This is a genomic window from Variovorax paradoxus (genome assembly GCF_030811855.1).
GTDB classification, from domain to species: domain Bacteria; phylum Pseudomonadota; class Gammaproteobacteria; order Burkholderiales; family Burkholderiaceae_C; genus Variovorax; species Variovorax paradoxus_L.
Genome location: NZ_JAUSRN010000006.1, coordinates 114,862 through 228,128, shown reverse-complemented (window position 1 = coordinate 228,128; position 113,267 = coordinate 114,862). Strand labels below are relative to the sequence as shown.

Genomic DNA, 113,267 nt, shown 5'->3' with positions numbered 1-113,267 from the left:
GCCCGTTGGGCAGATGCAGGTCGATGTGGGAGCCGGCCTCAAAGGCGGGAAAGTCCACGGCGGGCGAAGCCGGGCGGAATTCGACACTGATGATGCCGTCGGCCTCGTAGCGCATGGTGTGCACCAGGGCATTCAGCGTGGGAGAAGACATGGCGATGCTCGCTTCCGGTCAGGCCGTGGTGGCTTCGGCCAGCTGCGCCTGCGCGAGGCCGCGCATGTGGCGGCGCAGGCGGACGATGCCGAGGTCGTGCTGGTACAGGTTCTCGTGCTGGTTGGCGTCGGGCTCCATCTCTTCGAGCATCACGCGGTCCTGCTCGAGCACGTGCCAGTGGCGTGCCTCCAGACGGTTCTTGTAGAGGAAGCGCCAGGTGTCGCGCTCCCAGCCTGGCGCCAGCTTGCGCACGCGCCAGAAGAAGGTGGCCGTCATGCCCTTCACGATCGGCGAGAAAGCGCCGACGATGATGAAGTTGCCGCCGGGGCCGCCGGTCTTCGGGTATGGAATCTCCAGGCGCATCCAGTGAATGCCGGTGTCGGCCCACTCCGTCCAGTCGAAGTTGACGTTGCGCTGGCCTTCCTTCTCGAACACGAAGCCGATGTCGGTCGCGCGGATGCCGAACTTGGCGCTCGAGTCGCCCTCGGCCATCGAATGCGACTGCTTGTGCAGGTAGGTGCCGTGCATCGGGTCCATCACGTTGTCGAGCACGTATCGGTAGTCGCCTTTCCACTCGGTGTAGCAAAGGAAGGACGCGTACTCAGCGTCATCCGTGAGCTGCTCGGGCAGCACCAGCGGCGGCGGCACGTCGACCGATTCCTTCGAGTTGTAGAGAAACACCGCGCCCGCGCGCTCCTGCACATGGAAGTGCCGCGTGGCCTGCGAGCCTTCGAGCTTGCAACCCGGGCTGCCGGGTACGCGCGTGACCACGCCGTCATGGCGCACCTCGACGCCGTGGTACGGGCAGGAGAGCCGGTCGCCCAGCACCACGCCCTGCGACAGCGGTGCACCGCGGTGCGGGCAGCGATCTTCGAGCGCATGCAGCACGCCTTCGCCGTCGCGCCACAGCGCGAGCTTGCGACCCAGGCGGCGCAGCGAGACGGGGTTCTCCTTGATGAAGTGCGAGGGGCAGATCGGGTACCAGAGGTCCTTGAGGCCGATCTCAAGAAGATGATCGACCGGGTCTGCGGCGATGGGGGTGATGGCAATGGTCATGGTGGTCTCTCTCTGTCTGTCTCTGCTCAGGCGCCAAGCAAGGCCATTTCCTTGCCGTACAGCGCCTCGGTCCACGGCTGGCCGCCGGGCGTGGCCAGGCCGCTTTCGTTGAGCCGCTGCACCAGTCCCGCGAGGTCATGGATGCCGTCGCCAAAGGCGCGTTCGATCACGTCGCCGAGCAGGTCTTCGTAGGTGGTCGCGGGGCGCTGGCGCGCCTGGTGCGGTTGGAGATAGCGGTCTTGTTGCATCGTGGGCCTCCGGGGGAGTGAGGGAAATGAATCAGGCGGTGGCCGCGACGGGCGCGCCCAGCGGTACGGCCCAGGCGTCGTAGCCATAGACCCAGTCGGCGTTGCCGCCTTCGCGCAGCCAGTTGTTGCCGCGCGAGCCGAGCTGCACCTGGCTGGCGCGCTCGATGCGGGCCTTCTCGTAGCCTTGCAACGCGTCGGACATGTCGGTCATCGCCACGCCATCGAGATGACGGGCCAGCACCACGGCGTCTTCGATCGCCATGCCGGCGCCTTGCGCCATGAAGGGCAGCATCGGGTGGGCGGCATCGCCGAGCAGCGCCATGCGGCCTTGCGCCCAGGCGGGCATCGGGTCGCGCTCGTACAGCGCGGTCTTGAGCACCGTGTCGCAGGCGTCGAGCAGGGCGCGCGCCTCGGGGTGGTAGTCCACGTACTGCTCGCGCAGCTCGTCGACGCTGCCGGGCGCGGTCCATGATTCGAGGTGCCAGGTGTCCTGCGACGTGGTTGCGAAGATGAAGACGTCCTTGCCGCGGTTGAGCGGGAAGGTGACGATCTGGCTCTGCGGGTTCGGGCCCCACCACTTGGTGAAGGCGCCGAGGTTCGGCACGCCGGCCACGCGCTCGGCAGGCACCACGGCGCGGTAGGCGACGATGCCGGTGAAGCGCGGGCTCTCTGCGCCGAACATGGCAGTGCGCACGCAGGAATGGATGCCATCAGCGCCGAGCAGCGCGCCGACGCGGGCGCTGGTGCCGTCGGTGAAGGAGAGGCTCACGCCCTTCTCGTCCGCAACGATCTTCTCTGCGCGCTTGCCGAGCGCGACGCGCTCGGCGGGGAACATGTCGGCCAGTGCGGCCAGCAGGTCGGCGCGATGGATCGTGAGCTGCGGCGCGCCGTAGCGCTCTTCGGCCGAGTCGGCCATCTCCAGGCGCGAGGTCTCTTCGCCGGTGTCGTAGGTGCGGCTGATGCGGTGCGACGGGCGCGCCGCCGTCACGCGGGCCGCCTCGCCCACGCCAAGGCCGTCGAGCGCGCGCACCGCGTTGGGCGTGAGGTTGATGTCGGCGCCGACGCGGGCGAACTGCTTCGCCTGCTCGAACACGGCCACGTCGTGCCCGGCGCGCCGCAGCGCGATGGCCGCCACCAGGCCGCCGATGCCCGCACCGACGATGCCGATGGTGGATTCGCTTGTCTTCATGGGTGTCTCCCCCCTCTTGTTGTTCGCGGCTCACTCGGCCACGATGTTGCGGGCCTTGATGATCCCGGCCCACACGGCCGTTTCATCACGGATGTGCGCCGCAAATGCGGCCGGCTTCATGGCCGCGTCGGTCATGCCTTGCGCCTTGAGGCGTTCGCGCACGTCGGGTTGGGCCAGCATCTCGGCCGCATCTTTCGCGAGCTGCTCGACCACTGCGGGCGGCGTGCCCTTGGGTGCCAGCAGGCCATACCACGAGGTCACGGCCACGCCCTGAATGCCCTGCTCCGCCAGCGTTGGAATGTCGGGCGCAGCCGGGCTGCGTGCGGCCTCGGTCACGCCCAGTGCAACGAGCTTGCCGTTCTTGATGAAGGGCATGGTCGCGGGCAAGTTGCTGAACATCAGCGGCACCGAGCCGCCGAGCACGTCGTTGAGCGCCGGTGCCGTGCCCTTGTAGGGCACGTGCAGCAGGTCGATGCCAGCCTGCTGCTTGAACAGCTCACCCGCCAGGTGCAGGCCGCTGCCCACGCCCGGTGAGGCATACGACAGCGTGCCGGGCCTGGCCTTGGCCTGCGCCACCAGCTCTTTCGCGCTCTTGATGCCCGAAGACGGCGAGGCCACCAGCACGTTGGGCGCCTTGGCGAGCATGGTGACGGGCACGAAGTCTTTCTGGATGTCGAACGGAAAGTTCGGCATCAGGGTCGGGTTGATCGTGAGGTTGCCCGCGGGCACCACCAGCAGCGTGTGGCCGTCGCCCTTTGCGCGCTTGACCTTGTCGATGCCGATGTTGCCGGCCGCGCCGACGAGGTTTTCGACCACGGCCGCCTGGCCATAGCGCTTGGCGAGTCCGTCGGAGAGCACGCGGGCCAGCGTGTCGACCGGGCCGCCGGGCGGGAACGGCGAGACGATGGTGAAGCGGTCGCTCGACAGCTGCCTCTGTGCATCGCTCTGGGCTTGCGCGGGCGACGCGACGGCAAAGGCTGCCAGCGCGGCGAACAAGAGGGAGAAGGAAAGACGTCGTTGCATGGTGGTGAAAGTCGGGTTCACTTTTTCTCTGTGAGGAAAGCGCCCTTCGGGCCTTCCGCGCTCTTCTGGCGGCGGGTGTTGCCGTCGAGGCCGCCATCGACCGCCCATTCGGCAAACACCGTGGGGCCGGGTTCGAACTCGCGTGGCTGCCAGTCGGCCGTGAGCTGGTCTTCGTCGGCGTAGTACTCGATGAGTCCCCCGGCCGGGTTCTTGAAGTACCAGAAGTAGGCCGACGACACCGGGTGCCGCCCGGGGCCGAGCTGCGTTTCCCAGCCTCGGCGCGAGAAATGCAGGCCGCCGCCGAAGACTTCGTGGATGTCGCGCACGGTAAAGGCCACGTGGTTGAGCCCGCGCTTGCCCGAAGGGATCTGCAGCAGGAACAGATCGTGGTGACCACCCTCTGCTGCGCAGCGCATGAAGGCGCCGCGATTCGGGTAGCTGTCGGACGAGACGAACCCGAAGCGCTCGGCGTAGAACGCGCTGGTGCCCGCCACGTCGTTGACGAAGAACACCACGTGACCGACCTCGATCGGCGACGCACGCTCGTAGACTGGCGCGGGCTGGTTGACACGTGGCTTGGCGTTCCAGGTGTTCATGGCGCCGCAGTCGATTTCGACGGCGTGCTTGCGGCTGACCTGCAAACGCACGGCAAGGCCGTTGGGGTCGATGCAGCCGATGCGGCGTGCGCCATCGACGATGCCGTCGAAGAAGGCCGGGTCTTGCGCGATGGCGGCGGCGTAGCGATCGAGGTCCGCATCGCTTTCCACGCCCCACACCACTTCGCGCAGCGTCGGGCCCTCTTCCATCGCCGGCGGCAAGCTCGCCTTGTCCAACGCCGCGACGACCACCTTGCAGCCGTTGAGGCACTCGAAGACGAGTTCGTCGGCCGCTTCCGATTTCAGCACGAGGCCCCAGTCCTCGAAGAAACGGCGGCAGGTGGGCAGGTCGTCTGCCCCGTAGGTGATCTGGTCGATGCCTAGAACGCTCATGGTGGTGTCCTCTTCAGTTCGCCCACGGGAGCGGTTGGTCGTTCGTGCCCCAGTACATGCTCTTCTGCTCCATGTACTGAAAGATGCCTTCGCGGCCCTTCTCACGGCCGAGGCCGCTGTCGCGCCAGCCGCCGAACGGCGTGGAGACGGAAAACTGCTTGTAGGTGTTGACCCAGACCGTGCCGGCCTGCACCGCGCGGCCGAGCTTCCAGGCGCGCTTGAAGTCGCGGCTCCAGATGCCGGCGGCGAGCGCGTAGACGCTGTCGTTGGCCTGCGCGATCAGTGACTCTTCGTCGTCGAAAGGCATCGCGACGAGCACCGGGCCGAAGATTTCTTCCTGGCTGATGCGCGCGCTGTTGTCCAGGCCTTCGATGATGGTCGGCTTGTAGAAGTAGCCGCGGTCGTAGGCATCGCCATGCGGGCGCACGCCGCCGGTGCGGATGCGGCCGCCTTCGGACACGCCGAGGTCCACATAACGCTCGATGCCTTCACGGTGCTTCGCGGTGATGAGTGGGCCCATCTGCGTGCGCTCCGAAGCCGGGTCGCCCACGCGCAGGGCATTGGCGCCCTCGGCCAGCCGCATCAGGAACTCGTCGTAGATGCTCCGCGCCACGAACAGGCGCGAGCCCGCGATGCACGACTCGCCCGACGAACTGAAGATGCCGTACAGCACCCCGTTCACCGCATGGTCGAGGTCCGCGTCCTCGAGCACCATGGTCGGCGACTTGCCGCCCAGCTCCAGCGACACCGGCATCATCTTGTCGGCCGCGATGTGCGCGATGTGCTTGCCGGTGGTGGTGCCACCGGTGAACGAGACGCGCTTGACCAGCGGGTGCTGGGTGATCGCATCGCCGATGACCGAGCCCTTGCCCGGCAGCACGCTGACGATGCCCTTCGGCACGCCGGCCTTCTCGCAGATGCGCGCCAGCTCCAGCGCCATCAGCGGTGTGACTTCGGCCGGCTTGACGACCACCGCGTTGCCGGCCGCCAGCGCGGGCGCCAGCTTCTGCGCCTCGCTCGCGATCGGCGAGTTCCATGGCGTGATGGCGGCGACCACGCCCATGGGCTCGTGCACGCTCATGGTGACGAAGGCGCCGCGGGAGGGGGTGATGGTTTCTTCCAGCGTCTCGAGCGCAGCCGCAAAGAACTGGAAGGTGCCGGCGGCGCTGGCCACGAGGTTGCGGGTTTCGCTGATGGGCTTGCCGTTGTCCAGGCGCTGCTTCTGCGCGAGCGACTCGCCCTCCTCACGGATCAGCTGCGCCACGCGGTGCAGCACGGCCGCGCGTTCGTGCGGCAGGCGCTGGGCCCAGCCACTGGTACGGAAGGCATGGTCGGCGCGCGTGATCGCTTCCTCGACGTCGGCAAGGCTCGCGGCCTTCAGGCGTGCGATGGGCTCCCCCGTGGCGGGGTAGAGGCTTTCGTAGACGTCGCCGCCACCCAGGCGCCATTCGCCGGCAATGCAGATCGGAAGAAGTTCGGAAGAAATCATGTGAGGCACTCAGATGGCAAGGGCCGCGGCCCGGTTGCGCAAGGCGCGCACGGCGCTGTAGACGGTGAGCGCGGAAGTCTTGGGGTTGGCCGCAAGCGGCTTGTTGCGCATGGTCAGCTCGAAGCTGCCGAAGGCGCCTTCGGCTTCAACCGTGTGCACGTTCTCGGCAACGGCCGGGTCGGCGATCAGGCGCACCAGCGTCCTGTCGAGCCCCAGGCCCGCGAGCGAGACGGTGGCCGCAACGTTGGCGTTCTTCGGATAGAGCAAGGCCGCTTCGCGCGCGCTGCCTTCGAAGATCACCGCCTCTTCCGTCAGTGCGTCGAGGTCGCGCCCCCGCTCGGCCGGCGTGCCCTTCCATGCGTGCGGCGGCTTGCGGCCGGTGTAGCGCACGCTGCCAAGCCCCCCAATGCGAGCGGCGGACAGGGCGTCGATGCCGCCGATGGCGCCCGCGATCAGCTGCACCTGCGTGCGGCCGGCAGCTGCGGCAGCCTCGAGTTTTTCAGCCAGGCCCGCGGCCGACAACGCGCCCACCGAGGCGACGATGCAAGGCGTGCCGCGCGCAAGCGCCGGCAGCACGTGCTCTTCGATGGCCGCATGCCCGGCCGTCTCGACAACGAGGTCGATGCCGGTGACGGGCACGCTGCTGCCGACCTTCACGCCCGGCACCAGCGCCTGCGCCGCAGCCACGCCTTCGGCCGGCACGACGATGGCCACCACTGCCAGCGCGGCATCGTCCTCGAGCAGTTCGAGCACCGAAGTGCCGATGGCACCGCAGCCGATAAGTGCAATACGCAAGACGGTCATGTGGTCACTCCACCGACGCGGCGGCCTTGCCGAGCGCCGGAATCCGGGTCACGGTGTTGGTCGGCGGACCGGCGAATGCGCTCTTGAATTCGCCGATCGAGAGCATGTCGATCTCAAGCAGGAACGGGCCCTTCTTCGCCAGCGCTTCGCCCAGCTTCGCCCTCAGTTCTTCCATGCGTTGCACGCGGGCATGTGGCAGGGCCAGCGAAGCGCACAGCATTGCGTAGTCGGGCGTGTGCAGGTCGGCATAGCAGCGGCGGCCGCCGTACTGCGCGTCCTGGATGTTCTTGATGACGCCGTAGCCCTTGTCGTTCATCAGCACGATCACCATGTCGGCCTCTTCCTGAACGGCCGTCGCGAGTTCGCCCAGGTTCAGGATGAATCCGCCGTCGCCGGCCAGGCAGAAGGTCTTGCGGCCCGAGCCGGTTTCCGCCGCGCCGATGGCCGCGCCGATGGCCATCGGCATGCCCTGCCCGATGCCGCCGCCGGTGGCGTGCACGCCCGCGCTGGGTTCGAAGATGCGCAGCTCGCGGTTACCCCAGGTGCTGTTCGACACCGTGACGTCTCGCACCCAGTTGAAGCTGCGGCCGGCTGCCGCCTGCAGTTCTTTCACGAGCGCGGCGTACGGGCCGAGGCCGTCGGTCAGCGAGGCGACGGCCTGCTCGTGCGCGGCGCGCAGCTCGGTGAGCAGCGCTGGGTCAGCGCTGTACTTCGTGGCTTCGAGTCGGTCGGCCAGGCCTTCGAGGGCCAGCGCGGAATCACCGCAGACGAACAGGTCAGTGGCGTAGCCGCGGCCTTCGGCGGCGGCATCGGCGTCGATGCGCAGCAGCGGGCGCGGCAGCTTCAGTTCGTACTTGAGCGTTTCGTTGCCGCGCAGGCGCGAGCCGACGACCAGCATCGCGTCGCAGCGCTGGTACAGCGCCTCGACCGGCTTGTGGATGTTGTAGGAGCCCAGCGAGCCGGCGTCGTCCTCGGGCACCGTGCCGCGGCCTTGCGTGGTGGTGACCACGCCGAAGCCGAGCCTCTGCAGGCGCTTTATCGCGGCGCCGGCATGGCGCGCGCCGCCGCCGACCCACAGCATCGGGCGCCTGGCGGCCGCCAGCCGAACGGCCAGCGCGTCGAGCGAAGCGGCGGAAGGCACGGGCCGCTCGATCGGCAGCGGCGACAGGTCGGCCGGCATCGTCGTTAGCGCCGACTGGATGTCGATCGGGATCTCCACGCTGACCGGTCCGGTCGGCGTGGTCAATGCGAGCTGAACCGCGCGCTTGAGCGTGCCGAGCACCGTCTCCACGCTGCGCACCCGCAGGGCCGCCTTCGACACTGCCTTGAGCATGGTGAGCTGGTCGGGCGCCTCGTGGATGTACGACATGCCCTTGTCGAGATACGGCGTCTCGATCTGGCCCGTGATGTGCAAGAGCGGCGCACCGGCCGTCAGCGCCTCGACCATGCTGCCTGCGATGTTGCCGGCGGCCGGGCCGGTGCTGGTGAGGCACACGCCCAGGCTGGCCGTGGAACGCGCATAGGCGTCGGCCATGTTGCCCGCACCGGCCTCGCCGCGCGCCGGCACGAAGCGGATCGCGCCGCGTTGGGCGAAAGCATCGAGGATGGGCATGTTGTGAATGGATATGACACCGAAGGCTGCCTTGACGCCGCACTGCTCGAGGAAAGCGGCGACGACGGCGCCGACGGTGACTGTGTTGTTGTTCGTGGGGTTATGCATGGCGCGAAAGGCCTCCGGAAATGTCGATATGGCTGCCGGTCGTGTACGAGGCGAGCGGTGAAGCCAGGAAAAGGATCGCGCGCGCGGCTTCGCTCGGAAGCCCCAGTCGACCCAGCGGGATGTGTTTGTTCTTCGCGAGCTGGCCGCTCCAGGCGGACCAGTCGAGCGACTTGTCTTCGCGCGCCTCGAAGCGGCGGCGCCACTGGCCCGACTCGACCAGGCCGATCAGGATGCCGTTGACGCGCACGCCCTGCGGCGCGAACTCGGTGGCCATCGAACGCACGAGGTTCAGCAAGCCGGCGCGCGCGGCCGAGGTGGCGACCATGTGCGGCTCGGGCTGGCGCGCCAGCAGCGAGTTGGCGCAGACGATGGCGGCATCACCCCGGACCGCGCGCTGTGCCGCGAGCTGCGGCAGGAAAGCGCGCGTGGGGTTGATCACGGAGAAGAACTTCAGGTTGAGCTCTTCGGTCCAGGCCGCGTCGTCGGTGTCGGCGAAAGTGGAGACACGGCCCTGCCCTGCGTTGTTCACCAGCATCGAGGCCGGGCCAAGCGCAGCTTCGCTCGCGGCGGCGAAGCCGCGGACCGAGCCGGCATCGAGCACGTCGCAAGGCTGCGCGAACAGCTTGCCGTTCGGGTGCTGCTTGCGCAGGCCGGCTACTGCGGCGTCGAGCCGCTCGGCATTGCGGCCGCACAGCGCGACCGAAGCGCCGCATTCGAGCAGCAGTTCGACCGTGGCAAGCCCGATGCCCGAGGAACCGCCCGTGACCACGGCCACGCGGCCTGCAAGCGCATTGGCGGCAAAGAAAGAAGACGATGGCTGTGTCATGGCGTGGGTCATGCGCTGCGAAGCGGAACCACCTTTTGCGACCGTGCGGGCGAATAGTTCAGGAGGCCCGAGATCTCTTCGGCGGTGCTGCGCACGCGCTGCACCATCTCGTCCATGCGGCCCTGGTCGATGTGGCCCGAGGTGATGGTGGCGCCCAGCGCCGCCACGATGTGGCCGCTATGGTCGCGCACCGGTGCCGCGATGCTGGAGATGTTCGATTCGAAGAAGCCCTCACCCAGCACATAGCCGCGGCTGCGGTCGGCCTGGACCATGTCGAACAGTTCGCTCACGGTCTTGGGCGTGCTCGGCGAGAAGGTCTCGAGCTTGTCTTCGGGGTAGAGCGCGCGCAGCTGCGGCAGCGTGAGGTCTTCGAGCAGCACGCGGCCGAGCACCGTGGCGTGGGCCGGCAGGCGCGTGCCCACGGTGACCGAGCTGGCGAAGGGCGTGGGCGGCGCCACCTTGGCCACATAGACGATGGAGCGGCCGTCGCGCACCACCAGGTTGCATGGCGTGCGCAGCTCGTCGCACAGGCGGTTGAGTAGCGGCGTGCCCAACTGGGTGAGCTCCAGCGAAGCCAGGTATTCGAAGCCGAGGCGGAGCACCGCAAGGCCCAGGCGGTAGTCGCGCCCGCCTTCGGCTCGCTCGAGAAAGCCCATGTTCTCCAGCGTGGTGAGAAGCCGGAACACGGTCGAGCGCGGCAGGTCGAAGCGGCGCGCCAGTTCGGGCGCCGAGAGCGTGCGGCTCTCGCGGCTGAACTCGCACAGCACGCGCAGGCCGCGCTCGAGCGCCGGCACGTTGTAGCGGTCGCCGCCTTCTTCCATCGTCTCGTTGTCGTTGGTGGCCATGGTGGTTCGTTCTTCCCGTTGGTTGTCTTGTCGTGTCTTCTATCAGGCGGCCAGCACTTCGCGCAGCAGTGCGGCCACGGCTTGCGGCTGCTCCACGTAGCTGGCGTGTCCGGCGTCGGCAATCGGTTCGAGCGGCACGCCGCACCGGCGCGCGACTTCGGCGCAGGCTTCGGGCGTGGTGACGGCATCGAGCGAGCCGCAGGCCACGCGCACCGGCATGGCGGGCGGCAGGTCGGCCAGCAGGTCGGCGTTGCACAGCAGCTCGACGGCCTGGCGATAGCCGCCATCGTTCAGCCGCGCCATGTTCCAGCGCACCCACTGGCGCGCGAGTTCGCTGGCGCCGTCGGACACCAGGCGTCCCGAGCGCCTGGCGGCCATGCCGGCAATGCCGAGTTCGTCGAGCGTGGCGAGCCGTTCGGCACGCACCTTGGCGCGGGCCTGCGCGCGTGATGGTGCGCCGTAGCCGGCGGCCGGGCTGATCAGCACCAGGCGGCGGATGCGCGAGGCCAAAGCCGAATCCTTGCGCGCGGCGGACGCGGCAACGAGCGCGCCGAGCGAATGTCCCACCAGCACGCAGGACGTCACGTCGAGCGCATCGAGCATGGCGTGCAGCCGCTGCGCATAGTCGGGCGCAGAGGGCGCGGCGGGTACAAGCGGCGTCGAGGCACCGTAGCCCGGTGCGTCCCACGCGATCACGCGGGCCCGGTGCGAGAGCAGCAAGGCGACGTTGAGCCACGAAGCCGCGCCGGAGCCGATGCCGTGCAGGCAGACGACGGCCGGCCCCGCGCCGCGCTCGCGCACCGAAACCACGGCACCATTGCCGACCGGCACGGAGCGCGCCGGAAAACGGGTCTCCAGCAATGCCAGCTCGGAAGCGGGCAAGCTCGGCGCGTCGGTGGCGATGGCATCGTTCATGGCGTCATTCATGGCGGCTTGCTTCAGCGCTTGATGCGGGCCAGCGGGTGATCGGCCGGGTACGTCGGCGTCACGGGCTTCCTGGCGCCGAGCATCACGCACATCAGCGCGTCTTCGTCGCCGATGTTGATTTCTTCGCGGTACACGCCGGGCGGTACCGAGATCAGGTCGCGGTCGGTCATGATGGTTTCGAAGCGCTCGCCGTCTTTCTCGATCACGACCTTGAGCTTGCCGCGGATCAGGAAGAAGACTTCTTCCACGTCGGTGTGCAGGTGCGGCGGGCCTTCATGCCCAGCCGGAATCACCATGGTCGAGAAGGTGAAGTGCTCGGCGGGCACGGTGTTGACGTCCTTCGCAACGCCGGTGCCGCCGGTGCCCACGTAGCGCATCTGCGCGCGGCGGAACTTGGGGTCGAGGTCGGCCTGGAACTTCAGCGCGTCCCAGTCGTACTTGCGGGTTTCGTAGCGGGCGATGCGGGTGTTCATCCACTCGGCAAGGCTGCTGCCCTCGGGCTGCGCCAGGCTGTTGCCGGGGGCATCGGTGATCTTCTGTTGTTCGGACAAATCGCTCATAGTGTTCACTCCATTCGTCGGAAAAATTTCAGTGCATCGCAAAGCCGCCGTTCACGGCCAGCAACTGGCCGGTCACGAAGCGTGCAAGGCCGGAAAGCAGGTACAGCGCGGCGCCGCAGACGTCGGCGGCCTGCTGCTCGCGCGGTATGGCACGGCCTTCGAGGTACTTCTGGTGGCGCGCCATCGGCACGTATTCGGTAGCCTCGACCAGCGTCAGGCCAGGCGCCACGGCATTGACCGTGATGTTGTCGCCGCCCCATTCGCGCGCCAGCGAGCGCGTCATGGAAACGACGGCGCCCTTGCTCGACGCATAGGCCAGCAGGTTGGGTGCGCCCCACAGCGCGGTGTCCGACGCGAGGTTGACGATCGCGCCGCGGCCGCTGGCTGCGAGTGCGGGCTGGCAGGCCCGGCTCATGAGCCAGGTGCCGCGCACGTTGACGTTCATCACGCGGTCCCAGGTATCGATCTCGAGTTGATGCGCGTCGCGTCCCCCCGAGTTGGTGATGGCCGCGTTGTTGACGAGGCCGTCGAGCCCGCCGAGCAGGCGGACTGCTTCGGCGGCGCCGGCTTCGATGGAGGCCGGCTCCGACAGGTCGACCGCCAGGGCATCGGCTTGGCGGCCCGCGTCGCGCAGCGCCTTGGCCTCGGTCTCGGCCAGGTCACCGAGGATGTCGGCCAGCACCACGCTCGCGCCCGCCGCGGCGATGCACTGCGCAAAGGCGAGCCCCAGCCCGCGCGCGCCGCCGGTCACAAGAATGCGGCGGCCCGCCAGCAGATTGGCGGGCAGCTCGGCCAGCAAGGCCTGCAGACTCGAGGGATCGGGAACGGCTTTGAGTTCGGTCATGTGGGTATCAGTCGTGCGTTCAGTCGGCCTGGATGCCGAGTTCCTTGATGACCTTGCCGAAGCGCTCGAAGTCCGCGGCGTTGATCTTGCCCAGCGCGTCGGCGCTGCCACCCACCGGCACGGTGCCGAGAACGGCCATGCGCGAGACGATGTCGGGCATCTTCAGGATTTCGTTGAAGTGGCCGTTGAGCGTCTTGACGATCTCGGGCGGCAGGTTGCGCGGACCCCAGAGGCCGTTCCAAGCCGTGACTTCCACGTCCTTGTAGCCGAGCTCCAGCAGGGTCGGCACCTTGGGTGCGAGCGGAGAACGCTCGCGGGACGCCACCGCCAGCGGCAGCATCTTGCCGTTGGCGAAGTAAGGCGCCACCGGTCCCAGCGTGATGAAGGTGGCGGGCACATGGCCGCCCAGCACGTCGTTGACCGCCGGCGCCACGCCCTTGTACGGCACGTGCGCGAGATTCACGCCTGCGGCGCGATTGAACATTTCGCCCAGGATGTGCATTGGCGAGCCGCTGCCCGGGCTTGCATAGGTAAGCGGCTTGCCGGCCTTGACCGCGGCCACCAGGTCTTTCAGGCTTGCCATGCCGCTGGCGCTGCCCGCCACCAGGAAGAGCGGCAGGCTTCCGGTCTGCACGATGGGCGTGAAGCCGTTCAGCACGTCGTAGCCCGAGGCGCCGCCCGACTTGAGCACCAACTGCGCGATAGAGAAGGTGCTGGGCGCGAGCAGCAGCGTATGGCCATCGGGCGGCGCCTTCGACACGTAGGCGCTGCCGATGATGCCGCTGGCGCCGGGACGGTTGTCGACCACCACGGGCTGGCCCACGCGCGCGGCCAGCTTTTCGGCAAAGAGCCGCGCCAGCGCGTCGGTATCGCCGCCGGCCGGATAGGCGACGACCAGCGTGATGGGCTTGCTCGGGTAGCCGTTGGCCCAGGCGAACCCTGCGGCACAGGCAGAGCCCAGGGCGACGGCGGCGGCGATGGCGCGGCGGCGGGTGGATTTCATGAGCTTCGTGGGGTTGGATCGTATGTTTTACTAATGAAACAACGATTTATTAATGGAACGAGACGAAGAATACCGAGTACGACTAATTTCGTCAATCTAGGTATGAACCCTTAGAACGGGCGCACGCAGCCCGGCCTTCCGCCTGTTGGCGGTGGTTCTCGGTTTTTTCGGTTTTCGTCCGCTCGGACTTCGGGGCCCGGCCCCGTGCGCAGCGCTGCCCGATCAGCGCGCGCCGTAGCGCGCGACCGTCAGGCCTTCCATGTCGATCGCGGGCTGCCTGCCGTCGATCAGATCGGCCATCACGCGGCCGGTGCCCGCCGCCATGGTCCAGCCGAGCGTGCCGTGGCCGGTGCACAGCATCAGATTGGGAATGCGCGTAGCGCCGATCACCGGCGTGCCGTCGGGGGTCATGGGACGCAGGCCGGTCCAGAAGGAAGCGTCGCGCACGTCGCCGCCCTTCGGAAAGAGATCGGTCACGACATGCTCGAGGGTGTCGCGCCGCCCGGCATCGAGCGCCAGGTCGAAGCCCGAGAGCTGCGCGGTGCCGCCCACGCGGATGCGGTCGCCGAGCCGGGTGACAGCCACCTTGAAGGTTTCGTCCATCACGGTGGATTCCGGCGCACCGCTGGCATCGGTGATGGGCACCGTGATCGAGAAGCCCTTGACCGGATACACCGGCAGGTCGATGCCCAGCGGCTTGACCATGGCTGGCGAGTAGCTGCCCAGCGCCACCACGTAGCGGTCTGCCGTGAAGCTGCCGGCATCGGTTCTGACGCCGGTCACGCCGCCGGCATCGTGCTCGATGGCCTGGATGCTCACGCCAAAGCGGAACTTCACGCCGGCTGCCTCGGCCAGCACGGCAAGCGCCTGCGTGAACTTGAAGCAGTCTCCAGTCTCGTCGCCCGGCAGGCGCAGGCCCCCGACGAACTTGCTCTTCACCGCCGCAAGCGCGGGCTCGTACTGAACGCAGCCTTCGCGGTCGAGCACCTGGTAGGGCACGCCGGAGGCCTTGAGCACTTCCACGTCCTTGGCAATGCCGTCGAGCTGCTTCTGGGTTCGAAAAAGCTGCAAGGTGCCGAGCGCGCGTTCGTCATACCGAATGCCGGTGTCGGCGCGCAGCGCCTTCAGGCAATCGCGGCTGTATTCGGCGAGCCGCACCATGCGGCCCTTGTTGAGTTCGTAGCGCGCCTGCGTGCAGTTGCGCAGCATTGAAAGGCCCCAGCGCCACATGGCCGGATCGAGCATGGGCTTGATCACCAGCGGGCTGTGCCGCATGAGTATCCACTTGACGGCCTTGAGCGGCACACCCGGCCCGGCCCATGGTGCGGAGTAGCCGGGCGACACCTCGCCCGCATTGCCGAAGCTCGTTTCGAGCGCGGGCGCGGACTGGCGTTCGAGCACCGTCACGTCATGGCCGGCACGCGCCAGGTAGTACGCCACCGAGGTGCCGATGACACCGCTGCCGAGAATCAGAACCTGCATGAGAACTCCCCTTGAATGCCACGCACGGCAATGGCCCGAGAGGGTACAGGTTCCTCCACGCTAAAGGCCGAGTGCGTCTTGCAATTGCCGTGCCGTCCAGCGCCTGGGCTGCTTCGGCCAGTCTTCGAGCAGCACGAACATTCGTGCGTTGCGCGGAGCCTCCAGGTCGTGCTCTCGCGCAAGCCGCACGACTTCGCCGCTGAGCGCATCGATCTCAGTGCGGCGTCCGAGCGCCAAGTCGTCCGCCATGCTGGAACGGGCTTTGGCGTCGATGCGCAGCATGCGCGCCGCGACGATGCGAAAGAGCCAGTCGGGCAGCCGCAACACTGACGAAAGGCGCTGCGCCGGCACCGCGGCCACCTGTGCCGGCGCGATGCCGGCACGGCCAAGCACGCCCAACGCCTCGTCGATCAGCGCGGCAAAGCATTGCCGAAAGCCGCGCTGCAGCAGCTCTTCGCGCAGCGGCAGCCCGGATAGCGCATTGACGGGGTTGTTGAGGTTGAGCAGCAGCTTGCCCCATTGCACCGGCAGCAGGTCGGCATGCAGATCGAGCGGAATGCCCGCCCGTTCGAACACCGGCAGCCAGGGCCGCAGTGCGGCGTCGTCCTTGGCGGCCAGCCGTCCGGCCGTGCCCCGGTGAAAGGCACCCGGTCCGATCTCGGCCACGTTGTACGGCACCATGCCCGGCAGTACGCTGAGCGTGGGCCCCGCCTGCGAGGCCGCGGCACAGTTGGAAATGCCGTTCTGGAACGAGACGACCGTGGTGCCCGCGGGCAATGCAAAGGCCAGCTCGGCAGCCGCCTCTGCCGTGGCCCCACTCTTCACGCACAGAAGAACCAAAGCCGGCGTTGCACCCACCGGCACCTGCTCGCTCAGCCGAAGGCTGGAGGGTGGCAGGCGATGCGCACCGCCTTCGATGTCGCTCAGCGAGAGGCCATGTTCCGCGAGGCTGCGCAGCACGCGCGGCCGGCCGACGAAGGTAACGGGAACACCCGCCGCTGCCAGGCTGCCGCCAATGAAGCAACCGATGGTGCCCGCCCCCATCACCAGCACTTCGCCGGGCGGGGGGCCGAGCACCTCGGTGCCGGCCATCAGGTGCGTTCCGCCACCCAGGCTTGCACCGATCGGAGTGCGGCCGGCACGCCCGCGGGGTCGGTGCCGCCGGCCATGGCCATGTCGGCCTTGCCGCCGCCCTTGCCGCCCACCTGCTGCGCGACAAAGTTGACCAGCTCGCCGGCCTTGACCTTGCCCACCGTGTCGCTCGTGACGCCCGCGGCCACCTGCACCTTGGCGCCGTCGACCGCGGCCAGCACGACCACGGCCGTCTTGAGCTTGTCCTTGAGCTTGTCCATGGTGTCGCGCAGCGTCTTGGCGTCGGCGCCGTCGAGCTTGGCGGCCAGCACCTTGATTCCGTTGACGTCCACTGCCTGAGCCAGGAGTTCGTCGCCCTTCGACGACGCGAGCTTGCCCTTGAGCGAGCCCACTTCGCGCTCCAGCGCCCTCACCTGCTCCAGCACCTGCGTGAGCCGGCCCTGCAGTTCGGCGGCCGGCGACTTGAGCGTGGCGGCCACGCTTTGCACCGTGGCTTCGAGGTCTTGCAGGTAGCTGAGCGCGTTGGCGCCGGTGACCGCTTCGATACGGCGAACGCCGGCAGCCACACCGCCTTCGCTCACGATCTTGAACAGGCCGATGTCACCGGTGCGGCCCACGTGGGTGCCGCCGCAGAGTTCGCGGCTGGTGCCGATGTCGAGCACGCGCACGCTCTCGCCGTATTTTTCGCCGAACAGCATCATGGCGCCGGTCTTCTGGGCCGACTCCATGTCCATCACGCGGGCGTGCGTCTCGGTGTTGGCAAGAATCTCGGCGTTCACGCGCTTTTCGATTTCGAGGATCTGGTCATGCGTGACGGGTGCGTTGTGCGCGAAGTCGAAGCGCGTCTTGTCGGCATCGACCAGCGAGCCCTTCTGCTGCACGTGGCCGCCCAGCACTTCGCGCAGGGCCTTGTGCATCAGGTGGGTGACCGAGTGGTTGCGCATGGTGGCGGCGCGTCGCGCGGTGTCGACCGCAGCCTTGACCGTGTCGCCCACCTTCAGCGTGCCCTGCGTCTGCGTGCCGTGGTGGCCGAACACGTCGGCCTTGATCTTCTGCGTGTCGTCCACGCCGAACTGCACGCCTTCAGCCACTAGCACGCCCTGGTCGCCGACCTGGCCGCCGCTCTCCGAATAGAACGGCGTGGTGTCGAGCACCACAATGCCGGGCTGGCCTTCCTTCAGCTCTTGTACAGCCGCGCCCTCGAAGTACAGCGCCACGACCTTGGCGGCTTCTTCGAGGTGCTCATAGCCGGTGAAGACGTTGCCCGCGCCGCCGTATTCGACGTTGCGGTCCATCTTGAACTTGCCGGCGGCGCGGCCCGCGGCCTTCTGCTTTTCCATGGCGGCGGTGAAGCCGGCTTCATCGACGCTCACGCCGCGCTCGCGGCAGACGTCGGCCGACAGGTCGAGCGGAAAGCCGTAGGTGTCGTGCAGCTTGAAGGCGACCTCGCCCGGCAGCGTCTTGGCATTGCCGGCCAGGGCCGCATCGAGAATTTCCATGCCGTTGGCCAGCGTTTCGAAGAAGCGCTCTTCCTCGGCCTTCAGCGTGTCGATGATGCGTTTTTCATCGACCACGAGCTTGGGATAGGCATCGCCCATCAGCTTCACGAGGTCGGGCACCAGCTTGTGGAAGAAGGGCTTCTTCTGACCCAGCTTGTAGCCATGGCGAATGGCGCGGCGCACGATGCGGCGCTGCACGTAGCCGCGGCCTTCGTTCGACGGAATGACGCCGTCGGCCACCAGGAAGGAGGTGGCACGGATGTGGTCGGCAATCACGCGCAGCGAGTTGTTGCCCAGATCCTTCTCGCCGGTTTCGCGCGACGCGGCCTTGATGAGCGCGTCGAAGATGTCGATCTCATAGTTGCTGTGCACGTGCTGCAGGATGGCGGCCAGGCGCTCCAGGCCCATGCCGGTGTCGACGCAGGGGGCAGGCAGCTTCTTGACCGAGCCGTCCGGCTGCATGTCGAACTGCATGAACACGTTGTTCCAGATCTCGATGTAGCGGTCGCCGTCTTCATCGGGGCTGCCTGGCGGGCCGCCGGGGATTTCGGGGCCGTGGTCGTAGAAGATCTCCGAGCACGGTCCGCAGGGGCCCGTGTCGGCCATCATCCAGAAGTTGTCGGACATGTAGCGGCCGCCCTTGTTGTCGCCGATGCGCACCACGCGCTCCGGTGGCAGGCCGATTTCCTTGGTCCAGATGTCGTAGGCCTCGTCGTCCTCGATGTAGACCGTGGCCCAGAGTTTTTCAGCCGGCAGCTTGTAGACCTCGGTCAGCAGCTCGAAGGCCCACTTGAGCGATTCGCGCTTGAAGTAGTCGCCGAAGCTCCAGTTGCCCAGCATCTCGAAGAAGGTGTGGTGGCGCGCGGTGTAGCCCACGTTCTCCAGGTCGTTGTGCTTGCCGCCGGCGCGCAGGCACGCCTGGACCGAGGCGGCGCGAACGTAGGGGCGCTTGTCTTCGCCCAGGAACACGTCCTTGAACTGCACCATGCCCGAGTTGGTGAACATGAGCGTGGGGTCGTTGCCCGGTACCAGCGAGCTCGAGGCCACCACCGTGTGGCCCTTGGAAGCGAAGAAATCGAGAAAGGTCTTGCGAATGTCCGCGACCGTGAATGTGGGCTGGCTCATCTTTGGATTTCGTCTGCTGTCGAGGGCGGCCTGGCGATGGCGACCCTCTCGTCGAAACCACGGCGTCCAACCGACCTGACTGCTTGATTTGCTTGAACAAACGATTATAGGTTTGGCCACCGGGCCGCGCCCCCTGCGGCCAAAGCGGCGCGGGCGCCCCCGAACGCCAAAGCTGACATGGGAATTAGCGCGCAGAACCAAACGCGCCGGGCTTCGTCCTATTCATTCGTTTCAAACGTGAATCAAGGAGCATGCATGGCAGGTCATGAGGCGGCACACTGGAAAATCGAGGAGCTGGATTTTTCGCGCATTGCACGGGCGGAGGTCCGCCAGGACGACAATCTTTTCTACCTTGTTGCTTGCGCCTCGTTCATCGAAAGCGGCTCGGACCTTTACACCCAGAACCTGGTCGACTTTTTCCAAGGCGACGACGAGGTTACCGCCTGGCTAACCCGCTATTGGGAAGCCGAGGAACTGCAGCACGGCAAAGCCTTGCGCGCCTACGTGTCCCACGTCTGGCCCGAATTCGACTGGGAGGCCGCCTACCGTGGGTTTCTGGAGGAATACGCCACCTTGTGCAAGGTGGAACTGCTCTCCCCGACGCGCGGCCTCGAGCTGGCCGCGCGCTGCGTGGTCGAGACCGGCACCGCCAGCTACTACCGCGCCCTGGCGCGCTCCACCGACGAACCCGTGTTGCGCGACCTGGCCACCCGCATCGCGACCGACGAGGTCAGCCATTACAAGCACTTCTACCGCTTCTTTCGCCGCTATCGGCAAGAGGAAAAACTGGGCCGGCTCCGCGTGCTGGGCATCATCGGCCGGCGCACGCTGGAGCTCAAGAGCGAAGATGCCGACTGCGCCGTGCGCCACGTGGTGCGCACCCGCTCACCCGAGCGCGCCGGCGATGCGGCTTACGTCCGGCAATTGAGCGCGCGCATCAATGGCACCGTGCGCGCCAACCTGAGCCCGGGTGCCACGCTCAAGATGCTGATGCGGCCGCTGGAACTGCCGGCCCGGGTGGAGACGGTGATTCAGTACCCGATCAGGCAGTTCATGGAGCATGTGTTTCTGCGGTGATGGCGGTGCGGCCTACATGGCCGACCGAATTTTCCTGACGCAGGGTGGTGGGTAAATGGGAAAAATTCACATTTAAACCACCCAGTCAGCCGGCTGTGGAGGCATCTACTCACGCCGGATCGGAGGACCAAATGCCCCTATTTTTTCTGTTGAGGCTGCAGCGAGTGCAGCTGCCTGTCCGCGTCACCGATCCGGAGGAAGTTCGCAAGGTCTCGGTGCTTTTGGCCACCGGCTTGATCGAGGCTGAATTCGCAACCATCAAGTCACGAACGCGGCATGCCGCAGAGCGCGTGGCAACTGTAACTCGCATCACCGAAGAAGGCTTGGCTGAGGCCGCGGCGGTGGGCAAGTCACCGGCGTTCGCGCAGCCCTTTGTTCGCTTCGCAGGGGGACTGCGATTGATGTGACCTCTGCACAACGGGCGTTTCGATGCCGCAGTGCGCCAGAAAGCAATGGAGGTAGGCATCTCCGCCCGAAAACGTCGGCAAATGTGATTTTTTTCACAAATTTAGCCCCGTGGTTGCTGATATGCCCGGTTGCGACCTGTTGCACCCGAGAACACACTTTCCCTCCCAAATCAAGCCGGCACATTGGGCACAGCTAGCGCCGGCAACTCGGAGGATCGAATGCCGCTCTTGTTCCTGATGAGGCTTCTGCGCACCCAACTACCGGTGCAGGTCGTTGCGCCAGAGGAAGTTCGAGATGTGTCCGTACTAATGGCCACGGGGTTGATCGAAGCCAAAATTACCACGCTTCAGCCGACGGGGCTGTACACCCCGACCTCGATGGCGACGGTGGAGAGCATCACCGACGAAGGCCTCGCCGAGATCGCGAAGATGGGCGACATTCGCAAATTCATGCAGCCTTCGATGCGATTTTCCCGCGGGGCGCGATTGATGTGACGCAGGATCACCGGCGTCAGCATAGAAGGCGCCACGCAAAGCGACTGCCCCGCCGCCGCAATGCAACTCCTGGAGTGAGTGCTGCGCCTGTCGCATAAGACCTGCTCGCGCCGGCAGTGGCTTTGTGCACGAGCGTTCAACTCGGCGAAGAACTCCGCATTCGGTTTCTGGCCATTTGCAATGTCCTACCCATTCGCCGAGGTTCGTTGAGCATCTTGTTGATTTCAGCGTGGCCTTCTTCAGTGATGCACGTGACGACAGCTGTTCGCGCGACGTTGTACTTGCCGGCCGGGTCCAGCGCCGGCGCAATCTCCGCTTCGATGAGACCGGTCGCCTTCAGGACGCTCACATGCTGGACGTCTTCGGGTCTGGTCACCACCCTGGGCAGAGTGACATGCTGCAGGCTCAGCAAATAGAACAAGGGCATGTCCGTTACCTCTTCGATGTGTTTGTTGTCGAGATTGCGCGCTTGCTCGCGTCACTACTTCGTTGGAGAAGCCGAAGGTATGCCACTGCCTTGGCCGGCCTGTCGGACGCTAACCAGCAACGCTGTAGCCCACCGCTTCGTGCATGGCTCGCTCGCTCCATCTTCTGGCTCTCGGGCTCAGTTGCTGAGCCGAGCTGCTAGCAGCGCGAGTAAATACAACAGCACCACGAGCGCACTGACGACAGCGAACTGCGCGGACGACATGCCCGCGTCTTCACGCAGTAGATTCATGAAAAAATTTCTCGGCGCCAGGTTGTGCGATTCCATACACGTTCTCCAGTGAGGTGGGCAACTGGCGCCGCTTGTTTCCCGTCCTGGAACAAGGCGTTTCGCCGTGAAGTCACTGTAGAAATTGCGCCGCATGAGCGCATGGGCGGTGCGCACCTTCTCGATGGAGACAATCGTCCGGCCGCGCGTAAGACTTCCCATGACAAAGTGCCTCCGAGCGGCAGGCACGGTCCGCAGAGACTGTCTCCTGCGGACGCGTGGCGCCACGGATTCGTCGGTGCGCACAACCGTCTCAACGGTGCGGTTGATCGCGAATGGCTGGACAAACTGCTGCGCTCTACCCGCTGAGCGCTAACCAGGATCCGCGCCACGCTGCGGACCTTGACGCGCGCCAGTCTCAACAGTCTTCGGGTCTACCATGGGCTTGTGCATGCGGCGCATCAGCTATCCGGTTGTAGCTATTGATGAGTCATTACAAATGTGTACAACCTCGCCTTGTGTCGCTCTCCAATGCGGCGCTCAGAGAGGGGAACGTTATCTACCGTTGCGGTGGATAAAACAGTGGAAAAGCTTGTGCGCAATGCCTTAGGACGTTGCCGCGCTGCGTCCCATGGCAGAGCCTGGAAAATCAGCACCTGCCCCCCCACCAGCGCCACTATCACTTTTTTGGTGGCGCCCGCTCCGGCCCCGTGCATCCTCGCTATAGGCGGCGTTTGTCGTAAACAGTGCCGGACATTTGTCTCTCTGGAGAAGGTGCGTACCGCTCATGCGCGCGTGCGGCGCAATTTCTACAGTGACTTCACGGCGAAAACGCTTTGTCCAAGAAGGGCAAACAAGCAGCGCCGACCGACCTCACTGGAGAACGCACATGGCCAAACAGTTCGCTCAGCTCTTGGTATCTTCGTATTTGCTTGTGTTCTTCGCTTTGTGGTTCATCATCTGAATGCGAAACGGGCCGACCTCTATCTGTAGAATCGGCTACTTGGGCCGATGACTCGTTGACATCAACGAGTTGCAAAATGCGGGTGTAGTTCAATGGTAGAACGGCAGCTTCCCAAGCTTCATACGAGGGTTCGATTCCCTTCACCCGCTCCATAGCCAGATCGATTCGCGCCCTCACAGTCGGCACAAACGCCTCGAACGGCTGCTTGGACCCACGGTTGGCTTCTTGGCCTCGACAACTCACGCCGCGGCCGATAACGAATCGCCCCGGCGCCTCGCCACGCACATCAATGACAGCGCGCTCGTGGGCGACGATGGCCGGCGCCCCGACAACATGTTGCCGAGCCGGTATTTCCATTTCGCGACGCCCACCTCGCCGGACAAGGCCTCGGCGCCAATTTGATGGTTGTGCGGATAAACGCCAACGTCGAATCCCAGCGGTTCCAGGGTCGACCGAAAGAATTCCTTGGTGACGCCGTCGCCTGGCTGGTGATGGACTTCTGTTCTCAAACCCCATGACTGCTGGATGACGGTCTTGTGGAAGCCATACCTGGCCACCCGATATACCCACAGCCGCGCGTCCCACATCAGCTTGGCGACACCCTTGTAGTCCCATGCGGTGAGCTGCGGGTCGTGGTCGGTGATCAGGACGCCGTGCGGCTTCACCAGCCGGGCGCCCTCGCGCAATACGGCTGCCATGTCGTCGCAGTGATGCAGCGACGCATTGATGGCGACGATGTCCGCCACGTTCGATCGGAATGGCGTTTTCGCCGCGTCGGCCAGTACCGCCGTATAGCCGAGCTTCGACGCGAGTTTCAGTGCACCCGGGGCTACATCCACCCCGACCAACAACTTGGGATTTCCGCCAAGGGTGGCAAAGATGTTGCCCGGCCCACAACCGAGATCGATGACCACCTTGCCGGTCCAGTCCCCGCCTGCGGCGAGCCACCTGCTCTTGAAGTGCGCATCCCGGTGGCAGTAATCCAGATATTCCTGCGCCCATTGCGCATTGCCGAAGTAAGTCGCATTGGCAATCATTGCCTCGGACGCCCACTCGAGCTTCGAATGGAAATAGCTGCCGGAATGCTCGAGGGCCACATTGGGCAATAAAATATCACCTAACATTTCGTGTCCTTCAACAAAAACCCCAGACTATCAAGTTAAGTTGTTGCAGAGAATCACACGACTCCGGGATTCATCGCCGAAATTTTTAAAACTCTTACAGGCTCCGGGTAGTTCTCAACAAATCCCCTACCCGATTGATTCCCAAATTGCATAGGCCATAGGTACTAAGCCTGACGTCCGAAGCCGCTTCGGTTCCCCAGAGGGAACCGCCGGATTGCAATTGCCCAGCAGGACGCATCTCCTGCCCCGCATATCCCAAATGCGGACCTAGCCATCCCCCGCCTTCCTACCGAATTTGGTTCGCCGCCCGCCGGCCCTGCCGCGCCTCGTGTCGGCCTCCGAGAAGGCCGAAGCGTGCACTGGCAGGCGCTTTGTCATGGTTGCCGACCCAGGAAAGGGGGCGATTGTCTCCTCCCGAAGGGGGCGCATCGCTCATGCGGGCAGGGGGCTCAATTTCTACAGTCAGTCCCATGGCTAAAAGCTTTTCTGTGAAAAGACACCGCTACGCAGACAGGAGCCCTGACCAGGGCCCGACCGCGTTTGCGGCGTGCAACTCAGCAGTAGGCGCATGGCTACCTAATTCACCCGATTCAAGGTAGTACGGTTATGTAACGAGCGTTTCTGGATTGCAACGTGACAACTTTTCACCTACTCCCACCCTTGCAAAGACTCTAGGATTGGCAGCGAAAAATACAAACCTACGTACTACATCCCTACCCCCCATTTAAATGTAAATCGCTGCCAATCTATTGCATGCATCTTTTATTACATCTCTCCCATGAAACCCCCACCCGTCTTGCCGGTGCAATTGGCGCCTCTCCATCTTTCATTGGATGACGTATTTGCATTGCGATTCAATTCGAAAGAATCGGGTGGTCGGGTTGCAGGTGTTTTGGAGATGGAACCGGAAAATGCAGGACGCTGGAGCCAGTGGGTCGGTACCTCGGGGCAATTGAGCGACACCCCTTTTGCAGCAGCCTGGCTCCTTTTGCAAGCCCGCTGGCTCGGCACGACGGACACTGTTCTCCACGAGCCGGAGGCCGACGGATCGGCACACGGCTGCACCACCATCGCGGCAGCCTTCGATCCCGCCCAGACGGCCAGTCGCTGGCTGGCCATGATCGACACCAAGCGCCGCACCGCCGAAGCGGCGCCCTCGGAAGCGACGCCAAATGCCCTCTGGCTGAGCCCCAACGCCAACGCCAACGCCAACGCCAGCGCCGCGCGCGCCCAAGCCCCCCTTCACCTCTGGCTGTCCACCGCATCGGGTGCGCCCCGTCTCCATGCCGACGCGGCTGCGACCCTGCTCGATGCGGCCACGGCAGCGCAATTGCTCGCGGCCATTGCCGACACCGCCACCAACCTGATGGACGGTGCCGACGCGCCCCTCGGCGAGATTCGCACCCTCTCTCCCGCCGACCGCGCGCAGCAGTTGTCCGCGTGGAACGCCCCGCTGTCTCCGGTGGACCGCAGCCTCACGGTGGTCGGCATGTTCGACCGGCAGGCCGCCGCGGCGCCCGACGCCACGGCCCTTGCCGAGGGCGATGCGCGAATGAGCTATGGCGAGCTCGACAGGCAGTCGGACCACCTTGCGCACCGTCTGCAGCACCTCGGCGTGCGCGCCGGCGACAGTGTCGGCCTCGTGCTCGAGCGCTCGATGGCTGCCGTGGTCGCGCAGCTTGGCGTCCTCAAGGCGGGCGCAGCTTATGTGCCGGTGCCGGCTGATTTTCCGGCCGAGCGCATTGCCTACATGCTCGACGAGGCGGACGCACGCCAGGTGATCGTCACGCAGGCACACCGCCACCTCGTGCCGGAGTCGCGGAACGCGCTGCTGCTCGACGAGGCCGAGGCAACCGAGCTCTCCCCTTGGCGTGAGCCGGCCATCGATGGCGAATCCGTGGCGTACGTGATGTACACCTCGGGCTCCACGGGCACGCCCAAGGGCATCGAGATCTGCCACCGCGCAATCCTTCGGCTTGTCGTCGGCGTCGACTACGCCGACTTGGCACCGGGACGCGCCGTGCTGCACGCCGCGCCGCTCGGCTTTGATGCCGCCACGCTCGAAATCTGGGGCCCGCTGCTCAATGGCGGCTGCTGCGCCATCCACGGCGAGCACGTGCCCACGGGCCCTGGCCTCGCCGCCACGATCGCCCGGCACGACGTGCACACCGCCTGGCTCACGGCCGCGCTGTTCAACGCGGTGATCGACGACAACCCGGCGCACCTCTCGGGTCTGCGGCACCTGATCACCGGCGGCGAAGCGCTCTCTGTGCCGCACGTGCGCCGCGCACTGGCTGCGCTCCCGGAGCTCACGCTCAGCAACGGCTACGGGCCGACCGAATGCACGACCTTCGCGGCCACTTACCGCATTCCGCACGCATTGCCGGCGGACTTGCGCTCGGTGCCGCTCGGCCGGCCGATCAAGGACACCGTGCTGCGCGTGCTCAGCCCCTCGATGGCGCTGCTGCCGACGGGCCTGGTCGGCGAACTCTGCATCGGCGGCCATGGCGTCGCGCGCGGCTATCTTCGGCAACCGGGGCTCACGGAAGAACGCTTCGTGCCCGATCCGTTCGGCGAAGGGGGCGAGCGCCTCTACCGCACGGGTGACCTGGCGCGCTGGCTGCCCGACGGCACGATCGAATTCATCGGGCGCCGCGACGGCCAGGTCAAGATCCACGGCCACCGCATCGAGACCGGCGAGGTCGAGGCGGCCATCCTCGCCCACCCCGCCGTTCAGGCTTGCGCAGTGGTGGCACGGCCCGATGCCGATGGCCAGCTGCGCCTGGTGGCTTACCTTGTCGCACGCTCGCACAAGATCTCGTGGGACGCGCTGCGCACGCACCTGGCCGCACGGCTGCCGGCGGCGCTGCTGCCCTCCGCCCAGGTGTGGCTCGACCAGCTCCCGGTTACGCCCAACGGCAAGCTCGACCGCAGGGCCTTGCCCGAACCTGTAGGTGACCGCCCAGAACTCGCACAGCCATTCGAAGAAGCGCGCAACGCCACCGAGCAGCGTGTGTGCGAAGCCTTTGCGCGCGCACTGCACATCGGCAAGGTCGGGCGCCACGACAACTTCTTCGATCTCGGCGGCGATTCGCTGCGGGTGCTTCAAGTGCTGGCCGAGTTGCAGCAGGGCAGCACGCAGCCGCTGTCGACCACGCTCTTCTTCCGGCATCCGACGCCGAGCGCCATGGCGGCCGAGCTGGAGCCTGCATCGGCCGATGCGGAGCCGGTGCCCGCCACCGCGCCGCGCGCGACGCTTGCGCATCACGACAGCGCAGACCAGTCGGACGCCGTCGCCCTGATCGCCACCGCGGGCCGCTTCCCGGGCGCGGCGGACGTCGAGCAGTTCTGGGACAACCTTGTTGCCGGACGCGACACCATCAGCTTCTTCGACGACCAGACGCTCGACGCCGGCGTCAGCGAAGCCTTGCGCAGCGACCCGGCCTATGTGCGGGCCCGCGGCGTCATCGAAGGCATCGAGAACTTCGATGCCGCCTTCTTCGGCATCGGCCCGAAGGAAGCCGCGCTCATGGACCCGCAGCAGCGCGTGTTCCTCGAGATCTGCTGGGAATGCCTCGAGCGCGCGGGCTATGTGCCCGACGCCGCGCCCGGCCCCGTAGGCGTGTATGCCGGCATGTACAACGCCAGCTACTTCCAGCGCCACGTCAGCACGCGGCCCGACCTGATCGAAGCGGTCGGCGAGTTCCAGGTAATGCTGGCCAACGAGAAGGACTACATCACCACGCGGGTGGCCAACCGCCTCAACCTCACGGGCCCCGCGGTCAGCGTGCACACCGCCTGCTCGACCTCGCTGGTGGCCGTGGCCCATGCCTTCCATGCGCTGCGCACCGGTCAGTGCTACATGGCGCTGGCCGGCGGAGCCTCGGTCACCTGCCCAACGCGCAGCGGCTATCTCTACCAGGAGGGCTCGATGCTCTCGCCCGACGGCCACACGCGCAGCTTCGATGCGCAGGCCCAGGGTACGGTGTTCAGCGACGGCGCCGCGGTGGTCCTGCTGAAGCGCCTGTCCGACGCGCTGGCCGACGGCGACACCATCTATGCGGTGCTGCGCAGCGCCTGCGTCAACAACGACGGCGGCAGCAAGGCCAGCTTCACGGCGCCCAGCGTGGACGGCCAGGCGGCGGTGATTCGCGCAGCGCTGGCAGCGGCCAACGTCGATGCGCGCAGCATTTCGTACGTGGAGGCGCACGGCACCGCCACGCCGATGGGCGACCCGGTCGAGGTGGAAGCGCTGACCTGCGCCTACGGGGAGCACACCGACGCACTGGGCTACTGCACGCTCGGCTCGCTCAAGAGCAACGTGGGCCACATGGTGACCGCCGCCGGCGCCGCCGGGCTCATCAAGACCGCCCTCTCGCTGCACCATGAAGTGATCCCGCCGACCGCGCATTTCAGCGCCCCCAACCCGGCCATCGACTTCGCGCGCACGCCCTTCTACGTGTCGCCCAGCCTGCAGCCATGGCCGCGCGCCAAGGTGCCGCGTCGTGCCGGCGTCAGCTCCTTCGGTGTCGGCGGAACCAACGCGCACGTCGTCGTCGAAGAGGCACCCGTGCGGCCCGCATCGACCTGCGCGAAGGGCCCGCAGGTGCTGCCGCTGTCTGCCCGCTCGGAGGCGGCGCTGGCCGTGGCCACCGAGCAGCTCGCGGCGCACCTGGAGGCGACACCCGACGTGCCGCTGGCCGACGTCGCCTACACGCTGGGCGTCGGCCGCAAGGCCCACCCCTTCCGCCGCGCCGTGGTCGCCAGCAATGCGGCCGAAGCCGTCGCCGCGCTGCGCGGCAACGACGGTCCGTGGCGCGTCAGCGGCCGCATCGATGCGCGCGCGCCGCAGCCGGTGCTGATGTTCCCGGGCCAGGGCGCCCAGTACGCCGGCATGGGCAAGAACCTGCATGCGAACGACCCGGTGTTCGCCGCCGCGTTCGACACCTGCATCAAGGCCTTCGGCGATGCCGTGGACTACGACCTGCGCGAGCTGATGTTCGGCAGCGACGCCCAGGCGCTGGTGCCGACGGCCGTCACGCAGCCCGCGATCTTCACGCTCGAATATGCATTGGCACGCCGGCTGCTGTCGCTCGGTGCAAGGCCGCATGCGCTCATCGGGCACAGCGTGGGCGAATTCGTCGCCGCGGTGCTGGCGGGCGTCATGCGCCTGGAAGACGCCGCCCGGCTCGTGGCGCGGCGCGGCGCGCTCATGCAGGCTCAGCCACCGGGCGCGATGCTGTCGGTGCGCATGGGCGCGACCGAACTTGCGGCCCGGCTCAGCCCGTCGCTGTCGCTCGCCGGGGACAACGGGCCCACGGCCTGCGTGGTCGCCGGTCCCTTCGAAGCCATCGAAGCCTTGCAGGCCGAGCTGCAGAAGGACGACATCGCGGCCCGCCCGCTGCAGACCTCGCATGCCTTCCATTCGTCCATGATGGACGGCGCCGTCGCGCCTTTCGAAGCGCTGGTCGGCGAAGTGGCGCTGCACGCGCCGACCATTCCGATCTTCTCGACGCTCACCGGCCGGCTGCTCGAAGACGCCGAAGCCACCAGCGCGGGCTATTGGGCGCGCCACCTGCGCAGCACCGTGCAGTTTTCGCCGGCGGTGCGCAGCGCCATGGCGCATGCGTCGCGGCCGCTCTTCGTCGAGGTTGGGCCACGCAACACGCTGGCCACGCTGGTGCGCCAGCACGGTGCAAGCGAGGTGATGTCGCTCCTGCACTGCGAGCCGGCCGACGAAGCCCGCACGCTGCGCCTGGCGCTGGCCCGCCTCTGGACATGCGGCGCCGACGTTGAGCTCTCGCGGCTCGCCGTTCGCGCCGGCGCACAGCGCGTGCGCCTGCCCACCTATCCCTTCGAGCGCAAGCGCTTCTGGGTCGATATCGCGTCCACCGCGCCCAGCCTGGTCGCCGCGCCGCTGGCCTTGCCCATCGACGCGCCGGTTGTCGCACAGCCTGCGCCTGCGCCTTTCGTTCCACCTCTTTTCCTGGAGCCGACCGTGACTGCAGTGCCCTCGCCACTTCTTGCTTCCGCCTCCACGCCAGCCGGCGAGCCCATGGGCGCGCGGCTGCGGTCCTTGTTCGAGGACATCTCCGGCATCGACATGGCACAGGCCGAGGGCCACGCCGCCTTCGGCGAACTCGGCCTGGATTCGCTCACGCTGACCCAGGTTGCCACGCAGATCAAGAAGCGCTTCAAGGTCAACCTGAGCTTCCGGCAGCTGATGGAGAACTACCGCTGCTTCGACACGCTCGCCGCATTCCTGCAGGAAAGCCTGCCGCCCGAAGCCGTGGCTGCGGTGGCCGCGCCCGCAGCCGCGCCGGCCTCGGTGCCAATGGCCATGCCAGCGGCTGTGCAGGCCAGCATCCCGGTGCAACAACCGGCCGCCTACCTGCCTTCGATGAACGCAGCGGCCACCATCAACGCCATCGGTGCCACGCCGCTTGCGCAGCTGGTCGCGCAGCAGATGGAACTGATGCGGCACCAGCTCGCGCTGCTGTCGGGCATGGCAGCGGACACCGTGCCCGCCACGTCCACCCTGCCCCTGCAGCCGGCGCCGACGAGCATCGCACCGGCACCGGCACAAGCCGCCGTAGCGCCCGCTGCGCAGCCCCTGGCCGATGAAGCCGGCGCAGCGAAGGAGCCGGTGCGCTACGACGTGGCCAAGGCCTTCGGGGCCATCGCCCGCATCCATACCCAGCGCACCGCCGAGCCAAGCGGCCGGCAGAAGGCACGCCTCGCCACCTTCATCCGGCGCTATGTAGAGCGCACCCGCAAGAGCAAGGAGTTCACCGCAGCCAACCGCCCCCACATGGCCGACCCGCGCGTGGTCAACGGCTTCCGGCCGCTGACGAAGGAGATCACCTACCAGATCGTCATCGAGCGCTCCAAGGGCTCCAAGCTCTGGGACCTGGACGGCAACGAATACGTCGATGCGCTCAACGGCTTCGGCATGAACATGTTCGGCTGGCAGCCCGACTTCGTGCAGGAAGCGGTGAAGAAGCAACTCGACGCAGGCTACGAGATCGGGCCGCAGCATCCGCTGGCCGCCGACGTGACCCGGCTGATCTGCGAACTCACGGGCAGCGACCGCGCCGCCCTGTGCAACACCGGCTCCGAAGCGGTGATGGCCGCGCTGCGCATTGCGCGCACGGTCACCGGGCGCAGCACCGTGGTTGTGTTCACCGGTTCCTACCACGGCACTTTCGATGAAGTGCTGGTGCGCGCCGGCAAGGGTGGCAAGGGCCTCTCGGCCGCACCGGGCGTGATGAGCGGCATGTTCGGCGACATCCGCGTGCTGGACTACGGCACGGCCGAAGCATTGGCCTTCATTCGCGAGAACGCCGATGACCTTGCCGCCGTGCTGGTGGAGCCGGTGCAGAGCCGCCGGCCGGACTTCCAGCCGCGCGAGTTCCTGCAGGAGGTGCGCGCCATCACCGAGCAGCAAGGTGCGGCCCTCATCTTCGACGAGGTCATCACCGGCTTTCGCGCCGCGCTTGGCGGCGCCCAGGAGTTGTTCGGCGTGCGCGCCGACCTCGCCACCTACGGCAAGGTGATCGGCGGTGGCTTCCCGGTCGGCGTGATCGCCGGCAAGCGCGCCTTCATGGACGCGCTCGATGGCGGCGCCTGGCAGTACGGCGACGACTCGATCCCCGGCGTTGGCGTGACCTATTTCGCCGGCACCTTCGTGCGGCACCCGCTCGCGCTGGCCGCGGCCAAGGCCTCGCTCGAACACTTGAAGGAAGCCGGTCCCGCGCTGCAGACAGGCCTCACGACCAGCACCGCCGAAATGGCCGGCGACCTCACGGCCTGGTGCGTCGAGGTGGGTGCGCCCATTGCGGTGCGCCACTTCGCCTCGCTCTGGCGCGTGAGCTGGCTCGAAGACCACCCGCTGCAGGACCTGCTGTTCGCCATGATGCGCAGCCGCGGCGTCCACATCCTCGACAACTTCCCCTGCTTCCTGACCAGCGCACACAGCGCGGAAGACATCGCGACCATCTGCCGCGTGTTCAAGGAATCGGTCGCCGAGATGCAGGAGTCGGGCTTCCTGCCGCGCAGGGCCACCGTGGTCACGGGCTTCGACTACCGCAAGGCGCATGAAGAAGACGGCTCGGTGCTGGCCCGCGACATCGACGGACAGCCCTTCTGGTACGTGCCGGACACCTCATCCCCCAATCAACAACACATCAACGGAAAGGCCGCAGCATGAACGCCGTTCTTCGTCCTCCCGCTGCAAGCGGTTTCATCGAATGCGTGATTCCCACGACGGAATCGCAACGCGAGATCTGGCTCGGCGCTACGTTGAGCAACGATGCCTCGCTGGCGTACAACGAATCGGTGCTGCTGCGCCTGCGCGGGCCGCTGGACCGGGAAGCCATGGCGCGTGCCGTGGCCCGGCTGGTGGAGCGCCATCAATCGCTGCGCTCCACGATCACGCCTGACGGCACCTGCATGCTGGTGAGCCAGGCCGGCGAAAGCCCGCTGGAGCAGAAGGACCTGAGCGGCCTTGCGCCCGATGCGCGCGAGCAAGCCCTGGAGGCCGCGCATTCCGAAGCGGTGTGCACGCCTTTCTCGCTGGAACACGGGCCGCTGTTCCGCGCCGTGCTGTTCCGCCTTGGCGGCGCCGAGCATGAGCTGGTCATGTCGGCGCACCACGTGGTCTGCGACGGCTGGTCCTGGGTGGTCATTACCGAACAGCTCGGCCATCTGTATGCCGAGCAGACCGGCGGCGCACGGCAGCTCCAGGCCGCCCCCTCGTATTCCGACTTTGCCGCCATGGAAGCGGCCGAAGCCCTGCATCCCGACATGCAGCCGCACGTGGACTACTGGCTCGAGCGCTTCTCCGGCGGCAGTCTGCCCGTGCTCGAACTCCCTCTGGACCATCCGCGTCCGGCCGTGCGCACCTTCGGCTCGCGGCGCGTGGAGCGTCTGCTCGACCGCCGCCTCATCAACACCCTGCGCACCGTCAGCGCCAAAGCCGGCGCCAGCCTCTTCGCGGGCCTGCTCAGCGGCTTTGTCGCCACGCTGCACCGCCTCACCGGGCAGGACGACATCGTGGTCGGAATCCCGGCCTCGGGCCAGCTTGCGCGCGACATGCCCGGCCTGGTCGGCCACTGCGTGAACCTGCTGCCGCTGCGCATTGCCGCACCCGCCGAGCTGCGCTTCGATGCCCTGATGAGCGAATGCAGCACCGCCGTGCTCGACGCCTTCGAGCACCAGTCGCTCACCTATGGCGCGCTGCTCAGCAAGCTTTCCCTCCAGCGCGACCCGAGCCGGCTGCCGCTGGTGAGCGTGATGTTCAACGTCGACCCCGACGTGGCCAGCGGTACGCAGGCCTTCGCGGGCCTGCAAGTCACGCAGGACACGATCGCGCGCCAGTACGAAAACTCCGAGATGTTCCTGAACCTGCGGCCACTGGACGGTGGGTTGCAGATCGAGGCGCAGTACAACACCAGCCTGTTCGACGAGGCCACGGTGCAGCGCTGGCTCGACATCTTCGAGTGCGTGCTGCGCTCCGGCGCCCGCACGCCCGATGAAGCGATCGGCCGCCTCGAAGTGCTGTCGGCCGAAGGCGCGCAGGCGCTGATCGCGCTGCAACCGCCGCCCATCGCCTTGCAGGGGGCGCCCATCGCGCATGCCGGCTTCCTGACGCGCGTGCCGCTGCAGCCCGACCGTCCCGCGGTTCGCGATGGCGGAAGGGTCTGCAGCTATGCCGAGCTCGATGCCCGTTCCAACCGCCTGGCCCGTGCACTGCGCGCACGCGGCGTGCGCCGCGGTCAGCGTGTGGGGCTGTGCCTGGAGCGCAGCATCGAGATGGTCGTCTCGCTGCTGGCCGTGCTGAAGGCAGGCGCCGCCTATGTGCCGCTCGACCCCGCGTTTCCGCACGCCCGCCTGGAGCACTACGCCAAGGACGCCACCATCAGCCTGCTGCTGACCTCGTCGGACGTGGTGGGCGCACCGCGCAACTGGCTTGCCGACCCCGGCGATCGCCTGTTCGAGATCGACCGCGACACCGCGTGGCTGCAGGAGTCTGCGGACGCCCTGCCCCCGAGCGAAGACGATGCTGGCCCGGAAGACGGCGCCTACGTGATCTACACCTCGGGCTCCACCGGCCTGCCCAAGGGCGTGTACGCGCAGCATCGCGGCGTGGCCAACCTGCTCCAGTGGATGCACAGGGTGTCGGGCCTGCATGCCGGCGACCGGATCGCCGCGGTCACGACCCTGTCGTTCGACATGGCGGTGCCGGACCTGCTGCTGCCGCTGGCCACGGGGGCCGAGATCGTGATGGTGCAGCGCGACACAGCCATGGACGGCAACCGCCTGTGCAAGCTGCTCGAGCAGGAACAGATCACCTTCCTGCAGGCCACGCCCGGCATGTGGCAGCTGCTGCTCGATGCGCAGTGGCCGGGCGCCCCGGGCTTCAGGGGCTGGACCGGCGGCGAGCCGCTGCGGCCAAGCCTGGCGCTCGCGCTGTGTGAGCGGCTCGCGGAAATCTGGAACGGCTACGGGCCGACCGAAACCACCGTGTATTCCACCGCCTGGTGCGTCGACCCCGACGCGGTGGTGTCGCGTGGCGTGTCCATCGGCCATCCGGTCGACAACACGGAGATCTGGATCCTCGACGCCGACCTGCAGCCCTGCCCGATCGGCGTGCCGGGCGAGATCTGCATTGCCGGCGATGGCCTTGCGCTGGGCTACCTGGAGCGCCCCGAACTCACGGCCGAGCGCTTCGTCACGGCACGCATCTTCGGCACCAACAAGGCGATGTACCGTAGCGGCGACCGCGGCCGCTGGCGCAATGACGGGTTGATCGAACACCTAGGCCGGCTCGACTTCCAGGTGAAGGTGCGCGGCTACCGTATCGAACCCGGCGAGATTGAGGCCCGCTGCTGCGAAGTTGCCGGCGTATCGCGCAGCGTGGTGGTGGCGCGCGAAGACCATCCCGGCGATGTCCGGCTGGTGGCCTATCTTGCGCTGACCCCCGGCGCCAGTTTCGATCTCGATGCGTTGATGGCGCACCTGCGCGAGTTCCTGCCGGCCTTCATGCTGCCCCAGCACGTGGTCACGCTCAAGGAGCTGCCCACCCTGGCGAACGGCAAGGTCGACCGCGTCTCGCTGCCGCCGCCGCAGGCAGTCTCGCGCGACGAGGTGAAGCGCGGCGCAGAGCCTCGCAACGAACGCGAGCGCAAGGTCCTCGCAGCCATGGAAAAGGTGCTGAGCCTGCCAGGCCTCGACATGAAGGACGACTTCTTCATGATGGGCGGCCACTCGCTGCTGGCCGCGCGCCTCACCACGATCCTGAGCCGCGAGTTCCAGATCACGCTGCCGCTGCGGGCGTTGTTCGAGGCGCCCACGGCCGAGCGGCTGTCCACGGTGGTCGAAGGGCTGCAGGGTGCGGGCGCGGGCGCGCAGGCCCCGCTTCCGTGCAACTTCGATCGCAAGACGGCACCCATGACGCCTTCGCAGGAGCGCATCCGCTTCATGGAAGAGCTGTATCCCGGCCGCTCCGTCTACAACGCGCCCTCGGTGCGCCGGCTGATCGGCGATTTCGATGCCGCGCTCTTCGAGGCCTCGCTGAAGGAGATCATCCGCCGCCAGCCGTCGCTGCGCACCAGCATGGGCACCGATGCGGCCACGGGCAAGCCAGTCCAGGTTATTGCCGAGCAGGTGGAGTTTTCGCTGCCGGTGATCGACCTGCGCAGCCTGCCGGCGGACCAGCGCGAAGCCGAACTCATGGAGCGCGTGCAGGAAATGGCCGATGAGCCCTTCGACATCCATCGCGCGCCGATGGCGCACATGGCGCTCTACCAGCTGGCCGAGAAGGACCATGCCTTCATCTTCGTGCCGCACCACCTGGTGTGGGACGGCTGGTCCTTCGACCTGCTGCAGCGCGAGCTCGCCGCCATCTACGAAGCGGGGGAGCGCGGGCGCCCGCACGGCCTGACCCCCATCGCCACCACGCACGGCGACTACGCCGAGTGGCTCGAGAAGTGGATGGAAGAGCCAGCTTGCAAGCAGCAGCTGGAGTTCTGGCGCCAGCGCTTTTCCAGCGCGCCGCTGCCTCGCCTGCCCAACACCGACATGCCGCGGCGTTCCGGCAAGAGCGGCCAGGGCGGTGCGCACTGGATCCACATCACGCCTGCCATGACGCAGCAGCTGCGCGAAATAGCGCGCGGCATGGACGTGACGCTCAGCATGCTGACCTTCGGCGTCTATGCGCTCACCATGAGCCAGGTCATCGGGTCCAGGTCCATCGTGATTGCCAACCCGATCCGCGGCCGGCAGCAGCCGGAGACCGAAGACGTGATGGGCTGCTTCAACAACGTGCTGCCGGTATCGCTCGAGGTCGACTTCAACCTCTCCCTGCCGGCTTTCATGCGCTACGTGAAGCAGGAGCTGCTCACGATGATGAACTTCCAGCAGGTTCCGTTCGAACGCCTCATGGCGCAGTCGGGGCTGGAAAGCCACATCCGCTCGGTTGGCCCCTACCAGGCGATGTTCTCGTTCCAGGATGCGCGCGATCGTCCACGCGCCATCGGAAGCCTGCAGAACAAGCAGATCTATGTGATGCAGCGCGGCGCCACCGACGACATCGGCGTTTGGCTGCTCGACAAGCCGCATGGCATGGAAGGCGCGCTGATCTACAACGCCGACATCTACCTGCGCGAGACAGGGGCGCAACTGCGCGACCGGTATCTGGAGGTGCTGTACCGCGTGGTCGACCATTCCAAGGAAACGCTGGCGGAGCTTGCCACCACCGAAGGCTCTTCCACCGCCGCCTACCTGCGCAAGCTTGCGGCCATCGACCCCATCAAGACCTTGGCACCGGGCAACGGAGCGGCCAGCGCGCAGAAGAACGACGACGTCCTCTTGAACCCCGAGCACGCCAAGCTCGCGCAGATCTGGGCCTCGGTGATCGGGATCGACGTGAACGAGATCCGCGCCACCGACAACTTCTTCGACTTGGGCGGCGACTCACTGCTCGTACTGCGAGCCATCCAGCAGACCGAGCAGACGCTGGGCTACCGCGTGAACTCGCGCCGCTACCTGTTCGAGAACCTCGGGCAAATCGCGACCTCGGGGCACCAGGCGGTGGTCGGCTCCGACATCACGGACCTCGGCAAGCTGCCGCTCGGCAACCTGAAAGGCGCATCGCGCGGCGAAGGGTTGCTGAGCACCCTTGGCAGCTGGCTGCGCAAGGAGTAACTGACCATGGGACACGCTGGTTTCTTTGGCCTTTGTTCCGTCGAGGCACCGGTATGCCGGTACATCGACCTGGACGAAGACGCCGGCCCCGAGGCCGAGGGCATCCTCTCTGTTGAAGAACTCGAACGCGCAGCGCGGCTGCATTTCGAGGCAGACCGCCGGCACTACGTGGCGGCGCACGCCGCGCTGCGCCGCGCGCTGGCGGCGCACACGGGTGAGCGCGCCGAGACGCTGCGCTTCACCCACAGTGCGTTCGGCAAGCCGTCCCTTTCGGGCTGGCACCGGGTGCGCTTCTCGCTGAGCCACAGCCGTGCGCTGGGCCTCATCGCGGTGGGCGAGCGCGGGCCGCTGGGCGTCGACGTGGAACAGCTGCGCGAGGTGCCCGATGCGCTCGAGCTTGCCGGGCAGCACTTCACGCGCTCCGAGTGCGAAGCACTTGAGGCCCTGCCTGAGGTTGAGCGCCACCGCGCCTTTCTCACTTGCTGGACGCGCAAGGAAGCCTGTCTGAAGGCGATCGGCCTTGGGCTGATCGTGCCGCCGGAGTGCTTCGAGGTCGGGCTGGAGTCCGACTGCCGCAGCGTCGAAGTGCCGGTTGCGGGCCGCATCCTGTGGCTCGCGCTGCAACCGACGCCCTTCCGTTCGGACAGCGTGGGAGCGTTGGCGGAATGGCGCCAGACGCATGTTCATGCGGGCGAGCCCCGCTCGGCGATGGAGACATGCCTGTGACCGCACACCCCTTCATGTTCGGTCCGGCCTCGCGCCAGATCTTCGGCATCTTCCATGCTGCGGAAGACGCGCAGCCCGGCGACACCGCGGTGCTCGTTTGCCCGCCTTTCGGTCAGGAGGGGCTGCGGACTCATCGCCTGTTCAAGGTGCTGGCCGAGCGCCTGGCACGGGCAGGCATCGCGACCCTGCGTTTCGACTTTCATGGCTCGGGCGACTCGCCGGGCGACGAGACCGACGGCGAGCTCGACGGCTGGCGGCGCGACCTCTGCTCGGCGCACGAAGAGCTGCGCCGCCGGATGCCGGCAAGCCGCATCGTGTGGGTCGGCGCACGGCTCGGCGCGACCATTGCCGTGCTGGCGGCGCGCAACGGGCGCTGCGACCCCGCGCGGCTGGTGCTGTGGGAGCCGGTGATCGACGGCCGGCGCTATGCACGCTCCTTGCGCGAACAGCATGTCGCCGCCATCGACACGACCTTCTGCATTCCCGATCTCGCCTGGCGCCGCAGCCTGGCGCGCGAGCCCGACGCCATGCCGGAAGAGGTTCTCGGCACCCTGCTCTCGCCCAAGCTGCGCGCGCAGCTCGGTGCGCTGGCGCCCGACTCTCTCACGCTCACCGCGCTGCACGACACGCTCGTTCTGACGCCGGCCGGCGACGAGCACACGGCGCAATGGGCGGCCGAACAGCAGTCGCGCCACATGCCGGTGCGGCTCGCCTACTTTCAACACCGGCTCGACTGGACGTCGGACCCTTACCCCAACAGCGCCATGGTTCCGGCCGGTGCGCTCAATCGCCTGCAGGGTGCCCTCTATGAATGACGCGACGCAAAGCCCGGTCCGGTTCGGAGCCGGCAACTCGCTGGTGGGAATGGTCACCACGCCTGCGCACCAGGCGCCCGCCACCACCGCCTGCCTGATGTTCAACATGGGTGCCAACCACCGGGTGGGTCCGCGCCGCATCAACGTCAAGCTGGCGCATTCGCTTGCGGCGCGCGGCATGGCCAGCCTGCGCTTCGACCTGGGCGGCGTGGGCGACAGCGATGCGTTCGATTCGGCGCACGACCTGCAGACCCGCTCGGTGCACGACCTGCAGGCCGCCATGGACCTGATCGAGCGCATGCTGGGCATCCGGCAGTTCGTGATCGTTGGCCTGTGTTCGGGCGTGGAGCACGCCGTGTCGGTGGCGGCCGTGGACAACCGCGTGCTGGCGCTCTCGCTGTTCGACGGCTTCGCGTTTCCGGAGCGGCGCGCCCGCTGGGAGCGCACGCTGCGGCGTGCCTTGGCGGCGCCCGCGCACCCTTCGTTTCCGGGCAAGGCCAAGCGCTGGCTGCTGCGCCACCTGACCGGCAATCCGTCGGCAAAGCCGCTGCCCGGCTTCCTGACCGAAAAGCAGCCGCCTGAAGTCATGGCCGCATGGTTCGGCTCCATGTTGAATCGCCTGGCGGAGCGGAAGGTCGCCTTGCAGCTGCTGTATTCGGGCTCGCTGCACGTGTGCGACCGCGATCGCGACCAGATCGGCGCGCTCGCCCGCGAGCCGTTCGCCCAAGTCATGGAGTACCAGTTCATGCGCAACGTGGACCACACCTTCTGCACGGCGGAGGGGCAGCAGATCTACATGCAGACCGTCGGCGACTGGGCAATGGCATGCGCCCGCAGCGCCAGTGCGGAGCGCGTCAGCCCAAGTACGAGCGCGAGCCCGATCTCCAGCCCGGCCGCGAGCCCCGCGGCAGCGGCCGCCGAACGCCCGTTGTGCGGTGCCTACGCACCCCAATGAACAAGTTTTTTCCCAAGAGCAAAGGACACACCATGGCACACCTCGATCAAGCCGGTTCCTTGCGCGTTGCACGCGTCCCCTCCGATACGGCTTCGCCGCTCGCCCGCGCCCGCATGCGAACCCGGCTCGGACTCGTGGCCGTGCTGCTGCCGCTGTGCCTGGCGGGTTGCGGGATACCGGGCTTCAGCGATCCCGGCCGAGGGAGCTGGACCGGCTCCGAGACGAGTGGGCAGCCGAAGATCGTGGCCATCACGCCAGACCTGGTCCGCACCATGGCCGCGCAGAAACCGCAGGCCTTGCCGAGCGAGGTGCGGCAACTTGTCGGCAAGGCGCCGGCCTACACCATCGGACCGGGCGACGTGGTGGGCATCGTCGTCTATCGCCATCCGGAGCTGATGCCCAACGCGGGCGCCGTCATCTCGCAGCAGTCGGACCCGACGGGCGTGAGCGTGGCGCCAGGCTTCATCGTCGACGGCCAGGGCGAGATCAGCTTTCCCTACATCGGCCGCACGAAAGTCGAGGGCCTGACGGAAAGCGCCGCCTCCGACCTCATCGCGCGCCGGATCTCGCCCTTCGTGAAGGATCCGCTGGTGAGCGTCAGGGTCCAGTCGTTCCGCAGTCGACGCGTGTACGTGGAGGGCGAGGTCCGTACCCCGGGCCTGCAGATCTTCACCGACGTGCCGATGACGCTGGCCGAGGCGATCAACCGCGCCGGCAGCTTCAACGCGGGAGGCGACCGCTCGCGGGTGAGCCTGACGCGCGGTGAGCGCACCTATGTGCTCGACCTGCCGACGCTGCAGCGCTTCGGCTACGACGCGAGCCGCATCCCCATGCAGAGCGGCGACATCGTGCACGTGGGCACCCGCGAAGACAGCCGCGTCTACGTGACGGGCGAGATCCGCAATCCATCGCCCCTGTTGATGCGCAACGGCCGGCTGACCCTGAACGAGGCGCTGGGCGATGCAGGGGGCCCCGACCTGAACACCTCGCAACCGGGCCAGATCTACGTCATCCGCAATTCGAACGGCGACGTGCCGGAGGTGTTCCATCTCGATGCGAAGAACCCCGTGGCGCTGGCCTTGGCCGACCGCTTCGAGCTGCAGCCACGCGACGTGGTCTACATCGATCCCGTGCCGCTGGTGCGATGGAACCGGGTGATCAGCCTGATTCTTCCCGCCGCGCAGATCGTGAACCTCGGAGGCACCGCCAGCCGTCGCTGAGCGAGCCCCGCACCCATCCACTTCGCCACAACCGTCCAGGCAACACACAAAAGGTGATCCTATGAATGCGCACTGGCAACCTCTGATTCCCGCTCCTTCCGAACCGGCGGCCGCGGACCGTCCCCCATCGAGGCTCAGGGAGCACATGGATCTGCTGATCGACAGCCGATGGAGGATCGCAAAGATCACCGCGGTCGCGTTGCTGATCGGTGCGGCCTACGCAATGTTCGGCCCGCGCGTGTACGAATCCAACGTGCTGATCCAGGTCGAGGACTCCGAGCGCTCGGGCGGCACGCTGGTCGGAGACTCCGCCAGCAGCGCGCTGAATGCCAAGACGCCGACTGCCGGCGAGGCCGAGATCCTCAAATCGCGCCTGGTGCTCGAACAGGCGATAGAGGACACCAAGCTGTACATCGAGGCCGAGCCGCACTACATCCCGGTGGTCGGCGCATGGCTGGCGCGCCATTCGAAGACGCTCTCCGATCCCGGCTTCATGGGCCTCTCAGGCTACGTGAGCGGTACCGAGAAGATCGTGGTGGCTCAGATGGACGTGCCGGCAGATCTCGAAGGCACGCGCTTCCTCTTGACCACGAAGGCGAACGGCGCCTACACCCTCACCCATCCCAAGCTGGACGCGGCGCTGGAAGGAAAGGTCGGAACGCCGCTCGATGCGAAGACGCCGCGCGGGGCGATCCACCTCCTGGTGGGCTCCATCGAAAGCCGGCCGGGCGCGGCCTTCGAGCTGGTGCGCCAATCGAAGCAGCTCACCCTGCTCGAACTGCAGAAGGAGCTTCGCGTGATCGAGAAAGGCAAGCAGTCCTCGATCATGGACGTGAGCTGGCGCGACGGCAACCAGCAGCAGCTGGCCAACCTGCTCAACGAAGTGGCGCGGCTCTACGTGCGGACCAACATCGACCAGAAGACCGCGCAGGCACAGCGCGCGCTCAACTTCCTTGGCTCCGAACTGCCAAAGCTCAAGCAACAGCTGGAGCAGTCCGAGGAAACCTACAACGAGTACCGCAATCAGAACGGCACCATCAGCCTGGACGATGAGGCGCGCAACGCGTTGTCGCAAAACGTCGAGCTGCAGACGAAGCTCTTCGACGCGACCCAGAAGCGGCTCGAGCTCACCGAGCGCTTCACGGCCCGCGACCCGAGCGTGCAGACGATCGACGCACAGATCGCCTCGCTCAAGAAGGCACTGGGCTCGGTGGATCAGCGCATCCGCCGCATGCCGCAGCTGCAGCAGAACTCGCTGCGCATGCAGCGCGACATCAAGGTGAATACCGACCTGTACGTGTCGCTCTTGAACAGCTCGCTGCAGATGCGTCTGGCGAAGGAAGGAAAGATCGGCAACGTCCGCGTGCTCGACCAGGCGGTGGTGCCCGAGAAGCCCATCCGTCCCAAGGCCGTGATCACGATGGCGCTCGCGCTGCTCGCGGGCCTGTTCGCAGGAGCAGCCTCGGCCTTCATGCGCAAGTCGTGGCGCAACACCATCGCCAGCTCGGCCGAGATCGAGGCCTACACCGGCCTGACCGTCTACAGCACCGTTCCGCTGAGCTCCCGGCAGAAGGTGCTGGACGATGCCGTGCGCAGCGGCGACCCCGGCGTGCATCTGCTGGCAGCGATTCAACCCGACGACCCGGCCCTGGAAGGACTGCGGCGGCTGCGCACAGCACTGAAGTTCGCCGTGCCCGCTGCGCCGAACAACCGGATCATGATCTCGAGCGCCACACCAGGCGCTGGCAAGACCTTCGTGTCGGCCAACCTCGCGGCCGTGCTCGCCTCCAGCGGCCGGCGCGTGCTGCTCGTCGACGCCGACCTGCGGCGCAGCAGCCTGGCACCCCATTTCGGCCTCAAGCGCCGCGGCGGGCTGTCGGAACTGATCCAGGGCTCGCTCGAACTCGACGAAGCCATCCACCGGAGCGTCCTGCCCAACCTGGACGTCATCACCACAGGTGCACTGCACCTGGACCCGACGGCCCTGCTCACGAGCAACGCCTTCGTGAAGTTGCTCGAGCGGATTTCGGGGCGCTACGACACGGTGATCATCGACACGCCGCCCATGCTGCTCGCGTCGGAAACCGCCGAGATGGCGACGTCCATGGGCACGCTGCTGATGGTGGCGCGCGCCGGCGAAAACGAGCTGGGCGACCTGTCCGAAAGCGCGAAGATGCTGCGTAACGTGGGCGTGCGTTTCCAGGGCGTGGTGCTGAATGCGCTGGACACGCGCCGCCGCTACTACGGCAGCCTGGGCTACCGGTTCGGCGGCTATCGGCTGAGGATGCATGAGTACCCGGGCGCTGCGGCCGAACTGCCCGCGCCGGCGAAGGCGGGAGCGCCATCATGACCACCATACGATCGCATGCCCATGTGCAGCTGCGTGGCAACTCGCGGCTGCTGACGGGCACCAAGCGCCTCGCGGACATCGTGATGGCGAGCGCGTTCTTCCTGTTCTTCGGGTGGCTCTATGCGCTGATATGGATCGGCGTGCTGCTCACCTCCGGCAGCCCGGCGATCTACAAGCAGCCGCGCTACGGGCTGCGCGGACGCGTCTTCAGCTTCTACAAGTTCCGCTCGATGGTGCCGGACGCGGACATGGCGCTGGAGCGCTACCTGCGCGAGAACCAAGGGGCTCGGCAGCAATGGGAGATGTACCAGAAGCTGGACCACGACCCGCGCATCACGCCCTTCGGCGCGTTCCTGCGCAAGTACAGCCTGGACGAGCTGCCGCAGTTCTGGAACGTGCTCAAGGGCGACATGAGCATGGTCGGCCCGCGCCCCTGCATGTTCGCGCAGAAGGAGCTGTACGGCCTGTATTGGGACTACTACTGCTCCGTGCGGCCCGGCATCACCGGCCTGTGGCAGATCTCCGGCCGCAACGAGGTCAGCTACCGGCGCAGGGTGGCCATGGACGTGGACTACGTGACCACGCTTTCCCTCCACCAGGACATCGCGATCCTGCTGAAGACCTTTCGCGTGGTGGCCGGCGGGCACGGCTCCAGCTAGGGGCGGCGCTCCGGATCGCACTTCCTTTTTATCGACTTCTCAACCTTCAACCGAAAGAACAGTATGCGTATCTACGTAGCAGGTCATCGCGGCATGGTGGGCCAGTCGTTGATGAAGCGTTTGCGCGGCCTCGGGCACGAGGTCGTCACGCGCAGCCACGAGGAACTCGATCTGCTGGACCAGGAAGCGGTCCGCCGGTTCTTCGCCACCGAACACATCGATCAGGTCTACCTGGCCGCGGCCAAGGTGGGGGGCATCTACGCCAACATGACCTATCCCGCGGAGTTCATCTATCAGAACCTGATGATCGCCGCCAATGTCACGCACCAGGCGTTCCTTGCGGGCGTCAGGCGTCTCCTGTTCCTCGGCTCGAGCTGCATCTACCCGCGGCTTACCGAGCAGCCCATCCACGAACATGCGCTGCTAAGTGGCAAGCTCGAGCCGACGAACGAACCCTATGCGATCGCCAAGATCGCTGGCATCAAGCTGTGCGAAAGCTACAACCGGCAGTACGGCGCCTCCCACGGCGTCGACTACCGCAGCGTGATGCCGTGCAACCTGTATGGCCCGGGCGACAACTATCACGCCGAGAACAGCCACGTCGTGCCGGCGCTGATCCGGCGCTTTCATGCTGCAAAGATGGAAGACGCGCCCGAGGTGCTCATCTGGGGCACCGGCCGGGCCCAGCGCGAGTTCCTTTATGTGGACGACATGACCGACGGCTGTCTCATGGTGATGGGCCTGAGCCGGGACGAGTACGAGCAGCACACCACGCCCATGTGCGCCCACATCAACCTGGGCGCAGGCCAGGACCAGTCGATCGCGGAGCTGGCGGAACTGGTGCGCGAAGTCGTCGGCTACCGCGGCCGGATCCGATTCGACACCTCGCAGCCGGACGGCGCGCCGAGAAAGCTGCTCGACGTGTCCTGCGCTGCCAGCCTGGGATGGCGTGCCACCGTGCCGCTGGCCGACGGCCTTCGCCGCACCTATGCCGACTACCAGGAGGCGCTGCGGCCCGTGCAGGAGATCGCGCACGCCTGAGCCGCAGTCTTTTCTTCCACCCTCACGACTTGCAAAGGCACGCCATGAGAACACTCTGCTTCTGGTTCGGCATTGCGGCTGCGTTCCTGTGCGGCTGGGCCGAACCGGCTTGGGGCTACGCCGTCCTGTGCGTGCTGTCGGTCGTGCAGCTGGCGCAGCTTCGCGCGCCGGGCGCCAGCGTGTTCTTGCTGCTGCACTACGCCACGGTCCTCACGTACTTCTCGCTCGCACCGGCGATGCAGATTGCCGATGACGTCTTCTTCTGGGACGTGGGCGTGATCAGCGCGCCAGCGCACTCGCAGGCGCTGGCGCTGCTGCTGCTGTACATGGCGGGTGTGGAACTGGCCCGGCTCGGCATGCCCGAGCCGCTGGTGCAGCACTTCCCCGCGCGGACGCCGCCGTCCGAACCGCAGATGGCCGGCGTGGCGCACCCGGTGCTGCTGCTTTTGAGCGGCATCCTTGCGGCCTTCGCGTCGCTGTTCATCCGGCCCGACCTGAACTTCATCGCGCGTGGCGACGTGGGGAACGACCAGAGCGTTCCGATCGATTTCATTTTCTATTCGACGCTGCCCAAGCTCGTCGTGCTGATGTGCTTCGTGGCGCTGGCCATCCACGCACTGCGCCACCGCACCATCTGGTCCTGGATCTCCGCGGGCTTCGCGCTGGTGCTGTCCGCCATCGCGGCGAATCCGGTCAACACGCCGCGGCAGATCCTGCTGATCGGCCTGCTGCCGCTTCTCATCCATCTCTTTGGCCGCGGGCGACGCTGGACGCTGGCACTGCTGCTCTTCGGGGCCATCGCGGGCCTAGGGCCGATGCTGAACCTGGTGTCGCGCGGCGTCTTCTGGGGAGAAACGCTTACCACCTTTCCCTACAGCCAGGACTTCGACGCGATGTTCATCGTGGCCGGCATCCTGGAGCGCGCGCCAGACGCCGAGCTCGGATGGGGGCGCTACCTGCTGTCGGCCTTCTCGTTCTTCCTGCCGCGCGACCTGAAGCTGTACCCGGATTTCGATCCGCTCGGATGGCCGTCCATCCTGGGCAACTTCTCGCAGGCCAACTTGTCGCTGCCGCCGTTCACCACCGCGTTCCTCGACTTCGGCCTGGCGGGCCCGGTGCTGTTCGGCCTCGCGATTTCAGCCGGCGCCCGCTATCTGGACAAGCTCGTCGATCCGCGCGGCGTGGTGTCGGGCAGCTATCTCTGCGCGCTGGTGCTGCTGGCCGCTTACGTACCCTTCATGCGGGGTCCCATCCTGGGTTGGGGATCCTTCGCGGCCTCGGGGGTGATCGCAGCAGCGTTCGCCGGGATCCTGAGCTCGCGCTTCCGCCGACCACGCCCCGCCGCATCGCCGTACGCCCCTCGCACGACCTGAGGTTCGCCATGCACAAATACCTGTTCTACGACACGATCCGGCTCAACAGAAGCGCAGGCGGCGTGCTGAACGTGGCCGATCTGCTTTTGAAAAGAATGCAGCTTTGCAAGGGCGACCGGATCCAGCCGGTCAGCGAGCTGCATCCTCGCCTCTTTGGTGCGGCGCGGCGCTTGAAGATCAGCCGCTTCCTGGTGGAGATACTGATCTACAACTACCACCGCCTGCGGTCGCTTTTTACCGGCGAGCAGGTGTTCTCGCTGTTCCCGAACTACTTCTTGCCGTTCACGCTGTTCGGGCGGCACCGCGACTCGATCGTCATCGTCCACGATCTCCAGTACAAGGTCTACCCCGAGTATTTCAGCCGCACCAAGCGCCTGTGGCTCGATTGGTGCCTCTGGCGCGACGCGCACAGCCAGGCCGACGTGGTCTTCATCAGCCGCAGCAGCCAGCACGACTTCGAGCGTCACTTCAAGCGCTGCGAACACGCAACGGTCATCTTCAATCCGGTGGATGCCACGCGCGCGCCGGCTGCAGCGGGAGCGGCCGCCGGCGGGCGCTACCTGATCGCGTCCTACCACTACTACCCGCACAAGAACTTCATCGGCACACTCAAGCTCTTCGAGCGCATGAAGCACGCCGGCCTGGTCGACTGGCTGGACATCACCGGTAATGGCGCAGCCGAGGTCAAGCGAATGGCCGACGCCATGGGGCCCGAGATCAGCAGCTGCGTTCGACATCGGGGGCTGGTCCCGCGCAAGGAACTGACTCAGCTCTACTGCGGCGCGGCGGCCTTCATCTCGCTGTCCGCCTTCGAGGGCTTCAATCTTTCAGCGGCCGAAGCGGCCACGCTGGGCGTGCCGCTCCTGCTCTCGGATATCCCGGTGCACCGGGAGCTGTTCGGCGGCTACGCTTTCTTCGTCGGCAGCGAGCACTGCGATCTTGACGAGCTGTCGCAGTACCTGGCCAACCATCGCGAGATGCAGCCAGCCTGGCTGCATGCCGAAACTTGCGCCCCGGGCACCGTGGCCCGTCGCTATCTCACGCTGAAGCGAGAGGCCGTCGCGCTCGCCGGGGCCGTTCAATGACGAAACGCGCGCACGCTGTTTGCCGGCTGTTCGGGGCGTGGCTGCTGCTGTGTGCAGCCGCCCAGGCATCGGCCACCACGCCCGGCTTCGGTGTGATGGTGCACTACCTGCCCGACAAGCATTCGATTGCCGACGTCGCACGCTTCGACGTCGACGCCTTCGCGGACTCACTGGGCCAAATGCGGGCGTCCCACCTCATCCTCACGCTGGGGCAGAACAACGGGCAGTACATCGCTCCCAATGCCGCGCTTGAGCAGCTGTGCCCGCGAAGCGCCGCGAACCGGCCGCCGCGCGACCTGCCGCTCGAAATCGGCCGCGCGCTGCGCGCCCGCGGCATTGCAATGGTGCTGTACCTGCCGTTCCGCGCACCGCAATCCGACGCCTACCTCATGGACTGCCTGGGTGACATCTCGGAGCAGCAGCCACCCCCCGCACCCTTCATCGCGCGATGGTCGGCGGTGATCCGCGACTGGTCGGAACGCTACGGCCCGTTGGTCAGCGGCTGGTGGTTCGACGGCGTCTACAACACCACGGGCGTGTCCGCCGAAGGCTGGAACGCACTGTGCGGCGCCGCGCGCAGCGGAGCCGCAAAACGCTGGCTGGCCTTCAATGCCGGCGAAGGCCCCGAGCGCTTCAGCGTCAAGGCGGCGCCGTGCCAGAACCTCATGGCCGGCGAGTTCATGCAGCCGCCGGCACATCCGGCGGGCGCGCAAACCGGGTTGACCTTCCACGTTCTGACGCCGCTCGGCGCCTCATGGGCCCGGCCGACGCCGCCGCGCTTCACGGCCGACCAGGTGCGCAGTTGGATCGCCCACGCGAATGCGCGCAGCGGCCTGTTCACGCTCGACCTGCCACTGGACGCCGACTTTCGTTTTCTTCCCTCGCACATGGCGCTGATCCGCAGCGCCACGAGTCCTCGCAACCGAGCCCTGGCCCTGACTACCGAACATCGCCAACCATGACCATGACCATGAACAACCCTCTTGTCTTCATCGTGGTGGAAGACCGCCAGAACAAGACGCTGTCGCTGTGCCGCGAATCCGCGGCGCGGGCGCAGGAATCCCTTGTCGTGCTGTCCGGCACCGACGGCGGGCCCGGCTATGAGCGCCTGTGCAGCAGCTATGTGCACCTGTCGAGCAATACGCCGGAGTTCGAGAAGGTCTGCTTCAGACGCTATTTCCTCCTGGCCGAGTACCTCGAGGCCCGTCCCGAATTGCAGGAGTTCGTGCTGATCGACAGCGACGTGCTGCTGTTCCGCGGCATCGGCGCGCACATCCGCCGCGTGGCCGGCAAGGCGGATTTCTGCGGCTCGCTCATGCACCCGGACGACGGCTGGGACCCGTGCCAGATATCGCCCCACGTGAGCTACTGGACCGCGGAGGGCCTGCAGCGCTTCATCGCGTTCGTACTCAACACCTATGCAACCCCCTCCGGCCGCCGAAAGCTGCGCGCCATTGCGACGCGATTCACCAACCGCGGCGAGCGCGGCGGCGTGTCGGACATGACGCTGCTCCATCTGTGGGCGCAGGCCAGCGGCAACATGGCGCCCATCAACCGGGTGTTCGGCGGGCGCGTGATCGACCACAACATCAACGGCGGCCGCAACTTTCAGCACCACGAGTTCCAGGTGCGCGGGGGCGCTAAGCGCCTGGAGTTGGTGGACGGGCAGCCCTGCCTCGTCACGCCCGCGGGCGAAATGGTGACTGCGTTGGCACTGCACTTCCAGGGCAGCGCGAAGATCGCGATGCCGCACGTGCTGCACGGCCGCGTGCGCCTGGTCGGGGTCATCACGTATCTGATTCACATGGCGCGCCGCTTCAAGAACTGGGCTTTCGGCCGCGGCTTGATCGCGCCGCGCATGCCGCCCGAGGGCCGCCTCGCGGACGCCTCGGCGCCCAAATGACACCCGGCTGAACGCAACCCACGCAAGGCCATGAACCCGCTCCATCGCACCTTCAGCCTCGCGGGCATTCGCACGGTGCCGCTTCGGGGGCTGGGCGCGTTGGCTTCGCGGCTCTACATCTACCTGTCGGGTTTCCTGGCCGTTTTTCTGATGGCTGCGTACGTCTCGCCCGCGGACTTCGGCCAATACTCGATCTACCAGTCGGTGCTGGAGATGGCGCTTGTGGTGGGAACGCTGGGGAGCGCGCTGCTGTTCTCGCGCAATGCGGCCAGCGTACCGCCGGGCGTGCGGCGCGGCGACGTGGTCCGCACGCTGGCCATCGGGCTGCCACTGGCCGTGCTGCTCATCGCTGTGATCCTGACGCTCCAACGCACGGCCGTGGGTGATCTTCCGTTCGTCTTGATCTTGGCAACGCTCGCGGTCTTTGCGTTCGTTAACCTGCGCCTCGCCTACAGCCGGGGACTCGGCTTCTCGGGCCTGCTCAACCTGGAGGCCGGCATCCGCTCGACCGTCCTGGTGCTCGGGGTCGCGGTGCTTGCCACGCTAAGTTTCGAGCTGCACGTCACGCACCTGCTGCTCATCAACCTGCTGGCATTCCTGGTGGTGGGCGTGGCCTCGATGCATGCGGGATGGGCCGCGGGGCCGCCTCGCGGAAGCGCTTTGCTCGGCCTGGCGTCGCAGGGCAGCGCCACCGTCTATTCGGTCCTGATGTTCCTGCTTCGCAAGTCGGACCTGCTCGTGGTGGCCTTCTTCATGCCGCTTGGCTACGTGGGCGCATTCAAGATCGCCTTCCTGCTGGCAGAGGCGCCATCGCAGTTCGTGCAGGCTTTTCTCTATACCAAGACGCGCGCCATGCTGGGCAGTGACGCCAGCAATTTCGACGACTCGCAGCTGCAGCTGGCGAAATATTCGTTCCTCTTGGGCTGCGTTTTGTTTGCGGCGCTCGTGGTGGTGATCTCGGTTGCCGCACCGTTGCTGAAGGTCGGGCGCCAAGCGCTTGAGATATTCCTGTGCATTGCGCCGTACTTTCTATTGCGCACCTACACGGTCCACCACGAGATGCTGCTCGCGCTGAAGACGCCGATGAGCACGCTGGGTTATTGGGCGATGGCCGAGGTGGCGCTGCGGCTGCTGTCCTATGTCGTGATCGTCGCGGTGTTCCCGGGCAAGCCGCACTACGTGTTCTTCCTTGCCGCCTTTTCCGAACTCGTTCTCTTCGAGGTGCGGATGCACGCCTTGCTTGGCTTCTTTCCGCTCGTGCGGCTGGTTCGCGGTTCTTCCACAAAGCAGTCATGAAAATTCTTCTGTATTCCATGAACTTCACGCCCGAGCTGGTGGGCATTGGAAAGTACTCGGGCGAAATGGCGCAGTGGCTGCATGCCAAGGGCCATGACGTCCGCGTGATCGCGTCGCCACCCTTCTTCCCGAACTGGGCGCCGTTCGAAGGACACTCGGCCTGGGCCTACCGCAAGACGGTCTGCGACGGCATCACGGTCTGGCGCGCACCCACCTGGGTGCCGGCGCGGCCGCGTGCGCTGGCACGCATGGCCCATCTCTTCTCTTTCATGCTGTCGAGCATGCCGCTGCTCTTCGCGCAGATTCGCTGGCGGCCCGACCTGGTCTTCGTGGTCGAACCGCCGCTCTTCTGCGCGCCGACCGTGCTCTTTTTTTCTCGCATGCTCGGCATCAAGTCGTGGCTGCACATCCAGGACTACGAGGTGGACGCCGCCTTCGGCCTGGGCCTGGTGCGCGGCGCGCGCGTGCGCCGCTTCGCGCTCTCGGTGGAGCGCTGGCTGCTCGGCCGCTTCAACCGGGTCTCGACCATTTCCGCCGCCATGCTGGACAAGGCCAGGGACAAGGGCATCGATGAAACCCGGCTGGTGCTGCTTCCCAACTGGGTGGACGTGCGCTCGATCTACCCGCACGCGGCCGGCGCATCGGACACGGACAAGCCCGTGAACGGCTACCGCACCATGCTCGGTATTCCGGCCGACGCGGTGGTGGTGCTCTACGCCGGCAGCCTGGGCAACAAGCAGGGCATCGAGCTGCTGGCCGATGCGGCGCGGCAGTTGGCGGCCGCCAGCCACATCCATTTCGTGCTCTGCGGCAACGGGCCGAGCCGCGAGCCGCTGAAGACCGCCTGCGCAAACCTGGAGCGCGTGCATTTTCTCGATCTGCAACCGGCCGAGCGACTCAATGAACTGCTGGGCATGGCCGACATCCACGTGCTGCCGCAGCGTGCCGACGCGGCCGACCTGGTGATGCCCTCGAAGCTGGGCGGCATGCTCGCGAGCGGCAAGGCGGTGATCGTCACCGCCCATGAGGGCACGGAACTGAGCAACGTGGTGGCCGGCCGCGGGCTGGTGGTTGCGCCCGGCGACCCCGATGCACTCTCCGATGCCATCGCGCAGCTTGCCGCCTCCCGCCCGCAGCGCGAAGCCATGGGCGCGGCGGGTCGTTCATTTGCCGAATCGGAGCTGGATCGAAACGCCATCCTGCTGCGCCTCGAAAAGGAGCTGCTGCGCTGTCTCGCGGACTGAGAGCGCAACTTCCCCACAACAACACCACCACCACGTCGACGCATACACAGCAGCCCCCTCATAACTCCAACCTGGGTATTCCACATGTCCGACACCACCTCGAATTCCTCCGGCGTTTCGGATTTCGGCCGCGCTCCCGAGCGCCGCACGAGCTACTCGTCGGGCGTGTGCCCGCCGCCGGAGCCTTTGTGGCCGCACTTCCTGACCGGGCAGGAAGATTCGCCGGTGCGTGTGCTGCTGGTCGACGACGATGAATTCATGCGACGCGTGATCGCGCAGGAACTGCTGTCCGACTTGCGCATCCAGCTCGAGGGGCAAGCCGGTAGCGTCCGCGACGGCCGCCGTCTTCTGGCGACCCACGAATTCGATGTGCTGATGGTCGATCTGCGGCTGGGCGACGGCTCGGGCTTCGACCTCATCCGAGAAGCGCGCAAGCTGCAGCGCCACTGCGAAATCATCGTGATCTCGGCCCTGGAGGACGATGCCCACGTGATTCATGCGCTGGAGCTCGGTGCCACCGGCTACCTCCTCAAGCATGCGTGGCTCCAGAGCTTTGCCCAGGCCGTGCTGCAAGTGGTCAACGGCGGCGCAGCCATTACGCCGAAGCTGGCGCGCCGGCTGCTCACGCGCATGACCCAAGGTGGGGGGAGCGAACCACCGGCCATGGAAACGCCGGTGCGCGAAGCAACGCTGACAGCGCGGGAACGCGAGGTGCTGCGATGCGTGGCGCGCGGCTACGTCTCCAAGGAGATCAGCCTGCGGCTCGGCATCTCGGGTCAGACGGTCAACGCCCACATCAAGAACATCTACAAGAAGCTGCACGTGCATTCGCGCGCGCAGGCGGTCAGCCTGGCCACCCACACGGGCCAGCTCTGACCGGGCGCCATCACTTCAAACAAAGGAAGGACGGACACCGTGAACAACACCCACACCATTCATCCCGTAGTGCTCTGCGGCGGCAGCGGCACGCGCCTGTGGCCGCTCTCGCGCAAGACGCTGCCCAAGCAGTTTGCGCCGCTCATCGGCGACAAGAGCCTGCTGCAACTGACACTGGAACGCTTGGGCAGCCTGAACAAGAACATCACCTGCATTGCATCGGAGGAGCATCGCTTCCTGGTGCGGGAAGCGGTCGACAAGGCCGGCGCCACGGGCCGGCAGATCCTGGAGCCGGTAGCGCGCAATACGGCCGCCGCGATGGCCGCGGCCGCGCTGCTTGCGGGCGAGGACGACCTGCTGCTGTTTGCGCCGGCCGACCATCACATTCCCGACACGGCGCTTTTCGCGCAGACCATACGCAGCGGCGTCGAGGCCGCGCTGGCTGGGCAGATCGTCACCTTTGGCGTGTCGCCGACCTTTGCCAGCACGGCCTACGGCTACATCGAGGCGGGCGCGCCATCGGAGGATGGCCACAGCCGCGCCGTGGTGCGCTTCGTCGAGAAGCCAACGGCGGACGTGGCCGAATTGCTGATCCTTCACGGCGGCTATTGCTGGAATGCCGGCATCTTCCTGGCCAAGGCCAGCGTGCTCATTGCGGCGCTGCGCGCGCACGCCCCCGACATCCTGGAGGCCTGCGAGCGCGCCACGGCCGCCGTATCGTGCGACGGGAGTTTCGACCGGCTGGACCGCGAGGCCTTCGAGTCTTGCCGCAGCGACAGCATCGACTATGCGGTGCTCGAAAAGCATCCGGACATCGCAGTCGTGAAGTTCAACGGCAACTGGAGCGACGTCGGCAGCTGGAACGCGGTGGCCGCGCTGCATCCGGCGGACAGCACCGGGAACCGGCTGAGTGGCCGGGCCAGCACACTGCGTTCAAAAAATACCTTCATCCACGCGCCTTATCGCCCGGTGGTGGCCCTGGGCACCGACAACCTGATCATCGTGGACACGCCCGATGCCGTGCTGGTGGCCAGCGCGGACTGCGCCCAGCAGGTCGGCGACGTGGTGCGCATGCTCACACAGGACGGCAAGGCCGAAGCGACCGAACACAGGCGCGTTGTCAGGCCATGGGGCGCATACGACCGCCTCGACTTTGGAGACCGCTTTCAGGTGAAGCGGCTCACCGTCAAGCCCGGTGGCAAGCTCTCGCTGCAAATGCACCACCACCGCGCCGAACACTGGATCGTGGTGCAGGGCACGGCCAAGGCCACTTGCGACGGGCAGGTCACCTTGGTGCGAGAGAACGAATCCATCTACCTGCCGCTGGGCGCCATCCACCGGTTGGAGAACCCCGGCAAGACGATGCTGGAAGTGATCGAGGTGCAGACCGGCGGCTACCTGGGCGAGGACGACATCGTGCGCTTCGACGACACCTACGGCCGCTGCGCAGCCATCAGGACACGTGGCGACACGGAGGTGGTGCCGCTGACCGCCGCGGTCGATGCGGATGCGGTTCCGGTAGCGGTGGCCGAAACTCCGCGGCCGACCGCGGCGCGCCCCATCGCCATCACGTAGCATCCGCGCCATGAGCTACACAGTGAACCTGATCGACTTTCCCGATGCACCGGCCGAAGTCATTTCCGCAGCAGAGGCGCGCTTCCGCCGCGAACTCGACAAGCTGCTGGGCGACGGCGTGGGGCCGGCGTTGAAAGCCTTCGAGAACGCCAGCGAATCGAGCGCCGACGAGCTCACGAAAGACGAAATCGCCCTGGCCGCGAGTTGGGCCAAGGCTTACGAATCCGCCAAGACGGCAGGCTTTCGCGCGCTGGGCGAAGCAGACGAAGCGTACTTCGAGGTCCGGCTCGACTGACGGGCCGAGACGCGAACCTCACGCCCGCAGGCAGATCCCCATGACGAAGCTCTGGCCTGCCTTGCTGATAGCCGCCACTCTGCTCTCCGGCTGCGCCGCGCCGCCGGGCGCAACGTCGACCGCCCCTTCGGCAGCGGCGTCTCGCGGCACGGGCACGGTGTATTGGCAGTACATGCGTTCGACCTCTTACGAGGCACGGCAACCCGGCCTCGGCATCAGCCACCGCTACGAAAGCCGCGTGGGATGGGTCGACGTGTACGTGTACGACCTGAAGCAAGGCAACTGGCTGCCCGGCGTGGACGATCCGCGCTTCGAAGAACACTTCAAGGCCACCGTCAACGAAGTCCAGCTTGCCCGCGCGAACGGCGTGTATGCCAAGGTGGAGGTCGGCCCCGTGAGCGACTTGCGCATCGAGGAGCAGACCCTGCGACGCGTGAGCTTTCGCTTGCTGCACGCCGCGACCGGAAGGAGCTACGAGTCGTTCACCTTTCTCACCGCGCGCAATGGGCGGCTCCTCAAGTACCGCATGTCTTTTGCCACGCCGGCACCGGCCGACGTCGATGCGATTGCACGCGAGTTCATTGCGCAAAACCTGCGCAGCGGGCCCGACATGCCGAGGGCGTCGCCGCCCTTCTTGAACATCTGATTCGGCTCTAAATTGACTGTACGTTCATACAGTGTTTCCTCTAGAATGACTCGTCTCCAAGAGCAACATTCGAGGCGACACCATGACCACCGCCAGCCCGCCCGCGCCCTCCGCGCGCATCCTGTTTTTTTCGCAGTTACGGCGCCCGCAGCCGCGCCAACTGGTGAGGCGCATTTCGACCTGGCCCTTTCGCGTGGCCTCCGACAAGGACCGCGACAGCGGCGACATCCGCCTTCAGGCGGCGCGCGTCATTCGCACCACTGCTGATCAATGGTGGCCGCCGTCCGAGTGAGCGGAAGGCCCGGCTATTGCAAGGCCAAGGTACCCAGTTCGCCGAGCATGTCCTGCGCATCGTCGTCGAAGCCTGCGATGGGCGGGGCCTTGGCCAGCGCCATCCACACGCCGAACGGAATGCGCTCGAAGGCGCGGTGCACGGCGGCGCGTGCCACGACCAGCCGTTCACCTTCGAGCACGAGTACGCCGCACTCGGACGGAATTTCGTCGGGTGATGCAATGCATCGGCCGCGCGCGTCATTGCCCAGCACGTACCAGCACTCGCCGCCCAGGTCGAGGTAGGCGGCGCGCTTGTCGGGCTTGCGCAGGTCGCCCAGAAGATCGGCACGGCTCACCTTCACCTCGTGCACGATCGGGTGCGCATAGGCTTCGACGCTGGTGTTGCGGATCGAGAACACGTCGGGCCTCGCCATGCACCAGCGCACCTTGCCACCCTCTTCGAGCGGCTGCAGCCGCGCCCGCAGGCCGAGCCCGCGCCAGGCGATGCGGCCGCCGCGCGTCATCTCGCGCGCCACGCGTTCGACCAGCGCTTCGTGCGGCGAAAGCGCCGCGCGGTTGATGGTGAGCGTGGTGGCAATGCGTGCAATGCCGGCATCGGTCACGCGCAGGGTTTCGTGGCCTTGCGACGTGCGCACACGTTCGAGGAACCCGCCCGCGAGCAGTTCGACCTCGATGGCATCGCAGCAGGGCCAGCCCGCCGATCGATAAATTTCGCGCAGCCGCCGCGCATGCAGCTTTCCGAACGGCACGGTGCCGGCGCGCTGCATGGGCGGCTCTTGCACGGGCGGCGGAAACCCCGGATCGGTGAACGGCGGCTCGACCGGCGGCGGGTCGCCCTCAGGCGGGGGGCCGACCGGCGGTGGCGGCGGCATGGGAATCGGCACGTCGGGCGCGGGCGGCGGCGGACCGATCGGACCGGCAGCGACGGGATCAACAAGGGCGAGTGCGGACATGGGAGAAACAGGTTAGCGAAAAGTCGTGGTGCGCGCGAGACATGGAACGATCGGTTGCATTCAATTCAGTGTCTCTCAGTGGAAATCGCGGCTGGTGTTGCTCTGCGCCAGCCGGCCCATGAGCGGCGTCAGGTCCTTGAAGCCGGTGGCGATCAGGTGCTGCACCTTGCCGCCGCTGTCATCGTCGCGCTGCCAGGTACCCTGCACCGCGAGCAGGTGCGACTTCAAGAGCGGCTCGCGCCAGGCCTCGATGACATGGCTCCAGACAATGACGTTGACGTTGCCGGTCTCGTCCTCGAGCGTGACGAAGATGGTGCCGTTGGCGGTGCCGGGGCGTTGCCGCCCCTTGACGATGCCGCAGGCGCGCACGGTGCGGCCGCTGGGCTGAGCGCGCAGTTCTTCAGCGCTCATGAGCTTCATGCGCGCGAGGCGCGGGCGCAGCAGCGCGAGCGGATGGCGGCGCAGCGTGAGGCCGAGCGCGGCATAGTCGCCGACGATCTCCTCGCCTTCGGGCGCGGCCGGCAGCTGCAGGGCCTCTTCGTTGATGGGCACGCCGCGCAGCAAGGCGGGCGCGCGGCGCTGCGCAGTGGCGTCCCACACCTGCTGGCGCCGATGGCCGGAGAGCGACATCAGCGCATCGGCCGCGGCCAGCGCCGCCATGTCCTTGCCGTCGAGTTCGGCGCGCAGGGCAAGGTCTTCGGTGCTGGTGAACGGCGCTTGCGCGCGGGCTTCGAGCAGGCGCTTGGCACCGGCCTCGCTCAAGGTGGAAATGCGGCGCAGGCCCAGCCGCACCGCGGGCTGGTTCTCGTTGCCCAGGCGCTGTTCGGCATAGCGTGCGTCGGTGCCGGGCGGCACGTGCGGCGCATCAGGGCTGCGAGCTTCGAGCGTGGTGTCCATCTCGCTGCACGTGACGTCGACCGGCCGCACCTCGACGCCATGGCGGCGCGCGTCCTGCACAAGCTGCGAGGGGCTGTAGAAACCCATGGGCTGCGAGTCGAGCAGCGCCGCCAAAAAGCAGGCGGGCTCGTAGTTCTTGAGCCAGCTGCTCACTGTGACCAGCAGGGCAAAGCTCGCGGCGTGGCTTTCGGGAAAGCCGTAGTCGCCAAAGCCGAGGATCTGCTTGAAGATGGCTTCGGCGAACGATTCCTTGTAGCCCTTGCGGACCATGCCTTGCACGAGCTTGTCGTGGAACTTGTCGAGGCCGCCCTTGCGCTTCCATGCCGCCATGGCGCGGCGCAGCTGGTCGGCCTCGTCAGCGGTGAAATCGGCCGCGATCATCGCGATCTGCATCACCTGCTCCTGGAAGATCGGCACGCCCAGCGTGCGCTCCAGTGCGGGCCGCAGTTCTTCCTTCTCGTAGTGGATCGGCAAGCCCTTGTCCACGCGCTCGCGCTGCTTGAGATAGGGATGCACCATGCCGCCCTGAATGGGCCCGGGCCGCACGATGGCGACCTCGATCACCAGATCTTCGTAAGTCTTCGGCTTCAGCCGCGGCAGCATCGACATCTGCGCCCTGCTCTCGATCTGGAACACGCCGACGGTGTCGGCGTCGCAGATCATGTCGAACACCTTCTGGTCGTCGTTGGGGATGTGGTGCATCTCAACCGCCGAGCCGCGCCAGCGGTTCATGTGGTCGAGCCCGCGGCGGATGGCGCTGAGCATGCCGAGCGCGAGCACGTCGACCTTGAGCATGCCCATGGCCTCGAGATCGTCTTTCTCCCATTGGATGACGGAGCGGTCTTTCATCGACGCCTTCTCTACCGGCACCAGCCGCGTGAGCCTGGTGTGCGTGAGCACGAAGCCGCCCACGTGCTGGCTCAGGTGGCGCGGAAAGCCCTTGAGCCGCTGCGTCATCTCGATCCATTGCACCAGCTTGAGCTCGTCTTCTTCCACGCCCACGCGGGCCGCCGCCTTGAACAGCTGTTCGCCCAATACGGTGTCGTCGAACCAGTAATGGTCCTTGGCGAATTCATCGATCAGGCGTTCGTCGATGCCCATTGCCTTGCCCACGTCGCGCAATGCGCTGCGTGCGCGGTAGCAGATGACGACGGCCGCGATGGCCGCGCGCTCGCGGCCGTATTTTTCGTAGATGTACTGGATGACTTCTTCGCGCCGCTGGTGCTCGAAGTCGACGTCGATGTCGGGTGGCTCATGGCGGTGGCGGCTCAGGAAGCGCTCGAACAGCAGGTGGCCCTTTTCGGGGTCGATGGCGGTGATGCCGAGGCAGAAGCAGACCGCCGAATTGGCGGAGGAGCCACGACCCTGGCAGAGGATGTGCTGCGAGCGCGCGAAGCGCACGATGTCTTCCACCGTGAGAAAGAACATCTCGTACTTGAGCTCCAGAATCAGGTCGAGTTCTTTCTGCACCTGCTCGCACACCTTGACCGGAACACCGCCCGGATAGCGCTCCTGCGCGCCCTCCCACGTCTTGCGCACCAGCGTCTGGGCCGGCGTCTCGTGGCTGCCCACGGTTTCGAGCGGGTACTGGTAGTTCTCGCGGATGACTTCCGGATCGAAGCTGCAGCGCGCGGCCACCACCAGCGTGTTCGACAGCATGCCGGGAAGATAGAGCTCGGCCAGCCGCACCCGCTGCCGCAGATGGCGCTCGGCATTGGACTGCAGCGCAAAGCCGCATTCGGCCACGGTCTTGCCTTCGCGCACGGCCGTGAGCACGTCGTGCAGCGGCTTGCTCGATCGTGCGTGCATGTGCACGTCGCCGGCCGCCACCAACGGAATGCCGGTGTGCTCGCTCGCCTGCAAGAGCGCTGCAAACCACAGGTCGTCGTCGAGCTCGTTGAGCATCTCGACCGCGAGCCACAGGTTCTCTCCGTAGAGCGCCTTGGCGGCCAGCAGGTCTTCATGCAGCGTGGCGCCGTCCATGGCGCCGCCCGGCATGCGATGCGGCACGAAAAGAACCTGGCAGTCCTGCAGCGAAGCGACGTCGCTGTCTTCCCAGCTCACGCGGTATTCGCCCTTGGGCAGCTCGGTGTTGCGCGCGGCGGTGATGAACTCGCAAAGGTTGCCCCAGCCCTCGGTGCCGTTCGCGATCACCACGAGCCTGAAGCGCTCGAAGCGGAACTCGCTGCCGAACAACAGCCTGAAGCCGGGGTTGCGCGGAATCGGCGGCTCCTCGGGGTGCTTGCGCTCGTATTCGTCGAGCTTGGCCGGCAGCTCGCGCAGGCAGACGTGCGCGCGCACGATGCCCGCCACCGAGCATTCATCGGTGATGGCCAGGGCCGTGTAGCCGAGCTGGTAGGCACGCTCGACCAGTTCCTCGGGCGTCGAGGCGCCGCGCTGAAAGCTGAAGTGGGTGAGGCAGTGCAGCTCGGCGTAGTCCGGCAACGCCGGTGCGGTCTTCCTGCGCAAAGGCAAGGGCAGCGCATGCACCTCGGCCGAGTTGCGCCCGCGCAGCTGCTTTTCGCTCAGGTCAGGCATAGAGCCCCTGCAGGTACCAGCGCACTTCGCCTGGAGAAAAGCGCGCGGAGGGCCGCTCGCGAAAGATCCACACCAAGCCGGCTCCGGGGCTTTCGGCCACGTAATAGTCGCGCATCGCGGGCTGGCCGCCGTCTTCCTTGCCGCCCCACCAGCCCGCCTCGATGCGCTGCGGCCCGACCAGCTTGCTGAGCGGACCGCGGTAGCAGGGGCGCTCGCCGTCCATCTCGAGCAGCAGGGGTTCGGGCAACAGCCATGGCGGGTAGATGGCATCGGGCTGCGAGGCCGCGGCCATCGCTTCTTTTCGAACCTTGGCCGGCAGCGCCTTGTCCTTCTGCAGCGCGGGCCGCCATGTCTGCTTGCGCTCGGGCCGGTGGTCGGCCTCGGCGGCGGGCACCACCACCTGCTGCGGTCCGAGCCGCACGCTGAGCCGCTCGACCATCTCGTGCAGCTTGTCGCCCTTGCGGTTGTCCTCGGGCAGGAAGCTGGTGCTGGCGCCGGCCCACGGATCGGTTTCGAGCGTGCGCAACCGGAGCCAGCTGACAGGCGCCGCGAGCGTGGTGAGGGCGAGCTTTTCGGACAGCAGCCGGCGCAGGTGCGCCATGTCCTGCGTGGGCTCGGCCGTGCGCACGGTGACCTGCTGGTGCGGTGGCAGGTTCACGCCGTTGAAGCGCTTGAGGTCGAGCGTCCATTGCAGTTCGAGCGCACGGGCGCCGCGCTGCCGCGCGCGCAGCCAGATCTGCAGCGCCGAGAGCAGGCGGTTGGCCGACCACATCAGCTCGGGCGCGGTCTCGGCCAGCGCGGGCAGTTCCAGCTTTTGCTCGAACACGTCGGGCAGCGTGAGCCAGCTGTGGCTTTCGGGACGCAGGCCCCAGGCGGTGTCGAGCGCTTCGCGCAGCACCGCGCCAAAGCGCCTCGTGAGGCCGCCGCGCGGCAGGGCCGCCACCTCGCCCCAGGTGCGGCAGCCGAGCCGCGCAAGCAGGTCGAGGTGATCGCGCGCGGCGCTCAAGGTGTCCAACGGCAGGCCGGCTGGAATGTCCTTGGGCCGATCTTCGTTGCGCTCGAACAGGCGCAGCCGGGCCAGCGCGACCAGGCTCGTGGCGCCCTGCGCGCCCAGCATGCGCACGTCGGGCGCGGGGTTGGAGGCGACCAGTTGGCGCATCAACTGAAGCCGCCCGCCCCACAGGCGCTCGCAGGCCGAGACCTCGAGCATCAGCGCTTCGTCCTGCCAGGCGACGTGCGGCGTGTATTGCAGCGCCCACCAGCCGAGCGCCTCGGGTGTGGGGAGAGTCGGCGCTTCGGACGCATCGGTTTCAGGCGACCACCGCAATGCGATCCAATGCATTGGGACCTCCCTTCCACGCGTCGATGCGCACCACCGTGGCCGACGTTGCCGCTTCTCCAATGGGCACCGTGCCCTGCTGCTGCAGTCGCAGCTTGCGGCGCAGCCGAGCGGCGGCCAACAAGGCTGCCATGCGCTCGTTTCGCGCAGGCAGCATCACCGGTGCGGCGAGCGGCGGGCCGCGGCGCTTCAGGATGCGCAGCTCGATCTGCGAGCTGTCGGCCTCGCAGCTTTCCACCTGGAGCCGCAGCCGCGCGGGGGAGGCGCCCTGCGCGGCCGATTCGGGGCGGCAGACGAAAAGCAGCACCTCGTGCTGCGCCGCCGCCAACTGCAGCCGCCGCAGTTCGCCCACTCGGGCCTGCGGCAGCCAGGCCAGCACGGCCGCCACCTCCGCGCAGCGCAGCGCCTGCTCGCAAGCCCACAGCCGCGCGGACGCAGCCTCGCTCCGGACCCACATCAGCGCTTCCACTGGCAGGCCTTGCGCCGCCAGCGACGGCCCGCAAGGCTCATAGGGCGCACCGATCAGCACCACCGGCCCGCCGCGCGCCTGGACCGCCTGCCCCAGGGCCGGCAGCAGCAGCCGCCAGACATGCGCCTCGGGCGTGCCTTGCAGCAGCTCCGTCATGGCGCCGACCGGCCAGCCACCGCCCGGCAACTCCGCGTCCAGCGCAGCGTGGCCGGTGGCGACGACCTGCGCGTCGGCCAGGCCGAGCTCGTCGGCGTGCCAGACGCCACGGCCGGCGGCAGCGGAAAAGGAGTCGAGGAAAGGGAGGCCCATGATGCAACAGTTAACTGTACTTTTATACAGTATTTTGTGGGCCACAACAACGCAAAAACCAAATACCGGTTTACCTCATGGGCACCGGCCCCTTAAGATGAGTCATTAACAATTTGTGACTATGAAATACACAAAGATTCACCTGCTGGCTTCTGCCCTGGCCGCCTTCGTTGTCGGCCTCTCGCCCGCCGCGCAGGCGCAAACCAAGCCGCTCCTGATTGGCCAGACCTACGTTCAGACCGGTCCGCTGGCGTCCCTCTCGCCCGAGCCCGTAATGGGCGTGCGCGCCATGCTCAACGCACTGAATGCGAATGGCGGCATCAACGGACGGCCGGTCGAACTGCGCCAGCTCGACGATGCCTACGACCCCGCCAAGGGCGCCGAGAACGTCAAGACCTTCGTCAAGGAAGGCGCCGTCGGCATCCTCATGCCCATTGGCACCTCGTCGTCGGTCGGGGCCCTGAAGGCGGCCAACGAACTCAAGATCCCAGTGGTCGGCCCTTACACCGGCGCAGGCCCGGTGACCAAGTTTTCCGAATACAACTTTCCGGTACGCATCAGCTTCGACGAGGAGTACAGCCGCATCGTGAACCACCTGTTCACCATCGGCCTCTCGCGCATCGCCTTCGCGCACAACGACAACCCCGGCGCGCGTTCGGCGCTGGAAAGCACGCAGAAGTTCATCGCCGAACGCGGCGAGAAAATGGCGGGCAGCGTGGCCATCAAGAACGACGGCTCCGACGCCGCCGAACGCGCCGTGGAACTGGCCAAGCTCAAGCCCAAGGCGGTGGTACTGGCGGTCACCAACGATGTGGCGGCCAAGTTCATCACGGCCTACCGCGCAGCGGGCGGTGAGACGGCCTTCTATTCGTTCTCGTTCCTGAACGGGCAGAAGCTGTTCCAGGACATCAAGAAAGACGCGGCCGGCGTGGTCATTTCACAGGTCGTGCCCTACCCCTGGAACAGCGCGATGCCGCTGATTGCCGAGTACCAGGCGGCCATGAAGAAAATCGGCGCCACCGAGTTCAGCTATGCCAGCCTCGAAGGCTACGTGGCGGCCAAGGTCATGGTCGAGGGGCTCAAGCGCGCGGGATCGAACCCCACGCCGGATTCGCTCCAGAAGGGCCTCGAGTCGTTCCGAACCCTCGACATCGGCGGCATTGCCGTGTCATACCGGCCCGGCGAGCACCGCGGCCTCACGTTCTCCGAGCTGTCGATGCTCAAGGCCGACGGCCGCTACCTGCGCTGAGGGCCTTTCGGGCGGCGCCTTTCCTGGCGCAGAATTTCATTCGTGATGACGACGTCCTTCACGAACGAACCCCAGCGCCCCGGCCTCACGCGCGCCCAGCTGCTGAGGCTCGGCGCGGCACTTTGCGCCAGTGCCGCGCTGCCCTCGTTCGCACAGCAACAAGGCAGGCCCGTGATGAAAATGAATACCCGCCTCATCCCCTCCACGCAGGAGGCCTTGCCGGTGATCGGCTGCGGCACCTGGATCGGCTTCGACCAGCGGCCCGGCACCGAGGAATACAAGCGCTTGCCCGGCGTGCTCGACGCCCTCTTTGCCGCCGGCGGCAAGGTGATCGACAGCTCGCCCATGTACGGCCGCTCCGAGGAGACCACCGGCGAGCTGCTGGCCGCATCGAAGCAGCGCGAGAACAGCGAGGCCTTTCTCGCCACCAAGGTCTGGACCTCGGGCCGCGAGGCGGGCATTGCGCAGATGGAGCAGTCGTTCGCACGGCTGCGCACCCAGCGCATCGACCTGATGCAAGTGCATAACCTCGTCGACTGGAAAACCCATCTCGCCACGGTGCGCGGCTGGAAAGACAAGGGCCGGGTGCGCTACATCGGCATCACGCACTACACCGCCTCGGCCTACGGCGACGTGGAGGCGGTGCTGCGCGCCGAGAAGCTCGACTTCGTGCAGATCAACTATTCACTGGACGCGCGCGAGGCCGAGCAGCGCCTGCTGCCCCTCGCGGCCGAACGCGGCGTGGCGGTGATAGTCAACATGCCCTTCGGCGGTGGCGGCCTGCTGCGCCGGCTGCGGGACCAGCCGCTGCCCGCATGGGCCGGCGAGATCGGCTGCGCGAGCTGGGCGCAGGTGCTGCTGAAGTTCGTGCTGAGCCACCCGGCCGTGACCTGCACCATCCCCGGCACCAGCCGCGCCGAGCACATGGCCGACAACGCCGCGGCCGGCGCGGGCTCGTTTCCGGATGCGGCATTCTGGCGCAGCAACGCACCTTCGATCGGGCGCTGAGCCGCCGCTCCGGCTATTCGAACTTCACGTTGTGCTGCCGCACCGTGGCACCGAAGGCCTCGTACTGCGCGCGGAAGAATTCGGCGAACTTCGCGGGGCTCATGCCATAGCCCTCGAAGCCCTGCTGCACCAGCTGCGCATGCACGTCGGGCCGCTTCAGCGTGTTCTGCAGTTCCTGCGACAGCTTGGCGGTGATGGCCTGCGGCAGCCCCGGCGGCCCGAAGAACCCGGCCCAGGGCGTGATGGTGAGCTTGCCCAGGCCGAGCTCGCCGCCCGTGGGCACGTCGGGCAGCATAGGCACTGCGCTGCGGCAGCAGCGTGACCAGCGCGCGGATGCGCCCTTCCTTCACGAAGCTCGGCGCCAGCGTGCCGGTGGTGAACATCATGTGGATCTGCCCGCCCAGCAAGTCGGTCATGGCTTGCATGTCGCCCTTGTAGCGCGCGTTCACCACCTTGCGCTCGCCCAGCAGCTGCAGCATGGCCAGCTCCGAGGCACTGTTGCTCGATGCCGAGTTGTAGGCGCCGGGCTTGGCCGCCACCATGGCCAGCAGCTCGCTCACGCTCTTCACCGGCAGGCTGGCCGGCACCACCAGGAACATCGAGAACTGGCCGGCCGAGCTGATCGGCGTGAAGGCCTTGAACGGGTCGTAGGGCGGGGTCGGCCGCAGCGTGGGCGCGGCCACCATCGCGGTGTTGGTGCCCATCAGCAGCGTGTAGCCGTCCGGCTTTGCGGACGACGTGGCCTGCGCCGCCAGCACGCCATCGGCGCCGGGTCGGTTCTCCACGATCACCTGCTGGCCGAGCTGCTTCGAGAGCCCCTCCGCGATGATGCGCGTGAGCGCGTCGGCGCCGCCGCCGGGCGCAAAGCCCACGATCAGGCGCAGCGGCTTGTCCGGATAGGTTTCGGCGCTCCAGGCCGCCGCGCCGGGCAGCGCGGCCAGCGTGCCGCCGGCCGCGAGGGCCGCCAGGGTGATCAGGTTTCTGCGTCGCATGTCGTTGCTCCTTCTCAAAAGAGATGCCGCACGCCAAGCTCCCAGCCCGACGAGCGGCGGCCACCGGCCGGTGCCACGCCGCCGCTGACGACATAGCGGGCCTGGCCGCCGTTCATGAGCCGCGCGTAGGTGCCGTAGAGCGCGGTGCGCTTCGAGAGGTTGTGCACATAGCCGATGCCGAACTGGCGCGCATCGTCGCGGTTGCGCGGCATGCCGTTGGCGTTGCGCAGGCTCTCGTCGCTGCGGTCGTCCAGGTAGGCGTAGCTCACGCGGATGCGGCCGACCTCGAAGGCCGGAATGTGCGCGCCGATCTCGGCGGTGTTCTTGCGCACCGTGCCGGCAGCGAGCTTCACCGTGACCTTGTTGTAGAGCGCGAAGAACTTCGCGAAGCCCGCGTCCCACGAGCCGCCGATGTTGGCATGCGTGTAGTTGCCGATGGTGGCGGTGGGGTTGAAGTGGGAGCGCGTGACGGCCGCGGCGATGTCGAACGCGCCCGAGGCAAAGCCGAAGCGCGCGCCGCCAAAGTTGCCGTCGTCGCGGTTCAGCGCGGTGGAGTCGTTCTCGCCGGTGCCGATCATCGCCATGCCGTAGAAGCCGCCGAGCCTGGCCGGCAGCCAGTAGCTCACCGTGTTGCTGCCGGTGATGGCCGTGGGCAGCGGCCCGGTGCCCGCGCCCGCGAAGGTGAGGTTGCCCGCGCGCGCCACGCCGTTGGCGTTGAAGGGATCGAAGTAGATGCTGTTGTAGTGCGTGGGAATGAAGTCGCGGCCCAGGCGCAATTCACCGACCTTGTCGTGCGACAGGCTCACGAAGGACATGCGGTCGAAGGTGATCGGCCCCGCCACTCCCGCGCCGCTCGCCTGGTTGTTGCTGTTGCTCGCGCGGCCGGTGCCGGTGTCGGGGTTCAGGCTGCCTTCGAGCCAGAAGCCCGCGCGCAGGCCGCCGCCCAGGTCTTCGGTGCCGCGGAATCCGAGCCGGCTGGTCGAGAGCCCGCCGTTCGACAGCGCTTTTACCGAGCCGCCACCATCGCCGTTGGTGTATTGGATGCCGAGGTCCATCACCCCGAACACGGTGACGCTGGACTGCGCATGTACCGCGCCGCTGCTCGCAAGCCCCAGCGCTGACCACATCAATATCTTCTTCATGGTTTTCTTGTCTCCTGCTTCTTCTCATGGTTAAAAACTCGGGAACGCGCGCAGGGCTGCGCCACCGGGTGCGGACGGGGGTCCGCACCGGTTGGCGAAGGCCGGGGTGAAAAGGTCTTAGCCCGAAGGCTCGGGTCGTTCGGTGCGCACGAGCACGGCGCCCTTCGACAGGGGGCTCACGTTGCGCCGGTACTGCTGCAGCCAGCCGGTGTCGAAGGCCGGCGGCGGCGCCTGCCAGTCGGCGCGGCGCGCCTGGAGTTCGGCGTCGCTCAGTGCGATGTCCAGGCGGCGTGCATCGAGGTCGATGGTGATCACGTCGCCGTCGCGCACCAGCCCGAGCGGGCCGCCGAGCGCGGCTTCGGGCGACACCTCGGCCACCACCAGTCCCTTGCAGACCAGGCCCGAAAGATGCCCATCTGTCAGGATCGCGACCTGGTCACCCAGGCCCGCGCCGTCGATGGCGAACACCACGCGCGAGGCACCGCCGCCCATGGCAGGGCCGCCGCAGGCCCCGGCGCCGCGCATCACGACCACCTGGCCCGGCACAATCTCGCCCTTCTTCAGCGCCGCGATGGCCGCGTCCGAGGTCCAGAAGCACACCGCCGGCCCCGTGAAGCTGCGCACCTTGCGCGGGGCGATACCCGTCTTGATCAGGCCCGATTCGGGCGCGAGGTTGCCGCGCAGCAGCACGATGGCGGGGTGCGGCGCCACCGGGCGGTCGATGGGTCGGATCACCTCGGCGTCAGCGACTTCGGCGCCGCGCAGGTTGTCCGCCACCACAGCGCCCGTGACGGTGAGCGCGCCGGTGTCGAGCAACGGCGCAAGCTGCTGCATGAGAGCGCGGCAACCGCCCGCCGCCTCGAAGGCCTCGATGCTGTGCTCGCCGATCGGCCGCACGCCGGCCAGCACCGGCGTCGTGGGGCCGAGGCTTTCGAAGAGGCCGTACACGTCGACGCCGCACTCCCCTTCGGTCGATATCGCCTGCAGGTGCTTGGCCGTGTTGAGCGAGCCGCCAACGGACAGCACCGCTCGCACCGCGTTGGCAAAGGCGCCGGGCGTGAGGATGTCGCGCGGCTTCAGGTCGTCCCACACCATCTGAACGATGCGCGTGCCCGCGGCGCGCACGTCGGCCATCATCTTCGGGCTCAGCGCCGCCACCGGCGCGCTGCCGGGCAAGGCCATGCCGAGGGCTTCGCAGACGATGTGCATCGAGTTGGCCGTGCCCAGGCCTGAGCACACGCCCGGCCCGCGGATCGCCTCGCGGCTCATGCCGACGAGTTCTTCCATCGGCAGGTGGCCCGTGACCGCATGCATCGCGCCAATGAACACCTCTTCGATGTCCATGTGCTTGCCGCGGTACTCGCCGCTGGGCTGGTATCCGCAGGGCACGAGCAGGGTCGGAATGTTGAGCCGCGCCGCCGCCATGAGCTGGCCCGGCACGGTCTTGTCGCACGAAGTGAGGCAGACCATGCCGTCGAGCTGCGCGCCTTCCACGGCCACCTCGATGTCGTTGGTCACCAGGTCGCGCGCACCCAGCATGTAGGCGCCGCGTGCACCCGCGCCGGTGATGAAGTCGCTGGGCGCAGCGGTGCGGATTTCGAAAGGCACGCCGCCGGCGGCGCGGATCGCGGCCTTCACCTCCACCGCCACGCGGTCCAGGTGGCTGAAGCAGGCCGCGAGCTCAGAGGAGCTGTTGACGATGGCGATCTTCGGCTTCTCGCAGTCTTCCTCGGGAATGCCGAGCGCGCGCCAGTGCGCGTTGCGCACCGACCAGAGATAGGAGCCGCGCGGGAAGTTGCTGCGCAGGGGTCGGGTCATGGGCGGTCTCCGGTTTTGTTCTTCTTGGTGATTTCGATCACGCCGCGGTCGGCGTCCACGCGCACCCAGTCGCCGGTCTCTATGCATTCGAGCGGGTCGCGTTCGAAATCGGTCATCGACGGCGAGTGCGTGACCACGGCGCCGAGCGCCATCTTGGTCGTCATCTCGTTGAACAGAAATGCCGCCGGCGCCGAGTTCATGAGCCGCGTCATGTGGAACATGGCCGACCATCCCGACGAGCCCTTGGCCCCCGGAAATACCAGCACCTTGCCCGCGAAGCTCTGGCCACGCAGCTCGTGCCGAGTCTCGATGACGGTGCCGGTGCGCGGATCGATGCCGCCCCAGCCCGAGATGCGGTCGCGCGTGACGAGAGCCTCGCCTTCGGCAATGCCGCCGACCACCTTGCGGCCGCGGATGACGAGAGGAACTATGTTGTGTGCGATCGCGTTCATGGTTTTGCTCCTTCCCCTTTCGGGGGAAGGTTGGGATGGGGGCAGCCAGAGCGCTCGATGGATGCGCCGCATGCCCCCACCCCTGCCCTCCCCCAGAGGGGGAGGGAGAAAATCCGGAGCCTCATTGCATGCCTCCGTTCCACCGCCCAGTACACGCCGCATCGACGCATTCCGCCGTGCTGCCGAACCACGCCTGCACCCCAAGAATGGCCGGCAGGTAATGCGCCTGCTTGGCGGAATCGAGCGCCACCGTCTTGGTGCCTTTGGGCACGGCGCGGCTCATGGCGGAGCAGCTGTCGGTCATGAGGATGCCGCCCGCGTCTTCGATGATCTTCGTGTAGCCGTTGCGGTCGGCCAGCGACTTGATGGCGCGCGGCGTGAAGATCCATAGCTCGCAATCGGGATGCACCTTGCGCCCCTCGATGAGCTGCGCGGCCTCCCAGATCTGCTCGATGGTGTAGTGCGGGCAGCCGAGCATCACGTATTGCACCTCGGCGTCTTTTCCGGTGGCGTTGATCTTCTCGTAGGTGGCGCGGCGCTCGGCCTCGCCAAAGCGCAGCACCTCGACCGGCGCCCTTCCGCCGAGCGCCTGCTCCAGCGTCAGCGCCTCGGGCGTGATGCCGGCGATGTGGTACATCTCCACGCCGCCCGACGACGAGGCCGCGGCGCCGAAGTGCTTGAGCCTCGGCAAATTCGGCACGCGGGCGATGCCGCGCCGGCTGTGCACCACCGGCACGCGCTCCTGCACGTGCTCGCCGATGTAGTAGCCGAGCAGGCCCCAGTCCTGCACCGACTCGACCTCGATGTCGAGCTCGATCACATGCGTGGCACGGCGGTTCTCGTCGAGGTGATAGCCCCAGTACGGAATGCGGCCCGTGAGCATCGCCGCGCCCGTGCTCTCGCGGCCCTCGGTGTTGGTGCGCGCGCCCAGCACCGAGTTGCAATAAACGACCGCCGACGATTCCATCCACGCGCAGTGCTCGCCGCGCGTCGGGATGTTGCCCACCTGGTAGGGCGTGCAGGTGTTCATGATCTGCGCGCCGAGCCCGGCCGCATGGCGTTCGCTCTTGTTGTAGAACTGGACGATCTCCTCGCTCACGCCCATGCGCTCGGGCTGGCCGGGGTCGAAGCCCAGCTGCAGGTGGCTCGTGAAGACCTTGAACTTCGGGATCTCGACGGTCTCCTGGCTGTCGAGGCTGAACTCGGAGAACACCGCGTCCATGCCGCCGCCCTTGGCGAGCGCGAAGTCGCGCTGGAACGGCGTGGTCGAGGTGATGGTGGCGCAGACGTTGCGCGTTTCCACCAGCCGCTCGGCGCCCAGCGCTTCGCCGTAGCGCATCAGGAGGTCCATCGCCTTATGCACGGCCGGTCCGTCACGGCCGTCCATCATGGCTTTTTCTTCATCGCTCAGGTGCATGACCTGTGTCTCCGTTCTTGTGCTGTCGTGAGATCGTGAGGACTGGCCGGGCTATCCCGGCAAGGGCGTGGGCACGTGGCCGCCAATGTCGCGCGCGATGGTGAGCGCGATGTCGTGCAGGCGCGGTGCGAGTTCTTTGCGCAGGCGCTCCTCGGTGAACACGAAGGCGGCACCGCCGCCATTGAGCGCCATCACTTCTCCGTCGGGCCCGATGAGAGGCACCGACACCGAATTGATTTCACGGTGGAATTCGCCGAGCGAGAGGCAGTAGCCCAGCCGCCTGGCTTCGCCGATGGCGCGCGTCATGCCGGGCGCGATGCTGTCCCACTCGGGGCCGCGCAAGAGGCGCATCGAGTCGACCAGCTGGTTGCGCTGCGCCTCCGGCAGCGCCGAAAGGTACGCGCGGCCCAGGGCCGAATTGGCCAGCGGCGCACGCGAGCCCACGTCCAGCCGCGCCGAGAGCATCGACGAGCGCGGCCGGCAGGCTTCGATCAGCACCATCTCCATGCCGTCGCGTATCGCCAGGTAGACCGAGGCACCCACTTCCTCCGCCATCGCCTGCATGCTGGGCCGCGCGGCGGCGCGCACGTCGAGGCTGCCGAGGAACACACGCGAGAGCGACACCACGCCGGGCCCGAGCATGAAGCGGTCGGCGAGCTGCGCGGCCTTGAGCATGCCCAGCGAGAGCAGCGTGGCGACGAGCCGGTTGACGGTCGGCCGCGGGATGCCGGTCATGCGCGCGATGTCGGCGTGGCCCAGCACGGGACGCTCTTCGCTGAAGCAGCGCAGCACCGAGATGCCGCGCTCCAGCGCGCTCACGGTGTCGGAGCGGTCGCCGCGCGACTCGGTCGCTTCGGCGGCGGAAAGAGAGCTGTCGTTTTTGTCAGTGGACATGGAAGAACCCTTTGCAAGACTCTGCAATGTAGAGGCTGGCGAAACAGGGTCGGCTGAGTTCATGACGTGGCGTTCAGACGCCGGCTTCGGCCGTGGCGGGTGCCGTGGCGTCCTGCCCGGCGCCGGCACGCAGGTACACGCCCTGCGCCAGCAGCTCGGACTGCAGCGTGCCCACGTCGACGAAGCGCGGCGCGATACCGTCCCGCGATGCCAGCGCGGCCGCCACGCCCGCGGCCTGCCCCGTGATCCAGCACTGCGGAATCTCGCGCATGAAACCGTGCGAGTTGCGGTCGCACGAGATGTGCCGGCCGCACGCCAGCAAGCCGTCGAGCTGCTGCGGCACCAGCGCACCATAGGGAATGGAGATGTTAGGAAACTTCGGCGACACCGCCGGCGTCACGCCCACTTCGTCGGCCAGCGCCACGCCGTCGGGCCACTGGCTGCGCAGCACCGCGCCCACACCGGTGAGCCGCCGCGCATGGCGCACGCCGATCTGCGGCGCGCTCAGCATCAGGTAGGCATCTTCGAAGCCGGGCGCGTGCGCCTTGAAGTAGTCCAGGTGCGCGGCCATGGCGCGGTGCGAGCGCACTTCCACGGCCGTGAGGTCGTCCACGTCGAGCGCCGAATAGCCCGACTGGCGCGGCCCCATGAACAGCGCCACGTCGTTGCGCCACGAGACGAAGGGCCGCTCGAACAGGCCGCATTGCTCGCGGCCGCGCGCCATGAAGGCGGTGAAGGCCTCGGGCTGGCCGGCCTTGAATTCGATCCAGCGGTTCATGTCCACGCCGCCGAACAGCCACGAGGTGTTCATGCAGTGGTGCACGTCGGCCTCCTCGATGTCGTTCACGTAGGCCGCGCCGGCGCGCGCGAACAGGTCGCCGTCGCCGGTGGCGTCGACCACCACGTCGGCCATGATGGCCATGCGGCCTTCCTTGCTCTCGAAGACCACGCCCTTCACGGCGCCATCCTGCACGATGGGTATGGCGGCCCAGGAGTGATAGATGAGCTTGACCTTGCGCTCCAGCACGATCTCTTGCGACAAGAGCTTGAGCCGCTCCGGGTCGATGGTGGGTGACCAGGTGACCACGCCGTGATAAGCGGCCGTGCGCTGCGACCAGTGCGCGGCCTTGACTGCGTCTTGCGAACCCCAGTCTTCGCGCGCGGGGCCGGCAATGGCATCGGCCGGCAGGCGGTCGAACAGTTCTTCGGCAAAGCCGCGGATCACCAGCTTGCCTTCCCAGTCGGTCATGCGGTCGATCCAGATCACGAGGCCGCCTGTGGAAAGCCCGCCCAGGTGGTTGTAGCGCTCGAGCAGCGCCACGTCGGCGCCCGCACGGGCCGCGGCGGCAGCGGCTGCAGTGCCCGAGGGGCCGCCCCCGACCACCAGCACGCCGCAGCGGTGGTAAACCGGAATGTTCTTGCCGGGCTCGGCCCAGCTGCCGTGGTCAGGGCGCTTGACGCGGCTGTCGCGGTCGAAGATGTCGGAGGACAGGATGCGCTCGTCGGTGCGGACGACAGTTTCATGGATGAGTGTCTTGGATGGGCTGTTTCGTCGTATTTTGATTTCAATGTTCATTTTGTCAAACACAAAAGCCTTGAAAAAGGCTGTCCTTCGGGGTATTCCCTAGATAATGTGGATTTTTATGGTTTTCTAAATCAATATAAGAAGAACATTCCAACGGAGACATCGATGAATAAACCCTGCGGCACCCGCCGTGCGTTCGGCGTCGCGCTCGGCGCGACGGCCTTTCTCGGCCTGGCGCCCCTGGCGCTGGCCCAAGACTTTCCCGTGCGCGGCGGCAAGCCGATACGCATCGTGGTGGGCTTTACCGCCGGCGGCGGCACCGACGCGCAGGCGCGCATCGTGGCGCAGAAGCTCGGCGAGGTACTGGGCACCGGCGTGATCGTCGACAACAAGCCCGGTGCCAGCACCATGCTCGCGGCCAGCGAGGTGGCGCGCGCGCTGCCCGACGGCTACACCCTGCTCTATGCGCCCTCTTCAACCATGGCGCAGAACCCGCACACCTTTTCTCAGGTGCCCTACGACCCCTTCAAGGACTTCACCGCCATTTCGATGGGCGGCCGCGGGCCGCTGGTGCTGTCGGTGAGCACCACCGTGCCGGCCAGCAACGTGAAGGACCTCGTCGCCTACGTGAAGGCGAACCCCGGCAAGGTGAGCTATGCCTCCTTCGGCGCGGGCACCTCGTCGCACATCTACGGCGAGGCCTTCGTGAAAAAGGCCGGCATCGACGCGGTGCACATTCCGTACAAGGGCGGGTCGGACGCGGCGAAAGACTTGATCGGCGGCCGCGTGCAGTACATGTTCGATTCGGCCTCTTCGGCCCTCATCACCTCCGGTACCGGCAAGGTGAAGATCCTGGCCATCGCAGCGAACGCGCGCATTGCCGCGCTGCCCGACGTGCCGACCTTTGCGGAACAAGGCGTGACGGGGCTCGACCTGCCGAGCTGGCTCGGCTTCTACGGGCCGGCGCACATGCCCGCGCCGGTAGTCGCCAGGCTCAACGCGGCGCTAGCGCAGGTGCTCGCGATGCCGCAGGTGCGCGACTTCTACCGCAGCGGCGGCTATGAAGCCGGGGCCAGCACGCCCGAGGAGCTTGCCGGCATCACGCGTTCGAGCTACGAGCGCTGGGGCGCGATGGTGCAGCAGGTCGGGTTGACCAGGCAATGAACCGTTTGCCTTCCTCCATCGCCCGTCGGCGTGCTGCCGCGTGGCTCGGGCTCGGGCTCGCATTTGGCGCGGCCGCATGGCCGCTGGGCACGCTCGCCGCCGGGCCCGCGCCGTTCCCCGAGAAGGGACGCAGCATCCGCATCGTGCTCGGCCTCGCGGCGGGCGGCGCCTCGGATGCGCAGGCGCGCTTCGTCGCCAACAAGCTCGGCGAGGTGCTGCAGACGCCGGTGATCGTCGAGAACCGGCCGGGCGCGAGCTTCATCCTCGCCACGGAAGAAGTGATTCGCGCCGCGCCCGACGGCTACACCATCATGTACGCGCCCTCTTCGGTGGTGGCGCAAAACCCGCAGACGCTGGCGCAGGTGCGCTACGACCCGTTCAAGGACCTGACGCCCATCTCGCTCGGCGCGCGCGGGCCGCTGGTGTTGACCGTGCACGCGAGCGTGCCGGCGCGCACGGTGCAGGAGCTTGTGGCGTACATCAAGGCCAACCCGGGAAAGATGAGCTACGCCTCCTTCGGCACCGGCACCTCGTCGCACATTTACGGCGAAGCCTTTGCACAACAGGCGGGGCTGGACGTGGTGCATGTGCCGTACAAGGGCGGCGCCGATGCTGCGAAGGATTTCCTCGCGGGCCGCGTGCAGTACTACTTCGATGCGGCGCCCAACGCCATCCAGAACACCGCCACCGGCAAGGTCCGCATGCTGGCGGTGGCGGCGCCGAAACGCAGCGCGATGCTGCCCGACGTGCCCACAATGACCGAACAGGGCGTGAATGGCGTCGACATGCCGAGTTGGCTGGGCTTCTACGGGCCCGCGCGCATGCCTGCGCCGGTGGTCGCAAGGCTCAACGGCGCACTCGCAGAGGTGCTGGCGATGCCCGCCACGCGCGACTTCTTCCGCCAGGGCGCCTATGAAGCAGAGTCGTCGAGCCCCGCGCAACTGGCTGAGCTCGCGCGGTCAACCTACGATCAGTGGGGCGACATCATCCGCAAGCTGGGGCTCGCGAAGCAATAGCGAGGCTCGAGGCTCGAGGCTCAGGCCAGGAAGCGCAGCAGCAGCCGATTGAATTCTTCGGCGCGCTCGTACTGCGCCCAGTGCCCTGCCCCGTCGATCACCACGCCTTCGCGCTGCGGATGGCCGGCCGTGAGTTGCACCACCAGCGGACGCGGGTCGGCGGTGACGTCGTACTCGCCCCAGAGCAGCAATTGAGGTCCGCCGAGCGTGTCTAGCGCGGCCTGGAGTCCGCCGGCCTGCGACACATCCTTGCTGCGAAAACGCGTGCCGTGGCAGGAGATGTCGTGGATCTCGAAGGCCAGCGGGTCGATCGCGGCCTTGTCGTGCAGCATGAGCGCGCCCAGGTTGTGCAGCAGCGCGGCGCGTTCTGCTTCGCGATTGGGCGCGGCGCGCCAATTGATCATCTCCACCGACATGCGCCGCATCGTGCCGTGGCCTCCGCTGCCCACGAGCGCCAGGCGCCGGATGGCACCGCGCCGCACTGCAAAGCGCGCGGCGGTGAGTCCGCCGAATGAGAAGCCGCCAAGGTCGATGGACGTGCCCACACCGATCAGCTGATCGAGCGATCCGCCCAGGGCATCGAGCAGCGGGCGGAGCGGATCTTCGCCCGGGGCTGCGCGCGGCGGCGCATCGGAGTCGTTGAACCCGGGCATGTCGGGCAGCCACAGCGTATGTTCGGCCGAAAGCGCCTCGACGTTGCGCAGCCAGTGCATCCAGCTGCCATGGCCGCCATGCAGCAGCACCAGCGGGGGATGCGCGTCGTTTTCGGCACCGAAACGGCGCCAGCAGACGCGAACGCCGCCGTGCACCACGTCATGGCGCGGGCCGCTCGCGGCGATGCGTTCGATGAGCAGGCGGGCTTCGGTCTCTGAACTCGACGTTGAATCTGAATCGGGAATGGAAGGCATTGCCCGATTCTGCCAACCCGCCGCCTTTTCAGCTGGCGGCCGCGCCGAAGCGGTAGCTCGACACCACGAGCCCGCCCATGAAGTCGTCTTCGTGATAGATGCGCTCGCCGGCTTCCTGCTCGGCTGCGCCGACGGCCACCATCAACGGAATCAGGTGTTCCTCACGCGGATGCGCCACGCGTGCCGAAGGGGCCGAGGCCCACTCTTGCAGGCGCTGAACGCGCTCTTCGGGTGCCGCTTGCACGGCGGTGTCGTCGAGCCAGTCGCCAAAAGCCTTTGAGACGCCATGCGCCTGCGGGCCGAAGTTGCGCAGGTTGTGATAGCTGAGGCCGCTGCCGACGATGAGCACGTTCTCGTCCCGCAGCGGCGCGAGCGCGCGGCCCAGCGCCAGGTGCTCCGCCGGGTCGAGCCCGCGCTTGAGCGACAGCTGCACCACCGGCACGTTGGCGTCGGGATATATCGCCTTCATGGGCGAGAACATGCCGTGGTCGAAGCCGCGCTCGGGGTCGATGGCCGCGGGCAATCCGGCCGCGGCCAGGAGCGACTGCACGCGCTGCGCGAGTTCGGGCGAGCCGGGCGCGTCGTAGCGCACTTCATAGGTATGGGCGGGAAAGCCGCCGTAGTCGTAGATCATGGGCGGGCGCGGATTGCCCTGCACGGTGAAGACGGGTGCCTCCCAATGAGCCGACACCATCAGGATGGCGCCGGGCGTGCGGCCGATCTGGCGCGGCATGTCGGCCAGCGACGCGGCCAGCCGGTCGTAGACGCCGCCCATCTCCTTCTTCATCCAGGGCCAGGGTCCGCCGCCGTGGGAGATGAAATACGTGGGCAGGCGCGAGGTGTTGTCGTCGTGGGTCAAGTCGATGCTCCTTGAAAGCGTTGCACAGACTGTAGACATTTCCCATGAGGAAATCGACAAGCTAGGATGCATCGATCCGTTTCTTCTGAGGAAAGCATGATGGACCGCCTGACCAGCCTGCGCGTGTTTCGAGAGGTCGTCGAATCGGGCAGCTTCGTGGCCGCCGCGGAACGCCTGTCGATGTCGCCGCCAATGGCGAGCAAGCACGTGGCGCAGCTCGAAAAATCGCTCGGTGCGCGGCTCTTGCACCGCTCGAGCCGCCACCTGAGCCTGACCGAGGCCGGCACCGCCTGGTACGAGCAGAGCCGGCGCGCACTCGATCTGCTCGATGCGGCTGAAGCCGTCATCGGTCAGAAAAGCGAGGCGCCGCGCGGCCAGCTCAAGGTGAGCGCGCCGGTGTGGTGTGCCACGCCGCGCTTCGCGCGCGTGCTGGCCGACTACCGTGAGCGCTATCCCGAAGTGCTGATCGACATCCACCTGGAGAACCGCAAGGTCGACCTCGCGGCGGATGGTTATGACCTGGCGCTGCGTGCCACCCAGGAGCCCTCTCCGGCGCTCATTGCGCGGCCGCTGTGCCGCGTGCCCTTTCACCTGGCGGGCACGCCCGCCTACCTGCGGCGCATGGGCAGCAGCCCCGCGGTGCCGGCCGACGTGGCCCGGCTCGGCGCCATCGTGCCGAGCTACGTGAACCTCGACAACCTTTCGCTCAAGGGGCCCGGCGGGCGTATGTTTGCGCTGCGGCTCATGCCAGCAATGCGGTCGGACGACACCACGCTCACGCTGCATGCGGTGCGGGCAGACATGGGCATTGCGTTCTTGCCCGAATGGCTGATAGACGACGACTTGGCAGCGGGCCGGCTGGTGCGGCTGCTGCCCGACCACGCCCCGCATCCGGTCACGCTGTTTGCGGTGTACACCAGCCGCCAGTACATGGCGCCCAAGCTGCGCAGCTTCATCGACTTCCTGGGAGAGCGGCTGGGTGGCCAGCCGCCGGCCGCCGCCGCAAAGCGCACCCTTTCGGGGCAAGGGCATGCCACCCCGGGCTAAAGTCCCCGATTCGCCTTCGCCTGGAGACCGCCCGCCTTGTTCCGCTTCTTCGAAAAACTGCTCCATCCCTACCCCGCCGCCGAACCGGCGCCGCCACCGTCGGGCCTCTTCGCCTTTCTGTGGGCCTGCACCCAGGGCCTGCGCCTCAAGATGGCGGCCATGGCGGCGCTCACGGCCGCCATCTCGACCTTCGAGGCGCTGCTGTTCGCGGTGCTCGGGCGCATCGTCGACTGGCTCGGTGGCCAGGTGCCGTCACGGCTGTGGACGGAGCGCGGCGACACGCTCATGTGGCTGGCCGCGCTGCTGGTCATCAGCATCGGCGTGGTCGCACTGCAGACCATCGTCAAGCACCAGACGCTGGCGGTGAACCTGCCGATGCGCCTGCGCTGGAACTTTCACCGGGTGATGCTGGGCCAGAGCATGGCTTTCTACCAGGACGAGTTCGCGGGCCGCATCACAGCCAAGGTGATGCAGACCGCGCTCGCGGTGCGCGATACCCTTTTCGTGCTGGCCGACGTAGTGGTGGCCATGGGCGTGTACGTGGCGACCATCATCGTGCTGGTAAGCGTTCTCGATATCCAGCTTGTGCTGCCCTTCATCGTCTGGCTGGTGCTGTATGCGGGCTCGTTGATGTACTTCGTGCCGCGCCTGGGCAAGGTGGGCAAGGCGCAGGCCGATGCGCGCGCGCTGATGACCGGCCGCGTGACCGACGCCTACACCAACATTGCCACCGTCAAGCTGTTCTCGCACACGCAGCGTGAGGCCGGCTTCGCGCGGGAGGCAATGCGCGAGTTCATGTACACGGGCTACGGGCAGATGCGGCTGGTGAGCGCTTTCGAGATCGTGAACCACACGCTCAGCATGGGCCTCACGGCGGGCATGGCCGGCACCGCGCTGTGGCTCTGGTCGAACGGCACAGTGGGCGTTGGCGCCGTCGCCGCGGCCACCGCCATGGCGCTGCGCCTGCAGGGCATGTCGCACTGGATCATGTGGGAGATGACCAGCCTGTTCGAGAACATCGGCACCGTGCAGGACGGCATGAAGACGCTGTCGCGCCCGCGCACCGTGCTCGACACGCCCGATGCCGGCGTGCTCGAGGTGCCGCGCGGCGAGGTGCGCTTCGAGCACGCGAGCTTCCGCTATGCGGATGCGGGCCGCCGCGTCATCGACGACCTGAACCTGGTGGTGCGGCCCGGCGAAAAGATCGGCCTGGTCGGCCGCTCGGGCGCGGGCAAGTCGACGCTGGTGAACCTGCTGCTGCGTTTTCATGACCTGGAGAGCGGCCGCATTTTGATCGACGGACAAGACATTGCGCACGTGACGCAGGATTCGCTGCGCAGCCACATCGGCATGGTCACGCAGGACACCTCGCTGATGCACCGCTCGGTGGCCGACAACATCGCTTATGGACGGCCCGACGCCACGCAGGCGCAGATCGAAGCCGCCGCCAAACGCGCCGAGGCGCACGAGTTCATCCAGACGCTGGGCGATGCCAGCGGCCGCCGCGGCTACGAAGCGCACGTGGGCGAGCGCGGCGTCAAGCTCTCCGGCGGTCAGCGCCAGCGCGTGGCCATTGCGCGCGTGATGCTGAAGGACGCGCCGATCCTGCTGCTCGACGAGGCCACCAGCGCGCTGGACTCCGAGGTGGAGACCGCCATCCAGCAAAGCCTTTATCGATTGATGGAGGGGAAGACGGTGATCGCGATCGCGCACCGGCTGTCGACCATCGCGGCCATGGACCGGCTCATCGTGCTCGACGAAGGCCGCGTGGTGGAAGAAGGCGACCACCGCTCGCTGATGGCGCAAGGCGGGCTCTATGCGCGGCTGTGGGCGCACCAGAGCGGCGGCTTTCTCGGCGATTCGCTTGAAGAAGACGAGGAAGCCCTGCGAGCCTGAGCGCAGCCTAGTTGGGCAATGCACCGGCTTCGTACAGCGCTGCGAACTCCGCACTCGGCGGAATCGGCTTCACGATGTCGATCAGCACACCGTTCGGGTCACTGGTGATGAAGTGGCGCTGGCCGAAGTCTTCATCGCGCAACGCAAGAAGAATCGGCAGGCCTGCCGCCGCCAACCGGTCATGGACCGCATCGGGGTCGTCCACCTCGAAGTTGAGCAGCAGGCCGCCCGCCACCTGGCCGCGTGCGGGCGCAGGAATGGTCTGGTGGCGGCCGTCGAGCACCGCAAGATTCACAGACGCGTTCCCTGCCAACTGCAAATGCACGTACCACTCGCTCGTAAACAGCGGCGTGAAGCCGAAATGCGCCTGGTAGAAGCCGGCCGTTCCCGCCACGTCGTTGCTCATGATCACCGGGTAGTAGCTCGTCACCTTCATGGCGTCGGTCCTTTCAATTAACATACAGACTGCATGTACGCCAAATATTATCTACAAACAGTCTGTATGTAAAATGCCAACGCCAATCGCCGACTCTCATTCCAGGACCAACCGCGAACGCACGGAAACCACGCGCCTTGCGTTGATCGACGCTGCGCGCGCGCTGTTCGTGAGCAAGGGCTACGGTGAAACCTCGACGCCAGAGATAGCTGTTGCCGCCGGTATCACGCGTGGCGCGCTGTATCACCACTTCGTGGACAAGCGCGACCTGTTCAGGCAGGTGCTGGTGCGCGAAGCAGAAACCGTGGCAGCCGACATCGAAGCGGCCACACCAAGGCAGTTGACGCCGTGCGAAGCCCTGCTGCAAGGCAGCAAGGCCTACCTGAACGCGATGGCCGCGCCCGGCCGCACGCGGCTGCTTCTCATCGAAGGGCCTGCCGTGCTGGGCCTGAAGGAAATCATGGCCATCGACGAAGCGACTTCGGCGAATTCGCTGCGCCAGGGGCTGGTGAAAGCCAGGCTGGGCAAGGCAGAGGTGTCCCTGCCCGCGCTCGCCCGGCTGCTCTCGGCGACCTTCGACCGGGCGGCACTGGACATCGATGCCGGCGCCGATCCGGAAGAAATCCAATCGGCCATGCGCTGGCTGCTTGAGCAGGCGCTGGGCCCCGAGCCGCGCCGCAAGGCCCCGGCCTGAGGCGTTGCATGTGCCGCGTCGGCGCGGCACATGCGCTCGCCCGGGTTTTCGCGAGTCCTACAGCATAGGCCGCCCCTCGCCGACAGCAGGCAGCCCACCCGGGCGCGATGCTGAAGCTGTCGTCATCAACGAGGAGTCATCCCGTGAGTTCAATCATCTACATCGTCGGTCTGATCGTGGTTGTCGTGGCCGTGCTTTCGTTCTTCGGCCTTCGCTGAGACCGGGCACGCGTTTTCGACTCGCACGCTGAACAAAAGCGGGGCCGTATGTGCGGCCCCGTTTCTCATGGGGCCTTCGCAGCGCGCCGGGCATAATTTGCGCGCCCCGATCAACACGGGGCGCCACTAGCGAAGGGACCCTGTTGACCAACACCGCGTTGCGCGAATCTGCTTTTCCGGACGCGGTAGTCACCGAGGCGATCCGATGGACCGAGGAGAAAGGTCCACTCGACGATGCACAGGCCATGCGCATTGCCGCCTCCCGCACAGCCAACGAACATGCACGCATCACGGCGCGCGCGCTTCAGCTGGGCGAACGCATCGGGCTGCCATCCGAACTGGCGCGCGCGCGCCAATGGGGACCGTGGGTGCTGCTCGGCCTCATCGCGCTCGTCGTCGTTGCGGGCCTGGGGCTCGCGGGCAACGTGGTCGGCGGCGGCGAGCGGCACATCAACGTGATCGTCGCGCTCGTGAGCCTGCTGGGCATTCACCTCGTCACGCTGCTGCTTTGGCTGGTGGGCTTATGGCTGCCGCCCGGTTCGTTTAGTACGAGTTCGCTGGCCTGGATCTGGCTGTCGCTCACCGCACGCGTGGCCGGCGGCAAGCGCGGGCAGGCGCCGGTGCTGGTACGGGCGGCGACCGGGCTCCTGGCGCGCGCCAGGCTGTTGCCCTGGGCCTTCGGTCTGGTGAGCCACGGCATCTGGTCGATCTCTTTTGCGGTGGTGCTGGCCGCACTGCTGTTCGCGCTGGCCTTTCGCAGCTACACGCTGAGCTGGGAAACGACGATCCTCGATCCGGCCTTCTTCGTGCGCGCGGTGCAGGTGCTGGGCTGGGCACCGGCGCAGATCGGCTTTCCGGTTCCTGAAGCCCAGACCGTGCTCTCGTCCGCTCCCGGTGCCGCGGGCCAGCGCACGTGGGCGCTGTGGCTCACCGGGTGCATCGTCGTGTACGGATTGCTCCCGCGGCTTGCGCTCGTACTGCTGAGCGCGGTGGTGTGGCGCCGGCGGCGGGCCGCACTACAGCCCGACTGGAGCGAGCCCTATTACCGCAAGCTGGCGGCGCGCTTCGCCGCGCTGGCGCCGCCCTCGATTGTCGATGCCGACCCGGGGCGGGCACCGGGCATCGCGCCCAGCGGGCTGGCACCTTCACAGCTGCGGGACACGCTGTTCGTCGTCGGCTTCGAACTGCCTCCGGATGCGCCGTGGCCACCACAAGGCCTGCACGCCAGCGCGGCCACCGAGATACAGCGCATCGACGGCAGTGCACCCGCGCGCCGCGGCCTGCTCGATCGGTTGGCAGAGGTTCGGCCGCGCGCCGTGCTGCTCGTGTGCCATGCCGCATCGAGCCCTGAACGCGGCACCGAACGCTTCCTGCGCGATCTGCTGGCCCATTGCGGCGAATGCCGGCTGTGGCTCACCGATGCAGCGAAGGACGCCGCTGCCGATGCCTCGCAGCGCTGGATCGACTGGCTGCGCGCCACCGGCCTGCCGCGCGTGACGGCCATGCACAGGCTCGAAGACGCGCTGGAGGGCCTCGGCGCCACCCCATGACCACATCACAACAAGCCATCCGCATCGCCGTGGTCGGCCACACCAATGCGGGCAAGACCTCGTTGCTGCGCACGCTGACGCGCCGCGCCAACTTCGGCGAGGTGTCGCAGCGACCCGGCACCACGCGCCACGTGGAGTCGGTCGACCTCGAAGTGAACGGCCAGCCCGCCGTGCGCTTCTTCGACACGCCGGGGCTGGAAGACGCGGTGGCGCTTCGCGAACACCTGGCCGGGCTCGATCCGCAAGCCACCCCGCCCGAGCGCATTCGCCTGTTCCTGCAGGGCCCCGAAGCGCATGGCATGTTCGAGCAAGAGGCCAAGGTGCTGCGCACCATGCTCGAGATCGATGCGGCCTTTCTCGTCATCGACGTGCGCGAACCGGTGCTGCCCAAGTTCCGCGACGAGATCGAGCTGCTCAACTCCTGCGCCCGGCCCGTGATGCCGGTGCTGAACTTCGTGCGCGATGCGGCGAGCCGCGAAGCGGCCTGGAGAGAGCTGCTCTCCGCCTATGGCCTTCACGTGCAGGTGAGCTTCGATGCCGCCGCGCCTTTCGTGGGCGCGGAGCGCGAGCTGTACAACGATCTTTCCACCCTGCTGCGCGACCAGCGCGAGTTGCTGCGCAACGTGGTGGATGCATTGACCGCCGAAGCCGCCGAACGCCGCCGCGCGGCCTGCGCGCGCATCGCCGGGTTGCTGATCGATGGCGCGGCGCTGCGTCGCAGCATGACGGCCGAAGAGTTTGCCGACACCACCCGACGGAAGGCCTTCGTCGCAGCGCTGCAGAAAGAAGTGTTCGACAAGGCGCAGCGATGCACGGACGACATGCTGGCGCTTTACGGCTTTCGCCAGGACGATGCCGGCGAGGCGCCGCTGCCGCTCATCGAGGGCCGCTGGGCGTTGGACTTTTTCAGCCCCGAGGCCATGAAGGAAGCGGGCCTGCGGCTCGGCAAGGGCGCCGTGATCGGCGCCGCCGTGGGCGTGGTGGCGGACCTGGCAGTGGCCGGCATTTCGCTCGGCACGGGTGCCGCGGTGGGCGGCGCCATCGGCGGCGCTGTGTCGCAGGGCTGGGGTCCCTTCGGTCGCAAGCTGGCGAACAAGCTGCGCAACGTGCACGAGCTCACGGTCGAAGACGGCGTGCTCTTTGCGCTGGTGGCATGGCAGCTGAAACTCGCGCGGGCGCTGGAGCGGCGCGGCCATGCCGCCACTGGGCGCATTGCGGCCGAGTCGAGTGCCACGCAGGACGCACCAACACGCGCCACGGCCGCCGCCGTGCGCGCGGCAAGACCGGCGCGCAGCCATCCCGAATGGGAATCGACCGGTGTGGCGACGCGCTCCTTCTGGCGCCCCGCGCCGCAGCGCGATGCGCTCGCGGCCGACATCGCGCATACGCTGCTGAACGCTTTCGAGACCTGAGCGTCCCCGGCGGTCACCGCGCCGTCATGAGGCATGCCTAGCATCCGCTGGCCTTCGCCCTCCATAACCAAGACTGCAACCCCGACGCGATGTACCCCGGCGAACGGCTCAATGGCTACACCCATCTGCTCGGTCTGGTGCTCGCCCTGGTGGCCATGGCCCTGCTGCTTGCCAAGACCGTGCCCACCGGCGACCCCGCGCGAATCGTCGGCGCGCTGGTGTTCTCGCTCTCCGCGGTGGCGCTGTATTCGGCATCCACGCTGTTCCACAGCACGCGGGGGCCTCGCAAGCGCCTTTGGGAAAAGGCCGACCACTGCGCCATCTATTTGCTGATTGGGGGTACCTACACCCCGTTCGCATTGGTTACTCTGAATGGCTTGTGGGGCTGGCTGCTGCTTGCCGCCGTATGGAGCGCCGCGCTTTTCGGCATAGGCCGCGAACTGTTGCAGGCCAAGGGCGCGGCCACCAAGCCGGCGTTGGCGCTCTACATCGGCATGGGCTGGCTCGGCGTGCTGGCGGCCGTGCCGCTGGCCGCGCGGCTCGAGAGCGGCGGGCTGGCCTGGCTTTTGGCGGGCAGCTTGCTCTACACCGTGGGCACAGTGTTCTACCGGAACCGGCGGGGTTTCAGGCATGCGCATGGGACCTGGCACCTCTTCGTGCTAGCGGGGACCGCCAGCCACTTTGTTTCGGTGGGCTGCTTCGTGCTCTGACCGGAGGCGGCCGGCATGCGCCGTCAAGGGCTGCAGGCGCGTGTTGCCGTATCTCCCAAGTCGGCACGCCCCAAGAGATGTGCAAAATGCGCCCATGCCAAATATCGCCTCCATCCTCAAAGCAGAGATTTCCCGTGTTGCCCGCAAGGAGGTGCGCACGGAGATCGAAACGCTGAAAAAAGCCTCCACGCACCACCGTGCCTCGATTGCCGCATTGCGCCGGCAGGTCGAGAAGCTGGAGAAGGAACTGCGCCGCGCCACCAAGGTGTCCGCGCGCGTTTCCCCCGAAGGCGATACCGACGAAGCCGGCGACTCGGGACCGGCCCGCCGCTTCAGCGCCAGCCGCCTTGCCACGCACCGCGAGAAGCTCGGCCTCTCGGCGGCAGCCTACGGCAAGCTGGTGGGCGTCACCGGCCAGACCATCTACAAATGGGAACAGGGCAAGGCCCGTCCTCGCAAGGCGCAGCTCGAAGGCTTGGCATCGGTTCGCGGACTCCGGCCGCGCGAAGCGGCGGAGCAACTGGGCGCCGAATAAATCGCTTCTGGCTTCGCATTCCCATGTCCAACCTCATCGTGCACGGCGGCACGCCGCTTCGCGGCCGCATCACTCCTTCCGCCAACAAGAACGCCGTGCTGCCCGTGCTGTGCGCCACGCTGCTCACAAACGAGCCGCTGCGCCTGCATGGCGTGCCAGACATCACCGACGTGCGAAAGATCCTCGACATCTTTCGCAGCCTGGGCAGCGAGGCGCGCATGGACCACGCCACCGGCACGCTGGAGCTGCACCACCGCGAAACGGCTTTCGACGCCGCGCGCGACCGTCTGCCGGAGGAAATGCGCTCGTCGATCATGCTGGTGCCCCCGCTGCTCGCGCGCTTCGGCATTGCGCGGCTCGAGGACAACGTCAAGGGCTGCACCCTGGGCGTGCGCGAGATCGATCCGCACGTCGACGTGTTCCGCCGTTTCGGCGGACAGGTGGAGCGCGCCAGCGGCTCGCTGCTGGTGCGGTGCGACGGACCGCTGACCCCCACGGAACACTGGCTCGACTACGCCTCCGTCACCACGACCGAGAACTTCGTGCTGTGCGCGGCGGCGGCCAAAGGCACCTCCACGCTCACCAACGCGGCTTCCGAGCCGCACGTGCAGGAGTTCTGCCGCTTCATGGCCCTGCTGGGCGTGCGCATCGAAGGCATCGGCACATCGCGGCTCACGGTGCATGGCGGCAATGCGATGCGCGGCGGGGAGTTCCGCTTCGACGAAGACTTTCACGAGATCACCACCTTCCTGGCACTGGGCGCCATCACGGGCGGCGACGTGGTAGTGCGCAACAGCGCACCCGAAAACTTTCCGCTGATCGACCGCACCTTTGCCAAGTTCGGCGTCGCCATCGCGCACGAAAACGGCTGGTCGCGTGCCAGCTGCGCCGGGCCGTTGAAGGTGCAGACGCCTTTCACCAGCAACGTGCTCACCAAGGTGGAGGCTGCGCCGTGGCCCTACTTTCCGGTCGACCTGCTTCCCATCTTCATTGCGCTGGGCGTCCGGGCGCAGGGCAATGCGATGTTCTGGAACAAGGTCTACGACGGCGCGTTGGGTTGGACCGGCGAACTCTCCAAGTTCGGCGCCCACGTCTTCTCCTCGGACCCGCACCGGCTCATCAGCTTCGGCGGCAGCCCGCTGACGCCAGCCGTGGTCGAGAGCCCCTACATCATTCGCGTGGCCATTGCGCTCTTCATGGTGGCGGCCAGCATCGAGGGCCGCTCCGAAATACGCAATGCCACGCCCATCCGGCGGGCCCATCCCCGCTTTGCCGAAAACCTGCGCAGCCTGGGCGCGCAGGTGGAGTGGACCAGCGAAGAGTGAGCCCCGGGCTCAGGCCCGAAGCGCGTTCACGGCGATGCGCGCCGCCGATGCGATGACATCGTTGCGGCCCTGTGCATCCTTTTGCGAAGGAAACGTCAGGTAGACCGCCAGCACCAGCGGTGCGCCTGCCGGCGGCCAAAGTACGCCCGCGTCGTTCACGGTGCCATAGGAGCCCGCGCCGGTCTTGTCGCCGACCTTCCAATCGGCCGGCACGCCGGCGCGAATGCGCGTGGCGCCGGTGGTATTGCCCAGCAGCCAGGTTTCGAGCTGGTTGCGCTGCGCTGCACCCAGCGCGTCGCCCAGCACCAGCCGCTGCAGGCTTGCGGCCATGGCCTCGGGCGTCGTGGTGTCGCGTGGATCGCCGGGAATCGCACTGTTGAGTTCAGTTTCCCAACGGTCCAGCCTGAAGGCCTGGTCGCCGATGGAGCGCGCATACACAGTCACAGCGGGAGGCCCGCCGAGAATCTTCATCAGCAGGTTGGCTGCGGCGTTGTCGCTGTATTGGACGGTGGCGGCGCACAGCGCGGAAACCGCCATGCCCTGCCCCAGGTATTTTTCGGTGATGGGCGAATGGGGAAGGATCTCTCCCTTGCCATAGCTCACGCGCCGCTCCAGCAGGCTGCCGTCGCGCGTGCTGCGATCGAGGATGGCCGCGGCCAGCATGGTCTTGAAGGTGCTGCACAGCGGAAAGCGCTCGGCTGCGCGGTGCTGCACGCGCGCACCGGTGGCGGTGTCCAGCGCCGCCACGCCGAGCCGCCCGCCCACGCTGCTTTCGAGCGCCGCGAGTTCTGCCTCGGCCGATGCGGCCCGCGGCCCTTTCGCGGACCACGCGCTGCAGGCGCTGGCCAGGGGCAGTGCGGAGGCGGCAAGCAGCAGGGTGCGGCGATAAACGAGAGATTTCATGGGGTTTGTAGGCGGAGTGGATGGAACGAAAGTGATCGTAGGAGCGCCGCCGCGCCGGCTCCAGCGCCAGACTGTGCAGCCGCGTCTCGCCTGTATCGGGTGTAACCGCACCATTCAATCATTCAACTAATTGGTTGAATAATTCGCGAGACAGATCTATATTCAACCTCATGGTTGAACTAGACGATGGACGGCTCGACGCCGTGTTCCGCGCCCTTTCCGACAGCACGCGCCGCACGATGCTGCAGCTGCTGGCCCAGGGCGAGTGCAGCGTGGGTGAACTCGGTGCGCCGTTTCACATGTCTTTTGCGGGCGCATCGAAGCACGTCAAGGCGCTGGAGCGCGCCGGGCTGGTTTCTCGCACCGTGCAGGGCCGCGCGCATGTCTGCCGGCTGGAGCCGGCGGCGCTCGCATCGGCCAACGAATGGCTGCGCCACTATGAAAGCTTCTGGAGCAACCATCTGGACGCGCTGGAGCGCGAGCTGCGGCGCGGTTCGTCCCGCCAATGAAGACCTTCCCTTCTTCAAGGAGCAAGCCATGACCAAGAACGGCCTCGGAACCCTGATCGAACCCGGCACCCTGCGCATGGAGCGCACCCTGCCCGCGCCCATAGAGCGTGTGTGGGCCTATTTCGTCGAGCCTGACAAGCGCGCGGCCTGGCTGGCCGGCGGCACCATGGCGCATGAGATCGGCGGCGTGTTCGAGCTGCGCTTCGACCACACCCGGCTATCCGGCGAAGTGGCACCGGAGCGCTACAGCGCCTGCCGGAGCCCCATCTCCCAGACATCGCGGGTCATCGAGATCGAACCACCAAAGCGCTTGGTCATCAGTTGGGGCAGCGAAAGCGCCACTGCTTCGGTAGTGAGCTTCGAATTCACGCCGGAGGGCGATTCGACCCGTCTCGTGCTCACCCACCGCCGCCTGCCCGATCGCAAGGAAACGCTCAGCGTCTCCAGCGGCTGGCATGCCCACCTGGACGTGCTCGACGACGTGCTGCAGCAGCGCAAGCCACGCGGGTTCTGGACCCGCCACGCAGAGCTCGAAAAGGCCTACGAGGCCCACCTTCCGGCCTGAGCCCCCGCCGCCATCCGCCGGTCCTTTCCGGAGTCGGATGGCGACTACAGGCAAGCGGCCCGGGTTGCGTTAAGGTGCGGAGCATTCGCCGACTCCGAAGCACGCCCATGACCACCCCTCCCCCCACACCGGCCCGCAAGCATTTCTCGATGATCCGCGGCTTTCACCTGGCCGACGTATTCACGCTCGGCAACGCGGCCTGCGGCGTGGGGGCGGTGTTCCTTGCCATGGCTTTCATGGCCAGTCAGTCGGTTGCGCAATTCTTCTGGGCCGCGGCGCTCGCGCCGGCTGCCTTCGTGTTCGACGTGTTCGACGGCCGCATCGCGCGATGGCGGCAGACGCACTCCGCTCTGGGGCGCGAGCTCGATTCGCTGGCCGACGTGATTTCGTTCGGCGTGGCGCCCGCCGCGCTCGCCTTTGCCGCCGGTCTGGACGGCGGCTGGGACTGCATGCTGCTGATTTATTTCGTCTGCTGCGGCGTGAGCCGGCTCGCGCGCTACAACGTCACGGCCGAGGCGCTTTCCGCGGGCGCCGACAAGGTGAAGTACTTCGAAGGTACGCCCATTCCAACCAGCGTGGTGCTGGTCGGCGTGCTGGCGCTTGCAGCCTGGCAAGGCCGCATCGGTGACGCGGTGTGGGGCGGCGCCGTGGCGATCGGCCCGTGGCTGCTGCATCCGCTCACTTTGCTCTTTGCGCTGTCGGGCACGCTGATGATCAGCAAGACACTGCGCATTCCCAAGTTCTGACAGGACTCTGATCCTTCAAAAAGGAGACCTCCTCATGAAGTTGTATTTCGATCCGCACAGCCGCGCGCAGATCGCGAAATGGATGCTCGACGAGGCCGGTGTGGACTACGAAATCGTCCCCACCCTCATCCGGGAGAAGGCGCACAAGAAACCCGAGTACCTGGAGATCAATCCCGCCGGCAAACTGCCGGCGCTGGTCGACGGCCGCACCCGCGTCTTCGAGAACGCGGCCATCTGCATGTACGTGGCCGAGAAGTTTCCAGAGGCCAGGCTGGCTCCACCCGTGGGCTCGACAGAGCGCGGGCGCTACCTGTCGCTGATGGTCTATTCGACGGCGCAGCTCGAGCCCTCGATGGGCGACAGCCTGCTGGGGCTGCACAGCAACAACAGCGCGCGCGGCTGGACCGATTTCGAGCAGGCCAAGGATGCGGTGGAACGGGAGCTGGGCGACGGCCCGTACCTCTTCGGCGAGCAATTCACCGCGGCCGACGTGATGATCGGCTCCATGTTCATCTGGCACCGCGCATTCGGCGGCCACTCCAACCGGCCGAAGATCGATGCCTACATCGACCGGCTGCAGGCGCGCCCCAAGGCCATGAAGTTCGGTTGAACCACACACCCATGTCACAGGCACCTTTCCCCCGCGGCGCGACCGCCGGGCTCGACCAGCTGGTCCGCATTGCCGCCGAGCAGCCGCTCTCGCCGGCCTGCGACCACTTCTACTTTTTGCGCCATGGCCAGACCGGCCGCAATGCACAGCGCATCTTCCAAGCCGTGGACGAACCGCTGAGCGAACTCGGATTGCAGCAGGCAGCCCGCGCAGCGCAGCTGCTGGCGGGAGAGCCGATCCGCACCATCGTCTGCAGCGATGCGCGGCGCGCGCACGACACGGCGCATACCGTGGCCGCAGTGCTTCGCCTGGCGCCCACGCCTCAGGCGGCGCTGCGCGAGCGCAACTTCGGCGCGCTCATCGGCACCTCGTCGGCCAACATCGATTGGGCCTGCGAACCCGAAGGCGGCGAAACCCTTGCGCAGTTCGTGGCGCGCAAGCGGCTTGCGCTCGGTGCGGCACTGGCGGAGCCGGCACCGGTGCTGGTGGTGGCCCATGGCGGCACGCTGTATGCGCTGGCCGCGCTACTCGGGGTGCCCATCGATCTCGACCTGCTCGGCAATGCGCAGCCATTGCGTTTCTCCAAGAGCGGCCCCACATGGACCGTAACGCCGCTGCTGCGGCATGCCGACGGCGATTCCGCCCTGGCCTGACAAAGACCGGGCGTACTGTTCGGCGTTCACCCCACACGGACCGCCATGGAATTCAAGGACTACTACAGCGCACTGGGGATCGACCGCACCGCGTCCGAAGAGGACGTACGCAAGGCCTACCGCAAGCTTGCGCGCAAGTACCACCCCGACGTCAGCAAGGAAGCCGACGCCGAGAAGCGCATGCGCGACATCAACGAAGCCAACGACGTGCTGCGCGACAAGGAAAAGCGCGCCGCCTACGACGCGCTGGCCGACCGCGTGGCGCGCGGCGGGCATCCCCAGGGCGACTTCCAGCCGCCGCCGGGCTGGGACACCGGCTTCGAATTTCACCGCGGCCCGAACCAGGGCCCGGCCGACCACGCGGACTTCAGCGAATTCTTTTCGTCGCTCTTCGGCGAGGCCGAGCGGCGCGGTGCGGCCAAGCGCAACTACCGCGCCCGCGGCGAAGACCATCACGCGGCCATCGAGATCTCGCTCGAAGACGCACTCAACGGCGCCGAGCGCGAGATCACGCTGCGTTCGCAGGAAACGGACGCCCAGGGCCGTCCGTCGTTCAAGACGCGCACGCTCAGCGTCAAGATTCCGGCCGGCATGCATCCTGGGCAGTTCATCCGCCTTGCCGGACAGGGCATGCCCGGCCACGGCGGAGAGCCGGCCGGCGACCTGTACCTGGAGGTGCGCATTGCGCCGCACAGGCTCTATCGCGTGGAAGAGCGCGACATCTACATGACGCTGCCCGTCACGCCGACCGAGGCCGCGCTAGGCGCACAGGTGAAGGTGCCCGTTCCCACCGGCGGTGCGGTCGAGGTGACCGTGCCGCCCAATGCGCGCAGCGGCCTCAAGCTCAGGCTCAAGGGCCGTGGGCTGGGCGGCAAGCAGCCCGGCGACCTGTACCTGCTGCTGGAAATTGCCCTTCCCCCCGCCACCGCGGACACCACGCGCAAGGCCTACGAGCAGCTCGCGCAAGCGTCGGCTTCGTTCAACCCACGCCAGCATCTGGGAGTGTGAGCATGGCGACCGTATCCGTCACAACCGCCATCAGCGCATCGCAGCCGCTCGCCGCGAGCGAGCTGGCCCACGCCTGCGGCGCCGACACCGAATGGGTGGTGCAACTCGTCGAGGTCGGCATCGTGCAAGTCACCGCCGCCGAAGCGCCGCCCGAGCGGTGGCAGTTCTCCAGCGCCGACCTGCAAAGCGCCCTGGAAGCGCGCAGGCTCGAACGCGACTTTGGCGTGGGCCTGGACGCAGCGGCGCTGATTCTCGACTTGCAGCACGAGGTGCGGCGGCTGAAAGCAGTGATCCGCGCGCACGGCTTGCGCTGACCGGCAGCGCCTTAGCCGGCCTTGCCGCGCGCGCCCTTTTTCTTGCTCTCGACGCGCGGCGTGTTTGCCGCGGCCGGCGCGTTGCTGCCGTTCACCTGATCGACCCACAGCAGGGTGTCGACGTACGACATGAAGCGGTTGAGATATTCGGGCGAGAGCTCATGCATCAGCATGAGCGAACGATGCACCAGGTGATGCGAGTTGAGTGGGCCGGCGTTGTCCGGCACCTTTGCCAATGATTGCGTGAGCCGCCGGTCGGCGCTGAGCCGCGACCAGGTGCTTCTGAAGTAGCGGAGCGTCTTCAGTTCGGGAGCGGGTGCGGCATCGGTTGCAGCAGGCCCTTCGGCTTGCAGCGGCGACTGGCGGGCGATGTGCTCGACGAGTTGCGCGAGCGGGCCGGGAGGAAGCACGGCCTCTTGTTTAGTGCCGGCAACGGCGCGTTGCTTCTCATCCAGCTTCTCGCGATACGCCGCAAGCAGCCCCGCCACCTTCTCGTCCAGGATGCGCCGCGCATCGCCCTCATGCCCAGCCGCTCGCCTGGCCATTGCCTCGATAAAACGAAAGCGCACCGGGTCCGCGCGATGCTCACCGCGCGCACGCCACGCATCGAGCATCGCCGCGGGGTCGTCCATGCAGCTACTCACGGGCCTTTGCGCCGGCGCCGGTCTGCTGGCGGGGCGTGGGCGCCATTTCGACGCGCCGGTTCTTTGCCCGTCCTTCGGCGTCGGCGTTGGACGCCACTGCTTGCTCGGATCCGAAGGCCGCGGCAAACACCGAGGACGAGGGAATGCCTTCTTCGATCAATGCGCGCGTCACCGTCAACGCGCGCTGGGCCGACAGCTCCCAGTTGTCGGCGAAGGGCCGGTTGCCCTCCTTCGTCTGCCGCATCTGCCGGTCGTCGGTGAAGCCGCTCACCATCAGCACCTCGTCACGCGCACGGAGGTAGGCGGCCACGGGCGCGGCCAGGCTCTTTAGCACCTGCCGGCCCTCGGGCTGCAACTCAGCCGAATTGAAGGCGAAGAGCACGCTGCCGCTGATGCCAATGCGCCCGTTGACGAGGGTGACCCTGCCGGCCGCGAGCGGCCCTGCGAGGGCTTTTTCGAGCGCCTCACGCCGCTGCGTTTCGGCTTGGCGCTGCTGCACCTCGGCCTGCAGCTTTGCCGCGAGGTCCAGCTGCATGCCGAGCGCACCCACCAAGATCAGCACGAAGGCGCCGACAAGCCCCGACATCAGGTCGCCGAAGACTGCCCACACCGGCACGCTCGGCTCCAGCCCGGCGTCGAGATCGTCGCGCATCATGCTTCGCTCGCCACGGCCTGCTGCCGGCCGGCGATCTGCTGCAGGTCCTCGACGATCTGCTTCTGCGACATGATGCTGAGGTCGATGACCTCCCTCGCCTGCGCCACGTAGTAGGCCAGCTGCTCGTCGCTGCGCGCCATCGACTTGCCGAGCGCGCCTTCGACGCGCTGCAGATGGGCCACCAGCTTGTCGTTCGATTCGCTGAACAGCTGCACGGCAAGGCCGAAGGCTTCGCCGAGGCTCGCTACTTCGACGGCGCTGCCGGTGATCTGCGCGGCGACGCCGGACATCTTTTCGGTTTCCGCCTCGACCTTGTCGGTGAAGCGGCTGCCAACGCGCTCCAGCACATCGGCCGACGCGCCGACCAGCGCATCGACTGCCGAGCGCTGCTCCGTGGAGGCGTGGTTCACGGCGTCGAGCAGCGTTCCCAGCGTTTCCATGAGGCGGCTGCGTTCTTCCAGCATCGCGTTGTCGCGCGCCATGCTGTCAGAAAGCTTCTGCCGCAGCTCGGCCACCACCTCGGCCGCGACGCGCGGCGCCTCGGATGCGGCCTGCAGAAGCTGGGCGATTTCGGCCACCGTGCCCTTGGCATGGGCTTCGGCCTGGGTCGACATGTCGCGAGCGGTTTGCGCCAAGGTCTCGAAAAGTTGTTGCTGCCGGCCCTCCGCGTGCGCGCCGGTCTGCTGCCACTCTTGATGCAGCGACGTGGCCATGGCCGACAGGGCCTGAGTCCAGGCGGACAGGCGCTGCTCGTCGCGCGCCGCCATCTGCGCCTGAAGATCAGCGTGCGCCTGGTCCACGGTGCGCAGCAGCGATGCCGCGTGCTGCTCGAAACCTGCGGCTGCGGCGGCGAAGGACTGGCGCGTGTCTTCCGACAGTTTTTCGCTCACGCGCTGATGCTGTGCAAGCGCGCTGCCCCACGTGTCCGACACGCTGCCTACCGTGTCCTCGAGGCGGGCGGATACGGCTTCGACCAGCGATGCCGAACGTTGCTCGAAGGTCGCAGCAAAGCGCTCATGCGATGCGCTCAAGTCTTTGGCCACTGCCCCGGACGTGCGCTCATGCTCGGCGAGTGCGGCCTTCCAGGTGTCGGCCACGCTGGTCGTCGTAGCTTCGAAACGACTCGAAAGCCCATCGAGCTGCTGCTGCACGGTGCGTGCGACCGTGTCGTGCAAGGAAGCCGTCTCGCGCGCGATGCCGGCCATGGTGGCTTCGACGACCGGCTGGATGGTGGCGCCGGCGATGCGGGCGCTTTCGATCAGGCTTTGCTTCAGCGACTGGTCGACTGAGGAAGCGAGGCCGGCGTACACCGCCTCGGCCTGGGTGTGGAAGTGCGCCTGGCCGGTGGCGAGGCGCTCGTTCAAGGCCTGGGCCTGGCGCTCCATCGTGACCATCATCGCCTGCAGCTGGTCGACGAGCCGGGGCATCAGCTGCGCCTGCTGCTCCAGCAATTGGAACGACGCTTCTCGTCGATGCGTCTCGGAGTAGACGCGCAGCGCAGTCGCGATTTTGCTGTCGAGCGCTTGCCCGGCCTGCAGCCGCTCGCGCCGGCACAGCGCCGACGCAAGGCCGAGCATCGCCGAGGCGGCCACGCCGGCCACCGACGTGCCGAACGCCAGCCCCAAGCCCTTGACCGGGGCCGACAGCGAGGCGCGGATGGCCGGCAGGTCGGTCGCGGTTTCCAGCGCCAGCCCGGTGCCGTTGAGCGTGACCACCATGCCGAGAAAGGTGCCGAGCATGCCCAGAAGCACCAGCAGTCCGGCCAGATAGGGCGTTAGCGCCGGGCCGGGCAAGCCGACACGCTCGCCTTCGATGCGCAGGCGAACCGCGTTGCGCAGCGTCGGATGCAGTTGGCCGAGCCATGCGCCCAGGTCCGCCGGAGCGGCCGACAAGTCGGCCACGGCGCGGCTCAATGTGGATGTTGCTTGCTGGAAGCGGTGCAGCTCGACCGCACCCATGATGTAGAACGCACCGACGATCATCGTGACGATGAGCGCCAATGGATGCGAACCCACATAGCCCGCGCCAACCCAGCACACGACGGCCAGGCCCGCGGCAAAAACAGCGTAGTGAAGAAATCTATTCATGGCACTCTGGTTGCCTCATGCGAAGGGCTTCGAGCAGCCCTTCGATCGGTTGAAATCGGAAGTCCAGTTCGGCGAGCAGCACGTTCTTCATGTCCTTGCGGAAAACGTGCAGCCACTCGCCGGCCTGGGGTTCGCCGGCGGGTTCGGCTGTCGTTGACGCGCCGTTCCCGCTCAAGCGGTTGAAATGTTTTTCGAGCAATGCGGGCACGCCGGCCAAAAGGCCGTGCTCGCGCGCAGCCAGAACCTGCTCCATGACCACGTCCACCGCAGCCAGCCTTGCCATGGCCGGGGACTTGGCCGCCAGCGTCGTCCGCAAGCGCCCGCGCAACGGGCCGATCCCCGCTTCCATGGCCTGCTGCAGCGCAAGGTAGCGGCGGCGCAGCGGCGTGAAGTCGGTTGCGGCCATGACCACCCCGTCTTCTGCAATCGCATTGGCGAGCGCGGTCCGCGCACGGGCGCATTCCCGTTCCTCGGAACCGGCGGGAGCCCGCAGCCGGGAAGAAGCAGCAGCCGCCGGTACGCCGTCCAGCGCGGCGGAAAGCGAAATGGCATCGGTCCAGCCGAACCACTGGCTCAATCGATCCGCGGTGGCTTGCGTGGGTTCGCGCATGCCTGTATCGGCCAGTCGGGAAAGCAGGCGAACGAGCGCCGAACCATTGAAAACTGTGCGCTGTGAAACGTGCGCCATACCGCCAGAACGAAAAACCTGGCAGTCTACACCGGCCACCCCTCCCGGGAGCCTCGGCAGAGCACCCCCGCCCGGGTGAAACTTCCAGTAACGCAGCGGGCGGTTACCGGTCGTTTTCGGCCAGGCCGCCGCGGCGACTGTCCAGCCCGCGCGCCTGTCGGGCAGCCGTCTTCGACGCGGCGTGGCGTGGCGTAAGTCCTAAGCCCTACAGGCACTCGCCGCGTGCAGACTCGTCCATGCCGGCCCAGGGCCGGGAAAAAAAGCACAAGGAGCGGCATGGCCATGCTGGATCGGATCGCTTGTCACCGCTGCGGGCGCGTGTGCCTGCATGCCGACGCGCCATGTCCGGCCTGCGGTGCCGCGCCGGTGGCAAGCCCCGCGGTGGCGGGCGCGACCGAGCCTTTCGTGGGGCGCCGCGGTGAACTGCAGCTGGCCCACGACGCGCTCGGCGGTGCGCTGGCCGGGCGCGGCCGCGTGGTCATGGTGAGCGGCGAGGCTGGCATCGGCAAGACCCGGCTCGCGCAGGAAGTGGCAACACTGGCCCTGCGCCGCGGCATGCTGACTCTGTGGGGCCGCTGCCTCGAGGAACCCGGCGCGCCACCCTTTCTGCCGTGGACGCGCGCCATGCAGGCCTGTCTGCGCGCCTGCCGCGATGAGCGCCTGCCGGCGCTGCTCGGCAGGGACGCGGCGGCGGCAGTCGAGATTGCACCCGAACTCGCCGAGCGCCTGCCGCCAGGCACTGCGGTGCCAGCCATCGGCGAAGGCGACCAGGCGCGCTTTCGCCTGTTTGCCGCGGTGGCGCATTTCTGGCGCCAGGTGGCCACGCTGCGGCCGCTGCTCCTCATTCTGGACAACCTGCACTGGGCCGATGCCTCGTCGCTGCGGCTCCTGGCCTTCATCGCGCAAGATCTTGGCGAGAGCCGCATGCTGCTGCTCGGCTCCTACCGCGAGGCGGATCTGTCGCGCCAGCACCCATTGGCTGCAACGCTGGCCGAGCTGCTGAACACGCGGCAGTTCTGCCGGCTGCCGCTCCCGGGGCTGAGCCTCGAAGAGACCGAGCGGATGGTCGCCGCGGCCAGCGCGGTAACGCCGCCGCCCGCAGTGATTGCCACCATGCACCGCCGCACCGAAGGCAATCCGCTGTACCTGGTGGAAACGCTGCGCTTCTTGCATCAGGGCCCCCAGGGCAACGACCCGCATGCCACCGCGGCGCTGGTTGAAACCGTGCCAAGCGGCATTCGCGCCGTGATCGGCCAGCGGCTCAACCGGCTCTCGGCGCCCTGCTGCACGCTGCTCGCAATTGCCGCCTGCATCGGCCGCGACTTCGATCTGCCCCTCCTGGCCGAACTGGCCGGCGCCGACAGCGAGGCCGAGCTGCTCGGCAGGCTCGATGAAGCGCTGTCGCACCGGATCATCGAGCGGGTGCCTCCGGGCGCGCAGTACCAGTTCAGTCACGTGCTGATCCGCGAAGTGCTCTATGACGAACTGCCAGCGGCACAGCGCGTCGCACTGCATGGGCGCATTGCCGAATCGCTGGAGGCGCGCCACGCCGCCGATCCCGACGCGGTGCTGGCGCCGCTGGCCTACCACGCGGCCGCGGCATTGCCCGTGGGCAGCCCGGCGCGCGCGCTGGAGATCGCGCAGCGTGCCGCAGCACGGGCCGTTGCAGTAATGGCCTACGAAGAAGCCTTACGCTGCTATCGGCTCGCGTTGCAGCTGCAGGAGCGCTGGCTGCCGGCCGAGCGCGCACGGCATGGCGAACTGCTGCTGGCGCTGGGCGCGGTGCAAATGCATGCCGGCGAGAACGATGCCGCCGCCGCTACCTTCCTGGAAGCCGCCACGCTGGCGCGCGCGCTCGGCGAGGCCGAGCTGTTCGCGCGGGCCGCGCTCGGCTTCGAGAACAACGGCTGGCGCATCAGCCACCCCGGCGAAGAGGCGGCGGCCTTGCTCGAAGAGGCGCTCGCGGCGGCCGACCGCTTCGATACCGCGCTGCGGGTCGACCTGCTCGCCGCGCTGTGCCGCGCCTGCATCTTCTGCGGCCGCCAGCCCGAGGCCATTGCGGCGCAGCGCAGCGCCGTGGCGCTGGCGCGCGAGTTGGCCATGCCGCAGCCGCTGTTCAAGGCACTGGCCGCGATCTTGCCGGCGCGCGGCGACCCTGGGCAACTCGATGAGCGCCTGCGCTGCGCGCGCGAAGCCCTCGAGGTGGCCGAACGCGCGGGCCACGTCGAATGGGTGGACTCGCTCACTGGCTGGTACTTTGGCGACCTGGTCGAGAAAGGCGCACTCGATGCGGCGCGCTCGCTGGCGCAGGTGCACGCACGGGTGGCGGACGCGATTCGCCAGCCCTTCATGCAGGCCATGGGCCTGGCCAGCCTCACGCTGCTGGCCGCGTACGAAGGCCGCTTCGCCGATTCGGAAAGGCTGGCCGGCGAGACCTTCACGCTCGGGCAGCGCTTTCTGTCCAACCATGCGCAGGGTGCCTACAGCCTGCAGATCTTTTTACTGCGGCGCCAGCAGGGCCGCCTTGGCGAGGTGCTGCCGGTGCTGCGCGGGCTGGTCGGCAGCGTGCCGCGCAACAGCCTGTGGCAGCCTGGCCTCGCGCTGATCTGCGCCGAGCTCGATCTCCACGAGCCCGCCCGCGAGGCGTATGAAGCGCTGGCGGGCGACGGATTCGCAGGCATTGCGCGCGATGGCATGTGGCTCACCAACATCGTCTTTGCCGCCGAGGTCTGCGCACGTCTTGGCGACGTGCCGCGCGCGGCAACGCTCTACCGGCTGCTCGCGCCCTATGCCGGGCGCAACGTAGTCACCGGCACCAACATCGCCTGCTTTGGCGCTGTGGACCGCTATCGCGGCATGCTGGCCGCGCTGGCGGGCGACGACGACAGTGCAGCCACTCATTTCGCGGCTGCGGCCGCGCTCGACGAGCAAGGCGGCAGCCGGCCGTGGTTGGCGCACAGCCGCTTCGAATGGGCGCGGTGGCTGGCCCGGCGCGGCGGTGACGTCGCCGCTGCCAGATCGCATCTGGAAGCGGCGCTTTCGATTGGCCGCGAACTCGGCATGGCCAGCCTCGCCCGCCGATGCGAGTCGCTGCAGCGCGAGCTCGAAGGCGCTGCTCAATCACCTGCGGCGCCCGAAGGTCTGAGCCCGCGCGAAGTCGACGTGCTGCGGCTGCTCAGTGCCGGTCACAGCAACCAGGCCATTGCGCAGCGGCTGTTCATCAGCCCGCACACGGTGGCCCACCACGTGCGCCACATCCTCTCCAAGACCGATTGCCGAAGCCGCACCGAAGCCGCGGCCTGGGCGCATCGCCACCGCGTAGCGTCCGAAGGCTCGACGGCGTCCGCTGCTGGCCGCTAGCCACTGGCCGCACGCGGTCCAAATGGTCAATTCGGGCGATGCGCGGCCGCCCCGGCCGTCCTATGGTCTGTCCCAGGCCCGGCGCCGCCAGGTCGCCAAACCAGAAGGAGTGTCTCGTATGCCCGCAACCCTTTATGAACGGCTCGGCGGTGGAGAGCGCATCCAGCGGCTCGTGACCGACGTGGTCGAGAACCACTACAACAACCCCCTCATTCGTGCCCGCTTTGCGAACAGCAACCGCCCCGAAGTGGAGCGCCACGTGTTCGAGTTTCTCTGTGCAGGCAGCGGCGGACCGCAGTGCTACACCGGCAAGGACCTGGTGACCGCGCACAAGGGAATGAACATCAACGAGCAGGAGCTGGTCGCCGCCATCGACGACATCCTCGACGCGATGTCCAGGAACGGCTACGACCAAGCCGAGAAGAACGAGGTGGTCGCCATTCTTTATTCATTGAAGGGCGATGTGGTGCGGCTGTAGACAACGGCCCCGCTCTTGCCCGCGCCCCGGCGGCGTTTCGCCGGTGACACCGAAAGGAAAGACCATGACACGCCAACCATTTGTTGCCTGGGCGATCGGCGCCGCACTGCTCGCAGCCCTTGCGACGAGCTGGGCCCAGACACCCGACCATCGGATGATTTCGCCGGCCGACCTGAAATGGGCCGACGTTCCTTCGCTGCCACCCGGCGCAAAGCTCGCGGTGCTCGAAGGACCCATGAGCGAAGCCGTGCCCTTCACGGTGCGCATCAGGGTGCCGGCCAACTACCGGATTCCGTCGCACTGGCATCCGGCCGTCGAGCGCGTGACCGTGCTCTCGGGCACCTTCCACATGGGCCTGGGCGACAAGCTCGACATGCAGAAGTCAATGCCCGTGACCGCGGGCGGCATGATGATCCTGCAGGCCAAGACGCCGCACTTTGCATGGACGCAGGAAGAAACCGTGGTGCAGCTCCACGGCACCGGGCCTTGGGGCGTCACTTACGTCAATCCGGCCGATGACCCGAGGTCGAAGTAAGTAGGCCGACGGGCACGAAGGACGAGCGGCGCAATGCCGCTCGCTGCTTCACGTTCAAGCCGTCGCGACTGCCTCGGCCTGCACCGCCGGCGGGCGCAGTTCATCGACCTCGATCACCACGTCGGCCGGCAGTCCGTTGCGCTGCGCCGCCTCGCGGATCAGCTCGGCGCTGGGCGCCTCGTACAGGCAGTAGGTCTTTTTCTTGTCGGCGCTCAAGAACGAATACAGCCAGCGGACCCCGACGTCGTCGTTGATGCGCATGATGCTGGCCGCGCCCTCGGGCGAGACTTCGAGCTGGTCGGCAAAGGTGCGTTCGATCAGGTAGAGAGGCATGGCACAACTCCTTCGTTCGTATGGAAGTGCCATCGTAGGGCGGAGGGTCGCCAGACGGCTCCGAGTGTTTCCCCCTGCCTGGCCGTTCGTACTAACCTGTCGCCTACCCATTCTTTCGCGCCAAAGCAAAAAGCCGAACGGCGCTTTTGGCACCGTCCGGCTTTTTGTCTGTTGCCGAGAGCAAGCGGCAGTTGCCGCTCTTCCCTGCCTGCTTCGATTACAGGCCGGCTTGGCGCGTGAAGCTGCGAGCTTGCGAAGGGATCACGCTGTCTGCGAAGGCTTCGCGGCGCAGGTTCTGGCCGGGTGCGTGCGCAGCAGCAACGGCTTCGTTGCGAACTTCAGCGCGGTCCGACGAAGCCAGCACGGGAGCCACGACGGCGGAAGCAGCGTCGCTGTAGGCGTTGCCTTCGCGGGCGGCGGCTGCGGCTTGCGGTGCGACGTCGGCACGGCTGTAGCCGGCGCTCAGAGGCTGCACGCCTTCATAGGTCTCTGCGTGGGCGCCAGCGGCGGCGAGCAGGGAGAGAGCGGCGGCGGCGAGGATGTTCGAGGTCTTCATTTCAATTTCCTTCTTGATCGGGCTTTGGATGCCTCGAAGTTTGCACCTCAATTACCAGGGAAAACCCTAGCCAATCGAATCGCAGTGTTCATGAAACTGAAACAATGACGGGGAACTTTCTCAACGAGAGGGCGAAAGTGCTCATGAGCGATGGTCTTCGTCCAGGCGGCGAGTATCGCGCAGCACAGCAAACGCAGATTGCATGCCAGGCACTGCGCCCTGCAATGCGGCGTTCGCCCTATGCCGAGGCGCCCGACAAGTACGCCACTGCGCGCGGCGGTCAAGAACGCGGCCAGCCGCGCACCAGCGTCCGGATCGCCACGGCGCCGCTCGCCTTGACCTCCGCGCGGTAGGTGCCCACCAGCGCTTCGCGCTCGGCCGCGGCCTGCGCATCGTTGCGCCAGGCCAGCAAGGCGGCCACGTCCGCGTCCGGCAGGGCCGCGAGCAAGGCTTGCGTGACCTGCTTTTCGAACTCGCGCGCCACGATCAGCAGGTTGCGCGGACGCGGCGACGTGATGCCGCGCGACCACAGCGTGTCGACGGCCATGTCGAGCGTGCGGTCCGGCAACGAAGTGAACTGGCCCGCATTGCCGCGCGCCAGCTGCTTGACCACGGAGCTCAACAGCAGCTGGCTCGAAAAATCGACTTCGCGCACGTCGGCCACGGCCATGCGCTCGAGCAGTTCCGTGCGTGCGGGATCGGCCGGCTTCGCGCGCTCGCGGTTGAAAAACTCCAGCTTGCCTGCGTCGTCCATCGCGGCGTAGTCGGCGCGCAGCTTCGAGAACCGGGCCACCGCGGCCTGCACCTGCGGAGCCGGCGCCGCGCCACCCTTGCCGGCAGCCGCCACCTCCTGCTGGATTGCAGCCACCGAAGCCGCCACGTCGAAGGACCGCGCAGCCGCCGCGTCCAATGCCTGGAGCGCCTTGTCGGCAATAGCCTGGTCCGGGGGCTCCAGCAGCTGGCGCGCATCGCGCGACACGGCACCGGGCGCATAGGCCGCCTGGTAGCGCGCCTGCACGCCCTCGAATTTCATCAGGGCCTGGGCGCGGTCTTGCGCCGAGGCCATGACTGGCGCAAGCAACAACGAGAGGAGAAGGACGGGCGCGAGGAAGAAGGGTCTCGATGAAACTGGAAGGGCAAGCATGGCGCCATTATTGGCGCGCCACGATCGCCCTCCTGCTTCAAGCAGCCGCCAGTTCCTTGCGCAGCAGCTTCGCGGCGACCGCGGCCGCAGGGTACAGTCGGGAATGAACCCACACACACCCAGCGCCCCTGTTCCGCTTGAAACGGCTCCCGCCGAAATCACGGAGACCCAGGCTTTCACGCGCGCGTGGGTCGTGTTCCTGCTGCTGTTCTTGGGCGTGCTGGCCCTTCTATGGGCCAGCGACGCGCTGTTTGGCTAGTCGCTAGGACGACGCCTTCTGCACCAGCTTCAGCACGCTCGAGAAATCGAGCGCGCCGTGGCCCGCGAGGCTGTGCGCCGCATAGAGGCTGCGCGCCAGTCCGCCCAGCGGCGTAGCCGCGCGAACCGCCGTCGCGTTTTCTTGCGCCAGGCCCAGATCCTTGAGCATCAGGTCGGTACCGAAGCCCCCCGCATAGTTCTTCGATGCCGGTGCTGCTTCCATCACGCCGGGCATCGGGTTGTACTTTTCGAGCACCCAGTTGCCGCCGGAGCTGCGCCGCATGATCTCGGACAGCACCTTGGGGTCGAGCCCGTTGGCAACGCCCAGCGCCAGCGCCTCGGAAGTACCGATCATCAAAATGCCCAGCAGCATGTTGTTGCAGATCTTCGCCGTCTGGCCCGCGCCGATGCCGCCCGCATGGAAGATGTTGGCGCCCATCTTCTCGAGCACCGGACGTGCGCGGTCGAGGTCATCGGTTTCGCCGCCGACCATGAAGGTCAGTGTGCCGGCAATCGCGCCACCCGTGCCGCCGGAAACCGGCGCGTCGATCATTGCAATGCCTTTGGCAGCGGCCGCTTCGGCCACCTTGCGCGAGGTGGCGGCCGCAATGGTGCTGCTGTCGATCACGAGGGCGCCGGCGCGAATGCTGTCGAGCAGTGCCGGCTTGCCCGCGCTGCCGAGAAACAGGCCTTCCACGTGCACGCTGGCCGGGAGCATGCTGATGACCACGTCCGCATCGGTCACCGATTCGGCAGCCGATGCGGCAATGGGCAGGCCTTCAGCATCGTATTTCTTGCAGGCCTCTTCCGAGAGGTCGAAGGCCTTGAGCGTGTAGCCTGCCTTCCGCAGGTTCATTGCCATGGGGCCGCCCATGTGGCCGAGGCCGATGAATGCGATTTTCATTTGCTTGTCTCCGTTGTATTTGTAGAAGAGGCTCAGGCCAGCGCAGCCAGTTCCGCCGGCATCTCTCCGCGCGGACGCAGGTGGTCTTCGATGAACGCGGGCGTGATCTCTTCGATGGTGGCGGGGTTCCAGCGCGGATTGCGGTCCTTGTCGATCAGCACCGCGCGGATGCCCTCGGCAAAGTCCTTGTGCGCGCAGAAACCCAGCGAGGCCCAGTATTCGAGCCGGAACACCTCGGCCAGCGACATGCGGTGCACGCGCTGCCAAAGCTCGAAGCTCAGCGCGGCCGAACTCGGGGCGCCCTTCATGAATGTTTTGGATGCGGACTGCAGCCACGGGTCGTCGCTCTGCAGGCTGCGCAGGCGTTTCGCGATGTCGAGCAGGTCGTCGCCTGCCATCAGGGCGTTGATGGTGTCGTAGTGCTCGCGCACTTTGGATGGCGGCAACTGCGCGCCCTCGCCCGCCCGCGCGAGGATTCGCGAAAGTTCGGCGCGGTCGGCCTTCAGTTCGCCGCGCCAGTTCGCAGCCGCAATCGCTTCGAGCACCTGACCCTTGTGCTCATGCGGCACCAGCACGTCGGCCAAACCGCAGAAGATGGCATCGGCTGCATTGAGGTTGGCAGCCGTGAGCGCCAGGAACAGACCCGTGCGGCCGGGCGTGCGCCGGAGGAACCAGCTGCCGCCCACGTCGGGGTAGAGCCCGATGCTGATCTCGGGCATGGCGATGCGGCTTTGCGCCGTGACCACGCGGTGCGAGCAGCCCGACATCAGGCCCACGCCGCCACCCATCACGATGCCGTGGCCCCAGCAGAGAAAGGGCTTGGGAAAGGTGTGGATCAGGTAATCGAGTTCGTACTCTTCGCGGAAGAAGTCTTCGGCGTAGGTGTTGCGCGCAGGGCCGCATTCGAGCAGGGTTTGATACAGCTGGCGCAGGTCGCCACCGGCGCAAAAGGCTTTCTCGCCCGCGGCCTGCAGCAGCACGCCGACGATGCCGTCGTCGGCCGCCCATTCGCGCAGCTTGGGCGTGAGCAGGCGCACCATGTCTACGGAAAGCGCGTTGAGCGAGGCCGGTGCATTGAGCGTGGCAACGCCGAAGCGCTGGCCGCCGGCGGTCTTGATTTCGTCGAAGAGAACTACGGAGTCGGTCATTGTCTTGAGAGGTTCTGGATGCGGGGCTTCAGCGGATGTCGCTGTCCCCTTCCAGCAATTTTCGCGCAACGATCACGCGCATGATCTCGTTGGTGCCTTCGAGAATCTGGTGCACGCGGGTATCGCGCACCAGCCGCTCCAGCGGAAACTCACTCAGGTAGCCGTAGCCGCCATGCAGCTGCAGTGCGTCGTTGCACACGTTGAAGCCCGCATCGGTCGCAAAGCGCTTGGCCATCGCGCAGTAGGTGCTGGCATCGGCATGACCGGCGTCGAGCTTGCTTGCCGCAAGCCGCACCATCTGCCGCGCCGCGACCAGCTCCGTCGCCATGTCGGCCAGCTTGAACTGCAAGGCCTGGAAGCTCGCGATCGGCTTGCCGAACTGCTGGCGCTCGTGCAGGTATCGGCGTGCCGCATCGAGCGCGCCCTGCGCCGCGCCCACCGAGCAGGTCGCGATGTTGATGCGCCCGCCGTCAAGCCCCTTCATGGCAATGCGAAAGCCCTCGCCTTCCTTGCCCAACAGGTTCTGGGCCGGCACGCGCACGTTGTCGAAGTTGATGGTGCGCGTGGGCTGGCTGTTCCAGCCCATCTTGTGCTCCTTCTTGCCGTAGCTCACGCCCGGCGCATCGGCCGGCACCGCAAAGGCCGAAATGCCGCCCGCGCCCCCGCCGCCCGTGCGCGCCATGAGCACCAGCACGTCGGTCGCGCCCGCGCCCGAGATGAAGGCCTTGCCGCCGTTGATGACGTATTCATGGCCCTGCAGCTCGGCGCGCGTCTTGAGCGAGCCCGCATCCGATCCGGCACCTGGTTCGGTGAGGCAATAGGACGCGAGCTTGCGGCCGCTCGTCAAGTCTTCGCCCCACTGCTTGGCGACCGCATCAGTCGCCCAGGTGCCGAGCATCCACGTCGCCATGTTGTGGATCGTGATGAAGGCCGTGGTCGACGGATCAACAGCGGCCATCTCCTCGAACACCAGCGCAGAATCGAGCCGCGGAAGCCCGAGGCCGCCGATTCGCTCTGGCGCGTAGAGCCCGCAGAAGCCCAGTTCGCCCGCCTTGGCGATAGCCTCTTTCGGAAAGATGGCTTCCGCATCCCACTGCGCCGCATGCGGCGCGAACTCGGCCTGTGCAAAGTCGCGCGCGCTCTGCGCAAAGGCGCGCTGCTCTTCGGAAAGTTCGAAGTCCATTCGCCCGGTTTCTTACTTGAGGCTGATGGTTGTATTCACACCGTGCGAAACGGTGCTGTCGTCGAACCAGCGTGCCGTCACGGTCTTGGTCTGCGTGTAGAACATGATGACCTGCTTGCCGTAGGGGCCCAGGTCGCCGAGCTTGGAAGCACGCGATCCGGTGAACGAGAACATCGGGACCGGCACCGGAATCGGCACGTTGATGCCGACCTGGCCCACGTCGATGTCTTCCTGGAAACGGCGCGCCGCGGCGCCCGACTGCGTGAAGATCGCCGTGCCGTTGCCGTTCGGGTTGCTGTTGATCAGCTCGATGGCCTCGTCGATGTTCTCGGCATCGGCCACGCAGAGCACGGGCCCGAAAACTTCCTGGTCATAGATCGTCATGCCGGGCTTCACGCCCGAGAAGATCGTCGGGCCGACGAAGTTGCCCTTCTCGTAGCCCGGCACAGTGGGCTTGCGGCCGTCGAGCTCCAGCTTGGCGCCATCGGCCACGCCGCGTTCGATGAGGCCGTTGACGCGCTCAAAAGCAGCGCACGAAACCAGCGGGCCCACGTCCACACCTTTCTCGGTGCCGGCGCCGATCTTCAGCGTCTTGGCTTTTTCGATGAGCTCGGGCACCCAGTTGCGCGCCTCGCCCACCAGCACCGCCACCGACACTGCCATGCAGCGCTGGCCTGCCGCTCCGAAGCTCGCGCCCGCCAGTGCGTTGAGCGTCTGCTCCTTGTTGGCGTCGGGCATCACGATGGCGTGGTTCTTCGCACCCATCATGCATTGCACGCGCTTGCCGGCCAGCGTGGCGCGGTTGTAGACGTGCGTGCCGACCTTGGTCGAGCCGACGAAGCTGATTGCCTTGATGTCCTTGTGGTCGCAGATGCCGTTGACCACGGCTTCGCCGCCATGCACCACGTTGAGCACGCCGGGCGGGATGCCGGCTTCGAGCGCCAGTTCGCACAGGCGCATCGTGACCATCGGGTCTTGCTCGGAAGGCTTCAGCACGAAGGTGTTGCCGGTGACGATGGCCATCGGGAACATCCACAGCGGGATCATGGCCGGGAAGTTGAACGGCGTGATGCCGGCGCACACGCCCAGCGGCTGCAGCAGCGTGTAGGTGTCGACCCCGTTGGCCACGTTGTTGGCCAGCTCGCCGAGCTGCAGGTTGCCGATGTTCGATGCGTGCTCGACCACCTCGAGGCCGCGGAACACATCGCCCTCGGCGTCGGGCAGCGTCTTGCCCTGCTCGGCCGTGAGGATGGCGGCCAGCTCGCCCATGTTCTCGCGAATGAGCTGCTGGTACTTGAGGAAGATGCGGGCGCGGGCGCCGATGGGCGTCTTGCGCCAGGTCTTGAAGGCGTCCTTGGCGGAAGCCACAGCAGCATCGAGCTCGGCCTGTGTGGCAAAGGGCACGCGGGCGAGCACTTCCTGCGTGGCCGGGTTGACGATGTCGCGCCATTCGGTGGTCTTCGATTCGACGAACTTGCCGCCGATCAACAGCTTGACGGTGGCGACCTGGGTCTTGGGGGTGGTGGTGGCGTCCATGGGGTTTTGTCTCCTGTGAATACGGGCCTGGCTGGCAGGTTCAAGCCGCATCCTAGCTTTGCAGATTTGCCATGACAATAGACAAATATGCGCTATCGCTTTGCAAAAATGCAGAGTCAACGCCACGGGACGCAAGCACATGGACTGGGACAACCTTCGCTACTTTCTGGAGCTGGCTCGCTCGGGCACGCTGATGAGCGCCGCGCGCCGGCTCGAGGTCGACCACACCACGGTGGCGCGGCGCATCCAGGCGCTCGAAAAAGAGGTAGGCGCGCCGCTTTTCTCGCGCGAGGCGGGCGGCCACCGGCTCACCGAAGCGGGCCGCAAGCTGCAGCCGCAGGTCGAGGCCATGGAGAGCGCATTCCAGGCGGTGGAGAGCACCGCGCCCGCTTCGCAGGAAGGCTTGTCGGGATTGATCCGCATCGGCGCCACCGAGGGTTTCGGCACCGTCGTGCTGGCGCCGCAGCTCGCGCTTTTCGCGCAGCAGCACCCCAAACTCACCATCGACCTGCTGGCGATGCCGCGCCTGGTTCACTTGTCTCGGCGCGAGGCCGACATCGTGATTTCGCTCGAACGGCCGGCGCGCGGGCCCGTGGTCGTGACCAAGCTCACCGACTACACGCTGCGGCTCTACGCCTCGAAGCAATACCTGGCCGCGCACAAGCCGATCAAGACACGCGAAGACCTGCGCGGCCACACCTTCATCAGCTACGTGGACGACCTGCTCTTCAGCAAGGAACTGCAGTACCTCGACGAACTGCATCGCCCCGACGCCTTCGCGCTGCGCAGCACCAGCGTGCTCGCGCAGCACCGGGCGGTGGCCGCCGGAGCTGGCATCGCCGTGCTGCCGGCGTTCGTGGCCGAGCGGGACCCGGCGCTGCGTCCGGTACTGAGCGGCCAGGCAAATTTCACGCGCACGTTCTGGATGTCGATGCCGGCGGAAACCAAGCACCTCGTACGGATGCGTGCGGTGTGGGAGTTTTTGCTCGCCACCGTTCAGTCGCAGAAGGACATGCTGATGCCGCCGGGCTGACGTACCGATGCGCCGGCGCGCTTCGGCGCAGGCCTCAGGAGAACAGGCGTTTCCAGAGGCTCGTGCCTTCGGCCGGCGCTGGCGCAACAGCCGCGGCTTCCGATGCCTCAAGCAACTCGATCAACCCGGGCACGCGCGGCTTGTCGAGCCAGCGCGCATAGGCCAGATAGCTTTCCGCCTCGCCTTCGATGCGCAACTGCTCCGGCATGGCGGGGCACGGTGCGGCGCCCAGCAGCACACCCAAGGCTTCGGGCCGGTTCATGCGGATCGCGCTCAAGAGCGCGGTTTCGCCGAGCGACGGAATGATGTCGTTGGCACCTGCAAGCCCGGCATCGAGCAAGGGCCGGATGGCGGCCGCATCGCCGCTGATCGCAGCGGCACCCAATGCTTCGAGCGCGGCCAGTCTCTCGGGGGAAAGACTGGCTGCGTAGGCGTCGTCGCGCTTCTCGTCCTCGCTGCGCGCATCGCCGCCTTCCATCGTCATGAAGTCGGTCACCAACGCCACGGGTTCGCCGGACGCGTCGATCGCCCAGAAGCTCGGGTAACTGCCGTCCCCCCAGCCCGAGCTGAAGATCAGCACGTTGTTCGCGCTGCCCTCGCCCAGCGGGTAGTGGTCCGCCTTGTCCTCGACGCCCAGTTCGGTGTCGAGCACGTCGTCGTAGTAGCTGACGTAGTCGGGGTTGGCCGATGAATCGCGCGCCTCGCGCTCGGCGATGGCAGCTGCGCACTCGGCATCCATGAAGCAGCCGACGCCGGCATCGACGGGGTAGCCGTAGAACTCGTCGTCGCCGAGTTCGTCCTGCGATTGCCCTTCGAGCAGTGCCGGCTCCCAGTGGAGACCGGCAGCCTGCAAGCTGCCCCGCTCGCGCAGCCAGAGCACCGCCAGGGCATGGCGGCCTTCGTGCTGCAGCACTTCGGCCAGGAATGCCCCGCGCCCGCTCACGCTGCGAACGAAGGGCTCGCGCTCGGGCTGCACCAGCGGATCGCACGCCACGATGCGGCCGCTCGTGATGTTGAGCACCCCGCAAGGCTGCCGCTGCAAGCGCCGTGTGCGCAGCGCCTCGTCGTCTAGAAAAATGGTCTGGAGGTTGTCGAGGTCGAGATAGGCCATGCGTACAGTTTCTCATCCCTCCATGACAAAGGGCCGCAAAAGCGGCCCTTGTCGATGCTGTGTCGCCGCAGCCTACTGGATCAGCCTGGCCCCGGTCTTGGCCTGCAGCGTATCGAAGCTCACGCCCGGCGCAAGCTCGACCACCTTGAGGCCTTCGGGCACGACGTCCATCACGGCCAGGTCTGTGATGATGCGGTCGACCACGCCCACACCCGTGAGCGGCAGCGTGCACTTCTCGAGGATCTTGAGGTCCTCGGTGCCGTCCTTCTTCTTGGCGACGTGTTCCATCAGCACGATGACGCGCTTCACGCCAGCCACGAGGTCCATGGCGCCGCCCATGCCCTTCACCATCTTGCCGGGGATCATCCAGTTGGCGAGGTCGCCCTGCACGCTGACCTGCATGGCGCCGAGGATCGACAGGTTGATCTTGCCGCCGCGGATCATCGCGAAGCTGTCATGGCTGCCGAAGATGGCCGAGCCCGGCAGCGTGGTGACGGTCTGCTTGCCAGCGTTGATCAGGTCGGCGTCGACCTGGTCTTCCGTCGGGAACGGGCCGATGCCCAGCATGCCGTTTTCGCTTTGCAGCCACACTTCCTTGTCGCCGACGAAGTTGGCCACCAGCGTGGGAATGCCGATGCCCAGGTTCACGTAGAAGCCGTCTTCGAGCTCTTGCGCCGCACGAGCGGCCATTTGGTCTTGGGTCCAGGGCATCTCAGGCTCCTTTGTTGTTCTTGACGGGGGCGGGCACTTCGCTGCCGGCGGCGGCCTGCGCAATGGCGGCCTGCGCTTCGACCTTGGCGGCCGCTGCGTCGGTGGGTGCGGCCGCGCTCACGGTGCGCTTTTCGATGCGCTTCTCGGGCTTGGCGTTGAGCACGATGCGGTGCACGTAGATGCCCGGCAGGTGAATGTCGTCAGGGGCCAGTTCACCCACTTCGACGATCTTCTCGACTTCGACGATGCAGATCTTGCCGGCCATGGCGGCGGCGGGGTTGAAATTGCGCGCCGTGAGGCGGAAGCGCAGGTTGCCCGACTTGTCGGCCACGTGGGCCTTGACCAGCGCCACGTCGGGCACCAGCGAGCGTTCCATCACGTAGGTTTCGCCGTCGAACTCGCGCAGCTCCTTGCCCTCGGCCACCTGCGTGCCGACGCCGGTCTTGGTGAAGAAGGCCGGAATGCCCGCGCCGCCCGCGCGCAGCTTTTCGGCCAGCGTGCCTTGCGGCGTGAATTCGAGCTGCAGTTCGCCCGCGAGGTATTGGCGCTCGAACTCCTTGTTCTCACCCACGTACGACGCGATCATTTTCTTGATCTGCCGGGTTTCGAGCAGCTTGCCGAGGCCGAAGCCGTCGACGCCCGCGTTGTTGGAGATGCAGGTGAGATCTTTGACGCCGGAGTCGTGCAGCGCATCGATCAGCGCCTCGGGAATGCCGCACAGGCCGAAGCCGCCGACCGCGAGCGTCTGCCCGTCGGCCACGACCCCCTTGAGTGCCGCATCTGCGGAGGGATAAATCTTGTTCACTCGGGCTCCTTGATGGATGGTGGAGAGTTGGCGAAAGCGTTGCGAGAGAGCCTTGAACGATACTACGTAGTCGCATACGTAGTATTTCGTAATGGTGACCCCCGATGCAGGAGATCGATTACCGGCTGGCCTTTGAGCATGCCCCCGTGGGCATGGTGGTTTCGCGCAACCGCACCATCGTGGCCTGCAACGAGCGGGTGTGCGAGATTTTTGGTGCAACGCCCTCTGCGCTGGTCGGGCATTCGTTCAGCATTCTGTACCCCAGCGTGGCCGAGTTCGAGCGCATCGGCAAGCGCATGGAGCCGTTCCTCAACGCCAGCGGCCGCTATGCCGACAACCGCATGATGAAGCGCCTCGGCGGCCTGCATGGCGCCATTGCCGGCGAAACCTTCTGGTGCCACGTCACCGGCCACGCCATGAACCGCGCCGCGCCGCACGAAGCCGGCATCTGGACCTTCGAAGACCTGGGATCGCGCCGCGCCGTAAAGGCCGAGCTCACGCCGCGCGAGCGCGAGGTGGCGGCGCAGGTGATGCGCGGGCTCACGTCCAAGGAGATCGGCAAGGCGCTGGGCATCAGCCACCGCACGGTGGAACTGCACAGGGCGCGGCTGATGCGCAAGTACGCGGCGGCGACTACGGCGGAGCTGGTGCAGAAGCTCATTGCCGGCTGATCCCGGCCGGGATCAGCTGGCTGGTCAGTCAGGCTTGATATCCGCCGCCTTGATCACCTTCGCCCAGGCCGCCAGCTCCTGGTCGACGAACTTGCCCAATGCAGCCGGGTCCATGTAGGTGGCGAAGGCGCCCTGCTCGTCCACCTTCTTGCGGAACGGCTCGCTCTCGACGATCTTCTTGATCTCTGCACTGAGCTTGGCGACGACGTCCGGCGGCGTCTTGGCCGGTGCGAACACCGCAAACCACGATTCCACCTCGTAGCCCGGCAGCCCCGCTTCGGCGGCGGTCGGCACGTCGGGCATCGATGGATGGCGCTTGCTGCCGGTGTATGCCAGCGGCTTGATGCGCCCGCCCGCGAAGTGGCCGATGACCGAGGGCGGCGTGGTGATGAACATGTCGACGTTGCCCGCGATCAGGTCGTTGATGGCCGGGCCGGAGCCCTTATAGGGCACGTGCGTCATCGGTTGCTTCGCTTGCCGCGACAGCAGCTCGCCCGCGATGTGCTGGATGGAGCCGTTGCCGGACGAGGCGTAGAACAGGCCGCCCTCTTTTTTCTTCTTGCCGTATTCGATCAGCTCCTTCATCGAGTTGACCGGCAGCTTGCCGCTCACTGCGACGACGTGCGGTGCGCGCATCACCAGCGCCACGGGCACGAAGTCCTTGGTCGGGCTCCACTTGATCTGCGGAAAGAGCGCGGGGTTGCCAACGTGGTAGCCCGAATACTGCATCAGCAGCGTGTAGCCATCCGGCGCCGCGCGCGCCACCGCCTCGGTGCCGATGTTGCCGCTGGCACCGGGCTTGTTGTCGACCACGATGGGCTGGCCCAAGGCCCGCTGAAGCGGGTCGGCCACCATGCGCGCCATGATGTCGGTGGACCCCGCGGGTGCGGTGGGGACGATGAAGGTGATCGGCTTTGAGGGCCAGGTGTCGGCACCGGCTGCGGAGGCGGCCAGTGCGAGGCCAAGGCTTGCAGTGGCCAGAATGCGATGAGTGGTTTTCATGGTTTGTCTCCGATATTTTTGAGGGTGCGGTCTTTCCGGCGGCGTTCAGGACACCAGCTCGGATATCTCGATGAGATTCAGGTCGGGGTCGCGCACATAGACCGAGCGGATGCGCGACGTGGCGCCGGTTCGCATCACCGGGCCTTCGAGGATGGGCACGCCCTTGCCCTTCAGCCGCGCGATCACGTCCTCGAGCGGCACGCTCGCAATGAAGCACAGGTCCAGCGAGCCCGGCGTCGGCAGCTGTGCCTTGGGCTCGAACTCGTGGCCCTTCACGTGCAGGTTGATCTTCTGGTTGCCGAAGCGGAAGGCCTTGCGGCTGGTGCCGAAAGTCTCCAGCGCCATGCCCATCACATCGACATAGAAGCGGGTACAAGCCTCTTCGTCGGTGGTGGTGAGAACCAGGTGGTCCAGATGGTCGATCATGGGTGCAGCTCCTTGCCGCGGCGCGCATGTGCACGCGCCGCGATGTCGTTGAAATCCGCCGGCGGCGCATGCCGCGTGAGCCGATGCCCGGCACGGAAAACCTGGCTCGGCAAGTCGTGCTGCACCAGGGCTTCGAGCTCCGACGCGGCGCCGATCAGGCCTTCGAGATCCATGCCGGTGTCGTAGCCCATGCATTGCAGCATGTGCACCACGTCTTCGGTGGCCACGTTGCCGGTGGCGCCGGGCGCATAGGGGCAGCCGCCGATGCCACCCAGCGACATGTCGAGCCGCTCGATGCCCGCCTCGACCGCGGCCACCGTGTTCGCCAGCCCCATGCCGCGCGTGTTGTGAAAGTGCGCCGTCCATTGCAGGCCGGGGTGCCTTGCCATCACCGTCTCGCAGAGGGCCTGCACCTGCGTGGGAAACGCCATGCCCGTGGTGTCGCACAGCGTGATGCCCTGCACCTGAAGCGCCGCGAAACGGTCGATCCATTCCAGCACCGCGGCCAGCGGCACTTCGCCTTCCATCGGGCAGCCGAACACGCATGAGAGCGAGACGTTCACGGGCACGCCGGCCTGCCTGGCCAGCGCGATGACTTCGGCCAGCTGCGCGAAAGACTGCTCGCGCGTCATGCGCAGGTTGCTGAGGTTGTGGGTTTCGCTCACCGACATGACGATGTTGAATTCGCCGATGCGGCTCTCCAACGCACGCTCGGCTCCGCGCAGGT

100 protein-coding genes, 1 tRNA gene and 1 pseudogene (2 of these 102 only partly in view) are annotated in these 113,267 nt (G+C 67.0%); 49 read left to right on the top strand and 53 right to left on the bottom strand.

Annotated elements, in window-relative coordinates; all coding sequences use genetic code 11:
• From J2X92_RS14110 to alaS, 18 genes are all read right to left on the bottom strand, one after another.
• Positions 1-151, bottom strand: the 5' end (the start) of a protein-coding gene (locus tag J2X92_RS14110) for a PDR/VanB family oxidoreductase (protein ID WP_307576566.1). Its footprint begins 818 nt before the window's first position; the window shows 151 of its 969 coding nt (coding positions 1-151); it begins with the start codon at positions 149-151; its stop codon lies beyond the left edge, outside the window.
• Between the two features lie 18 nt (positions 152-169).
• Positions 170-1,207 carry an aromatic ring-hydroxylating oxygenase subunit alpha gene (locus tag J2X92_RS14105; protein WP_307576564.1) on the bottom strand — a complete coding sequence of 346 codons (1,038 nt, stop codon included), beginning with the start codon at positions 1,205-1,207 and terminating at the stop codon, positions 170-172.
• A 26-nt stretch (positions 1,208-1,233) separates the two neighbouring features.
• The gene (locus J2X92_RS14100) at positions 1,234-1,455 is read right to left on the bottom strand and encodes a recombinase-like helix-turn-helix domain-containing protein (RefSeq protein ID WP_307576562.1); all 222 of its coding nucleotides are present in this window, start codon (positions 1,453-1,455) and stop codon (positions 1,234-1,236) included.
• Positions 1,456-1,486: 31 nt separating this feature from the next.
• Entirely contained in the window at positions 1,487-2,644 is a 1,158-nt protein-coding gene (locus J2X92_RS14095) for an FAD-dependent monooxygenase (protein ID WP_307576561.1), read from the bottom strand.
• A 30-nt stretch (positions 2,645-2,674) separates the two neighbouring features.
• Positions 2,675-3,667, bottom strand: coding sequence for a Bug family tripartite tricarboxylate transporter substrate binding protein (locus tag J2X92_RS14090; RefSeq protein WP_307576558.1), 993 nt, complete (start codon positions 3,665-3,667; stop codon positions 2,675-2,677).
• A 17-nt stretch (positions 3,668-3,684) separates the two neighbouring features.
• Complete coding sequence (locus J2X92_RS14085; RefSeq protein WP_307576556.1) at positions 3,685-4,656, bottom strand: VOC family protein; 972 nt, start codon at positions 4,654-4,656, stop codon at positions 3,685-3,687.
• Between the two features lie 13 nt (positions 4,657-4,669).
• On the bottom strand, positions 4,670-6,145 hold the full coding sequence (locus J2X92_RS14080) for an aldehyde dehydrogenase (RefSeq protein WP_307576555.1): 1,476 nt from the start codon (positions 6,143-6,145) through the stop codon (positions 4,670-4,672).
• 9 nt (positions 6,146-6,154) lie between these two features.
• Complete coding sequence (locus J2X92_RS14075) at positions 6,155-6,949, bottom strand: aspartate dehydrogenase (RefSeq protein ID WP_307576553.1); 795 nt, start codon at positions 6,947-6,949, stop codon at positions 6,155-6,157.
• 4 nt (positions 6,950-6,953) lie between these two features.
• Entirely contained in the window at positions 6,954-8,669 is a 1,716-nt protein-coding gene (locus tag J2X92_RS14070; protein ID WP_307576552.1) for a thiamine pyrophosphate-binding protein, read from the bottom strand.
• Positions 8,662-9,495, bottom strand: a complete 834-nt coding sequence (locus tag J2X92_RS14065; protein WP_307576550.1) for an SDR family oxidoreductase — start codon at positions 9,493-9,495, stop codon at positions 8,662-8,664. The genes J2X92_RS14070 and J2X92_RS14065 overlap by 8 nt, the downstream gene beginning before the upstream one ends.
• Positions 9,496-9,503: 8 nt before the next feature.
• Positions 9,504-10,340, bottom strand: coding sequence for an IclR family transcriptional regulator (locus tag J2X92_RS14060; protein WP_307576548.1), 837 nt, complete (start codon positions 10,338-10,340; stop codon positions 9,504-9,506).
• Between the two features lie 42 nt (positions 10,341-10,382).
• Entirely contained in the window at positions 10,383-11,255 is an 873-nt protein-coding gene (locus J2X92_RS14055) for an alpha/beta fold hydrolase (RefSeq protein WP_307576669.1), read from the bottom strand.
• Positions 11,256-11,278: 23 nt separating this feature from the next.
• Positions 11,279-11,827: a cupin domain-containing protein gene (locus J2X92_RS14050; RefSeq protein WP_093017966.1), complete on the bottom strand. Its 549-nt coding sequence runs from the start codon at positions 11,825-11,827 to the stop codon at positions 11,279-11,281.
• A gap of 28 nt (positions 11,828-11,855) precedes the next feature.
• Positions 11,856-12,671, bottom strand: coding sequence for an SDR family oxidoreductase (locus J2X92_RS14045; RefSeq protein ID WP_307576547.1), 816 nt, complete (start codon positions 12,669-12,671; stop codon positions 11,856-11,858).
• 19 nt (positions 12,672-12,690) lie between these two features.
• Entirely contained in the window at positions 12,691-13,674 is a 984-nt protein-coding gene (locus J2X92_RS14040) for a Bug family tripartite tricarboxylate transporter substrate binding protein (protein ID WP_307576545.1), read from the bottom strand.
• Positions 13,675-13,896: 222 nt separating this feature from the next.
• The gene (locus J2X92_RS14035; protein ID WP_307576544.1) at positions 13,897-15,156 is read right to left on the bottom strand and encodes a D-amino acid dehydrogenase; all 1,260 of its coding nucleotides are present in this window, start codon (positions 15,154-15,156) and stop codon (positions 13,897-13,899) included.
• Between the two features lie 60 nt (positions 15,157-15,216).
• A complete protein-coding gene (locus J2X92_RS14030) occupies positions 15,217-16,248 on the bottom strand; it encodes a 2-dehydropantoate 2-reductase (protein ID WP_307576543.1) in 1,032 nt (343 codons plus the stop codon).
• Positions 16,248-18,872: an alanine--tRNA ligase gene (gene alaS / locus J2X92_RS14025; protein WP_307576542.1), complete on the bottom strand. Its 2,625-nt coding sequence runs from the start codon at positions 18,870-18,872 to the stop codon at positions 16,248-16,250. The genes J2X92_RS14030 and alaS overlap by 1 nt, the downstream gene beginning before the upstream one ends.
• Positions 18,873-19,127: 255 nt before the next feature.
• On the opposite strand from alaS, the gene J2X92_RS14020 reads away from it, so the two are divergent.
• From J2X92_RS14020 to J2X92_RS14010, 3 genes are all read left to right on the top strand, one after another.
• On the top strand, positions 19,128-19,949 hold the full coding sequence (locus tag J2X92_RS14020) for a ferritin-like domain-containing protein (protein ID WP_307576541.1): 822 nt from the start codon (positions 19,128-19,130) through the stop codon (positions 19,947-19,949).
• 131 nt (positions 19,950-20,080) lie between these two features.
• The gene (locus tag J2X92_RS14015) at positions 20,081-20,356 is read left to right on the top strand and encodes a hypothetical protein (protein ID WP_307576540.1); all 276 of its coding nucleotides are present in this window, start codon (positions 20,081-20,083) and stop codon (positions 20,354-20,356) included.
• Between the two features lie 219 nt (positions 20,357-20,575).
• On the top strand, positions 20,576-20,851 hold the full coding sequence (locus J2X92_RS14010; RefSeq protein WP_307576539.1) for a hypothetical protein: 276 nt from the start codon (positions 20,576-20,578) through the stop codon (positions 20,849-20,851).
• A 136-nt stretch (positions 20,852-20,987) separates the two neighbouring features.
• On the opposite strand, the gene J2X92_RS14005 is transcribed toward J2X92_RS14010, so the two are convergent.
• Positions 20,988-21,278 (bottom strand): hypothetical protein, encoded by a 291-nt coding sequence (locus J2X92_RS14005; RefSeq protein WP_307576538.1) that lies wholly within the window; start codon positions 21,276-21,278, stop codon positions 20,988-20,990.
• 1,309 nt (positions 21,279-22,587) lie between these two features.
• Between J2X92_RS14005 and J2X92_RS14000 the strand changes: the two genes are divergently transcribed.
• Positions 22,588-22,661, top strand: a tRNA-Gly gene (locus tag J2X92_RS14000).
• Positions 22,662-22,748: 87 nt separating this feature from the next.
• On the opposite strand, the gene J2X92_RS13995 is transcribed toward J2X92_RS14000, so the two are convergent.
• Positions 22,749-23,633, bottom strand: a complete 885-nt coding sequence (locus J2X92_RS13995) for a class I SAM-dependent methyltransferase (RefSeq protein ID WP_307576537.1) — start codon at positions 23,631-23,633, stop codon at positions 22,749-22,751.
• Positions 23,634-24,531: 898 nt separating this feature from the next.
• Here J2X92_RS13995 and J2X92_RS13990 point away from each other — a divergent pair.
• The 20 genes from J2X92_RS13990 to J2X92_RS13895 all read left to right on the top strand — a co-directional run bounded on the left by J2X92_RS13990 (position 24,532) and on the right by J2X92_RS13895 (position 55,190).
• On the top strand, positions 24,532-31,842 hold the full coding sequence (locus J2X92_RS13990; protein WP_307576535.1) for a polyketide synthase: 7,311 nt from the start codon (positions 24,532-24,534) through the stop codon (positions 31,840-31,842).
• On the top strand, positions 31,839-36,839 hold the full coding sequence (locus J2X92_RS13985; protein ID WP_307576533.1) for a non-ribosomal peptide synthetase: 5,001 nt from the start codon (positions 31,839-31,841) through the stop codon (positions 36,837-36,839). Before J2X92_RS13990 ends, J2X92_RS13985 begins: the two co-directional genes overlap by 4 nt.
• A gap of 6 nt (positions 36,840-36,845) precedes the next feature.
• Entirely contained in the window at positions 36,846-37,565 is a 720-nt protein-coding gene (locus tag J2X92_RS13980) for a 4'-phosphopantetheinyl transferase family protein (protein WP_307576531.1), read from the top strand.
• A complete protein-coding gene (locus tag J2X92_RS13975; RefSeq protein ID WP_307576529.1) occupies positions 37,556-38,380 on the top strand; it encodes a serine aminopeptidase domain-containing protein in 825 nt (274 codons plus the stop codon). Before J2X92_RS13980 ends, J2X92_RS13975 begins: the two co-directional genes overlap by 10 nt.
• Complete coding sequence (locus tag J2X92_RS13970) at positions 38,373-39,335, top strand: hypothetical protein (protein ID WP_307576528.1); 963 nt, start codon at positions 38,373-38,375, stop codon at positions 39,333-39,335. Before J2X92_RS13975 ends, J2X92_RS13970 begins: the two co-directional genes overlap by 8 nt.
• A 32-nt stretch (positions 39,336-39,367) precedes the next feature.
• Complete coding sequence (locus J2X92_RS13965; RefSeq protein WP_307576526.1) at positions 39,368-40,555, top strand: polysaccharide biosynthesis/export family protein; 1,188 nt, start codon at positions 39,368-39,370, stop codon at positions 40,553-40,555.
• Positions 40,556-40,616: 61 nt separating this feature from the next.
• Positions 40,617-42,905, top strand: a complete 2,289-nt coding sequence (locus J2X92_RS13960; RefSeq protein ID WP_370878311.1) for a polysaccharide biosynthesis tyrosine autokinase — start codon at positions 40,617-40,619, stop codon at positions 42,903-42,905.
• Complete coding sequence (locus tag J2X92_RS13955) at positions 42,902-43,564, top strand: sugar transferase (protein ID WP_307576522.1); 663 nt, start codon at positions 42,902-42,904, stop codon at positions 43,562-43,564. The genes J2X92_RS13960 and J2X92_RS13955 overlap by 4 nt, the downstream gene beginning before the upstream one ends.
• Before the next feature lie 63 nt (positions 43,565-43,627).
• Positions 43,628-44,605, top strand: a complete 978-nt coding sequence (locus J2X92_RS13950; protein WP_307576521.1) for a GDP-L-fucose synthase family protein — start codon at positions 43,628-43,630, stop codon at positions 44,603-44,605.
• Positions 44,606-44,649: 44 nt separating this feature from the next.
• Positions 44,650-45,978: a hypothetical protein gene (locus tag J2X92_RS13945; protein WP_307576519.1), complete on the top strand. Its 1,329-nt coding sequence runs from the start codon at positions 44,650-44,652 to the stop codon at positions 45,976-45,978.
• 8 nt (positions 45,979-45,986) lie between these two features.
• On the top strand, positions 45,987-47,063 hold the full coding sequence (locus J2X92_RS13940; protein WP_307576517.1) for a glycosyltransferase: 1,077 nt from the start codon (positions 45,987-45,989) through the stop codon (positions 47,061-47,063).
• Entirely contained in the window at positions 47,060-48,025 is a 966-nt protein-coding gene (locus J2X92_RS13935; RefSeq protein ID WP_307576516.1) for a hypothetical protein, read from the top strand. Before J2X92_RS13940 ends, J2X92_RS13935 begins: the two co-directional genes overlap by 4 nt.
• 8 nt (positions 48,026-48,033) lie before the next feature.
• On the top strand, positions 48,034-48,966 hold the full coding sequence (locus tag J2X92_RS13930) for a hypothetical protein (RefSeq protein WP_307576514.1): 933 nt from the start codon (positions 48,034-48,036) through the stop codon (positions 48,964-48,966).
• Positions 48,967-48,996: 30 nt separating this feature from the next.
• Entirely contained in the window at positions 48,997-50,262 is a 1,266-nt protein-coding gene (locus J2X92_RS13925; RefSeq protein ID WP_307576513.1) for a polysaccharide biosynthesis protein, read from the top strand.
• Positions 50,259-51,506: a glycosyltransferase WbuB gene (locus J2X92_RS13920; RefSeq protein WP_307576512.1), complete on the top strand. Its 1,248-nt coding sequence runs from the start codon at positions 50,259-50,261 to the stop codon at positions 51,504-51,506. Before J2X92_RS13925 ends, J2X92_RS13920 begins: the two co-directional genes overlap by 4 nt.
• 84 nt (positions 51,507-51,590) lie before the next feature.
• Positions 51,591-52,382, top strand: a complete 792-nt coding sequence (locus J2X92_RS13915; RefSeq protein ID WP_307576510.1) for a LuxR C-terminal-related transcriptional regulator — start codon at positions 51,591-51,593, stop codon at positions 52,380-52,382.
• A 39-nt stretch (positions 52,383-52,421) separates the two neighbouring features.
• On the top strand, positions 52,422-53,957 hold the full coding sequence (locus J2X92_RS13910; protein WP_307576508.1) for a mannose-1-phosphate guanylyltransferase/mannose-6-phosphate isomerase: 1,536 nt from the start codon (positions 52,422-52,424) through the stop codon (positions 53,955-53,957).
• A 10-nt stretch (positions 53,958-53,967) separates the two neighbouring features.
• On the top strand, positions 53,968-54,252 hold the full coding sequence (locus J2X92_RS13905; protein ID WP_307576506.1) for a hypothetical protein: 285 nt from the start codon (positions 53,968-53,970) through the stop codon (positions 54,250-54,252).
• 40 nt (positions 54,253-54,292) lie between these two features.
• On the top strand, positions 54,293-54,898 hold the full coding sequence (locus J2X92_RS13900) for a hypothetical protein (protein ID WP_307576504.1): 606 nt from the start codon (positions 54,293-54,295) through the stop codon (positions 54,896-54,898).
• Between the two features lie 82 nt (positions 54,899-54,980).
• The gene (locus J2X92_RS13895; protein ID WP_307576502.1) at positions 54,981-55,190 is read left to right on the top strand and encodes a hypothetical protein; all 210 of its coding nucleotides are present in this window, start codon (positions 54,981-54,983) and stop codon (positions 55,188-55,190) included.
• 13 nt (positions 55,191-55,203) lie between these two features.
• Here the strand turns inward: J2X92_RS13895 and J2X92_RS13890 are convergent, their stop codons facing one another.
• From J2X92_RS13890 to imuA, 4 genes are all read right to left on the bottom strand, one after another.
• On the bottom strand, positions 55,204-56,145 hold the full coding sequence (locus J2X92_RS13890) for a hypothetical protein (RefSeq protein ID WP_307576501.1): 942 nt from the start codon (positions 56,143-56,145) through the stop codon (positions 55,204-55,206).
• Positions 56,146-56,220: 75 nt separating this feature from the next.
• Positions 56,221-59,580: an error-prone DNA polymerase gene (locus tag J2X92_RS13885; protein ID WP_307576499.1), complete on the bottom strand. Its 3,360-nt coding sequence runs from the start codon at positions 59,578-59,580 to the stop codon at positions 56,221-56,223.
• The gene (locus tag J2X92_RS13880) at positions 59,573-60,922 is read right to left on the bottom strand and encodes a Y-family DNA polymerase (protein WP_307576497.1); all 1,350 of its coding nucleotides are present in this window, start codon (positions 60,920-60,922) and stop codon (positions 59,573-59,575) included. The genes J2X92_RS13885 and J2X92_RS13880 overlap by 8 nt, the downstream gene beginning before the upstream one ends.
• Complete coding sequence (gene imuA, locus J2X92_RS13875) at positions 60,891-61,697, bottom strand: translesion DNA synthesis-associated protein ImuA (protein ID WP_307576495.1); 807 nt, start codon at positions 61,695-61,697, stop codon at positions 60,891-60,893. The genes J2X92_RS13880 and imuA overlap by 32 nt, the downstream gene beginning before the upstream one ends.
• Positions 61,698-61,818: 121 nt before the next feature.
• Between imuA and J2X92_RS13870 the strand changes: the two genes are divergently transcribed.
• Complete coding sequence (locus J2X92_RS13870) at positions 61,819-62,946, top strand: ABC transporter substrate-binding protein (protein WP_307576494.1); 1,128 nt, start codon at positions 61,819-61,821, stop codon at positions 62,944-62,946.
• 45 nt (positions 62,947-62,991) lie between these two features.
• Positions 62,992-63,954, top strand: coding sequence for an aldo/keto reductase (locus tag J2X92_RS13865; RefSeq protein ID WP_373424838.1), 963 nt, complete (start codon positions 62,992-62,994; stop codon positions 63,952-63,954).
• Between the two features lie 13 nt (positions 63,955-63,967).
• Here J2X92_RS13865 and J2X92_RS13860 read toward each other — a convergent pair whose 3' ends face one another.
• The 8 genes and pseudogenes from J2X92_RS13860 to J2X92_RS13825 all read right to left on the bottom strand — a co-directional run bounded on the left by J2X92_RS13860 (position 63,968) and on the right by J2X92_RS13825 (position 72,245).
• Positions 63,968-64,249 carry a tripartite tricarboxylate transporter substrate-binding protein gene (locus J2X92_RS13860; protein WP_307576666.1) on the bottom strand — a complete coding sequence of 94 codons (282 nt, stop codon included), beginning with the start codon at positions 64,247-64,249 and terminating at the stop codon, positions 63,968-63,970.
• Between the two features lie 61 nt (positions 64,250-64,310).
• Positions 64,311-64,946 (bottom strand): annotated as a pseudogene (locus tag J2X92_RS13855) (Bug family tripartite tricarboxylate transporter substrate binding protein); the annotation flags it as partial.
• 14 nt (positions 64,947-64,960) lie between these two features.
• The gene (locus J2X92_RS13850) at positions 64,961-66,088 is read right to left on the bottom strand and encodes a porin (protein WP_307576492.1); all 1,128 of its coding nucleotides are present in this window, start codon (positions 66,086-66,088) and stop codon (positions 64,961-64,963) included.
• Positions 66,089-66,205: 117 nt separating this feature from the next.
• Positions 66,206-67,906, bottom strand: a complete 1,701-nt coding sequence (gene ilvD / locus J2X92_RS13845) for a dihydroxy-acid dehydratase (protein WP_307576490.1) — start codon at positions 67,904-67,906, stop codon at positions 66,206-66,208.
• Positions 67,903-68,358 (bottom strand): aconitase X swivel domain-containing protein, encoded by a 456-nt coding sequence (locus tag J2X92_RS13840; protein ID WP_307576488.1) that lies wholly within the window; start codon positions 68,356-68,358, stop codon positions 67,903-67,905. Before J2X92_RS13840 ends, ilvD begins: the two co-directional genes overlap by 4 nt.
• Positions 68,359-68,479: 121 nt before the next feature.
• Positions 68,480-69,775, bottom strand: coding sequence for an aconitase X catalytic domain-containing protein (locus J2X92_RS13835; RefSeq protein WP_307576486.1), 1,296 nt, complete (start codon positions 69,773-69,775; stop codon positions 68,480-68,482).
• A 51-nt stretch (positions 69,776-69,826) separates the two neighbouring features.
• On the bottom strand, positions 69,827-70,669 hold the full coding sequence (locus J2X92_RS13830) for an IclR family transcriptional regulator (RefSeq protein ID WP_307576485.1): 843 nt from the start codon (positions 70,667-70,669) through the stop codon (positions 69,827-69,829).
• Positions 70,670-70,742: 73 nt separating this feature from the next.
• Positions 70,743-72,245: an FAD-dependent oxidoreductase gene (locus tag J2X92_RS13825; protein ID WP_307576483.1), complete on the bottom strand. Its 1,503-nt coding sequence runs from the start codon at positions 72,243-72,245 to the stop codon at positions 70,743-70,745.
• 114 nt (positions 72,246-72,359) lie between these two features.
• Between J2X92_RS13825 and J2X92_RS13820 the strand changes: the two genes are divergently transcribed.
• Positions 72,360-73,358, top strand: coding sequence for a Bug family tripartite tricarboxylate transporter substrate binding protein (locus tag J2X92_RS13820; RefSeq protein WP_307576481.1), 999 nt, complete (start codon positions 72,360-72,362; stop codon positions 73,356-73,358).
• Positions 73,355-74,374: a Bug family tripartite tricarboxylate transporter substrate binding protein gene (locus tag J2X92_RS13815; RefSeq protein WP_307576479.1), complete on the top strand. Its 1,020-nt coding sequence runs from the start codon at positions 73,355-73,357 to the stop codon at positions 74,372-74,374. The genes J2X92_RS13820 and J2X92_RS13815 overlap by 4 nt, the downstream gene beginning before the upstream one ends.
• Positions 74,375-74,394: 20 nt before the next feature.
• On the opposite strand, the gene J2X92_RS13810 is transcribed toward J2X92_RS13815, so the two are convergent.
• Together J2X92_RS13810 and J2X92_RS13805 are read right to left on the bottom strand one after the other, a co-directional pair.
• The gene (locus J2X92_RS13810; protein WP_307576478.1) at positions 74,395-75,282 is read right to left on the bottom strand and encodes an alpha/beta fold hydrolase; all 888 of its coding nucleotides are present in this window, start codon (positions 75,280-75,282) and stop codon (positions 74,395-74,397) included.
• 28 nt (positions 75,283-75,310) lie between these two features.
• Positions 75,311-76,141: a DODA-type extradiol aromatic ring-opening family dioxygenase gene (locus J2X92_RS13805; protein WP_307576476.1), complete on the bottom strand. Its 831-nt coding sequence runs from the start codon at positions 76,139-76,141 to the stop codon at positions 75,311-75,313.
• A gap of 99 nt (positions 76,142-76,240) precedes the next feature.
• Here J2X92_RS13805 and J2X92_RS13800 point away from each other — a divergent pair, with 99 nt between their 5' ends.
• On the top strand, positions 76,241-77,188 hold the full coding sequence (locus J2X92_RS13800; protein WP_307576475.1) for a LysR family transcriptional regulator: 948 nt from the start codon (positions 76,241-76,243) through the stop codon (positions 77,186-77,188).
• A 36-nt stretch (positions 77,189-77,224) separates the two neighbouring features.
• The gene (locus J2X92_RS13795) at positions 77,225-79,084 is read left to right on the top strand and encodes an ABC transporter ATP-binding protein (protein WP_307576473.1); all 1,860 of its coding nucleotides are present in this window, start codon (positions 77,225-77,227) and stop codon (positions 79,082-79,084) included.
• A 7-nt stretch (positions 79,085-79,091) separates the two neighbouring features.
• Here J2X92_RS13795 and J2X92_RS13790 read toward each other — a convergent pair whose 3' ends face one another.
• On the bottom strand, positions 79,092-79,520 hold the full coding sequence (locus tag J2X92_RS13790; protein ID WP_307576471.1) for a VOC family protein: 429 nt from the start codon (positions 79,518-79,520) through the stop codon (positions 79,092-79,094).
• A 73-nt stretch (positions 79,521-79,593) separates the two neighbouring features.
• On the opposite strand from J2X92_RS13790, the gene J2X92_RS13785 reads away from it, so the two are divergent.
• The 6 genes from J2X92_RS13785 (at position 79,594) to J2X92_RS13760 (ending at position 85,964) form a co-directional block, all read left to right on the top strand.
• A complete protein-coding gene (locus J2X92_RS13785) occupies positions 79,594-80,214 on the top strand; it encodes a TetR/AcrR family transcriptional regulator (RefSeq protein WP_307576469.1) in 621 nt (206 codons plus the stop codon).
• Between the two features lie 361 nt (positions 80,215-80,575).
• On the top strand, positions 80,576-81,982 hold the full coding sequence (locus tag J2X92_RS13780; RefSeq protein ID WP_307576468.1) for a DUF2868 domain-containing protein: 1,407 nt from the start codon (positions 80,576-80,578) through the stop codon (positions 81,980-81,982).
• Positions 81,979-83,394: a GTPase/DUF3482 domain-containing protein gene (locus tag J2X92_RS13775; RefSeq protein WP_307576467.1), complete on the top strand. Its 1,416-nt coding sequence runs from the start codon at positions 81,979-81,981 to the stop codon at positions 83,392-83,394. Before J2X92_RS13780 ends, J2X92_RS13775 begins: the two co-directional genes overlap by 4 nt.
• 89 nt (positions 83,395-83,483) lie before the next feature.
• On the top strand, positions 83,484-84,104 hold the full coding sequence (gene trhA, locus J2X92_RS13770) for a PAQR family membrane homeostasis protein TrhA (protein ID WP_307576465.1): 621 nt from the start codon (positions 83,484-83,486) through the stop codon (positions 84,102-84,104).
• Between the two features lie 94 nt (positions 84,105-84,198).
• The gene (locus J2X92_RS13765; protein ID WP_307576463.1) at positions 84,199-84,639 is read left to right on the top strand and encodes a helix-turn-helix domain-containing protein; all 441 of its coding nucleotides are present in this window, start codon (positions 84,199-84,201) and stop codon (positions 84,637-84,639) included.
• Between the two features lie 23 nt (positions 84,640-84,662).
• Complete coding sequence (locus J2X92_RS13760; protein WP_307576460.1) at positions 84,663-85,964, top strand: UDP-N-acetylglucosamine 1-carboxyvinyltransferase; 1,302 nt, start codon at positions 84,663-84,665, stop codon at positions 85,962-85,964.
• A gap of 9 nt (positions 85,965-85,973) precedes the next feature.
• Here the strand turns inward: J2X92_RS13760 and bla are convergent, their stop codons facing one another.
• On the bottom strand, positions 85,974-86,867 hold the full coding sequence (gene bla, locus J2X92_RS13755) for a class A beta-lactamase (RefSeq protein ID WP_307576458.1): 894 nt from the start codon (positions 86,865-86,867) through the stop codon (positions 85,974-85,976).
• A 170-nt stretch (positions 86,868-87,037) separates the two neighbouring features.
• Between bla and J2X92_RS13750 the strand changes: the two genes are divergently transcribed.
• From J2X92_RS13750 to J2X92_RS13720, 7 genes are all read left to right on the top strand, one after another.
• On the top strand, positions 87,038-87,376 hold the full coding sequence (locus J2X92_RS13750) for an ArsR/SmtB family transcription factor (protein ID WP_307576456.1): 339 nt from the start codon (positions 87,038-87,040) through the stop codon (positions 87,374-87,376).
• A 28-nt stretch (positions 87,377-87,404) separates the two neighbouring features.
• A complete protein-coding gene (locus tag J2X92_RS13745; RefSeq protein ID WP_307576455.1) occupies positions 87,405-87,941 on the top strand; it encodes an SRPBCC family protein in 537 nt (178 codons plus the stop codon).
• 107 nt (positions 87,942-88,048) lie between these two features.
• Positions 88,049-88,687, top strand: coding sequence for a CDP-alcohol phosphatidyltransferase family protein (locus J2X92_RS13740; RefSeq protein ID WP_307576454.1), 639 nt, complete (start codon positions 88,049-88,051; stop codon positions 88,685-88,687).
• A gap of 34 nt (positions 88,688-88,721) precedes the next feature.
• Positions 88,722-89,297, top strand: coding sequence for a glutathione S-transferase family protein (locus J2X92_RS13735; RefSeq protein WP_307576452.1), 576 nt, complete (start codon positions 88,722-88,724; stop codon positions 89,295-89,297).
• An 11-nt stretch (positions 89,298-89,308) separates the two neighbouring features.
• A complete protein-coding gene (locus tag J2X92_RS13730) occupies positions 89,309-89,950 on the top strand; it encodes a histidine phosphatase family protein (RefSeq protein ID WP_307576451.1) in 642 nt (213 codons plus the stop codon).
• Between the two features lie 45 nt (positions 89,951-89,995).
• The gene (locus J2X92_RS13725) at positions 89,996-90,958 is read left to right on the top strand and encodes a DnaJ C-terminal domain-containing protein (protein ID WP_307576449.1); all 963 of its coding nucleotides are present in this window, start codon (positions 89,996-89,998) and stop codon (positions 90,956-90,958) included.
• A gap of 2 nt (positions 90,959-90,960) precedes the next feature.
• Entirely contained in the window at positions 90,961-91,272 is a 312-nt protein-coding gene (locus J2X92_RS13720) for a chaperone modulator CbpM (protein ID WP_307576448.1), read from the top strand.
• Between the two features lie 11 nt (positions 91,273-91,283).
• Here the strand turns inward: J2X92_RS13720 and J2X92_RS13715 are convergent, their stop codons facing one another.
• From J2X92_RS13715 to J2X92_RS13700, 4 genes are read right to left on the bottom strand one after another with little or no spacing between them, the layout of a single operon-like run.
• Positions 91,284-91,904: a DUF2894 domain-containing protein gene (locus J2X92_RS13715; RefSeq protein WP_307576446.1), complete on the bottom strand. Its 621-nt coding sequence runs from the start codon at positions 91,902-91,904 to the stop codon at positions 91,284-91,286.
• Between the two features lie 4 nt (positions 91,905-91,908).
• Positions 91,909-92,568, bottom strand: a complete 660-nt coding sequence (locus J2X92_RS13710) for an OmpA family protein (RefSeq protein WP_307576665.1) — start codon at positions 92,566-92,568, stop codon at positions 91,909-91,911.
• Positions 92,568-94,658, bottom strand: a complete 2,091-nt coding sequence (locus J2X92_RS13705; RefSeq protein WP_307576444.1) for a DUF802 domain-containing protein — start codon at positions 94,656-94,658, stop codon at positions 92,568-92,570. The genes J2X92_RS13710 and J2X92_RS13705 overlap by 1 nt, the downstream gene beginning before the upstream one ends.
• Positions 94,651-95,346 carry a DUF3348 domain-containing protein gene (locus J2X92_RS13700; RefSeq protein WP_307576442.1) on the bottom strand — a complete coding sequence of 232 codons (696 nt, stop codon included), beginning with the start codon at positions 95,344-95,346 and terminating at the stop codon, positions 94,651-94,653. Before J2X92_RS13700 ends, J2X92_RS13705 begins: the two co-directional genes overlap by 8 nt.
• Positions 95,347-95,628: 282 nt before the next feature.
• On the opposite strand from J2X92_RS13700, the gene J2X92_RS13695 reads away from it, so the two are divergent.
• The 3 genes from J2X92_RS13695 to J2X92_RS13685 all read left to right on the top strand — a co-directional run bounded on the left by J2X92_RS13695 (position 95,629) and on the right by J2X92_RS13685 (position 99,719).
• Complete coding sequence (locus J2X92_RS13695; protein ID WP_307576440.1) at positions 95,629-98,706, top strand: helix-turn-helix transcriptional regulator; 3,078 nt, start codon at positions 95,629-95,631, stop codon at positions 98,704-98,706.
• A gap of 118 nt (positions 98,707-98,824) precedes the next feature.
• On the top strand, positions 98,825-99,184 hold the full coding sequence (locus J2X92_RS13690) for a group I truncated hemoglobin (protein WP_307576439.1): 360 nt from the start codon (positions 98,825-98,827) through the stop codon (positions 99,182-99,184).
• Positions 99,185-99,248: 64 nt separating this feature from the next.
• Positions 99,249-99,719, top strand: a complete 471-nt coding sequence (locus J2X92_RS13685) for a cupin domain-containing protein (RefSeq protein WP_307576438.1) — start codon at positions 99,249-99,251, stop codon at positions 99,717-99,719.
• A 54-nt stretch (positions 99,720-99,773) separates the two neighbouring features.
• Here the strand turns inward: J2X92_RS13685 and J2X92_RS13680 are convergent, their stop codons facing one another.
• The 3 genes from J2X92_RS13680 to J2X92_RS13670 form a co-directional block, all read right to left on the bottom strand.
• Positions 99,774-100,052: a DUF4242 domain-containing protein gene (locus J2X92_RS13680; RefSeq protein WP_307576437.1), complete on the bottom strand. Its 279-nt coding sequence runs from the start codon at positions 100,050-100,052 to the stop codon at positions 99,774-99,776.
• 217 nt (positions 100,053-100,269) lie between these two features.
• Positions 100,270-100,608, bottom strand: a complete 339-nt coding sequence (locus J2X92_RS13675; protein WP_093017832.1) for an alpha/beta hydrolase — start codon at positions 100,606-100,608, stop codon at positions 100,270-100,272.
• A 280-nt stretch (positions 100,609-100,888) separates the two neighbouring features.
• A complete protein-coding gene (locus tag J2X92_RS13670) occupies positions 100,889-101,752 on the bottom strand; it encodes a hypothetical protein (RefSeq protein ID WP_307576433.1) in 864 nt (287 codons plus the stop codon).
• Positions 101,753-101,855: 103 nt separating this feature from the next.
• Here J2X92_RS13670 and J2X92_RS13665 point away from each other — a divergent pair, with 103 nt between their 5' ends.
• A complete protein-coding gene (locus J2X92_RS13665; RefSeq protein ID WP_307576432.1) occupies positions 101,856-102,011 on the top strand; it encodes a hypothetical protein in 156 nt (51 codons plus the stop codon).
• Between the two features lie 3 nt (positions 102,012-102,014).
• Here the strand turns inward: J2X92_RS13665 and mmsB are convergent, their stop codons facing one another.
• From mmsB to J2X92_RS13645, 4 genes are read right to left on the bottom strand one after another with little or no spacing between them, the layout of a single operon-like run.
• A complete protein-coding gene (gene mmsB, locus J2X92_RS13660) occupies positions 102,015-102,914 on the bottom strand; it encodes a 3-hydroxyisobutyrate dehydrogenase (RefSeq protein ID WP_307576430.1) in 900 nt (299 codons plus the stop codon).
• 32 nt (positions 102,915-102,946) lie between these two features.
• Positions 102,947-104,062, bottom strand: coding sequence for an enoyl-CoA hydratase/isomerase family protein (locus J2X92_RS13655; RefSeq protein ID WP_307576429.1), 1,116 nt, complete (start codon positions 104,060-104,062; stop codon positions 102,947-102,949).
• Positions 104,063-104,090: 28 nt separating this feature from the next.
• A complete protein-coding gene (locus tag J2X92_RS13650) occupies positions 104,091-105,245 on the bottom strand; it encodes an acyl-CoA dehydrogenase family protein (RefSeq protein ID WP_307576428.1) in 1,155 nt (384 codons plus the stop codon).
• A gap of 12 nt (positions 105,246-105,257) precedes the next feature.
• Positions 105,258-106,781: a CoA-acylating methylmalonate-semialdehyde dehydrogenase gene (locus tag J2X92_RS13645; RefSeq protein ID WP_307576426.1), complete on the bottom strand. Its 1,524-nt coding sequence runs from the start codon at positions 106,779-106,781 to the stop codon at positions 105,258-105,260.
• A 139-nt stretch (positions 106,782-106,920) separates the two neighbouring features.
• On the opposite strand from J2X92_RS13645, the gene J2X92_RS13640 reads away from it, so the two are divergent.
• Positions 106,921-107,814 (top strand): LysR family transcriptional regulator, encoded by an 894-nt coding sequence (locus J2X92_RS13640; protein WP_307576424.1) that lies wholly within the window; start codon positions 106,921-106,923, stop codon positions 107,812-107,814.
• Positions 107,815-107,848: 34 nt separating this feature from the next.
• Here the strand turns inward: J2X92_RS13640 and J2X92_RS13635 are convergent, their stop codons facing one another.
• The 3 genes from J2X92_RS13635 to J2X92_RS13625 form a co-directional block, all read right to left on the bottom strand.
• Positions 107,849-108,925 (bottom strand): DUF4241 domain-containing protein, encoded by a 1,077-nt coding sequence (locus tag J2X92_RS13635; protein WP_307576423.1) that lies wholly within the window; start codon positions 108,923-108,925, stop codon positions 107,849-107,851.
• A 72-nt stretch (positions 108,926-108,997) separates the two neighbouring features.
• Positions 108,998-109,636, bottom strand: a complete 639-nt coding sequence (locus tag J2X92_RS13630; RefSeq protein ID WP_307576421.1) for a 3-oxoacid CoA-transferase subunit B — start codon at positions 109,634-109,636, stop codon at positions 108,998-109,000.
• Between the two features lies 1 nt (position 109,637).
• Positions 109,638-110,441, bottom strand: a complete 804-nt coding sequence (locus tag J2X92_RS13625) for a CoA transferase subunit A (protein WP_307576420.1) — start codon at positions 110,439-110,441, stop codon at positions 109,638-109,640.
• Positions 110,442-110,545: 104 nt separating this feature from the next.
• Between J2X92_RS13625 and J2X92_RS13620 the strand changes: the two genes are divergently transcribed.
• Positions 110,546-111,112: a LuxR C-terminal-related transcriptional regulator gene (locus J2X92_RS13620; protein ID WP_307576419.1), complete on the top strand. Its 567-nt coding sequence runs from the start codon at positions 110,546-110,548 to the stop codon at positions 111,110-111,112.
• Positions 111,113-111,136: 24 nt separating this feature from the next.
• Here the strand turns inward: J2X92_RS13620 and J2X92_RS13615 are convergent, their stop codons facing one another.
• The 3 genes in view from J2X92_RS13615 to J2X92_RS13605 are tightly spaced (at most 45 nt apart) and all read right to left on the bottom strand, a layout consistent with a single transcriptional unit that may run on beyond the window.
• Positions 111,137-112,114, bottom strand: coding sequence for a Bug family tripartite tricarboxylate transporter substrate binding protein (locus J2X92_RS13615; RefSeq protein ID WP_307576417.1), 978 nt, complete (start codon positions 112,112-112,114; stop codon positions 111,137-111,139).
• A gap of 45 nt (positions 112,115-112,159) precedes the next feature.
• On the bottom strand, positions 112,160-112,540 hold the full coding sequence (locus J2X92_RS13610) for a VOC family protein (protein WP_307576416.1): 381 nt from the start codon (positions 112,538-112,540) through the stop codon (positions 112,160-112,162).
• A protein-coding gene (locus tag J2X92_RS13605; protein ID WP_307576415.1) for a hydroxymethylglutaryl-CoA lyase crosses the window boundary here: on the bottom strand, positions 112,537-113,267 show its 3' portion. 253 nt of this gene lie beyond the right edge of the window; 731 of the gene's 984 nt are visible here — the last part of the coding sequence; its start codon lies off the right edge, out of view; the stop codon is at positions 112,537-112,539. Before J2X92_RS13605 ends, J2X92_RS13610 begins: the two co-directional genes overlap by 4 nt.

Bases quoted from the DNA above. Each gene is read 5' to 3' on its own strand.
- J2X92_RS14040 (WP_307576545.1), bottom strand. From the start codon at position 13,674: ATGAAATCCACCCGCCGCCGCGCCATCGCCGCCGCCGTCGCCCTGGGC.
- J2X92_RS13945 (WP_307576519.1), top strand. From the start codon at position 44,650: ATGAGAACACTCTGCTTCTGGTTCGGCATTGCGGCTGCGTTCCTGTGC.
- J2X92_RS13750 (WP_307576456.1), top strand. From the start codon at position 87,038: ATGGTTGAACTAGACGATGGACGGCTCGACGCCGTGTTCCGCGCCCTT.
- J2X92_RS13815 (WP_307576479.1), top strand. From the start codon at position 73,355: ATGAACCGTTTGCCTTCCTCCATCGCCCGTCGGCGTGCTGCCGCGTGG.
- J2X92_RS13650 (WP_307576428.1), bottom strand. From the start codon at position 105,245: ATGGACTTCGAACTTTCCGAAGAGCAGCGCGCCTTTGCGCAGAGCGCG.
- J2X92_RS13670 (WP_307576433.1), bottom strand. From the start codon at position 101,752: ATGCTTGCCCTTCCAGTTTCATCGAGACCCTTCTTCCTCGCGCCCGTC.
- J2X92_RS14010 (WP_307576539.1), top strand. From the start codon at position 20,576: ATGCCGCTCTTGTTCCTGATGAGGCTTCTGCGCACCCAACTACCGGTG.
- J2X92_RS13790 (WP_307576471.1), bottom strand. From the start codon at position 79,520: ATGAAGGTGACGAGCTACTACCCGGTGATCATGAGCAACGACGTGGCG.
- J2X92_RS13665 (WP_307576432.1), top strand. From the start codon at position 101,856: ATGAACCCACACACACCCAGCGCCCCTGTTCCGCTTGAAACGGCTCCC.
- J2X92_RS14035 (WP_307576544.1), bottom strand. From the start codon at position 15,156: ATGCAGGTTCTGATTCTCGGCAGCGGTGTCATCGGCACCTCGGTGGCG.
- J2X92_RS13685 (WP_307576438.1), top strand. From the start codon at position 99,249: ATGACACGCCAACCATTTGTTGCCTGGGCGATCGGCGCCGCACTGCTC.
- J2X92_RS13655 (WP_307576429.1), bottom strand. From the start codon at position 104,062: ATGACCGACTCCGTAGTTCTCTTCGACGAAATCAAGACCGCCGGCGGC.
- J2X92_RS13960 (WP_370878311.1), top strand. From the start codon at position 40,617: ATGAATGCGCACTGGCAACCTCTGATTCCCGCTCCTTCCGAACCGGCG.
- J2X92_RS13735 (WP_307576452.1), top strand. From the start codon at position 88,722: ATGAAGTTGTATTTCGATCCGCACAGCCGCGCGCAGATCGCGAAATGG.
- J2X92_RS13955 (WP_307576522.1), top strand. From the start codon at position 42,902: ATGACCACCATACGATCGCATGCCCATGTGCAGCTGCGTGGCAACTCG.
- J2X92_RS13825 (WP_307576483.1), bottom strand. From the start codon at position 72,245: ATGAACATTGAAATCAAAATACGACGAAACAGCCCATCCAAGACACTC.
- J2X92_RS13905 (WP_307576506.1), top strand. From the start codon at position 53,968: ATGAGCTACACAGTGAACCTGATCGACTTTCCCGATGCACCGGCCGAA.
- J2X92_RS14060 (WP_307576548.1), bottom strand. From the start codon at position 10,340: ATGGCCACCAACGACAACGAGACGATGGAAGAAGGCGGCGACCGCTAC.
- J2X92_RS13810 (WP_307576478.1), bottom strand. From the start codon at position 75,282: ATGCCTTCCATTCCCGATTCAGATTCAACGTCGAGTTCAGAGACCGAA.
- J2X92_RS13610 (WP_307576416.1), bottom strand. From the start codon at position 112,540: ATGATCGACCATCTGGACCACCTGGTTCTCACCACCACCGACGAAGAG.
- J2X92_RS13765 (WP_307576463.1), top strand. From the start codon at position 84,199: ATGCCAAATATCGCCTCCATCCTCAAAGCAGAGATTTCCCGTGTTGCC.
- J2X92_RS13975 (WP_307576529.1), top strand. From the start codon at position 37,556: ATGCCTGTGACCGCACACCCCTTCATGTTCGGTCCGGCCTCGCGCCAG.
- J2X92_RS13745 (WP_307576455.1), top strand. From the start codon at position 87,405: ATGACCAAGAACGGCCTCGGAACCCTGATCGAACCCGGCACCCTGCGC.
- J2X92_RS14020 (WP_307576541.1), top strand. From the start codon at position 19,128: ATGGCAGGTCATGAGGCGGCACACTGGAAAATCGAGGAGCTGGATTTT.
- J2X92_RS13785 (WP_307576469.1), top strand. From the start codon at position 79,594: ATGCCAACGCCAATCGCCGACTCTCATTCCAGGACCAACCGCGAACGC.
- J2X92_RS13715 (WP_307576446.1), bottom strand. From the start codon at position 91,904: ATGGACGACCCCGCGGCGATGCTCGATGCGTGGCGTGCGCGCGGTGAG.
- J2X92_RS14075 (WP_307576553.1), bottom strand. From the start codon at position 6,949: ATGACCGTCTTGCGTATTGCACTTATCGGCTGCGGTGCCATCGGCACT.
- J2X92_RS13720 (WP_307576448.1), top strand. From the start codon at position 90,961: ATGGCGACCGTATCCGTCACAACCGCCATCAGCGCATCGCAGCCGCTC.
- J2X92_RS13710 (WP_307576665.1), bottom strand. From the start codon at position 92,568: ATGCGCGACGATCTCGACGCCGGGCTGGAGCCGAGCGTGCCGGTGTGG.
- mmsB (WP_307576430.1), bottom strand. From the start codon at position 102,914: ATGAAAATCGCATTCATCGGCCTCGGCCACATGGGCGGCCCCATGGCA.
- J2X92_RS13675 (WP_093017832.1), bottom strand. From the start codon at position 100,608: ATGAAGACCTCGAACATCCTCGCCGCCGCCGCTCTCTCCCTGCTCGCC.
- J2X92_RS14065 (WP_307576550.1), bottom strand. From the start codon at position 9,495: ATGACACAGCCATCGTCTTCTTTCTTTGCCGCCAATGCGCTTGCAGGC.
- J2X92_RS14045 (WP_307576547.1), bottom strand. From the start codon at position 12,671: ATGACCGAACTCAAAGCCGTTCCCGATCCCTCGAGTCTGCAGGCCTTG.
- alaS (WP_307576542.1), bottom strand. From the start codon at position 18,872: ATGAGCCAGCCCACATTCACGGTCGCGGACATTCGCAAGACCTTTCTC.
- J2X92_RS14100 (WP_307576562.1), bottom strand. From the start codon at position 1,455: ATGCAACAAGACCGCTATCTCCAACCGCACCAGGCGCGCCAGCGCCCC.
- J2X92_RS13930 (WP_307576514.1), top strand. From the start codon at position 48,034: ATGAACAACCCTCTTGTCTTCATCGTGGTGGAAGACCGCCAGAACAAG.
- J2X92_RS13920 (WP_307576512.1), top strand. From the start codon at position 50,259: ATGAAAATTCTTCTGTATTCCATGAACTTCACGCCCGAGCTGGTGGGC.
- bla (WP_307576458.1), bottom strand. From the start codon at position 86,867: ATGAAATCTCTCGTTTATCGCCGCACCCTGCTGCTTGCCGCCTCCGCA.
- J2X92_RS13635 (WP_307576423.1), bottom strand. From the start codon at position 108,925: ATGGCCTATCTCGACCTCGACAACCTCCAGACCATTTTTCTAGACGAC.
- J2X92_RS13995 (WP_307576537.1), bottom strand. From the start codon at position 23,633: ATGTTAGGTGATATTTTATTGCCCAATGTGGCCCTCGAGCATTCCGGC.
- J2X92_RS13620 (WP_307576419.1), top strand. From the start codon at position 110,546: ATGCAGGAGATCGATTACCGGCTGGCCTTTGAGCATGCCCCCGTGGGC.
- J2X92_RS14070 (WP_307576552.1), bottom strand. From the start codon at position 8,669: ATGCATAACCCCACGAACAACAACACAGTCACCGTCGGCGCCGTCGTC.
- J2X92_RS14080 (WP_307576555.1), bottom strand. From the start codon at position 6,145: ATGATTTCTTCCGAACTTCTTCCGATCTGCATTGCCGGCGAATGGCGC.
- J2X92_RS13860 (WP_307576666.1), bottom strand. From the start codon at position 64,249: ATGCTGCCCGACGTGCCCACGGGCGGCGAGCTCGGCCTGGGCAAGCTC.
- J2X92_RS13850 (WP_307576492.1), bottom strand. From the start codon at position 66,088: ATGAAGAAGATATTGATGTGGTCAGCGCTGGGGCTTGCGAGCAGCGGC.
- J2X92_RS13835 (WP_307576486.1), bottom strand. From the start codon at position 69,775: ATGCACCTGAGCGATGAAGAAAAAGCCATGATGGACGGCCGTGACGGA.
- J2X92_RS13990 (WP_307576535.1), top strand. From the start codon at position 24,532: ATGGAACCGGAAAATGCAGGACGCTGGAGCCAGTGGGTCGGTACCTCG.
- J2X92_RS13965 (WP_307576526.1), top strand. From the start codon at position 39,368: ATGGCACACCTCGATCAAGCCGGTTCCTTGCGCGTTGCACGCGTCCCC.
- J2X92_RS13725 (WP_307576449.1), top strand. From the start codon at position 89,996: ATGGAATTCAAGGACTACTACAGCGCACTGGGGATCGACCGCACCGCG.
- J2X92_RS13730 (WP_307576451.1), top strand. From the start codon at position 89,309: ATGTCACAGGCACCTTTCCCCCGCGGCGCGACCGCCGGGCTCGACCAG.
- J2X92_RS13695 (WP_307576440.1), top strand. From the start codon at position 95,629: ATGCTGGATCGGATCGCTTGTCACCGCTGCGGGCGCGTGTGCCTGCAT.
- J2X92_RS13640 (WP_307576424.1), top strand. From the start codon at position 106,921: ATGGACTGGGACAACCTTCGCTACTTTCTGGAGCTGGCTCGCTCGGGC.
- J2X92_RS14015 (WP_307576540.1), top strand. From the start codon at position 20,081: ATGCCCCTATTTTTTCTGTTGAGGCTGCAGCGAGTGCAGCTGCCTGTC.
- J2X92_RS13885 (WP_307576499.1), bottom strand. From the start codon at position 59,580: ATGCCTGACCTGAGCGAAAAGCAGCTGCGCGGGCGCAACTCGGCCGAG.
- J2X92_RS14095 (WP_307576561.1), bottom strand. From the start codon at position 2,644: ATGAAGACAAGCGAATCCACCATCGGCATCGTCGGTGCGGGCATCGGC.
- J2X92_RS13760 (WP_307576460.1), top strand. From the start codon at position 84,663: ATGTCCAACCTCATCGTGCACGGCGGCACGCCGCTTCGCGGCCGCATC.
- J2X92_RS13840 (WP_307576488.1), bottom strand. From the start codon at position 68,358: ATGAACGCGATCGCACACAACATAGTTCCTCTCGTCATCCGCGGCCGC.
- imuA (WP_307576495.1), bottom strand. From the start codon at position 61,697: ATGGGCCTCCCTTTCCTCGACTCCTTTTCCGCTGCCGCCGGCCGTGGC.
- J2X92_RS13985 (WP_307576533.1), top strand. From the start codon at position 31,839: ATGAACGCCGTTCTTCGTCCTCCCGCTGCAAGCGGTTTCATCGAATGC.
- J2X92_RS14090 (WP_307576558.1), bottom strand. From the start codon at position 3,667: ATGCAACGACGTCTTTCCTTCTCCCTCTTGTTCGCCGCGCTGGCAGCC.
- J2X92_RS13775 (WP_307576467.1), top strand. From the start codon at position 81,979: ATGACCACATCACAACAAGCCATCCGCATCGCCGTGGTCGGCCACACC.
- J2X92_RS13900 (WP_307576504.1), top strand. From the start codon at position 54,293: ATGACGAAGCTCTGGCCTGCCTTGCTGATAGCCGCCACTCTGCTCTCC.
- J2X92_RS13700 (WP_307576442.1), bottom strand. From the start codon at position 95,346: ATGGCGCACGTTTCACAGCGCACAGTTTTCAATGGTTCGGCGCTCGTT.
- J2X92_RS14105 (WP_307576564.1), bottom strand. From the start codon at position 1,207: ATGACCATTGCCATCACCCCCATCGCCGCAGACCCGGTCGATCATCTT.
- J2X92_RS13895 (WP_307576502.1), top strand. From the start codon at position 54,981: ATGACCACCGCCAGCCCGCCCGCGCCCTCCGCGCGCATCCTGTTTTTT.
- ilvD (WP_307576490.1), bottom strand. From the start codon at position 67,906: ATGACCCGACCCCTGCGCAGCAACTTCCCGCGCGGCTCCTATCTCTGG.
- J2X92_RS14055 (WP_307576669.1), bottom strand. From the start codon at position 11,255: ATGAACGATGCCATCGCCACCGACGCGCCGAGCTTGCCCGCTTCCGAG.
- J2X92_RS13870 (WP_307576494.1), top strand. From the start codon at position 61,819: ATGAAATACACAAAGATTCACCTGCTGGCTTCTGCCCTGGCCGCCTTC.
- J2X92_RS13950 (WP_307576521.1), top strand. From the start codon at position 43,628: ATGCGTATCTACGTAGCAGGTCATCGCGGCATGGTGGGCCAGTCGTTG.
- J2X92_RS13970 (WP_307576528.1), top strand. From the start codon at position 38,373: ATGAATGACGCGACGCAAAGCCCGGTCCGGTTCGGAGCCGGCAACTCG.
- J2X92_RS14050 (WP_093017966.1), bottom strand. From the start codon at position 11,827: ATGAGCGATTTGTCCGAACAACAGAAGATCACCGATGCCCCCGGCAAC.
- J2X92_RS13980 (WP_307576531.1), top strand. From the start codon at position 36,846: ATGGGACACGCTGGTTTCTTTGGCCTTTGTTCCGTCGAGGCACCGGTA.
- J2X92_RS13915 (WP_307576510.1), top strand. From the start codon at position 51,591: ATGTCCGACACCACCTCGAATTCCTCCGGCGTTTCGGATTTCGGCCGC.
- J2X92_RS13740 (WP_307576454.1), top strand. From the start codon at position 88,049: ATGACCACCCCTCCCCCCACACCGGCCCGCAAGCATTTCTCGATGATC.
- J2X92_RS13680 (WP_307576437.1), bottom strand. From the start codon at position 100,052: ATGCCTCTCTACCTGATCGAACGCACCTTTGCCGACCAGCTCGAAGTC.
- J2X92_RS13865 (WP_373424838.1), top strand. From the start codon at position 62,992: ATGACGACGTCCTTCACGAACGAACCCCAGCGCCCCGGCCTCACGCGC.
- J2X92_RS13830 (WP_307576485.1), bottom strand. From the start codon at position 70,669: ATGTCCACTGACAAAAACGACAGCTCTCTTTCCGCCGCCGAAGCGACC.
- J2X92_RS13935 (WP_307576516.1), top strand. From the start codon at position 47,060: ATGACGAAACGCGCGCACGCTGTTTGCCGGCTGTTCGGGGCGTGGCTG.
- J2X92_RS13645 (WP_307576426.1), bottom strand. From the start codon at position 106,781: ATGGACGCCACCACCACCCCCAAGACCCAGGTCGCCACCGTCAAGCTG.
- J2X92_RS13820 (WP_307576481.1), top strand. From the start codon at position 72,360: ATGAATAAACCCTGCGGCACCCGCCGTGCGTTCGGCGTCGCGCTCGGC.
- J2X92_RS13890 (WP_307576501.1), bottom strand. From the start codon at position 56,145: ATGTCCGCACTCGCCCTTGTTGATCCCGTCGCTGCCGGTCCGATCGGT.
- J2X92_RS14005 (WP_307576538.1), bottom strand. From the start codon at position 21,278: ATGCCCTTGTTCTATTTGCTGAGCCTGCAGCATGTCACTCTGCCCAGG.
- J2X92_RS13690 (WP_307576439.1), top strand. From the start codon at position 98,825: ATGCCCGCAACCCTTTATGAACGGCTCGGCGGTGGAGAGCGCATCCAG.
- J2X92_RS13705 (WP_307576444.1), bottom strand. From the start codon at position 94,658: ATGAATAGATTTCTTCACTACGCTGTTTTTGCCGCGGGCCTGGCCGTC.
- J2X92_RS13925 (WP_307576513.1), top strand. From the start codon at position 48,997: ATGAACCCGCTCCATCGCACCTTCAGCCTCGCGGGCATTCGCACGGTG.
- J2X92_RS14030 (WP_307576543.1), bottom strand. From the start codon at position 16,248: ATGGCCGGCACCGAGGTGCTCGGCCCCCCGCCCGGCGAAGTGCTGGTG.
- J2X92_RS13615 (WP_307576417.1), bottom strand. From the start codon at position 112,114: ATGAAAACCACTCATCGCATTCTGGCCACTGCAAGCCTTGGCCTCGCA.
- J2X92_RS13880 (WP_307576497.1), bottom strand. From the start codon at position 60,922: ATGCATTGGATCGCATTGCGGTGGTCGCCTGAAACCGATGCGTCCGAA.
- J2X92_RS13800 (WP_307576475.1), top strand. From the start codon at position 76,241: ATGGACCGCCTGACCAGCCTGCGCGTGTTTCGAGAGGTCGTCGAATCG.
- J2X92_RS13630 (WP_307576421.1), bottom strand. From the start codon at position 109,636: ATGCCCTGGACCCAAGACCAAATGGCCGCTCGTGCGGCGCAAGAGCTC.
- trhA (WP_307576465.1), top strand. From the start codon at position 83,484: ATGTACCCCGGCGAACGGCTCAATGGCTACACCCATCTGCTCGGTCTG.
- J2X92_RS13940 (WP_307576517.1), top strand. From the start codon at position 45,987: ATGCACAAATACCTGTTCTACGACACGATCCGGCTCAACAGAAGCGCA.
- J2X92_RS14085 (WP_307576556.1), bottom strand. From the start codon at position 4,656: ATGAGCGTTCTAGGCATCGACCAGATCACCTACGGGGCAGACGACCTG.